General features: G+C 56.7%; 92 protein-coding genes and 5 tRNA genes (2 of these 97 cut by a window edge). 55 read left to right on the top strand and 42 right to left on the bottom strand.

Annotated elements, in window-relative coordinates; translation table 11 throughout:
• The 5 genes from ispG to der all read left to right on the top strand — a co-directional run.
• A protein-coding gene (gene ispG / locus FO268_RS11800; RefSeq protein ID WP_150993146.1) for a flavodoxin-dependent (E)-4-hydroxy-3-methylbut-2-enyl-diphosphate synthase crosses the window boundary here: on the top strand, positions 1 to 743 show its 3' portion. It extends 376 nt beyond the left edge of the window; 743 of the gene's 1,119 nt are visible here — the last part of the coding sequence; its start codon lies beyond the left edge, outside the window; the stop codon is at positions 741 to 743.
• Between the two features lie 40 nt (positions 744 to 783).
• A complete protein-coding gene (gene hisS / locus FO268_RS11795) occupies positions 784 to 2,064 on the top strand; it encodes a histidine--tRNA ligase (protein WP_150993144.1) in 1,281 nt (426 codons plus the stop codon).
• A 51-nt stretch (positions 2,065 to 2,115) separates the two neighbouring features.
• Positions 2,116 to 2,772: a YfgM family protein gene (locus FO268_RS11790; RefSeq protein WP_150993142.1), complete on the top strand. Its 657-nt coding sequence runs from the start codon at positions 2,116 to 2,118 to the stop codon at positions 2,770 to 2,772.
• Positions 2,773 to 2,780: 8 nt separating this feature from the next.
• On the top strand, positions 2,781 to 3,944 hold the full coding sequence (gene bamB / locus FO268_RS11785) for an outer membrane protein assembly factor BamB (RefSeq protein ID WP_404802922.1): 1,164 nt from the start codon (positions 2,781 to 2,783) through the stop codon (positions 3,942 to 3,944).
• 62 nt (positions 3,945 to 4,006) lie between these two features.
• Positions 4,007 to 5,431 carry a ribosome biogenesis GTPase Der gene (gene der / locus FO268_RS11780; protein WP_150993138.1) on the top strand — a complete coding sequence of 475 codons (1,425 nt, stop codon included), beginning with the start codon at positions 4,007 to 4,009 and terminating at the stop codon, positions 5,429 to 5,431.
• 23 nt (positions 5,432 to 5,454) lie between these two features.
• Here der and pta read toward each other — a convergent pair whose 3' ends face one another.
• Genes pta through FO268_RS11765 form a run of 3 tightly spaced genes read right to left on the bottom strand, consistent with a single transcriptional unit; the run spans position 5,455 to position 11,273 of the window.
• Complete coding sequence (gene pta / locus FO268_RS11775; RefSeq protein ID WP_150993136.1) at positions 5,455 to 7,608, bottom strand: phosphate acetyltransferase; 2,154 nt, start codon at positions 7,606 to 7,608, stop codon at positions 5,455 to 5,457.
• A 26-nt stretch (positions 7,609 to 7,634) separates the two neighbouring features.
• Complete coding sequence (locus FO268_RS11770) at positions 7,635 to 8,831, bottom strand: acetate/propionate family kinase (RefSeq protein WP_150993134.1); 1,197 nt, start codon at positions 8,829 to 8,831, stop codon at positions 7,635 to 7,637.
• 27 nt (positions 8,832 to 8,858) lie between these two features.
• Positions 8,859 to 11,273, bottom strand: a complete 2,415-nt coding sequence (locus FO268_RS11765; protein ID WP_150993132.1) for a bifunctional diguanylate cyclase/phosphodiesterase — start codon at positions 11,271 to 11,273, stop codon at positions 8,859 to 8,861.
• Between the two features lie 244 nt (positions 11,274 to 11,517).
• Here FO268_RS11765 and ccoM point away from each other — a divergent pair, with 244 nt between their 5' ends.
• Positions 11,518 to 11,679: a cytochrome c oxidase subunit CcoM gene (gene ccoM, locus FO268_RS23325; protein ID WP_404802917.1), complete on the top strand. Its 162-nt coding sequence runs from the start codon at positions 11,518 to 11,520 to the stop codon at positions 11,677 to 11,679.
• A gap of 17 nt (positions 11,680 to 11,696) precedes the next feature.
• Here ccoM and FO268_RS11760 read toward each other — a convergent pair.
• The 4 genes from FO268_RS11760 to FO268_RS11745 all read right to left on the bottom strand — a co-directional run bounded on the left by FO268_RS11760 (position 11,697) and on the right by FO268_RS11745 (position 13,780).
• A tRNA-Glu gene (locus FO268_RS11760) sits at positions 11,697 to 11,772 on the bottom strand.
• An 87-nt stretch (positions 11,773 to 11,859) separates the two neighbouring features.
• Complete coding sequence (locus tag FO268_RS11755; RefSeq protein WP_150993130.1) at positions 11,860 to 12,402, bottom strand: hypothetical protein; 543 nt, start codon at positions 12,400 to 12,402, stop codon at positions 11,860 to 11,862.
• Between the two features lie 21 nt (positions 12,403 to 12,423).
• Positions 12,424 to 13,332 (bottom strand): TIGR01777 family oxidoreductase, encoded by a 909-nt coding sequence (locus FO268_RS11750; RefSeq protein ID WP_150993128.1) that lies wholly within the window; start codon positions 13,330 to 13,332, stop codon positions 12,424 to 12,426.
• A 64-nt stretch (positions 13,333 to 13,396) separates the two neighbouring features.
• Positions 13,397 to 13,780, bottom strand: a complete 384-nt coding sequence (locus tag FO268_RS11745) for a sirohydrochlorin chelatase (RefSeq protein WP_150993126.1) — start codon at positions 13,778 to 13,780, stop codon at positions 13,397 to 13,399.
• A gap of 97 nt (positions 13,781 to 13,877) precedes the next feature.
• On the opposite strand from FO268_RS11745, the gene FO268_RS11740 reads away from it, so the two are divergent.
• The 3 genes from FO268_RS11740 to FO268_RS11730 all read left to right on the top strand — a co-directional run bounded on the left by FO268_RS11740 (position 13,878) and on the right by FO268_RS11730 (position 15,515).
• Positions 13,878 to 14,480, top strand: coding sequence for a DUF924 family protein (locus FO268_RS11740; RefSeq protein WP_150993124.1), 603 nt, complete (start codon positions 13,878 to 13,880; stop codon positions 14,478 to 14,480).
• Between the two features lie 155 nt (positions 14,481 to 14,635).
• Positions 14,636 to 15,373: a TetR/AcrR family transcriptional regulator gene (locus FO268_RS11735; RefSeq protein ID WP_225316634.1), complete on the top strand. Its 738-nt coding sequence runs from the start codon at positions 14,636 to 14,638 to the stop codon at positions 15,371 to 15,373.
• A 66-nt stretch (positions 15,374 to 15,439) separates the two neighbouring features.
• A tRNA-Gly gene (locus tag FO268_RS11730) sits at positions 15,440 to 15,515 on the top strand.
• 52 nt (positions 15,516 to 15,567) lie between these two features.
• On the opposite strand, the gene FO268_RS11725 is transcribed toward FO268_RS11730, so the two are convergent.
• Positions 15,568 to 17,565, bottom strand: coding sequence for a protein-L-isoaspartate(D-aspartate) O-methyltransferase (locus FO268_RS11725; protein WP_150993122.1), 1,998 nt, complete (start codon positions 17,563 to 17,565; stop codon positions 15,568 to 15,570).
• An 86-nt stretch (positions 17,566 to 17,651) separates the two neighbouring features.
• On the opposite strand from FO268_RS11725, the gene FO268_RS11720 reads away from it, so the two are divergent.
• The 3 genes from FO268_RS11720 to FO268_RS11710 are packed head-to-tail and all read left to right on the top strand — an operon-like array spanning position 17,652 to position 21,065.
• Positions 17,652 to 18,470: an MOSC domain-containing protein gene (locus tag FO268_RS11720; RefSeq protein ID WP_150993120.1), complete on the top strand. Its 819-nt coding sequence runs from the start codon at positions 17,652 to 17,654 to the stop codon at positions 18,468 to 18,470.
• Between the two features lies 1 nt (position 18,471).
• Positions 18,472 to 20,397, top strand: coding sequence for an ATP-binding cassette domain-containing protein (locus FO268_RS11715; protein WP_150993118.1), 1,926 nt, complete (start codon positions 18,472 to 18,474; stop codon positions 20,395 to 20,397).
• Positions 20,394 to 21,065 carry a DUF6901 family protein gene (locus FO268_RS11710; RefSeq protein WP_150993116.1) on the top strand — a complete coding sequence of 224 codons (672 nt, stop codon included), beginning with the start codon at positions 20,394 to 20,396 and terminating at the stop codon, positions 21,063 to 21,065. The genes FO268_RS11715 and FO268_RS11710 overlap by 4 nt, the downstream gene beginning before the upstream one ends.
• A gap of 27 nt (positions 21,066 to 21,092) precedes the next feature.
• Here FO268_RS11710 and FO268_RS11705 read toward each other — a convergent pair whose 3' ends face one another.
• Both FO268_RS11705 and FO268_RS11700 read right to left on the bottom strand, forming a co-directional pair.
• Positions 21,093 to 21,524, bottom strand: a complete 432-nt coding sequence (locus FO268_RS11705; RefSeq protein WP_150993114.1) for a universal stress protein — start codon at positions 21,522 to 21,524, stop codon at positions 21,093 to 21,095.
• A 97-nt stretch (positions 21,525 to 21,621) separates the two neighbouring features.
• Positions 21,622 to 22,443, bottom strand: coding sequence for a hypothetical protein (locus FO268_RS11700; protein ID WP_150993112.1), 822 nt, complete (start codon positions 22,441 to 22,443; stop codon positions 21,622 to 21,624).
• Positions 22,444 to 22,902: 459 nt separating this feature from the next.
• Between FO268_RS11700 and fadB the strand changes: the two genes are divergently transcribed.
• The 3 genes from fadB (at position 22,903) to topA (ending at position 29,144) form a co-directional block, all read left to right on the top strand.
• Entirely contained in the window at positions 22,903 to 25,050 is a 2,148-nt protein-coding gene (fadB, locus tag FO268_RS11695) for a fatty acid oxidation complex subunit alpha FadB (RefSeq protein ID WP_150993110.1), read from the top strand.
• Between the two features lie 33 nt (positions 25,051 to 25,083).
• Entirely contained in the window at positions 25,084 to 26,259 is a 1,176-nt protein-coding gene (gene fadA, locus FO268_RS11690) for an acetyl-CoA C-acyltransferase FadA (RefSeq protein ID WP_137434264.1), read from the top strand.
• A gap of 248 nt (positions 26,260 to 26,507) precedes the next feature.
• A complete protein-coding gene (gene topA, locus FO268_RS11685) occupies positions 26,508 to 29,144 on the top strand; it encodes a type I DNA topoisomerase (protein ID WP_150993108.1) in 2,637 nt (878 codons plus the stop codon).
• A 61-nt stretch (positions 29,145 to 29,205) separates the two neighbouring features.
• Here the strand turns inward: topA and FO268_RS11680 are convergent, their stop codons facing one another.
• Positions 29,206 to 30,081, bottom strand: coding sequence for an NAD(P)-dependent oxidoreductase (locus FO268_RS11680; protein WP_150993106.1), 876 nt, complete (start codon positions 30,079 to 30,081; stop codon positions 29,206 to 29,208).
• A 125-nt stretch (positions 30,082 to 30,206) separates the two neighbouring features.
• On the bottom strand, positions 30,207 to 31,481 hold the full coding sequence (gene gltA / locus FO268_RS11675) for a citrate synthase (protein ID WP_150993104.1): 1,275 nt from the start codon (positions 31,479 to 31,481) through the stop codon (positions 30,207 to 30,209).
• A gap of 456 nt (positions 31,482 to 31,937) precedes the next feature.
• Here gltA and sdhC point away from each other — a divergent pair, with 456 nt between their 5' ends.
• The 13 genes from sdhC (at position 31,938) to rluB (ending at position 47,257) form a co-directional block, all read left to right on the top strand.
• Entirely contained in the window at positions 31,938 to 32,312 is a 375-nt protein-coding gene (sdhC, locus tag FO268_RS11670) for a succinate dehydrogenase, cytochrome b556 subunit (RefSeq protein ID WP_036208076.1), read from the top strand.
• A complete protein-coding gene (sdhD, locus tag FO268_RS11665; protein ID WP_150993102.1) occupies positions 32,306 to 32,659 on the top strand; it encodes a succinate dehydrogenase, hydrophobic membrane anchor protein in 354 nt (117 codons plus the stop codon). Before sdhC ends, sdhD begins: the two co-directional genes overlap by 7 nt.
• A gap of 3 nt (positions 32,660 to 32,662) precedes the next feature.
• The gene (gene sdhA / locus FO268_RS11660) at positions 32,663 to 34,435 is read left to right on the top strand and encodes a succinate dehydrogenase flavoprotein subunit (RefSeq protein WP_150993100.1); all 1,773 of its coding nucleotides are present in this window, start codon (positions 32,663 to 32,665) and stop codon (positions 34,433 to 34,435) included.
• A 13-nt stretch (positions 34,436 to 34,448) separates the two neighbouring features.
• Entirely contained in the window at positions 34,449 to 35,153 is a 705-nt protein-coding gene (locus tag FO268_RS11655; RefSeq protein ID WP_150993098.1) for a succinate dehydrogenase iron-sulfur subunit, read from the top strand.
• A 309-nt stretch (positions 35,154 to 35,462) separates the two neighbouring features.
• Entirely contained in the window at positions 35,463 to 38,300 is a 2,838-nt protein-coding gene (locus FO268_RS11650; RefSeq protein ID WP_150993096.1) for a 2-oxoglutarate dehydrogenase E1 component, read from the top strand.
• 25 nt (positions 38,301 to 38,325) lie between these two features.
• Positions 38,326 to 39,576, top strand: coding sequence for a 2-oxoglutarate dehydrogenase complex dihydrolipoyllysine-residue succinyltransferase (gene odhB, locus FO268_RS11645; RefSeq protein WP_150993094.1), 1,251 nt, complete (start codon positions 38,326 to 38,328; stop codon positions 39,574 to 39,576).
• Positions 39,577 to 39,611: 35 nt separating this feature from the next.
• Complete coding sequence (gene lpdA, locus FO268_RS11640; protein WP_150993092.1) at positions 39,612 to 41,051, top strand: dihydrolipoyl dehydrogenase; 1,440 nt, start codon at positions 39,612 to 39,614, stop codon at positions 41,049 to 41,051.
• Between the two features lie 175 nt (positions 41,052 to 41,226).
• On the top strand, positions 41,227 to 42,393 hold the full coding sequence (gene sucC / locus FO268_RS11635) for an ADP-forming succinate--CoA ligase subunit beta (RefSeq protein WP_150993090.1): 1,167 nt from the start codon (positions 41,227 to 41,229) through the stop codon (positions 42,391 to 42,393).
• Entirely contained in the window at positions 42,393 to 43,265 is an 873-nt protein-coding gene (sucD, locus tag FO268_RS11630; RefSeq protein WP_150993088.1) for a succinate--CoA ligase subunit alpha, read from the top strand. The genes sucC and sucD overlap by 1 nt, the downstream gene beginning before the upstream one ends.
• Before the next feature lie 179 nt (positions 43,266 to 43,444).
• Positions 43,445 to 44,659 (top strand): tryptophan--tRNA ligase, encoded by a 1,215-nt coding sequence (locus tag FO268_RS11625; protein WP_191966949.1) that lies wholly within the window; start codon positions 43,445 to 43,447, stop codon positions 44,657 to 44,659.
• Positions 44,660 to 44,688: 29 nt separating this feature from the next.
• Entirely contained in the window at positions 44,689 to 45,534 is an 846-nt protein-coding gene (locus FO268_RS11620; protein ID WP_225316632.1) for a segregation and condensation protein A, read from the top strand.
• Positions 45,535 to 45,574: 40 nt separating this feature from the next.
• The gene (gene scpB, locus FO268_RS11615) at positions 45,575 to 46,237 is read left to right on the top strand and encodes an SMC-Scp complex subunit ScpB (RefSeq protein ID WP_150993086.1); all 663 of its coding nucleotides are present in this window, start codon (positions 45,575 to 45,577) and stop codon (positions 46,235 to 46,237) included.
• Between the two features lie 36 nt (positions 46,238 to 46,273).
• Positions 46,274 to 47,257, top strand: a complete 984-nt coding sequence (gene rluB, locus FO268_RS11610) for a 23S rRNA pseudouridine(2605) synthase RluB (protein ID WP_150993084.1) — start codon at positions 46,274 to 46,276, stop codon at positions 47,255 to 47,257.
• Here the strand turns inward: rluB and FO268_RS11605 are convergent, their stop codons facing one another.
• The gene (locus tag FO268_RS11605; RefSeq protein ID WP_150993082.1) at positions 47,258 to 48,187 is read right to left on the bottom strand and encodes a GGDEF domain-containing protein; all 930 of its coding nucleotides are present in this window, start codon (positions 48,185 to 48,187) and stop codon (positions 47,258 to 47,260) included.
• A gap of 274 nt (positions 48,188 to 48,461) precedes the next feature.
• Here FO268_RS11605 and FO268_RS11600 point away from each other — a divergent pair, with 274 nt between their 5' ends.
• The 5 genes from FO268_RS11600 to FO268_RS11580 all read left to right on the top strand — a co-directional run bounded on the left by FO268_RS11600 (position 48,462) and on the right by FO268_RS11580 (position 58,751).
• Entirely contained in the window at positions 48,462 to 49,145 is a 684-nt protein-coding gene (locus FO268_RS11600; protein WP_150993080.1) for a GntR family transcriptional regulator, read from the top strand.
• 1 nt (position 49,146) lies between these two features.
• Complete coding sequence (smc, locus tag FO268_RS11595) at positions 49,147 to 52,641, top strand: chromosome segregation protein SMC (protein WP_150993078.1); 3,495 nt, start codon at positions 49,147 to 49,149, stop codon at positions 52,639 to 52,641.
• A gap of 131 nt (positions 52,642 to 52,772) precedes the next feature.
• Positions 52,773 to 53,828: a cell division protein ZipA gene (zipA, locus tag FO268_RS11590; protein ID WP_150993076.1), complete on the top strand. Its 1,056-nt coding sequence runs from the start codon at positions 52,773 to 52,775 to the stop codon at positions 53,826 to 53,828.
• The gene (gene ligA, locus FO268_RS11585; RefSeq protein WP_150993074.1) at positions 53,825 to 55,858 is read left to right on the top strand and encodes an NAD-dependent DNA ligase LigA; all 2,034 of its coding nucleotides are present in this window, start codon (positions 53,825 to 53,827) and stop codon (positions 55,856 to 55,858) included. Before zipA ends, ligA begins: the two co-directional genes overlap by 4 nt.
• 145 nt (positions 55,859 to 56,003) lie before the next feature.
• A complete protein-coding gene (locus FO268_RS11580) occupies positions 56,004 to 58,751 on the top strand; it encodes a hypothetical protein (RefSeq protein WP_150993072.1) in 2,748 nt (915 codons plus the stop codon).
• A gap of 15 nt (positions 58,752 to 58,766) precedes the next feature.
• Here FO268_RS11580 and FO268_RS11575 read toward each other — a convergent pair whose 3' ends face one another.
• Genes FO268_RS11575 through FO268_RS11565 form a run of 3 tightly spaced genes read right to left on the bottom strand, consistent with a single transcriptional unit; the run spans position 58,767 to position 61,990 of the window.
• Positions 58,767 to 59,399, bottom strand: a complete 633-nt coding sequence (locus FO268_RS11575) for a CBS domain-containing protein (protein ID WP_150993070.1) — start codon at positions 59,397 to 59,399, stop codon at positions 58,767 to 58,769.
• Positions 59,400 to 59,459: 60 nt separating this feature from the next.
• Entirely contained in the window at positions 59,460 to 61,373 is a 1,914-nt protein-coding gene (mnmC, locus tag FO268_RS11570; protein ID WP_150993068.1) for a bifunctional tRNA (5-methylaminomethyl-2-thiouridine)(34)-methyltransferase MnmD/FAD-dependent 5-carboxymethylaminomethyl-2-thiouridine(34) oxidoreductase MnmC, read from the bottom strand.
• 29 nt (positions 61,374 to 61,402) lie between these two features.
• Positions 61,403 to 61,990, bottom strand: coding sequence for a peptidylprolyl isomerase (locus tag FO268_RS11565; protein ID WP_404802921.1), 588 nt, complete (start codon positions 61,988 to 61,990; stop codon positions 61,403 to 61,405).
• 248 nt (positions 61,991 to 62,238) lie between these two features.
• Here FO268_RS11565 and FO268_RS11560 point away from each other — a divergent pair, with 248 nt between their 5' ends.
• Positions 62,239 to 62,985, top strand: coding sequence for a pilus assembly protein PilB (locus FO268_RS11560; protein ID WP_150993065.1), 747 nt, complete (start codon positions 62,239 to 62,241; stop codon positions 62,983 to 62,985).
• Positions 62,986 to 63,013: 28 nt separating this feature from the next.
• On the opposite strand, the gene FO268_RS11555 is transcribed toward FO268_RS11560, so the two are convergent.
• The 3 genes from FO268_RS11555 to flgA all read right to left on the bottom strand — a co-directional run bounded on the left by FO268_RS11555 (position 63,014) and on the right by flgA (position 64,704).
• Entirely contained in the window at positions 63,014 to 63,484 is a 471-nt protein-coding gene (locus FO268_RS11555; protein ID WP_150993063.1) for a flagella synthesis protein FlgN, read from the bottom strand.
• 7 nt (positions 63,485 to 63,491) lie between these two features.
• A complete protein-coding gene (gene flgM, locus FO268_RS11550) occupies positions 63,492 to 63,818 on the bottom strand; it encodes a flagellar biosynthesis anti-sigma factor FlgM (protein WP_150993061.1) in 327 nt (108 codons plus the stop codon).
• Positions 63,819 to 63,999: 181 nt separating this feature from the next.
• Complete coding sequence (gene flgA / locus FO268_RS11545) at positions 64,000 to 64,704, bottom strand: flagellar basal body P-ring formation chaperone FlgA (RefSeq protein WP_150993059.1); 705 nt, start codon at positions 64,702 to 64,704, stop codon at positions 64,000 to 64,002.
• 217 nt (positions 64,705 to 64,921) lie between these two features.
• On the opposite strand from flgA, the gene FO268_RS11540 reads away from it, so the two are divergent.
• Genes FO268_RS11540 through FO268_RS11530 form a run of 3 tightly spaced genes read left to right on the top strand, consistent with a single transcriptional unit; the run spans position 64,922 to position 67,918 of the window.
• Positions 64,922 to 65,854, top strand: coding sequence for a chemotaxis protein CheV (locus FO268_RS11540; RefSeq protein ID WP_150993057.1), 933 nt, complete (start codon positions 64,922 to 64,924; stop codon positions 65,852 to 65,854).
• A 39-nt stretch (positions 65,855 to 65,893) separates the two neighbouring features.
• Entirely contained in the window at positions 65,894 to 66,721 is an 828-nt protein-coding gene (locus FO268_RS11535) for a CheR family methyltransferase (RefSeq protein WP_150993055.1), read from the top strand.
• Between the two features lie 9 nt (positions 66,722 to 66,730).
• The gene (locus tag FO268_RS11530) at positions 66,731 to 67,918 is read left to right on the top strand and encodes an MFS transporter (RefSeq protein ID WP_150993053.1); all 1,188 of its coding nucleotides are present in this window, start codon (positions 66,731 to 66,733) and stop codon (positions 67,916 to 67,918) included.
• A gap of 94 nt (positions 67,919 to 68,012) precedes the next feature.
• Here the strand turns inward: FO268_RS11530 and FO268_RS11525 are convergent, their stop codons facing one another.
• On the bottom strand, positions 68,013 to 69,422 hold the full coding sequence (locus tag FO268_RS11525) for a sodium-dependent transporter (protein ID WP_150993050.1): 1,410 nt from the start codon (positions 69,420 to 69,422) through the stop codon (positions 68,013 to 68,015).
• 64 nt (positions 69,423 to 69,486) lie between these two features.
• Positions 69,487 to 70,548 carry a Glu/Leu/Phe/Val family dehydrogenase gene (locus tag FO268_RS11520; RefSeq protein WP_150993048.1) on the bottom strand — a complete coding sequence of 354 codons (1,062 nt, stop codon included), beginning with the start codon at positions 70,546 to 70,548 and terminating at the stop codon, positions 69,487 to 69,489.
• Positions 70,549 to 71,066: 518 nt separating this feature from the next.
• On the opposite strand from FO268_RS11520, the gene FO268_RS11515 reads away from it, so the two are divergent.
• Positions 71,067 to 71,594 carry a lipocalin family protein gene (locus FO268_RS11515; RefSeq protein ID WP_150993046.1) on the top strand — a complete coding sequence of 176 codons (528 nt, stop codon included), beginning with the start codon at positions 71,067 to 71,069 and terminating at the stop codon, positions 71,592 to 71,594.
• A gap of 11 nt (positions 71,595 to 71,605) precedes the next feature.
• Here FO268_RS11515 and FO268_RS11510 read toward each other — a convergent pair whose 3' ends face one another.
• From FO268_RS11510 to FO268_RS11500, 3 genes are all read right to left on the bottom strand, one after another.
• The gene (locus FO268_RS11510) at positions 71,606 to 72,256 is read right to left on the bottom strand and encodes a cupin domain-containing protein (protein WP_150993044.1); all 651 of its coding nucleotides are present in this window, start codon (positions 72,254 to 72,256) and stop codon (positions 71,606 to 71,608) included.
• A 22-nt stretch (positions 72,257 to 72,278) separates the two neighbouring features.
• A complete protein-coding gene (locus tag FO268_RS11505; protein ID WP_150993042.1) occupies positions 72,279 to 72,809 on the bottom strand; it encodes an isochorismatase family protein in 531 nt (176 codons plus the stop codon).
• Positions 72,810 to 72,893: 84 nt separating this feature from the next.
• Positions 72,894 to 76,172, bottom strand: a complete 3,279-nt coding sequence (locus tag FO268_RS11500; protein ID WP_150993040.1) for a carboxyl transferase domain-containing protein — start codon at positions 76,170 to 76,172, stop codon at positions 72,894 to 72,896.
• 284 nt (positions 76,173 to 76,456) lie between these two features.
• On the opposite strand from FO268_RS11500, the gene FO268_RS11495 reads away from it, so the two are divergent.
• Positions 76,457 to 76,547 (top strand) — tRNA-Ser (locus tag FO268_RS11495).
• 119 nt (positions 76,548 to 76,666) lie between these two features.
• Here FO268_RS11495 and FO268_RS23275 read toward each other — a convergent pair.
• From FO268_RS23275 to FO268_RS11465, 6 genes are all read right to left on the bottom strand, one after another.
• Entirely contained in the window at positions 76,667 to 77,668 is a 1,002-nt protein-coding gene (locus tag FO268_RS23275; RefSeq protein WP_150993038.1) for a sensor domain-containing diguanylate cyclase, read from the bottom strand.
• A 143-nt stretch (positions 77,669 to 77,811) separates the two neighbouring features.
• The gene (locus FO268_RS11485; RefSeq protein WP_150993036.1) at positions 77,812 to 78,759 is read right to left on the bottom strand and encodes an AEC family transporter; all 948 of its coding nucleotides are present in this window, start codon (positions 78,757 to 78,759) and stop codon (positions 77,812 to 77,814) included.
• Positions 78,760 to 78,770: 11 nt separating this feature from the next.
• A complete protein-coding gene (locus FO268_RS11480) occupies positions 78,771 to 79,046 on the bottom strand; it encodes an acylphosphatase (protein ID WP_150993034.1) in 276 nt (91 codons plus the stop codon).
• 28 nt (positions 79,047 to 79,074) lie between these two features.
• On the bottom strand, positions 79,075 to 79,674 hold the full coding sequence (locus tag FO268_RS11475; protein WP_150993032.1) for a DUF938 domain-containing protein: 600 nt from the start codon (positions 79,672 to 79,674) through the stop codon (positions 79,075 to 79,077).
• Between the two features lie 3 nt (positions 79,675 to 79,677).
• Entirely contained in the window at positions 79,678 to 80,016 is a 339-nt protein-coding gene (locus FO268_RS11470) for a branched-chain amino acid transporter permease (protein WP_150993030.1), read from the bottom strand.
• Positions 80,009 to 80,713 (bottom strand): AzlC family ABC transporter permease, encoded by a 705-nt coding sequence (locus FO268_RS11465; RefSeq protein ID WP_150993028.1) that lies wholly within the window; start codon positions 80,711 to 80,713, stop codon positions 80,009 to 80,011. Before FO268_RS11465 ends, FO268_RS11470 begins: the two co-directional genes overlap by 8 nt.
• Before the next feature lie 118 nt (positions 80,714 to 80,831).
• Here FO268_RS11465 and FO268_RS11460 point away from each other — a divergent pair, with 118 nt between their 5' ends.
• The 4 genes from FO268_RS11460 to pgsA all read left to right on the top strand — a co-directional run bounded on the left by FO268_RS11460 (position 80,832) and on the right by pgsA (position 84,282).
• Entirely contained in the window at positions 80,832 to 81,083 is a 252-nt protein-coding gene (locus FO268_RS11460; protein ID WP_150993352.1) for a YheU family protein, read from the top strand.
• 107 nt (positions 81,084 to 81,190) lie between these two features.
• Positions 81,191 to 81,856, top strand: coding sequence for a UvrY/SirA/GacA family response regulator transcription factor (uvrY, locus tag FO268_RS11455; protein WP_150993026.1), 666 nt, complete (start codon positions 81,191 to 81,193; stop codon positions 81,854 to 81,856).
• Positions 81,840 to 83,717, top strand: coding sequence for an excinuclease ABC subunit UvrC (gene uvrC / locus FO268_RS11450; RefSeq protein ID WP_150993024.1), 1,878 nt, complete (start codon positions 81,840 to 81,842; stop codon positions 83,715 to 83,717). Before uvrY ends, uvrC begins: the two co-directional genes overlap by 17 nt.
• A gap of 7 nt (positions 83,718 to 83,724) precedes the next feature.
• Positions 83,725 to 84,282: a CDP-diacylglycerol--glycerol-3-phosphate 3-phosphatidyltransferase gene (pgsA, locus tag FO268_RS11445; RefSeq protein ID WP_150993350.1), complete on the top strand. Its 558-nt coding sequence runs from the start codon at positions 83,725 to 83,727 to the stop codon at positions 84,280 to 84,282.
• 6 nt (positions 84,283 to 84,288) lie between these two features.
• Here the strand turns inward: pgsA and FO268_RS11440 are convergent, their stop codons facing one another.
• From FO268_RS11440 to FO268_RS11425, 4 genes are read right to left on the bottom strand one after another with little or no spacing between them, the layout of a single operon-like run.
• Positions 84,289 to 84,891 (bottom strand): ABC-type transport auxiliary lipoprotein family protein, encoded by a 603-nt coding sequence (locus FO268_RS11440; RefSeq protein ID WP_150993022.1) that lies wholly within the window; start codon positions 84,889 to 84,891, stop codon positions 84,289 to 84,291.
• Positions 84,888 to 85,826 carry an MlaD family protein gene (locus FO268_RS11435; protein ID WP_150993020.1) on the bottom strand — a complete coding sequence of 313 codons (939 nt, stop codon included), beginning with the start codon at positions 85,824 to 85,826 and terminating at the stop codon, positions 84,888 to 84,890. The genes FO268_RS11440 and FO268_RS11435 overlap by 4 nt, the downstream gene beginning before the upstream one ends.
• Positions 85,827 to 85,844: 18 nt before the next feature.
• A complete protein-coding gene (locus FO268_RS11430; RefSeq protein WP_150993018.1) occupies positions 85,845 to 86,654 on the bottom strand; it encodes an ABC transporter ATP-binding protein in 810 nt (269 codons plus the stop codon).
• A gap of 6 nt (positions 86,655 to 86,660) precedes the next feature.
• Positions 86,661 to 87,785: an ABC transporter permease gene (locus FO268_RS11425; RefSeq protein ID WP_150993016.1), complete on the bottom strand. Its 1,125-nt coding sequence runs from the start codon at positions 87,783 to 87,785 to the stop codon at positions 86,661 to 86,663.
• 183 nt (positions 87,786 to 87,968) lie between these two features.
• Here FO268_RS11425 and FO268_RS11420 point away from each other — a divergent pair.
• Together FO268_RS11420 and FO268_RS11415 are read left to right on the top strand one after the other, a co-directional pair.
• A tRNA-Gly gene (locus FO268_RS11420) sits at positions 87,969 to 88,044 on the top strand.
• A gap of 66 nt (positions 88,045 to 88,110) precedes the next feature.
• Positions 88,111 to 88,184 (top strand) — tRNA-Cys (locus tag FO268_RS11415).
• 12 nt (positions 88,185 to 88,196) lie between these two features.
• Here the strand turns inward: FO268_RS11415 and FO268_RS11410 are convergent.
• Both FO268_RS11410 and FO268_RS11405 read right to left on the bottom strand, forming a co-directional pair.
• On the bottom strand, positions 88,197 to 89,420 hold the full coding sequence (locus tag FO268_RS11410) for a CaiB/BaiF CoA transferase family protein (protein ID WP_150993014.1): 1,224 nt from the start codon (positions 89,418 to 89,420) through the stop codon (positions 88,197 to 88,199).
• A gap of 55 nt (positions 89,421 to 89,475) precedes the next feature.
• The gene (locus tag FO268_RS11405; RefSeq protein ID WP_150993012.1) at positions 89,476 to 90,258 is read right to left on the bottom strand and encodes an SDR family NAD(P)-dependent oxidoreductase; all 783 of its coding nucleotides are present in this window, start codon (positions 90,256 to 90,258) and stop codon (positions 89,476 to 89,478) included.
• 235 nt (positions 90,259 to 90,493) lie between these two features.
• Between FO268_RS11405 and FO268_RS11400 the strand changes: the two genes are divergently transcribed.
• From FO268_RS11400 to FO268_RS11380, 5 genes are all read left to right on the top strand, one after another.
• A complete protein-coding gene (locus FO268_RS11400) occupies positions 90,494 to 92,209 on the top strand; it encodes an NADH-ubiquinone oxidoreductase-F iron-sulfur binding region domain-containing protein (protein ID WP_150993010.1) in 1,716 nt (571 codons plus the stop codon).
• 10 nt (positions 92,210 to 92,219) lie between these two features.
• Positions 92,220 to 95,099, top strand: a complete 2,880-nt coding sequence (gene fdhF, locus FO268_RS11395) for a formate dehydrogenase subunit alpha (protein WP_150993008.1) — start codon at positions 92,220 to 92,222, stop codon at positions 95,097 to 95,099.
• 621 nt (positions 95,100 to 95,720) lie between these two features.
• Positions 95,721 to 97,574 (top strand): hypothetical protein, encoded by a 1,854-nt coding sequence (locus tag FO268_RS11390; RefSeq protein ID WP_150993006.1) that lies wholly within the window; start codon positions 95,721 to 95,723, stop codon positions 97,572 to 97,574.
• A 19-nt stretch (positions 97,575 to 97,593) separates the two neighbouring features.
• Complete coding sequence (locus FO268_RS11385) at positions 97,594 to 98,889, top strand: hypothetical protein (RefSeq protein ID WP_150993004.1); 1,296 nt, start codon at positions 97,594 to 97,596, stop codon at positions 98,887 to 98,889.
• 12 nt (positions 98,890 to 98,901) lie between these two features.
• Complete coding sequence (locus FO268_RS11380) at positions 98,902 to 104,037, top strand: FtsK/SpoIIIE domain-containing protein (RefSeq protein WP_225316630.1); 5,136 nt, start codon at positions 98,902 to 98,904, stop codon at positions 104,035 to 104,037.
• A gap of 100 nt (positions 104,038 to 104,137) precedes the next feature.
• Here the strand turns inward: FO268_RS11380 and FO268_RS11375 are convergent, their stop codons facing one another.
• The gene (locus tag FO268_RS11375) at positions 104,138 to 105,724 is read right to left on the bottom strand and encodes a DNA cytosine methyltransferase (RefSeq protein ID WP_150993002.1); all 1,587 of its coding nucleotides are present in this window, start codon (positions 105,722 to 105,724) and stop codon (positions 104,138 to 104,140) included.
• A gap of 73 nt (positions 105,725 to 105,797) precedes the next feature.
• On the opposite strand from FO268_RS11375, the gene FO268_RS11370 reads away from it, so the two are divergent.
• Positions 105,798 to 106,289: a very short patch repair endonuclease gene (locus FO268_RS11370; protein ID WP_150993000.1), complete on the top strand. Its 492-nt coding sequence runs from the start codon at positions 105,798 to 105,800 to the stop codon at positions 106,287 to 106,289.
• Positions 106,290 to 106,311: 22 nt separating this feature from the next.
• Complete coding sequence (locus FO268_RS11365; RefSeq protein ID WP_150992998.1) at positions 106,312 to 107,994, top strand: class I SAM-dependent methyltransferase; 1,683 nt, start codon at positions 106,312 to 106,314, stop codon at positions 107,992 to 107,994.
• Between the two features lie 125 nt (positions 107,995 to 108,119).
• Here the strand turns inward: FO268_RS11365 and FO268_RS11360 are convergent, their stop codons facing one another.
• Complete coding sequence (locus FO268_RS11360; protein WP_150992996.1) at positions 108,120 to 109,166, bottom strand: Gfo/Idh/MocA family protein; 1,047 nt, start codon at positions 109,164 to 109,166, stop codon at positions 108,120 to 108,122.
• A gap of 44 nt (positions 109,167 to 109,210) precedes the next feature.
• Complete coding sequence (locus FO268_RS11355; protein ID WP_150992994.1) at positions 109,211 to 110,029, bottom strand: SDR family NAD(P)-dependent oxidoreductase; 819 nt, start codon at positions 110,027 to 110,029, stop codon at positions 109,211 to 109,213.
• Positions 110,030 to 110,404: 375 nt separating this feature from the next.
• On the opposite strand from FO268_RS11355, the gene FO268_RS11350 reads away from it, so the two are divergent.
• Genes FO268_RS11350 through FO268_RS11340 form a run of 3 tightly spaced genes read left to right on the top strand, consistent with a single transcriptional unit; the run spans position 110,405 to position 113,265 of the window.
• Positions 110,405 to 111,379, top strand: a complete 975-nt coding sequence (locus tag FO268_RS11350; protein ID WP_191966948.1) for a TRAP transporter substrate-binding protein — start codon at positions 110,405 to 110,407, stop codon at positions 111,377 to 111,379.
• Between the two features lie 37 nt (positions 111,380 to 111,416).
• Entirely contained in the window at positions 111,417 to 111,956 is a 540-nt protein-coding gene (locus tag FO268_RS11345) for a TRAP transporter small permease (RefSeq protein WP_150992990.1), read from the top strand.
• A 4-nt stretch (positions 111,957 to 111,960) separates the two neighbouring features.
• On the top strand, positions 111,961 to 113,265 hold the full coding sequence (locus tag FO268_RS11340) for a TRAP transporter large permease (protein ID WP_150992988.1): 1,305 nt from the start codon (positions 111,961 to 111,963) through the stop codon (positions 113,263 to 113,265).
• On the opposite strand, the gene FO268_RS11335 is transcribed toward FO268_RS11340, so the two are convergent.
• The 3 genes in view from FO268_RS11335 to FO268_RS11325 are tightly spaced (at most 5 nt apart) and all read right to left on the bottom strand, a layout consistent with a single transcriptional unit that may run on beyond the window.
• Entirely contained in the window at positions 113,238 to 114,299 is a 1,062-nt protein-coding gene (locus FO268_RS11335) for an acyl-CoA/acyl-ACP dehydrogenase (RefSeq protein WP_150992986.1), read from the bottom strand. The genes FO268_RS11340 and FO268_RS11335 overlap by 28 nt on opposite strands.
• A 5-nt stretch (positions 114,300 to 114,304) precedes the next feature.
• Entirely contained in the window at positions 114,305 to 114,895 is a 591-nt protein-coding gene (locus FO268_RS11330) for an SAM-dependent methyltransferase (RefSeq protein WP_150992984.1), read from the bottom strand.
• On the bottom strand, positions 114,892 to 115,343 hold the 3' portion of the coding sequence (locus tag FO268_RS11325; RefSeq protein ID WP_150992982.1) for a glycosyltransferase family 2 protein. 463 nt of this gene lie beyond the right edge of the window; 452 of the gene's 915 nt are visible here — the last part of the coding sequence; the start codon falls outside the window, past its right edge — the gene reads right to left on this strand; its stop codon occupies positions 114,892 to 114,894. The genes FO268_RS11330 and FO268_RS11325 overlap by 4 nt, the downstream gene beginning before the upstream one ends.

Genomic DNA, 115,343 nt, shown 5'->3' with positions numbered 1-115,343 from the left:
GTGACCGCAATATTCCGATCCGTATCGGGGTGAACGCCGGTTCACTGGAGAAGGCTCTGCAGCGCAAATATGGCGAACCGACACCGGAAGCCCTGGTGGAATCGGCGATGCGCCATATCGATATTCTGGACAAACACGATTTCCAGGATTTCAAGGTCAGCCTCAAGGCTTCGGAAGTGTTCATGACCGTGGCGGCGTACCGCCAGATCGCGGCGCAGATTGATCAGCCCCTGCACCTGGGCATCACTGAGGCCGGTGGCTTCCGCTCCGGCACGGTGAAATCGTCGATTGGTCTGGGCATGCTGTTGATGGACGGTATCGGCGACACCATCAGGGTCTCCCTGGCGGCGGATCCGGTGCAGGAAATCAAGGTTGGCTTCGATATTCTCAAGAGTCTTCGTCTGCGTAGTCGTGGTATCAACTTTGTTGCCTGCCCGAGCTGTTCGCGGCAGAACTTCGATGTTATCCAGACCATGAATGATCTCGAAGCGCGGCTTGAAGACGTCAACGAGTCACTGGACGTGGCCATTATCGGTTGCATCGTCAACGGTCCGGGTGAGGCTAAAGTGGCAGATCTTGGTCTTACCGGCGGTAGCCCCAAGAATCTGTTCTACATGTCGGGCAAGCCGAACCAGAAGCTGGATAATGCCAACCTGACCGACGATCTGGAGCGGCTGATCCGTGAGGAAGTAGCCCGTCGCAAGGAAAAGGAAGACGCGATCATTACCCGCTCGACTGATTGAGTGCAGATCGCCAAATCACTGAAACAGATAAGGTAGTAACTTGGCTAAGATCCAGGCAATTCGCGGGATGAACGATATCCTGCCAGAACAGACGCCGGTGTGGCAGTTTGTGGAAAACGCGGTGAGGCGGGTACTTTCGCAGTACGGTTACCAGGAAATCCGTATGCCCGTGGTGGAACAGACTGACCTGTTCAAGCGTTCCATCGGCGAAGTCACGGATATTGTCGAGAAGGAGATGTACACCTTCGAAGACCGCAATGGCGACAGCCTGACCCTGCGCCCGGAAGGCACTGCGGGTTGTGTTCGCGCTGCGGAAGAGCACGGCCTGCTTTTCAATCAGACCCGGCGGCTGTGGTATACCGGGCCGATGTTCAGGCACGAGCGCCCGCAGAAGGGACGATATCGCCAATTCCACCAGATAGGTGTGGAATGTTTTGGCATGACTGGCCCGGATATCGACGCAGAATTGTTGGTCTTGACTGCGCGCCTCTGGCGCGAACTCGGGTTGAGTGAGCACACCCGCCTGGAAATCAATTCCATTGGCACTTCTGCAGCCCGTCGTGAATACCGTGAAGCTCTGGTGGCCTACCTTTCGGGGTATCGGGATCAGCTGGATGAGGATAGCCTGCGCCGTCTGGAGTCCAATCCCCTGCGCATTCTGGACAGCAAACACCCGGGGACCCAGCAGCTTCTTGCGGATGCCCCCAAGCTGGATGAGTACCTGGACCAGGAATCCGTAGAGCACTTCCGGGAGCTTTGTAGCCTGCTGGATACTGCCGGTATCCGTTACACCGTTAACCCGCGTCTGGTACGCGGGCTGGATTATTATGGCAAAACGGTTTTCGAGTGGATTACCGACAGCCTTGGGGCACAGGGCACTGTGTGCGCCGGTGGCCGTTATGACGGACTGGTTGAGCAGCTGGGTGGCAAACCCACTTACGCCGTAGGGTTCGCCATGGGGCTTGAACGGCTGATCCTGCTGCTGGAAACGCTCAGCCTCGTGCCGGCCAGTGTCAACGGCAATGTGGATGTGTACGTGACGGCCATGGGCGACGCCACGGTAGCACCAGCGCTGTCCCTTGCAGAATCGCTGCGTTCGGCCTTGCCGGGAACGCGAGTAATGAGCCATTGTGGCGGCGGCAGCTTCAAGAGCCAGATGAAAAAGGCAGATCGCAGCGGCGCCCGCTATGCCGTTATCCTTGGAGAGAACGAGCTGGCCACAGGCACGGTAGGGCTAAAGCCTCTGCGTTCGGATGAGCCGCAGCAGGATGTTGGTCAGGCTGACCTTGCGGGCGTACTGGAAGAATTGCTGGGCCGCTGATGGCGGGCCGAAAGGCTACAGGCACAATAACCATTTATTACAGGAGTCATCATGGCTGAAATGCGCACTGAGGAAGAACAGGTCCAGGCAATAAAGGACTGGTGGAAGAATAATGGCACTTCGCTCCTGATCGGCATTGCTGTGGCACTGGCCATCGTTTTTGGCTGGCAGGCCTGGCAGAACCATCAGATGCAGCAGCGTACTGAAGCGGCCTCCCAGTTTGCTGACCTGATCAACGCCTACAGCGATGAGAGTGATGAAAACCGCGCCGAGACCGTGGCCTATGTGGCTGAGAGGCTGCGCGATGAATACACCGACAGTGCGTTCGCCATCTACGGTATGTTGATGCTGGCGCGGCAACAGATGATGGAGCAGAACGATGCGGAGGCTGCCATTGAGTCCCTCTCCTGGGCTCAGGAAAAGGCAGGTGACTCAGGCCCGCTGGCACTGGTAATCCGTAACCGGCTCGCCCGCGCCCATTTTGCGGCCGAACAGTATGACCAGGCCCTTTCCATCATTGAGAGCGTGGGCGAAGCCGGCAGCTTCAATGCCATTTTTACAGAGCTGAGAGGCGACATCCTGCTGGCACAGGGGGACCGTGATGGTGCCCGTGAAGCCTATCTGGCTGCCCGAGACCAGAACCAGCAGGGACGTAGCGGTATTCTGGAACTCAAGCTGTCGGATCTTGGCGTAGGGGAGGGAGCCTGATGCCCCTGATGTTCCCAGGGCAAAAGCGTTCCGTTCCACTGATTGGTCTGTTGGTGACGGCACTGCTGGCCGGTTGCAGCAGCACGGATACCTTTGAACAGCCCAAACCGCTGCCTGAGATCTCTGCCACTGTCGAACTCGAAAGCGTTTGGACCATGGGTGTAGGAGAGGGCCACGACGAAAACTTCCTTTATCTGGCACCTTTGAATGCCGGCGATACTCTCTACGCGGCGTCAGCCGAAGGGGAAATCTGGGCGGTTGACCCGGAGAACGGTGCCGTCGTCTGGTACCAGGATCTTGACGAGGATATCAATGCAGGAGTTGGCGGTGATCAGGGTAACCTCTATCTGGTTACCAGAGACGCCCAGCTGAAGGTACTTTCGCGGCAGGACGGCACCGAGCTTTGGGAGCAGTCTCTGCCAAACGAGGCGCTGGCTTCTCCCCAGTCGAACGGGCGTCTTGTCGTGGTTCAGACCATCGACGGGAAAGTACTTGCTTTCAATACCAACGGTGGCGACAAGGCCTGGCAATATGACAGCGATGTACCAGTACTGTCCATGCGGGCAGCGGCATCACCACTGGTGGGTGCAGACCTGGTTCTGGCGTCGCTGGCCAACGGCAAGCTGATGGCGATTTCGACCGAGTCCGGGCAACCGGTCTGGCAATACGAAGTGGGTCAGCCTCAGGGCCGGACAGAGCTGGAAAGGCTGGTCGATGTTGCTGGTGAGCCACTGATTCTGGAAAGCGCCGCCATGGTGGTTGGCTATCAGGGTAAACTGGCGCTGGTTGACCTGCAGAGCGGCCAGGAAATCTGGAGCCGGAAGGAATCGAGCCTGCAGTCTCCCATGATTGGCGATGGCAATATTTTTGTAGCCGGGGCTAATGGTGATATCACAGCCTACCGCGGCTCTGATCGCCGCGAATTGTGGGTGCAGGACAGATTGTCCTGGCGTCAGCCCACCCAGCCAATCGTGTTTGGCGATTATCTGCTGGTTGGCGACTACGAAGGTTATATCCACATGCTGTCACTGGAAGACGGTAGCCTTCAGGGGCAGCTTGAGTTTGACGATGAAGGATTGCGAGTGCCTTTTCAGCGCTTGCAAGACGGAAACCTTCTGGTTTACGGCAATAGCGGTAAAATGTCTGTTCTTAAAATCCGGGAGCGCGACTGAGCGCTCCTTTCCGGCCATATCGCTGTGAAGCGCTGGCCCTGTTTACTGTGTAGCGAAAGATTATGACCCCTGTAATTGCACTTGTCGGGCGTCCCAACGTAGGCAAGTCGACACTGTTTAACCAGATGACGCGATCCCGGGATGCGCTTGTAGCGGATTTTCCCGGCCTGACCCGTGACCGTAAATACGGCGAGGGCAATTACGAGGGGCAACGGTTTATTGTCATTGATACCGGAGGACTGACCGGCGGCGAGGAAGGTCTCGACGCGGAAATGGCCAGGCAGTCCATGCAGGCCGTTGAAGAGGCGGATATTGTGTTGTTCCTGGTGGATGGGAAGTCCGGCCTCAATGGTGGTGACGAGCTGATTGCTGACCACCTGCGAAAAACCGGCAAGAAGGCGCACCTCGTCGTCAACAAGACAGACGGCCAGGACCCTGACATTGCTGCCTCTGATTTCCACGGCCTTGGCTTCCAGTCGACCTTCCTCATAGCGGCCTCCCACAACCGGGGTATCCGTTCGATGCTTGAGGAGTTGCTGCCCTCGGAAGAGGAGCGGGAAGCCCAGGACAGGGCAGATAAGTACCCCGGGATCCGTATCGGGATTGTCGGTCGTCCGAATGTGGGCAAATCCACGCTGGTCAATCGTATGCTGGGTGAAGACCGCGTGGTGGTGTTCGATATGCCCGGCACCACCCGGGACAGTGTGTACATTCCCTATGAGCGGATGGACCACCAATACACGCTCATCGATACCGCCGGCGTGCGCCGTCGCAAGAACGTCAGTGAAACGGTGGAAAAGTTTTCCATCATCAAGACGCTGCAGGCAATCGACGATGCCCACGTGGTTATTCTGGTGATCGATGCCCGGGAAGGGCTGGTGGACCAGGACTTGCACCTGATCGGCTTTGTGCTGGATGCGGGCCGTTCGCTGGTCATTGCGGTCAATAAGTGGGATGGCATGGACCCGGAGGACAAGGCGAAGGTGAAGGAACAGGTTCAGCGTCGCCTGGACTTTCTCGATTACGCCGACAAGCATTATATTTCCGCACTTCACGGTTCTGGCGTGGGCGTGATGTACGACTCGGTACACGCCTGTTATGAATCCGCGATGGCCAAGTGGCCAACGAACCGCCTCACTGCAATTCTTCAGGATGCGACCGCACAGCATCAGCCGCCATTGGTGCAGGGACGCCGCATCAAGCTCCGTTATGCTCACCAGGGTGGCTCCAACCCTCCGGTTATCGTTGTGCACGGCAACCAGACAGATGCGTTACCGGGTGCCTACAAGCGCTATCTGGAGAACACCTTTCGCAAGGTGCTGAAGGTAGTTGGCTCACCCATTCGCTTTGAGTTCCGTTCCAGCGAGAACCCGTTTGCCAACAAGGTGAGTCGGCTGACGCCCCGCCAGAAGGTCAAGCAGGATAATGACATCAAGAAAGGGCGGCCGGTCAAGAAAAAAGCGAGAATGAAGAGCAAGAAACGCTGAACCTGCCAGGGCAGGGCTAACCGTCAGATCAGCCCTGCGTCCTCCACCTGCTTGGCCTGTACTGCGGTGAGGGCGATGGTAAAGACAATATCTTCCACCAGCGCTCCCCGCGAAAGGTCATTTACCGGTTTTCTCAGGCCCTGAAGCATCGGGCCGATACTCACCACGTTGGCACTACGCTGGACGGCCTTGTAGGTTGTATTACCAGTGTTCAGATCCGGAAAGATAAACACCGTGGCCTTGCCGGCAACCTTGCTGTTCGGCGCCTTGCTTTTGGCAACGCTCTCTATCGCGGCAGCGTCGTACTGCAGGGGGCCGTCAATCAGCAGGTCAGGGCGCCTCTCCCTGGCAATTCTGGTGGCTTCGCGCACCTTATCCACATCCTTGCCACTGCCGGACTCCCCGGTGCTGTAGCTGATCATTGCCACCACCGGCTCAATCCCGAAAGCTTCCGCTGACCCGGCACTCTGGATCGCTATATCCGCCAGTTCTTCGGCGTTCGGGTCCGGATTGATGGCACAGTCCCCATAAACCACAACCTGCTGTGGCAGCAGCATGAAGAAAACCGACGACACAACCTTGGCATGGTCGTGGGTCTTGATAAGCTGCATTGCCGGGCGCACGGTGTTGGCGGTGGTATGGACGGCACCGGAGACCAGACCATCCGCCTTGTCTTCGGCAACCATCATGGTGCCCAGAACCACATTGTCTTCCAGCATCGCCTCGGCCATGTCAGGAGCAAGCCCTTTGTGCTTTCGGAGCTTCACCATGGGCTCGATGTAGTCTTTGCGAACCTCGGCCGGATCGATGACTTCCATGTCTTCGGGCAGTTCAAGGCCCTGGGACTGGGCGACATTGGCGATATCGTTACGGTCCCCCAGCATGATGCAGTGGGCCAATCCTCGTTGGTGGCAGATAATCGCAGCCTGAACCGTGCGGGGTTCATTGCCCTCAGGCAACACGATGCGTTTGGCAGCAGCCCTGGCGCGCTCCGACAGCAGGTAACGGAAAGCCGGTGGTGATAGCCTGCTTTGACGGTCCACTTTCAGGTGCTCTCTGAGCCATTCGGCGTCGATGCGGGTGGCGACGGCCTCCATGGCCTTTTCGATCCGGTCCGGATCGTCCACGGGGATAGCTGGCGAAAGGTTGGCCAGCCGGTGAGCGGTTTCATAGGTGTTGGTTTCAGCCCGCATCACCGGAAGGCCGGTTTCCAGAGCACGGCGGCAAAGATCGACCACTCTGTCGTCGGGCATCAGCCCGCCGGTAAGCATCATGCCCGCCAGGGGGACGCCATTGAGGGCGGCAACCGCGGTGGTCACGATAATGTCTTCACGGTCTCCAGGGGTGACCATAAGTGTTCCGGGTTTGAGTGTGTCCACCATGTTGCGGATGGTACGCGCACTGACCGTTACCTTCTGGACCCGCCGTGTGTGCATTTCGCCTTCGTGGAGCACTTCCGAATTCATTTCACGGACAAGGTCTGATACCCGCGGCGCCAGAAGTTCCGGTTGCCAGGGGATGACAGCAAGCAGCCGGTAGCGGCCCTGGCTGAAAACCTTGCAGGCCTGGCCGTAGTCAACGGTTTCTTCTGTGGCCCGGGAATTAACCCGGGGTGTGAATTCGGACTTTTCCGGCTCACCCACTTTATTGAGAACCACCCCAATGACTTCCGGGTCGCCCGGGCTTGAGAACAGGCGGGCGTAGAAATCCAGCTCTTCGTCCAGGGTTTTCGGGTCGGTATTGCCGGGCGTGCTTACCAGAACAACTTCAGAACCCAGGTTACGGGCAACTTCCACGTTCAGTCTTGCGATATAGGCTTCGCTGCGATCCGGAACCAGGCCTTCGATGATGACCACATCAACGGTTTTGGCGACCTTCTGATATTCGCCAACAATGGTTTCGAGCAGTTGGTCGGCCTTGCCGGTGTTGAGAAGCTTCTGCGCCTCCTTGAGGCTCATGGGCTCGGGAGGCTCAAGGTGGCTGCGGGCGCGAACAAAGGCTACAGACGTATCTTCACCACGATTATGATGAGCTTCGCCCTCATGCACTGACTGACGAAACGGCTTGTAGAACCCCACGCTGACACCCACCCGTTCGAGGGCGCGGAGCAACCCCAGGCATACAGACGTCAGCCCGGAATTCATGGAAGTTGGGGCAATATAAAGGTTCTTTGCCATGACAGGCTCCCTGCGTTGATTCGTGATTAGCCGACCATTCCGGGCCGGACTGAAGCCAGGGCTTCGCGGGCAATCACCAGTTCTTCATTGGTGGGTATGACCATGACACGGAACCGGCTGTCGGCCCCCTCGATCTGGCCATCGCTGATGTTGCCGTGGTGGTTGTTCAGTTCGTTGTCGATTGTGAAGCCGAACAAGCCCAGGTGCCCCAGTGTTTTCTTTCGCACCAGGCTGCTGTTTTCGCCGATCCCACCCGTAAATACCAGTGCGTCCAGGTGATCCAGGGAGGCCATCATGGCGCCTATATAGCGGGCCAGGCGGAAGCAGAACACATCAATGGCCGTCTGTGAGGGCTCATGGCCATGGTCTGCCAGCTCGCATAGGGACCGCATGTCGTTGGTCTGGCCGGACAGCCCTAACAGGCCGCTATCGTTGTTCAGCAAACGGTGAACCTCCTGTGAGTCCACGCCCTTGTTGGCAAGGAAATCGAACAGGCCCGGGTCTACATCACCACTGCGGGTGCCCATCACAAGACCTTCCAGTGGAGTCAGCCCCATACTGGTATCAACGCTGTTACCGTCACGAATGGCCGTAATGCTGCATCCGTTGCCAAGGTGCGCCGAGATAATGGAGGTGGTGGCAGGCGTTTTACCCAGCCTCCGCGCGGCTTCACTGGCCATGAACTGATGACTGGTGCCATGGAAGCCGTAACGCCGGACTCCCCAGTCCCGGTATAAACGCAGGGGGAGGGCATAAAGAAACGCTCGCTGAGGCAGGGTCTGGTGGAAGGCGGTGTCGAATACCGCTACCTGGGGGATGTCAGGGAAGAGGGAAGTGGTCGCTTCAATTCCGGCCAGGTTAACGGGATTGTGAAGGGGCGCAAGACCCGCGCATTCCTTTATGGCATCCAGTACGTCGTCCTTGATCAGGGCGGCCTCACGAAAGGTTTCGCCGCCGTGGACAACACGGTGGCCGACGGCCGCAGGTGCGGCATCAAGCAGTCCGCTGTCCTGCAGGGTCTCTACCAGTGCTTTCAGCGCATCCCGATGGTTGGCCCCGGCGGCCAGTTCAATCCGTTCCTTGCGGCCTTTCACGGTGGCAAAGGCATCGTCTTTGCCGAGCCGTTCAGCCAGACCGCTGGCCAGTTTGTTCAGGTGTTCGTCAAACAGGGCAATCTTGAGTGATGAACTGCCACAATTGATGACAAGTATTGGTCCTTCCATTTCCAATCCGTTTTAATCGGTGGCTTCTCAGCGGACGCGGTGGTTGGTTCTGAGCCAATCCCGAAAGTCTCGCTCTGGTAAAGGGCGGCTGTAGAAATAACCCTGCGAGTAGTCGCAGCCTTCCTTCTGGAGGAAGTGGGTCTGGGCTTCTTCCTCGACGCCCTCGGCAATTACTCTCAGGCCAAGACTGTGGGCCATATTTATGATTGCTTTGACCAGGGCTGCATCGTCCTGCTCTTTCATGACATCCTGAATAAAAGACTTGTCGATTTTCAGGGTATCAAAGGGGTAGCTCTTCAGGTAGCTGAGTGCTGAGTAACCGGTGCCAAAGTCATCCACTGAGAGGCGAATGCCCGATTGGTCCAGTTGGCGCAGTATATCGGCCGTTTCGATGGTGTTGTCGAGTATCAGGCGTTCAGTGATTTCCAGTTCCAGCTGCTGGGGCTCCAGGCCGCTGGTCTCCAGAGCATTCATGACCGTGTAGATAAACCCGGGATCCCGGAACTGGCGAGGAGAGACATTCACCGATATGCCGATGCTGGTGCCGGTGGTCTCCTTCCAGCGCATGGCTGCAAGGCAGGCTTCGTGCAGAACCCATTCGCCGATTGGTGTAATCAGGCCGGTTTCTTCTGCCAGCGGGATAAAACGGTCGGGCATGACCATACCCAGGCCGGGACTGTTCCAGCGTAGAAGCGCCTCTGCAGAGCAAAGTTCGCCGGAATCGGTATGAACAATCGGCTGGTAGTACAGCTCGAATTCCTCCTGTTCCAGTGCCCGACGCATCAATGATTCCATCTGCAGTCGTTCGTGGGAGACTTCGGTCATCTCCGGGGCGAAGTGTGCGTAGGCGCTCTTGCCCTTGTGCTTGGCCTGGTACATGGCCGCATCGGCATGCTGCAGCAGGGTGCCGCTGTTGTCCGAATCATTGGGGAATATGGCGATGCCAATACTGGTGGTTACAAAGACTTCCTGACCGTTGAGCAGGTAGGGTGGGGCAAAAGTCTTGAGAATACGTTCCGCGACCTGAGAAGTGGCTTCAGGCCCGGTCAGGCCGGGCAGAATGACCAGGAACTCATCGCCGCCAAGCCGGGCAACGGTGCTGGTGCCGCGAAGACAGCTGGAAATTCGTCTTGCCGCTTCAATCAGCAGGTTGTCACCGGCGTCGTGTCCGAGGGTGTCGTTGATGTGTTTGAAGTTGTCCAGGTCAAGAAACATCACGCCGACCAGGGAGCTCTCACGCCGTGCCTGGGCCAATGCCAGTTTTAGCCGGTCGAGTGCCAGCATGCGGTTGGGAAGGCCGGTGAGGATGTCGTAGTTTGCCTGTCGCAGGAGCTGTTGTTCGTAGCGTTTGCGGATACTGATGTCCTCGCCGAGGATGAGGTAGCTGGTGGCCTCTCCTTTCGAATTCTTGATTGGGGTGACGATCAGTTGTTCCCAGAATCGTTCTCCGTTCCTGCGAACGCTGTTAATTTCGCCCTGCCAGACACCGACACGCTGGACCTGGAGCCGGATTGACTGCCACAACTGCCGGTTTTCGCGGTGGGCGTGAGCTTCCTCAGAAAGTACGCCAGGGTGTTTGCCAATGATTGTTTCCGCATCGTAACCGGTCAGCTGGGTAAACTTCTGGTTTGCAAACTCGATGCGCCACTGCCGATCACAGATAAGCACCGACGAGGGGCTCTGTTCTATCGCCTTGGAGAATTTACGGATTTCTTCCGCGTCCCGTTCCTGCCGTTCGAGATCGTCGTTCAGCCGTTCCCGCATCTGGTTGATGGCATCGGTAACCTGGGCCAGTTCGTCATTGCGATTCAGCGACGTATCCGGCCGGTCCAGCTGCAGGGGCCGGGCGAGATTGTTGAGGGAGAAGTTGCGGGCATAATTGGCCATGGTGCTGAGATGCCGGGCTACAAAATACTGGAAGATCCAGATGATCAGTATCGAGACAAAAAACGTTTTGAAAAACTGGGTCGTCAGGACCACCACAACCTTGCGCCGCATGTCCGAATAGACCCGTCTCAGATCGGCGGTAACGGTCAGCTGGCCGAGGGTGAACATGTCATCCCCCTGATGGCTCAGGTCGAAGGTGTGGGTGGTGGTTGTGGTGTCACGGGGGATGTCGCCCATGACCAGTTCTGAATCGGGCTCGATCTTGAGCCGGAGATGGACGATGTCCGGAAGGCTCAGTATGCCTTCAAGCTGGGTTTGAAGCAGTTTCTGATCGAGCGCCCAGAGGCTTCGGGCAAGGCTGGAGGTATAACCGGTTTCGATGACCTTCATGCGCCGGTCAATCTGGGAAAGATCCTTGCGATAGTCGGAATAAATCTGGGCCGCAGATGAAATCAGCGTGAACAGGGAGCTGAACAGCAGGATATACGCAAGCAGCCGGAAGGACAGCGGCGACCCGGTTCTAAATCGTTGCAGGCGAGTCAAAAGTTTTTGCATGTCCTATATACTTCGGCCGCCCTGGGGACGTTTGGTTGCAAATGGTCAGACTGTGTTCTCAGGACTATAGCAGCAGTTTCTCGGAAATGCCTCGCAAATACAGGAAAAACCGAAAGAAATGTGTCCCGGTTCAGGGTTTTAGCGGATGTGTCGCCGGTAGTGCCATTGACTCAGATCAATATGTGGCACGGGTGGCAGGGGTAATCTGGGCATAGTTAATCAGGTTTGTCAGGAGAATGTGACTATGTATACCGACGCAGTTGTAATCGCAGGCATCGTAACCGTTTTACTTATGGTGGGGTTCTTTGTCGGTGTGGGGATTTTCGTATTCAAGGATTCAAAGCATCAGCTTGGCGACCATGGAAGGCATTCTGAACCTTCAGCTCAGAACGGTCACAAGCACTAACGAAAAAGGTGAAAAGTTGGCGTCCCCTAGGGGGTTCGAACCCCTGTTGCCGCCGTGAAAGGGCGGAGTCCTAGGCCACTAGACGAAGGGGACGCATCGCTTCAAAACCTTGCCTCGTCGAGGTGGCGCGTATATTAAGTAAGGAGTTCCGGGCTGTCAAACGGTTTTTTGAAAAAACTGTCAGTGCCCGTTGAGGCAATATTTGAGTTCCGAACCCAGGTTGTCGAACACTGCAAGCTCGCCCTGGGATTCATAAAGCCGGAAAATTGCTGCGCCGGCTTGACGGTGTTGGGGCTGCAACTGACTCAGCACCTTGTCCTTCTGCGCGCCAACCAATGCTGCCAGCAATACTTCATACCGGACTTTGTTCTCGCCTGCGCAGAAGTGAAAGTGAGCCTCTCTCGAAAGCCGCTTCGGCAACCCATGCGACTTGAAAACCCGGGTGGCACAGCGGGCGTATTCAGAATTCACCGTGGAATAGGTTTCTGCGAGCCCGTCAGCCTCTACCATCCTGAGCAGAGCATCGATTCGCTGTTCTGCCTCCGCACTGAGCCCTGGCAGCGTGGTTTTCAGGACGTCGCCGGATAATCCACGGGCCGCTAGCTGCAGAACCGTTACATACTCGCCGGTTATCTGGCTGCAGGACTCATAACTCTGTTCTGCCCCTGGGGCGGGGGTCGCAAGGGTGAGGACAAACAGGCCGGAAAGACCGGCTGTCAACAAAGACAACCTCATTCGGCGACCTCAGTATCTTGTTGCATCGGCAAGGGCGGGGCCGAGATCGGGGAAGCGGAACTTGAATCCTCCGGCCTGGAGCCGAGCGGGTATCGCCATCTGCCCGGTCAGCAGCAGCCGGGACATTTCTCCCAGGGCGATTTTCAGCACCGGTGCCGGCACGGGGAAAATCGCCGGTCGGCCAAGAACGCCGGCAAGGCACTTGGTGAACTGCCGATTGGTTACCGGGTTGGGGCTAACCACATTGTAAGCGCCGCCGGCGGTATCCGTTTCCATCATCCAGAGCAGGGCTGCGACCACGTCCTCACGATGCACCCACGGCATATACTGCACACCGCTGCCAAGCCGACCTCCCAGTCCAAGCTTGAATGGCGGCAACATACGCTGCAGAAACCCTCCTCCCGGCCCGGCAACAACGCCGGTGCGCGAAAGGCATACTCTCACTCCGGCAGGTTCCAGTCGCAGGGCGGCCTGTTCCCAGTCGCTGCACAGCCGGTGGGTAAATTCATCGTGGGGCGGCGTGTCTTCGGTGACCTGATGGTTGCTGCCCTGATCACCGTAGAATCCCACGGCCGAACCCGATACCAGCACAGCCGGAAGCATTTTCCAGCTTCTTATAACCTCAACGAGCTGGTCAGTAAGGGCTATGCGGCTGTCCCTGAGGTCCTGCTTGCGCGCTTCCGACCATCGTTTATCAGCTATGCCTTCTCCGGCAAGGTTGATAACGGCCTCAAAACCTTCGTTTCCCCGCAGCTGGTCGAGGCTGGTAACGGCGTCCACCCGGCCACACACGGCCTGAACGTTGTGCGTCGACTGCCGGCTCAGAACGGTAAGAGTGTGCCCATCGGCAATCAGTTTCTGGCACAGGGACTGGCCAATGAATCCGGTGCCTCCGGTAATCAGAATCCGTTTTTCCATGATCATCCACTCCTTTCCTGAACTGCCGGTGCCTGTGTATGAGGGAGAGCTTCAGCATTGATTTTTATGCGGGCTGCTTCTGCCGTTCAAGCTCCTGGTTCACGACATCACGGATTGCGTTGCCCAACTGCGGGTTTTCCCCGATCGGTGGGGCCAGGGTAATGGTGACATTATGGGTGGCCTGGAGCTCTTCTATCATACCTGGTACGTCTTTTCTGAGGTGGCGGCCTGCGGCCAGGAACAGTGGAATTATGGTAAATGTATCGATACCGTCTTTCCTGCCTTCGGAAATAATGGTTTCCAGTGAGGGCTCCGCCAATTCCATGTAAGCAATGCGCGAGCCGGCTACGGATTCCAGCGTCGGCGTAGCGAGCTTTTCAAAGGTCTGGCACCAGCGTTGGTCGCTGCTTCCGTGCGCAAGTAGGATGATTCTGGGCTCAGTGTTCATGGGATCTCCTGATAGGACCAAAAGTCTGGTAATTATCGTAAATTGTAGCAGTGTCGGTACCCAAGCCGGCGTTTAACAATGAGACAGGGTAGATCATATGTTCGATTGGAAAGAGATTCTGGATTTCTGGTTTGGTGAACTGGATGAACAGGGACTGCCGGACAGTGAGCACCGCAACCGCTGGTTTCGCCCCTCTCGCGCATTTGATCAGGAGATACGCCGCCGTTTTATATCCATGGTGCTGTTTGCTTCTGAAGACGGGTTGCGCCACTGGAGAAGTGTGCCGGGGGGCGCGTTGGCCGAGATTATTCTGCTGGACCAGTTCACCCGGCAGATTCACCGGGGCGGGGCGCTGGCGTTCGACAACGACAAGCTGGCCATCAAACTGTGCAAGAGCGCCATGCGTAGCGGGCACGACATGGCATTGCCGGCTGTGCAGCGGGCTTTTCTCTATATGCCGCTCCAGCATTCGGAGAAAAAGGAAGACCAGGATCTCTCTGTGGACTGTTATGAGCAGTTGGCCTCAGGGACCGGGGGTATTGCCGGGGACTTTATGAAGAGTTTTCTGCAGTCGGCCCACGATCACCGGGAAATCGTCGACCGGTTTGGTCGATTCCCTCACCGGAATAAGGCACTGAACCGTAAGTCCACCCCTGAAGAAGAGCTCTATCTGGAGTCGGGAAAGCGTTTCGGCCAATAGCGGCGATTGAACCGGGGAAAACGGAAGTGCCAATTTCATCAATGTTTCGGGGCGCGGGATACGTCAGAATTTACAAAAACCAACAATAATCCCAGCCCTGGCAGTTTCGCCTGAAGTGCAGCGGTCACGGGCGGTCGAAACAAGGAATGCATGTCATGGAACAGGCGCAAATGTCTGAGGTTAGTGCCCGCAGGGAGCTGCCAGAGAACCGTTCGCTTCGTCAGTCCATCCGCTATAGCGGTCGCAAGGCCTCCCGAGCCAAGAGCGAAATGCGCCGCCTGGAAATTCTGGAGGCAACCTTACGGATTGCCGCCAGGGACGGCCTTCGTGGTATCAAGCACCGGGCAGTGGCGCGTGAAGCAGGCGTGCCTCTGGCAGCTACCACCTACTATTTCCGCGATATTCACGAACTGATCAGCGATTCATTCATGCTTTTCGCCGAGAAGGCGAGGGACAATCTGGACAGCTTCTACGACACCATTCACCTGGTGCTTGATACCATTCCTGCCCAAACCCTGCGTCGTGGTGGGTTCCAGCGTCGGGAGCTCGCCTCACGCCTCTCTGTTATCTCCACTGCCTACCTTTATGACCAGTTCACAAGGCGTCGGGAGCAGGTTCTGGCCGAACAGGTTTTCCTGCTGGAAGCCCTGAGGGACGAACGCCTTGCGGGGCTTGCGCGAAACTACAGGGAGGCATGGACGGCAGGCCTGAGGCAGATCCTTGAGCGGCTGGATTCGCCCGCACCGGCACGAGACGCCACGCTACTGGTGAATGTCACGCTGGGGATGGGCTACGACAGCCTGCTTAATGGCAAAGAAGTGGATTATTCTGTGCTTGCAGAAACGGTCGAGCAGGTTATTGGGCTGGTTCTGGCTTGCCCAACAGAAAACTGAGAAACCGGTCGACAAAAACAGTTGACGGGGGAGGATGAATCCGTAGAATACGCCTCCGTTGATCAAGCGGGAATAGCTCAGTTGGTAGAGCACAACCTTGCCAAGGTTGGGGTCGCGAGTTCGAATCTCGTTTCCCGCTCCAATTTACGGTCAGCCAGGATTTATCCCCTCTATATTTTCCCCTATACCGTTTTTCAGAGCCCGAATGGGAAGGTTTCAGGCATTCCTGGCGCCGCCTCCGACTCCAGAGCATCGACCGCTCGCGTCTCATCAATCCAGATATACTCGTCGAACTGTTGGGCCACCGAAGCGTTGAAATAGTGGCTTGCCATCTCTGTTTCCGGTCGATAGATCACACCGATGGCTCGTTCAAGTCTGGGCTGCTGCAATTTCGCTATCAACCCTTTGCTGGCATGGCGTAGTGGCAGGAAAAAGGCTTTCTGGCCGGTGTCATGACACAAACGTTCGATGCTGCCCGGCACGGACGGCACGACGTTCTTTATTTCCATTGGTGCGCCCCAGTCAGCTGCGGCTGCCACCGTGCCCTGATGGGTACCGAATCCTATCAGGTAGGCGCTGTCACCAAAGTGCCGGCGACACAAAGACCCTACGTTGATCTCGCCGCGGTTGCCCATTTCCGTGGCCTCCGCGTTCCCCAGGTGGGAATTGTGGGCCCAAACGACGGCCTTGCTGTCAGGGCCGTGGAAATCAAGCAGATTCTGAAGCGTATCGAACATGTGCTGATCGCGCAGATTCCATGATTTGACCGAGCCTTCATACATGGAGCGATAATAACGCTCTGCATCTTTCACTAGTCGGGCATTGGATATCGCGTCAAGGAATTTGCGACCGTCGTGAACCGAATACTCCAGTCGCTTCTGCATCAACGTATTCAGCATTGCGACGACATCCTGCTCACAATTTTCATGCTTCGTGGAAAGGGCAATTCTTCCATAGGTTATCGGGTCCCTTTCCCAGGGCGTCAGGCAGCCGTAGCGCCTGCGGGCGAGATCCGCCATTCCCTTGTCCACTTGTTCCAGGTATCCGATGATGGCATTGATAGAGGCGTGGAGGCTGTAGAGATCCAGGCCATAGAACCCCGCAACCTTATCTGCGCTTTTTGCCTGCCGATTGTGGCTGCGTAGCCATTGAACAAACTCCAGCACCTGGCGGTTCGCCCACATCCAGGTCGGAAAGCGTTTGAAAGTAGGTTCTTCTGTGGGCACAGTGCGGGTTTCACGAACAAAATGATCCACCTGCGCGGCATCAGGCCAATCCGCCTCTACGGCAACAAACTGGAATCCTTTCTTTTCGATCAGCTCCCGGGTAATACGTGCCCGCATTTCGTAGAATTCGGCAGATCCATGGGTGGCTTCGCCCAATAGCACCAACCTTGAACTGCCGATCCGTGCCATCAGGCCGCCGAGCTCAACGGTTTCGAGTGAAGGGATGCTAATCGCCTCTCTCCCGATCTGCTCGGAAAGCAGGTGAGGATCGCTGGCTTCCTCCCGGGTGGGCGCACTACCCGAATCTTCTGTATCTCGCCACCCCTGTTCACCGATCAGAGGGACAAACCTCACATCCCCGAGTTTTTCGGTCTCTGTTTCGTCTTCGCTGGTGCGGGTAATACGTAACAGTTGCTGGTAATGGAGACCGGGACCGGCAGGAATGACCAGTCGCCCACCTATGGCTAATTGTCTGACCAGCGCCTGTGGCACACTGGGAGCTCCAGCCGTAACGACAATGGCATCAAAAGGGGAGTGTTCCGGCCAGCCCAGGGTTCCATCACCACAGAGAACCGTAACGTTGTTATAGCCCTGTTTCGCCAGGCGCTCCTGTGCCAGATTCGCCAGCAACCGGTGCCGTTCCACCGTAAAAACCTTTTTCGCAATCCTGGAGAGCACAGCTGCCGCGTAGCCAGAGCCGGTCCCAATTTCCAGTACGGTATCATCGGGCTTGAGCTGCATGGCCTCTGTCATCAGGGCTACAATATAGGGCTGGGAAATGGTCTGTCCTTCTTCAATCTGTAGAGGCCGGTCATCGTATGCAAATCCAGCCTGGTCTTGCCCGACAAAGGCTTCTCTCGGAACTTCCTTCATGGCCTCCAGAACCCGTTGATCCATGATTCCCCTTCTTACCAGCGTGTGGAGGAATACCTGTTTGTCTTCGCGTAGATCGTTCTGTGTGCTCATGTCGCCTCCCTTGCAGCGTTAACGCACCGTTCTCGGGTATACTCCCGGATTACGTCACTGCATTTAATTACGTTATGGGAGCCCCCATGCAGGTGCATTCACTGTATATCTATCCGGTTAAATCCCTCGCAGGAATTCAGGTTTCTTCATTCTGTATAGATGATTTTGGTCCTGCCGGCGACAGGCGCTGGATGATTGTCGATGCCGACCGGCAATTCGTCACCCAGCGCAGTAATCCGGAGCTTGCAAGAATTGGTACCCACCTGATAGAGGGGCAGGTTGTTGTGGATATCCCGGGCGAGGGCGAGTTTTCGCTGGTCGCTGGTGAGAAGGAGTGCCGTGTCAGGGTATGGCAGGACTGGGCGAAAGCTGTTTATGGCACTAGCGACGCGTCCGAGGCATTGTCCCGGTATTGTGGCAAATCATTCCGGTTTGTTTTCATGCCCGACGAGACCTTTCGCCGCGTTGATGCCAGCCGGGTTACCGAGTATCGTCGTGTCAGTTTCGCTGACGGCTTTCCATTTCTGATTACCAATCTTGCCTCCCTGGAAGAGCTGAACTCTCGTCTGGAGACAGCGGTGGAGATGCGTCGTTTCCGGCCCAATATCGTGGTCGAGGGCGCCGTTCCCTGGGAAGAAGATGAATGGAAGGCGCTGACCATCAACACTATTGTGTTCAGCCTTGTAAAGCCCTGTTCGCGGTGTGTCGTGACCACCGTAGACCCTGACCGAGGCGTGAAAGCGCCGGATCTGCAGCCCCTGAGGGAGCTTGGAACCTACCGGCGCACCGCTGACGGTGTGATATTCGGAATGAATGCCATTCATGAGACGACGGGAGAGATCCGGATGGGAGATCCCGTGGCTTTTGCGGCTGATGCAACCACTGCAACTACGGAGAATCAATAACGTGCCATTGTTAACGCTGGATGCCATATCCCTTGCTTTTGGCATGCAGCCATTACTTGACCAGGCCTCGATGACCATGGAGCCGGGAGAACGCGTCTGTCTTCTGGGGCGTAACGGGGAAGGGAAGTCTACCTTGCTGAAAATCGTCACCGGTGAGGTTGTGCCGGATGGCGGCATTGTGAGGCTGGAAGACGGCGCAAAATTGTCGGTGCTGCCCCAGAACCTGCCGGTCAACGACACACGAACTGCCTATGAAGCCGTAGCTGGCGCCTTTCCCGAGACTGGTGATCTGCTTGCTGAATTTCACAAGTTGACCCAGTACGCCGGGGAAGCAGACCTGGACCGTATGATGAAGGTTCAGGAGCGCCTGGAAGCACTTGACGGCTGGCGGCTTGATCAGAAAGTGGGAGCGATTCTCGCCCAGTACGGCATTGATCCGGAGCAGACTCTGAATACGCTTTCAGGTGGCTGGCAGCGACGGGTTTTGCTGGCCCGTGCCCTGGTTACGGAGCCGGATGTTCTGCTTCTGGATGAACCAACCAACCACCTGGATGTGCCCGCTATTGCCTGGCTGGAAGAAGCGCTGGGCCAGTTCCGGGGTGCGATTCTGTTTGTCAGTCACGACCGGGCTTTTATTCGCAGGATGGCAACGCGAATCGTGGAACTGGACCGTGGCCATCTGGTGAGTTTTGCTGCTACCTACGATCGCTACCTGGATCTCAAGGAAAAGGCGCTGGAAGAGGAGGAGCGGCAGAATGCGCTGTTCGACAAGCGCCTGAAGCAGGAAGAGGCCTGGATCCGCCAGGGCATCAAGGCGCGGCGCACCCGCAATATGGGCCGGGTGAGGGCGCTCAAAGCCATGCGGGAAGAGCGACGGCAACGGCGCGAACGCGGCGGCACCGCAAGTTTCTCGGTGGAGGATGCGGCCCGTTCCGGCAAGTTGGTAGTGGAAGCCAGCGAAGCAGGATTTTCGTACCCGGACGGTACGCCGGTTATCCGGGATATGAACATGACGGTGCTGAGGGGCGACAAGATCGGCCTGGTTGGGGAAAACGGTACCGGGAAAACCACGCTGGTCCGTCTGCTCCTGGGAGATCTTAAACCCACTGAAGGCCGTATCCGGCTGGGTACCAATCTCCAGGTTGCCTATTTTGATCAGCTCCGCGGAGAACTGGACCTGGAACGTAATGCTCTGGATAACCTTTCCGAAGGGCGAGAGTTCATTGAGATTAACGGCCAGAGCAAGCATGTACTGGGTTATTTGCAAGAATTTCTGTTCAGCCCGGAACGCGCACGCTCGCCGGTGCGTGTATTCTCTGGTGGCGAACGGGCAAGGTTGTTGCTGGCCAAACTATTCAGCAAACCGGCCAATATACTGGTGCTGGATGAGCCAACCAACGATCTGGACGTGGAAACCCTGGAACTGCTTGAGTCCAGGCTGGTGGAGTTTGCCGGTACCGTGGTGGTGATCAGCCACGACCGGGAGTTTCTCGACAATGTGGCAACCGACACCGTATTTCTGGACGGCTCGGGTAAGGTAGCGGAGTATGTCGGCGGTTATTCCGACTGGCGAAGACAGGGCGGCCGGTTTCCTTCGGAGGGCGGTACCCGAAAGGCGTCCAAACCGCCGATGAACGACAGACCTGCTCCAGCTCAGGAGCCGGCTTCATCCGGCACCGGAGCACCAAAAGCAAAACCGGTCAAACTCAGCTACAAGCTCAAGCTCGAGCTGGAACAGTTGCCGGGTCAGATTGAGGCCCTCGAGCGGGAGCTTGAAGAACTGAGACAGCGGATTTCGGAGCCGGAATTCTACTCCGGTCCGGCGGATGAAGTATCCGCAACGCTTGCAGAGTTGGGCGACAGGGAAGCTCGCCTGGAAAAGGTTATTGAGCGGTGGATGGAGCTGGAGGAACAGGCGAATCAATGAACGTAACGTATCAATTCAGGTTTGAAGATTCCCGGTCGGTGGAATTCAAGGTAACAGATAAGCCGTCCGAGGCAGCAGGCAGCTTGCCTGCGTGGACAAAACTGGAACACTGCCAGTGTTCCAATTGCCCCCTGAAGGCGACGGAATCTCCGCAATGCCCGGCCGCTGTGGAGATACTGCCAGTGGTGAACGCCTTCCAGGCCGAAGACGCCTACCAGAGAGTGGATGTCATCGTTACTGACGACCGCAGAACCTATTCCAAGTCAACAACCCTGGAGGAGGCGTTGCGATCCCTCCTGGGGCTTAAAATGGCCACCAGCGGCTGCCCGGTATTATCCGAGCTGAAGTCCATGGCAGTGCACCATCTGCCGTTTGCCAGCAATGACGAGTTCATTATGAGAAGCGTTTCCCATTATCTGCTGCAGCAGTACCTGGCGAAACGAAATCATCAGGAGCCGGATTGGGATCTGAAAGGGTTGGTGGAAAGAAATCAACGACTGCAACTGGTCAATCAGGCGTTGTGGCAGCGCATCCATTCTGTCTGCAAGGGTGACAGCAACCTTAAGGCGTTGCTGAATTTCTTCTCGATGGCGTCCAGCGTGAGCTTTTCTCTGGAAAGCCAGCTCCGCAAGCTGGAAGCAAAAATGAGGGGGGATGGCGCTGTCTGATGCGCCATCCCGCTGTACCAGTCCGTTTTACTGAATCCTGACGGCCAGTACGTCGCAGACTGTTCCGTGCAATACGCCATTGGCTGTCGAGCCCAGCAGCAACTGAAAACCTTTGCGCCCGTGACTCCCGACGATAACAAGATCCGCGTTCTGTTTTTTTGACAGCCGGTGGATTTCGGACTCTGGACGGCCAACGGTCACGACCTGATTCTCTTTCGATACCCCGTATTGTTCGCCGTACTTCGTAAGTTGGTCCTTTGCTGCCTTGTCCAGTTGATCCTGAAGCTCGGTCAGATCCATGGGGATATCGCCACCGTAGGCATAGCCGACCGGTTCTACCACGTGCACCAGCATCAATTGGGCGCCATGGGCCTTGCTTACCTCCACGGCTTTGTTGAGAACCTGTGGGGCTTCTTCGGTAAGATCAATGGCCACCAGAATTTTTTGATAGATTGACATCGCATCGCTCCTTCGCGGATGAAGTCTTTATCCAGGCAATACTGTACCTGAAAAGTGTAAACCAATACTGACGGGTATCAAAAACAGTCGCTGCCCATCAGGCGGCATTTTCCCGCAGCAGGCCGATGGTTGTTTCCAGACTTCTGAGGATGCCTTTAGAATAACGGTCAATAACGAACGCAACGTTGTTGTCGTTATAGTTGATGTATGAATTGCGGATAAATTCCCATTTTGAGTTCAGTTCATTCAGGGTGGTTTTCAACTGGCCCTGCGAGTCACCTTCCGTGACCTGGGAGAGCAACGTGTCGAACTGACGTGCCTGTTCATCCAGAGGGATGTCGTTGGATGATCCCTGGAACGTCTGGGCCACAGAAGAGTGTGTACGCGCCGAATACTTCGCCATCATCTGGGCCATCGTAACCGCAGCAGAGCGAGCCGCTTCAATACGGCTGTTAATTTCAGTCTCGGAACTTTCCTGTGCCACGGTGTACATCTCGGAGGCTACCTGGCTCATCAGCAGTGCCTGGTTCGCCATGTCCGAGACCAGGCGCAGATCCGGGTAACCGGTGTTGCGTACATCGTTGATGTTGCTGCGCATCAGGTCCTTGAACTTGTCGAATTCCACGTTGAGGCTTTCCACCTGCTCCTCGGACAGTACTCCCGCGGTGCTTTCGGCCACGGAATTCATGGAGGCGTTGGCCTCGTTGATAGCAGCCACAATTTCATTCAGTGTTTCGGTATCGCCAGTGGCGCTGAAACGGTAATAGGCATCCAATGCCACGTAATTGCTTACGCGGAAGGCGTGTAGGTCAGAAAGAAAGCCATTTCCTTCCTCCTGGGCACGAGCAGTAAAGGAGGTGAGCAACAACAGGGCAAGCGCTGTCACAAGGGAGCGTGCCCGCAGGCTAGCGTCTTTCATCGGATGGGTCTCCGTAAGGCTGCTTTATTATTGTGGACTAAAGTCGTAATCCGAAGGTAAAGTAACTGAGCCGGCCAATCAAGCAGTTTTGCGGTGCTGGGCGGGGGCAAATGTAAACAAATTTAAAATTTACGTGATTAAGCTCCTGTTTCGTCTTCACACATCGTTCTAGCTGTTTGATATAAAACAATTCAATTCTCCTCCAGATGCCGTTCGGCTGTTCGTTCGGGGGTTGGCCGGGTTGATTCTTCCAGAAACAAATTGACAAACGAGCCGTTTTTTTTCATCGTGTCACCCCACGATTCAAACGACTGTATGAATTTTTGGATCGGTTGATCGGGGTAGTGACTGAAAGTAGTGACAGAAAATAGTGACCGAAATCTCGCTGCATCAGCGGCCGCCTGGCGAACGCTTATGCGGCAGTAATAGCAGTTCCAAACACAGACTGGAGATCAGTTGATGATTTACGAAGGTAAAGCCATCACGGTTAAAGAGATCGAAGGCGGGATCGCTCAGTTGAACTTTGACTTGCAGGGCGAGTCAGTGAACAAGTTCAACCGTCTGACGATTGAAGAGCTCCGCGCCGCGACTGACAAGCTGGAAGCGCAGAAAGGCCTTAAGGGCCTGGTGGTGACCAGCTCCAAGGACAGCTTTATTGTTGGCGCCGACATTACAGAGTTTACCGACCTGTTTGCTGGGTCGGAAGAAGACCTGGTTGCCAACAATCTCAAGGCCAACGAAGCATTCAGTGCCATTGAAGACCTGCCTTTCCCCACGGTTACCGCAATCAACGGTATGGCTCTGGGCGGCGGTTTCGAAATGTGTCTGGCTACCGATTACCGGGTCATGGACAAGAAGGCCAAAGTGGGTCTTCCGGAAGTGAAGCTTGGCATATTCCCGGGCTTCGGCGGTACTGTACGGCTTTCCCGTCTGGTGGGTGTTGATTACGCGGTTGAATGGATCTGCGGTGGCACCGAGAACCGGGCCGACAAAGCGCTGAAAATCGGCGCCGTGGATGCCGTGCTTGAAGGTGAAAAGCTGGTTGAAGCCGCTATCGGCATCATCAACCAGTGCAACGACGGCAAACTGGATTATCAGGCCCGTCGCGAAGAGAAGAAGGGCAAGATCAAACTGAACGCCATGGAAAGCATGATGGCGTTCGAGATCTCCAAGGCGTTTGTTGCCGGCCAGGCGGGCAAGAACTACCCGGCACCGGTCGAGGCCATCAAGGTGATGCAGAAGCACGCCGGCCTGACCCGTGACAAGGCAATCGAAGTTGAAGCCAAGGGCTTTGCCAAGATGGCCAAGACCAACGTCGCAGCCTGCCTCGTTGGCCTGTTCCTGAACGATCAGGAACTGAAGAAGAAGGCCAAGGCCTGGGAAAAAGAAGCCAACGATGTGAAGCTGGCCGCCGTACTGGGCGCCGGTATCATGGGTGGCGGTGTTGCATTCCAGTCGGCCCTGAAGGGTACGCCTATCCTGATGAAGGATATCAATCAGGACGGTATTGCACTGGGCCTGAAAGAAGCCAAGAAGCTTCTGACCAAGCGCATCGACAAGGGCAAGATGAAGCCCGACCAGATGGCCGATGTGCTGAACAATATTACCCCGACCCTGAACTATGGCGACTTCAAGAACGTCGACCTGGTTGTGGAAGCGGTTGTTGAAAACGCGAAGGTCAAGGACGCGGTATTGCGCGAAACCGAGGACTCGGTTCGTGAAGACGCCATCCTGACTTCCAACACCTCCACCATCTCCATCAATAAGCTGGCGGCTAATCTGAAGCGTCCGGAAAACTTCTGCGGCATGCACTTCTTCAACCCGGTGCACATGATGCCGCTGGTAGAAGTTATCCGTGGTGAGAAGACGTCCGACCGCGCTATCGCCACCACTGTTGCCTACGCCAAGGCCATGGGCAAGACCCCGATCGTGGTCAACGACTGCCCGGGCTTCCTGGTAAACCGTGTATTGTTCCCATACTTCGGCGGTTTCGTGAACCTGGTACGTGACGGCGCTGACTTCCAGCACGTTGACAAGGTTATGGAAAAGTTTGGCTGGCCGATGGGCCCGGCTTACCTGCTGGACGTTGTTGGCATGGACACCGGCAAGCACGCCGGCGAAGTGATGGCCGAGGGCTTCCCGGACCGGATGAAGCACGAAGGCACTACAGCCATTGACGTGATGTTCGATAACAACCGTTACGGACAAAAGAACGACAAGGGCTTTTACAAGTACGAACTGGACCGCAAGGGCAAGCAGAAGAAGGTTGTCGACGAAGAGACCTACAAGCTGCTTGAACCGGTTGTTCAGGGTAAGAACGACTTCAGCGACGAGGACATCATCGCCCGCATGATGCTGCCCCTGTGCCTGGAAACCGTTCGCTGCCTGGAAGACGGCATTGTTGAAGACCCGGCAGACGCCGATATGGGCCTGGTTTACGGTATTGGCTTCCCGCCGTTCCGTGGCGGTGCCCTGCGTTATATCGACGACATGGGTGTCGACAAGTTCGTCGAGCTGGCAGACAAGTTTGCAGATCTTGGTCCTTTGTACCACCCGACCGAGAAGCTGCGTGAAATGGCCAAGACTGGCGAAAAGTTCTTTGGCTAACCCTGAACGAGATTTCCGAACGGAGAAAGATCTATGAGCCTTAATCCGAGAGACGTTGTCGTCGTCGATTGCGTGCGGAGTCCAATGGGTCGTGCCAAGAATGGCTGCTTCCGCAATGTACGTGCGGAAAACCTGTCGGCTGCGCTGATTGAAGCACTGTTTGAGCGCAACCCGAAGCTCGACCCGAAAGAAGTTGAAGACGTGATCTGGGGCTGTGTAAACCAGACCAAGGAACAGGGCTTCAACGTGGCACGTCAGATTTCACTGCTGACGCGCATCCCGCACGAGTCTGCGGCGCAGACTGTCAACCGTCTGTGTGGTTCTGCCATGAGCGCAATCCACACCGCAGCCCAGGCCATCCAGACTGGCAATGGCGATGTGTTTGTGATTGGTGGTGTCGAGCACATGGGGCACGTGCCCATGACTGAAGGCTTCGACCACAACCCGGCTGCCTCCAAGTACTCCGCCAAGGCCTCCAACATGATGGGCCTGACTGCGGAAATGCTGGCGAAAATGCACGGTATTACCCGTGAGCAGCAGGACGAGTTTGGCGCGCGTTCACATCGCCTGGCCCAGGAAGCGACCGTCGAAGGCCGTTTCAAGAACGAAATCGTGCCTATCGAAGGTCACGACGAGAATGGCTTCAAGGTGCTGATCGAAGCGGACGAAACCATCCGTCCCGAAACCACGGTTGAGTCCCTGGGCCAGCTCAAGCCGGCCTTCGATCCGAAGAACGGTACCGTCACCGCAGGCACGTCTTCGCAGCTGACTGACGGTGCCGCTGCCATGGTACTGATGTCTGCCGAGCGCGCCGAAGCCCTGGGTCTGAAGCCGATGGCGAAGATCCGCAGCATGGCGGTTGCCGGCTGTGATCCCGCTATCATGGGCTACGGCCCGGTTCCGGCGACCAAGAAGGCCCTCAAGCGTGCAGGCCTGAAAGTCGAGGATATCGACTTCTGGGAACTGAACGAAGCGTTTGCAGGTCAGTCCCTTCCGGTGCTGAAAGACCTGAAACTGCTGGGTGTAATGGAAGAGAAAGTGAACCTGAACGGCGGCGCGATTGCCCTTGGTCATCCGCTGGGCTGCTCCGGTGCACGAATCTCCACAACCCTGCTGAACGTAATGCAGGCTAAAGGCGGCAAGCTTGGTGTTTCCACCATGTGTATCGGCCTTGGTCAGGGTATTGCGACAGTGTGGGAGCGGCTCTGATTCGGTAAGCCGAATTGGTAGCAAGCTCTCAGGAGGCCCGGCATATGCCGGGCTTTCCTGTCTTTGACCGTGCAAAAAAGCCGGCTATAAACAGAAGAATGGGTTGTCTTGCTTTTCTTGACCCTGTAAAACAATGCACCTATACCAATGTGGCGGCTATTGAGTGTTTTCTAGCCGACTGATTTTACAGCGAGTTTACGGTTTGCTGATTTTTTAACCGATTATCGCCAAGGACACAGATCTCCGATATGGGTAAAAGTCTCGTTATTGTCGAGTCGCCAGCGAAAGCGAAGACCATCAACAAATACCTGGGCTCTGACTTCATTGTGAAGTCGAGCGTCGGGCATATTCGTGACCTGCCAGTCAGTGGCAGCGGCTCAACGTCGGATCCGAAAGAGCGCGCCAGACAGGCCGCGCTGACCCGCAAGATGAGCCCGGACGAGAAGGCGGTTCACAAGAAGCGCAAGTCCAGGGAGCAGCTGGTTGCCCGCATGGGTGTCGATCCGGATCACGACTGGAGTGCCCGCTACGAGATTCTCCCGGGCAAGGAAAAGGTCGTCAGTGAGCTCAAGCGCCTGGCGAAATCCGCCGACCACATCTACCTCGCAACGGATCTGGACCGCGAAGGGGAGGCCATTGCCTGGCACCTTCAGCAAACCATCGGTGGCGAGCCGGAGAAGTACCGCCGGGTAGTCTTCAACGAGATTACCAAGCGCGCGATTCAGGAGGCCTTCAAGGATCCCGGTAACCTGGACACCGATCGCGTCAATGCCCAGCAGGCCCGTCGTTTCCTGGACCGGGTTGTGGGTTATATGGTGTCGCCGTTGCTATGGGCGAAGATTGCACGTGGCCTTTCAGCTGGCCGGGTACAGTCGGTGGCGGTCAGGCTGATCGTCGAGCGGGAGCGGGAAATCCGCAAGTTCGTTCCCGAAGAATTCTGGCAGTTGCACGCTGATCTGATGTCGAAGCAGGCCGAAAAGCCGGTACGCTTCGAAGTCACCCGCTATAACGACAAGGCCTATCGTCCGGTCAACGAGAAAGAGAGTGCCGAGCATGTTGAGCGCCTGAAGGCGGGCACGTTCAAGGTCGCCAAGCGGGAAGACAAGCCAACGAAATCGCGGCCATCTGCTCCGTTTATTACCTCGACCCTGCAACAGGCTGCCAGTAACCGGATGGGCTTCAGCGTCAAGAAGACCATGATGCTGGCCCAGCGTCTCTATGAGGCGGGTTTTATTACCTACATGCGTACTGACTCTACCAACCTGAGCCAGGACGCCGTGGCCAGTTGTCGTGAATTTGTCAAAAAGCAGTTCGGCGACAAGTTCCTGCCCGAGTCTCCCAGGGTTTACGGTAGCAAGGAGGGTGCTCAGGAGGCCCACGAGGCCATTCGCCCGACGGATGTGGGTCGCAGGCCGGCAGACATCAGCGGCCTGGAGAAGGACGCCGAGAAGCTTTATGACTTGATCTGGCGCCAGTTCATTGCCTGCCAGATGGCGGATGCCGAGTTCCTGAGCACGTCTATTCTGGTCGCTAACGGCGATTATGAGCTACGTATTCGTGGCCGCATAATCAAGTTCGAAGGGTTCCTCAAGGTAGCGCCGCAGTCCGCCAAGAAGGACGAAGACATTGCGCTGCCCGACATCCAGGTTGATGAAACACTGGACCTGAAGAAGCTTGATCCCAGCCAGCATTTCACCAAGCCGGCACCGCGTTACACGGAAGCCAGCCTGGTCAAGGAGTTGGAGAAGCAGGGCATTGGACGGCCCTCAACCTATGCCTCGATTATCTCGACGATCCAGGACCGCGGGTACGTACGCCTTCAGAACCGTCGGTTTTATGCGGAAAAAATGGGCGAGATCGTGACCGAGCGCTTGTCGGAGTCGTTCCCGAACCTGATGGATTTCGACTTCACCGCCAAAATGGAAGACGAGCTCGACGATATAGCGGGTGGTGAGGTTGACTGGAAAAAGGTGCTGAACGATTTCTACGCCCGGTTCCGTCAGCAGTTGGAAACCGCCGAGGGCGGCGAAGACGGCGGTATGCGGGCCAACACGCCGACAGAAACAGACATCCCATGCCCCACCTGCAGCCGCCCGATGCAGATTCGGGTAGCCAGTACCGGCGTGTTCCTGGGGTGTTCGGGTTATTCGCTGCCACCAAAGGAGCGCTGCAAGACCACTATCAACCTGGTGTCAGGGGACGAGGTGGTCAGTGCTGATGAAGATGTGGAAGGCGAGGGCGAAAGTCGCCTGCTGCGCAAGAAACGTCGCTGTCCAAAGTGTGGCACTGCCATGGACAGTTACCTTGTGGATGAGACCCGCAAACTGCATGTGTGCGGTAACAATCCCGATTGCTCCGGCTATGAAGTGGAGAAGGGCACCTTCCGCATCAAGGGTTACGAAGGGCCGACCCTGGAATGTGATAAGTGTGGCTCGGAAATGCAGCTCAAGACCGGTCGCTTCGGTAAGTACTTTGGCTGTACCAATACAGAATGCAAGAACACCCGTAAGCTGTTGAAGAGCGGCGAGCCGGCACCACCCAAGATGGACCCGGTTCCAATGCCGGAGCTGCAGTGTCAGAAGGTGGACGACACCTATGTGCTGCGTGACGGCGCCTCCGGCTTGTTCCTGGCGGCCAGCAAGTTCCCCAAGAACCGGGAAACGCGCCCGCCGCTGGTGATGGAGATCAAGCCTCATCGCAAGGAAATTGACCCCAAGTACGATTTCCTGATGGAAGCGCCGGAGCGCGATCCCGAGGGCAACCCAACGGTGATCCGTTACAGCCGCAAGACCAAGGAGCAGTACGTCATGTCGGAGAAAGAAGGCAAGGCAACGGGCTGGTCTGCGTGGTATGTGAACGGCAAATGGCAGCCAAAAGAAAAGTGATTCCGTCAAACAAAAGGCAGGATGGCGAGATGCCATCCTGCCTTTTGTTGTAAAACGAACCTCAGGATTTCTTGCGCAGTCGCTGAATCAGCGACGACGTATCCCAACGATGTCCTCCCATCTGCTGAACATCCCCGTAGAACTGGTCGACCAACGCTGCAACCGGAATCCGGGCGCCGTTCTTACGTGCTTCTTCAAGGCAGATCGCCAGGTCCTTGCGCATCCAGTTCACCGCAAAGCCATGCTCGAACTCCCCGTCTATCATGGTGCCGGAGCGATTCTCCATCTGCCATGACTGGGCCGCACCCTTTGAGATCACCTCCACCACCTTGCGTACGTCGAGGTCCGCCTCCTCGGCGAAATGGAGTGCCTCGGACAGGCCCTGGACCAGGCCCGCAATAGCAATCTGGTTTACCATTTTGGTTTTTTGGCCGCTTCCGACCGGCCCCATCAGATTGAGGGCCTTGGAGTAGTGTTCCATTAAAGGCTTCGCTTGCGAAAATGGATCCGTTTCGCCGCCACACATGATTGTCAGTTGCCCGTTTTCAGCACCTTGCTGACCGCCGGAGACCGGAGCGTCAATGAACTCAAGATTGCGCGCTCTGGCCAACTGAGCCAATTGCTCGGCAATCCCCGCCGACGCTGTTGTGTGATCCACCAGGACGGCACCGGGGAGGGCGTTGGCAATGATGCCATTGGGTCCTTCATAAACTTCAACAAGATCGTGGTCGGCACCCACGCAGGTAAATACGAAATCGGCTTCTGCCACGGTGCTGGCGATGGAGTCGCAGGCTTCTCCGGGATATTGACCGGCCCATTTCTGGGCTTTTTCGGGGCTACGGTTCCATACCCGTACCTCGACGCCTGCGTTTGCCAGGTGGCCGGCCATGGGGTAGCCCATAATGCCAAGGCCGATAAATGCTGCAGTTACGCTCATAAGATCTGTCTCCGGAACCTGATTATTGTTGGGAAGCAGTCACAATCATTACAGAATGAGCAGATACAGAAAAGGCCGCTGTGCAGCGGCCTTTGCTGATAGCAGGTCTGATAACCCGATTTTGCTTACTTTTTCGGGTATTTCCGGGCTTCTTCGCCTGTGTACAGCTGGCGCGGACGGCCAATGCGATAGTCGCCGCTGACCATTTCGTTCCAATGGGAGAACCAGCCTATGGTGCGGGAGAGGGCAAAAATCACTGTAAACATGGAAGTCGGGATGCCGATCGCTTTGAGAATCAGGCCGGAGTAGAAGTCCACGTTCGGATAGAGCTTGCGCTCGACGAAATATTCGTCTTCCAAAGCAATTTTTTCCAGTCGCTGGGCGATTCTCAGCAGTGGGTCGTTCTCCAGGCCCAGCTCGGTCAGCACTTCGTGAGCTGTCTCCGCCATGACTTTGGCGCGCGGATCGAAGTTCTTGTAAACCCGGTGGCCAAAGCCCATCAGGCGGAATGGGTCGTCTTTGTCCTTGGCCTTGGCAATGAACTTCTCGATGTTGGCTTCGTCTCCAATCTCCGCCAGCATGTCCAGAACCGCTTCGTTAGCGCCACCGTGAGCCGGGCCCCAGAGCGCAGCAATACCGGAGGCAATACACGCGTACGGGTTGGCTCCGGTGGAGCCGGCAAGACGTACGGTGGATGTAGAGGCATTTTGCTCGTGATCGGCGTGCAGGATGAAAATCTTGTCCATGGCTTTCGCCAGGATCGGGTTCGGCTTGTACTCCTCGCAGGGAACGCCAAACATCATCTGCAGGAAGTTTTCGGAGTAGGAAAGATCATTGCGGGGATACATGAACGGCTGGCCAATGCTGTACTTGTAACACCAGGCCGCGATCGTCGGCATTTTGGCAATCAGGCGATGCGCGGTAATTTCGCGCTGATGTTCGTCGGTAACGTCCATCTGGTCGTGATAGAACGCGGACAGCGCCCCGACCACGCCACACATGATGGCCATTGGATGCGCATCCCGGCGGAAGCCCTGGAAAAAGTTGCGCATCTGGTCATGCAGCATGGTGTGGCTTTTGATGGTTTCGTGGAACTTTCTGTTCTCTTCGGCGGTAGGTAGCTCGCCATTGAGCAGCAGGTAGCAGACTTCAAGGTAGTCTGAATTTTCTGCCAGTTCCTCAATCGGGTAGCCCCGGTGCAGGAGAACACCGTTGGCGCCATCAATATAAGTGATCTGTGATTCACAGGCCGCAGTGGACACAAATCCGGGGTCGTAAGTGAAGACGCCTTCCTGGACCAGGCTTCTCACGTCAATGACGTCAGGGCCGACGGTGCCTGAGTAAACCGGTAGCTCAATGGACTTGTCACCCACCGAAAGCGTGGCTTTCCTGTCGGTCATGGTGCTCTCCTATTTATCAGCATTTGGATGCGCTAGAAGGCGCGTATTATCGCAAAACTGGCGGCAAAATATAGGGCGTTGGCTTTTTTTGTCAATGGAGGAGGCAATAAAACCCATTATTTGACATTCGCTGTAAATCAGGGAAACCCGGAATACGGCCTTCAAAGCTGCCGAATTGAATTTGTCAATCATCTATATAGCGAGTGCCAGGCCCTGATTTAACGGGGTTTGGCAAGGTTGCGCGTTTGTAATTGATAGGGGTACTCCTTATAATCCGTATCCCGGAATCGGGGATACACCAGGCCGCAGCGTCGGATATCAAAAGAACGCTTGCCGGTTTTTCTCCCTCCTTAGCCAATCGTGTACCGGATTCGTTCAGCACGATGATCCTTACATACCAACCATCCGCACCCGGTTTGTCCGGTCCGCGGGTCCAAGAGAGAGTGTGAGAGCGCTGTGAATAGCAAACGACCAGTAAATCTCGATCTCGGCAAGTTCCATTTTCCGCTGCCAGCCATCACGTCCATACTGCATCGCGTCAGTGGCATCATCATTTTTGTGGGTGTCGCTTTCATGCTTTACGGACTTCAGCTTTCCCTTTCCGGGGAAGAAGGCTTCAGTCGTGTAAGTGGGTTGCTGGACAGCTTCCTGGCGAAGCTGATTACCTGGGGCATTCTGTCTGCCTTGTTGTACCACCTGGTTGCGGGTATCAAGCACCTGCTGATGGATATGGGCATCGGCGAAGAGCTGGAAAGTGGCCGGCTCGCGGCGAAAGCCACAGTCGTGATTTCCGTTATTCTCATCCTTCTTGCAGGAGTCTGGGTATGGTGAACAGCGTAAACAGTGTTACAAACCTCGGCCGCAGCGGCGTATTCGACTGGATGATCCAGCGCGTTACCGCCTACGTACTTGCTCTGTATACAATTTTCCTGTTCGGTTTCATGTTGACGAGTGACGTCAATTACGATTCCTGGTCCGCTCTTTTCGATCAGACCTGGTTCCGCATCTTTACCCTGCTGGCCCTCCTGTCAATCGGGGCGCATGCCTGGGTAGGGCTCTGGACAGTAACAACGGATTACATCAAGGCGACTCTGCCCCGGTTCCTGGTTCAGGCGCTGTGTGGTTTGACCATGTTCGTGTATGTAGTCTGGGGCATTCAGATTCTTTGGGGGCTTTAATTAATGGCTAATATCAAGACCATGTCTTACGACGCGATTGTTATCGGTGGTGGCGGTGCCGGTATGCGTGCCGCCCTTCAGCTGACCGAGTCCGGCGTCAATACTGCGTGTATCACCAAGGTGTTCCCGACACGTTCCCACACAGTGTCTGCCCAGGGCGGTATAACCTGCGCGATCGCCAGTGCGGATCCCAATGATGACTGGCGCTGGCATATGTATGACACCGTCAAGGGCTCTGACTATATTGCCGATCAGGACGCTGTTGAGTACATGTGTTCGGTAGGCCCCCAGGCTGTTTTTGAACTGGAGCACATGGGGCTGCCGTTTTCCCGCACTGAACAGGGCCGCATCTACCAGCGTCCGTTCGGCGGCCAGTCCAAAGGTCCGGATAATCCCACCCAGGCAGCTCGCACCTGTGCTGCAGCGGACCGCACCGGACACGCACTGCTGCACACCCTGTATCAGGCAAACCTGAAAGGCGGCACTACCTTCCTCAATGAGTGGTATGCGGTCGATCTGGTCAAGAACAGCAAAGACGAAGTGGTCGGTGTTGTGGCCATTGAAATCGAAACCGGCGAAGTGGCTTACATCAAGTCCAAAGCGACGGTGCTGGCTACCGGCGGTGCTGGTCGCATCTATGCCTCCACCACTAATGCCCTGATCAATACCGGTGACGGCATTGGTATGGCGTTGCGTGCGGGCTTCCCGATGCAGGACATGGAAATGTGGCAGTTCCACCCCACAGGTATTCACGGTGCCGGCACACTGGTAACCGAAGGTTGCCGGGGTGAGGGCGGTTACCTGATCAACTCCGAAGGCGAGCGTTTCATGGAGCGTTATGCGCCCAACGCGAAGGACCTGGCTGGCCGCGATGTTGTCGCAAGGTCAATGGTTATCGAGATCCTGGAAGGTCGCGGTTGCGGGCCGGAGAAAGACCACGTACTGCTGAAGCTGGATCATCTGGGTGAAGAGACGCTGAACCTGCGTCTGCCGGGTATCTGTGAGCTGTCCCGCACTTTTGCGCACGTCGATCCTGTGAAAGAGCCGGTACCGGTTGTTCCGACCTGTCACTATATGATGGGGGGTATTCCCACCAACGTTGGTGGCCAGGCTCTGACCCAGGACGAGAATGGTAACGACAAGCCGATCCCGGGTCTGTTCGCCTGTGGTGAGGCGGCCTGTGTGTCTGTACACGGCGCCAACCGTCTCGGTGGTAACTCGCTGCTTGACCTGGTTGTATTCGGTCGTGCGGCCGGCCTGCACATTGAAGAGCAGCTTCGTGGCGGCTTCGAGGTCGACGGCGCCAGCGAGCAGGACATCAAGAATGCCATGGCTCGCCTTGACCGCCTTAACAGTGCGTCCGAGGGTGAAAGCGTCGCGGAGGTTCGTAAGGACCTGCAAAGCTGCATGCAGCTTTATTTCGGTGTATTCCGTGACGGCAAGAGCATGGAAGAAGGGCTGAAGAAACTGGAAGCCATCGGTGAGCGTGTTCGTAACACCAAACTGGCTGATACCAGTAACGCATTCAACACTGCCCGTATAGAAGCACTTGAGCTCGATAATCTGTTCGAAGTGGCCCAGGCTACTGCGATTTCCGCGTTTGAGCGCAAGGAAAGCCGTGGCGCCCATGCCCGTAACGACTTTACCGAGCGAGACGATGAGAACTGGCTCAAGCACTCTATGTATTACCCGGTAGACAAGCGTGTCGGTAAGCGTGATGTGAACTTTGCGCCGAAGACAGTTGACAGGTTTGAGCCGAAGGTCCGGACTTACTGAGGGGGACGTCGAAATGTTAGTGAGCCTTTATCGTTATAACCCGGAAACCGACAACGCGCCTTATATGCAGGACGTGGAAGTTGAAGTTCCGGAAGGCAAGGATCTGATGGTCCTTGATGTGCTGAACCTCATTAAAGAGCGCGATCCTTCAATGGCCTACCGTCGTTCCTGCCGTGAGGGTGTTTGTGGCTCTGATGGCATGAACATGAATGGCAAGAACGGTCTTGCCTGCATCACCCCGATGTCGGAGGTTGTCAAGAACAACAAGCTGGTACTGCGTCCGTTGCCCGGTCTGCCGGTCATCCGCGATCTCGTGGTCGACATGAGCCTGTTCTACAAGCAGTACGAAAAGGTCATGCCTTACCTGGTCAACGACAACCCGGCGCCTGCCATTGAGCGTTACCAGTCTCCGGAAGACCGGGAGAAACTGGACGGCCTGTACGAGTGTATTCTTTGTGCCTGCTGTTCTACTTCCTGTCCCTCGTTCTGGTGGAACCCGGACAAGTTCATTGGTCCGGCAGGCCTGCTACAGGCCTATCGCTTCCTGGCGGATAGCCGCGATACGGCTCAGGCCGAGCGGCTTGCCAATCTTGATGACCCGTTCAGCGTTTTCCGCTGCCGTGGCATCATGAACTGCGTCAGTGTCTGCCCCAAGGGCCTGAACCCCACAAGGGCGATTGGCCACATCCGCAACCTTCTGCTTCAGCGGGCAACGTAAGCAGAATCTGACGCAGACGCTATACTGTGCTGACAAGCTCGGCACCCTGAAGGGCTCGCAACGAAGCGGGCCCTTCAACCAAAGGCTTATAGTCAAAAGTCTTATCAGGGTGCACACTACGCAGGCCGTGACGGGAACTTATAAAGTGCTCCCACGGCTTTGCTGAGTATAATAACCACCGGGGAACGGAAAACATCCTTGTTGGGTGTGGTGGCCACAGTCGATCCCGTAAAAACCCGTATTGACTCAGATATACCCCTGGCCGACCATAGCCAGCTCCCCGCACCAGCCCAAGGTGAGCTATTCAAAATGCACGAAAGCATAATGGAGCAGTTATGGCAGACTTCCCACCTCCAAGGGGGAAATCTTGCCTATGTTGAACAGCTTTTCGAAACCTACCTGACAGACCCCAATGCCGTTCCTGAGGAGTGGCGCAGTTACTTCGATAAACTTCCCAGTGTGGATGGCTACAAAGGCCGCGATATAGATCACTCATCTATACGCCAGCAGTTTGAGCACATTTCCCGTAATCAGCGTTTTCTTGCCGCCAACGGTGTGCCCGCCAGTGCAATCGCGGACGCGGACAAGAAGCAGATTCGTGTACTCCAGCTGATCAATGCCTTTCGTTTTCGTGGCCATCAGGAAGCGAAGCTTGACCCTCTCGGGGTCTGGAATCGTCCTCAGGTGGAAGATCTCGATCCTTCGTTCCATGAGCTTTCGGAATCCGATTACGACCTTGAGTTCCAGACCGGTTCTCTGAACTTCGGTTCCGAGACCATGAAGCTCAGAGATATTGTCAATGGCCTGCGCGAGACCTACTGCGAAAGCATTGGTGCCGAATACATGCATGTTGTTGATACCCGCATCAAGCGCTGGTTCCAGCAGCGCATGGAGCCGGTACGCTCGCGCCCCAATTACGAAGCCGCTACCCGTAAACATCTTCTGGAGCGGCTGACAGCTGCAGAGGGCCTTGAGAAATATCTGGGTTCCCGGTATCCCGGCGTGAAGCGTTTCGGCCTGGAGGGTGGCGAAAGCCTGATCCCGTGCCTGGACGAGCTTATCCAGAGGGCAGGCAGTTATGGCGCCAAGGAAATCGTTCTGGGTATGGCACATCGGGGCCGCCTGAACGTTCTGGTAAATACCCTTGGCAAAAACCCGAAAGAACTGTTTGACGAATTCGAGGGCAAGAAGCTTGCGGATTCCGGCTCGGGTGACGTCAAGTACCATCAGGGCTTCTCGTCGAACGTGATGACTGAGGGTGGTGAAATCCACCTGGCCCTGGCATTTAACCCCTCACACCTCGAGATTGTCTCGCCAGTGGTTGTGGGTTCTGTTCGTGCCCGCCAGACACGCCGCGAAGATCCTAATGGCACCCAGTGTGTACCCATTATCATGCACGGCGACGCCGCCTTTGCAGGGCAGGGCGTGGTCATGGAAACCTTCCAGATGTCCCAGACCCGGGGCTACGGTGTTGGCGGTACAATCCACATCGTAATCAACAACCAGGTCGGCTTTACCACCAGCAAACAGGAAGATGCCCGCTCCACGGAATACTGCACGGATGTAGCCAAGATGGTTCAGGCCCCGATCCTGCACGTGAACGCGGATGATCCCGAAGCCGTCATGTTTGTGACCCAGATGGCCATGGATTATCGCCACGAATTCAAGAACGACGTGGTCATTGACCTGGTCTGCTATCGCCGCCGTGGCCACAACGAGGCGGACGAACCGGCGGCTACCCAGCCGGTGATGTATGGCAAGATTCGCAAGCTGACGACAACCCGCAACCTGTACGCCGAGAAACTGGTGGCAGAAGGGATCATCACTGAGGAAGAGTCCAAGCAGATCGAGCTGGACTACCGTGACGAGCTGGATAAGGGCGACCACGTGGTCAAGGCCCTGGTCAAGGAGCCTAACAAGGAGCTCTATGTCGACTGGACCCCTTATCTGGGGCATGAATGGACAGCGAAGTGCAAGTCCAGTGTTGCTCTGAAGACGATCCAGAAACTTGGCAAGAAGCTGACCCAGGTACCTGAAGGCTTCAGCATTCAGCGCCAGGTATCCAAGATCATTACTGATCGCGAGAAGATGACAGCCGGGGCCTTGCCCATCAACTGGGGCTACGGCGAGATCATGGCCTATGCCACGCTTCTCAACGAAGGCCATCCGATCCGTATTACCGGCCAGGATGTCGGTCGCGGTACCTTCTCTCATCGCCATGCGGTGCTGCACAACCAGAAGGATGGCTCGACCCATATTGCACTTGAGCATCTGGCGGACGACCAGCCGGATTTCGAGATCTACGATTCGCTGTTGTCCGAGGAAGCGGTGATGGCGTTCGAGTACGGCTACTCCACCACCGCTCCGAGCGGCCTGGTGGTATGGGAAGCCCAGTTCGGCGACTTCGCCAACGGCGCCCAGGTGGTGATTGACCAGTTCCTGACCAGTGGCGAGCACAAGTGGGGACGCCTGTGCGGCCTGACCCTGCTGTTGCCCCATGGTTATGAGGGGCAGGGGCCCGAGCACAGTTCAGCCCGCCTCGAGCGCTTCCTGCAACTGTCTGCAGAACACAATATTCAGGTGTGCGTGCCGACAACCCCGTCGCAGGTTTTTCACATGCTGCGTCGTCAGGTCAAGCGCCCGCTGCGCAAGCCGCTGGTAGCAATCACACCGAAAAGCCTGTTGCGGCATAAAGAGGCGACTTCAGACCTTGAGGACCTGACCTCTGGCACTTTCAAGACAGTGCTGCCAGAGAAAGAGCCTTCCGATCCGAAGAAAGTCAATCGCCTGATCCTGTGCAGCGGCAAAGTCTATTTTGACCTGCTGGAGCGCAAGAAGGCGGACGAGAGGGATGATGTTGCCATCGTCCGTATCGAGCAGTTGTACCCGTTCCCGGGCGATGACCTGGACGAGCTTCTGGCCCTGTACCCCAAACTGAAGCATGTAGTCTGGTGTCAGGAAGAGCCTATGAACCAGGGAGCCTGGTACTGCAGTCAGCACCATATGCGCAATGCACTGCATCGCAAGAATCCGAAATTGTATCTTCAGTATGCCGGTCGTGACGCTTCTGCTGCTCCGGCCTGTGGCCATATGTCAGTCCACATCGAAGAGCAGAAAAAACTGGTTAACGACGCGTTTGAAATCTGACGAGCTACCGAACTAAGGACCCGAGATGTCAACTGAAATAAAAGCCCCCGTATTCCCAGAGTCGGTCGCAGAAGGCACAGTCGCGACCTGGCACAAGCAGCCCGGCGAGGCCTGTTCACGTGACGAGCTGATTGTCGATATCGAAACCGACAAGGTTGTGCTCGAAGTCGTGGCTCCGGCTGATGGTGTTATTGAGGAAATACTCAAGGGCGAAGGCGACACCGTCGAAAGCGGCGAAGTGGTCGGCAAGTTCAAGGAAGGCGCTGCTGGCGAGTCCAAGCCTGCCGCCAAAGATGAAGGCAAGAAAGAGGAAGGTAAAAAGGAAGCGGCGGCTGAAGAGTCCTCTGCAGCAACTTCCAGTTCCTCTGGTGAGGCCATTCTCAGTCCGGCCGCCCGCAAGCTTGCAGAAGAGAACAACATCAAGCCCGAGGCCGTTGAAGGCACCGGGAAAGATGGCCGAGTTACCAAGGAAGACGTTCAGAATCATATAGATGCCGGTAAGTCTTCAGGTTCTGCGTCAGCTCCGTCAGCCAAGCCTGCCGGGGACATGCCCCAGGTGGATGTTGGCTCCGGTGATCGCCCCGAAAAACGTGTGCCGATGACTCGTCTGCGTGCCAGCATTGCCAAGCGCCTGGTCAATGCCCAGCAGACAGCCGCCATGCTCACCACGTTCAACGAAGTGAACATGGGCCCGGTCATGGAGTTGCGCAAGCAGTACAAGGAAAGTTTCGAGAAGCGTCACGGCGTCAAACTGGGCTTCATGTCGTTCTTTACCAAGGCCGCTACTGAAGCGCTGAAGCGTTTCCCCGCTGTTAACGCGTCCATCGACGGTAACGACATGGTCTATCATGGTTACCAGGATATCGGTATTGCCGTCTCTAGTGACCGGGGCCTGGTTGTTCCTGTTGTGCGCGACACCGATGCCCTCGGTCTTGCCGATATCGAAAAGAAAATTGTCGAGTACGGAACCAAGGCGAAGGAAGGCAAGCTTGGCATTGAAGAAATGACCGGTGGCACCTTCACCATTACCAACGGTGGTATCTTCGGATCACTGATTTCCACGCCGATCCTCAATCCGCCACAAACCGCCATCCTGGGCATGCACAAGATACAGGAGCGCCCGATGGCGGTTAACGGCAAGGTGGAAATCCAGCCAATGATGTATCTGGCTCTTTCCTATGACCACCGAATGATTGATGGCAAGGAAGCGGTGCAGTTCCTGGTGGCCATCAAGGAAATGCTTGAGGACCCGGCGCGCATTCTGCTGGACGTCTGAGCCGACACTAACGAATTGGATAAACGGGATAAAACATGTCTGACAAGTACGACGTAATCGTCATTGGCGCCGGCCCTGGCGGCTATGTTGCCGCAATCAAGGCGGCGCAACTGGGCCTGAAAACCGCGTGCATCGAATCCTGGACCGACAAGGAAGGTAAACACCGGCTCGGCGGTACCTGCCTGAACGTGGGGTGTATTCCTTCTAAAGCGTTGCTGGAAATTTCCCATAAGTACGAGGAAGCACGCCACGGGTTTGCCGACCAGGGGATTGTCGCCAAAGACGTCAGTTTCGACCTTGCCAAAATGATGGAGCGCAAGGAAGGTATTGTTAACCAGCTCACCGGCGGTATCGGTGGGTTGTTCAAGTCCAATGGTGTGACCTCGATCCAGGGCCACGGCAAGCTGCTGGCCAACCGTAACGTCGAGGTGACAGACAAGGACGGCAAGACCAAAACCTATCAGGCGGATAACGTCATCATCGCCACGGGTTCCAAGCCGATCCAGATCCCACCCGCACCTTTCGACGGCGAGCACATTGTTGATTCCGAGGGCGCACTGGAATTCACCGAGGTTCCCAAGCGTCTCGGAGTTATCGGTGCCGGCGTCATCGGTCTGGAGCTGGGCAGTGTCTGGGCCCGCCTGGGTGCAGAGGTAACCGTTATTGAAGCTGTGGATACTTTCCTGCCGGTGGTTGATCAGCAGGTTGCCAAGGATGCGCTGAAACAATTCCAGAAGCAGGGCCTTAACATCGTGCTGGGCGCGCGTATGACCGGTGCAGAAGTCAAGCGTAAACTGGTTAACGTGACCTATGAGGATTCCAAGGGTAAGCAGGAAGCCAAGTTCGACAAGCTGATTGTCGCTGTTGGCCGTCGTCCGTATACCGACAACCTGTTGTCTGAAGATTCTGGTGTCCAGATGGATGAGCGCGGTTTCATTTTTGTCGATGACAACTGCAAGACCGAAGCTCCGGGCGTTTGGGCTGTTGGTGATGTGGTTCGTGGCCCGATGCTTGCGCATAAGGCGTCTGAAGAAGGCGTGATGGTTGCCGAGCGGATCGCTGGCCATAAGCCCCAGGTCAATTATGACTGTATTCCCAACGTGGTTTATACCTTCCCGGAAATTGCCTGGGTTGGTAAGTCAGAGGAGCAGCTCAAGTCCGAAGGCGAAGCCTACAAAGTGGGTACCTTCCCGTTCGCGGCCAACGGTCGTGCCATGGCGGCAAACTCTGCCACCGGTATGGTGAAAATCATTGCTGACGAGAAGACCGATCGCATTCTCGGGTTCCACGTGGTGGGACCGCAGGCTTCCGAAATCGTTGCCCAGGGCGTGATTGCAATGGAGTTCGGCTCCAGTGCAGAAGATCTGGCCCTGACCTGTTTCGCGCACCCGACTCTGTCTGAGTCTGTGCACGAGGCAGCATTGGCTGTAGACGGTGGTGCAATTCACATCGCCAACCGTCGCAAAAAGAAGTAACGCAGATCAGGAAACAGGGGCGCCAATGACGGCGCCCCGCTGCTATAAAAACGGCTGGTTTCCGGTTGCGTTTGTGGTGTGCTGAGGTGATCCCCGGCACACCGAACCGAATTCGCTCCGCGCGGGTTCAATTTCCGTATGTGGTTATCCTCCATCAGAAAGCGGGACATTAACTATGAATTTGCATGAATATCAGGGCAAGCAGCTGTTCGCTGAATATGGCCTGCCAGTATCCAAGGGCATTGCCTGCGATACCCCCAAAGACGCAGTGGCTGCTGCAGACGAAATCGGCGGCGACGCCTGGGTTGTAAAGGCTCAGGTACACGCCGGTGGCCGCGGCAAGGCCGGCGGTGTGAAGCTGGTCAAGAGCAAGGACGAGATCCGTGCCTTCGCCGAAAACTGGCTCGGCAAGAATCTGGTGACCTATCAGACCGACGAAAACGGCCAGCCGGTGAGCAAGATTCTTGTTGAGTCCCTTACCGATATCGACCAGGAGCTATACCTGGGCGCGGTTGTTGACCGTGGCACCCGTCGTATCGTGTTCATGGCCTCCACCGAGGGTGGTGTAGAGATCGAGAAGGTGGCTGAAGAGACCCCGGAAAAGATCCTCAAGGCCGAAGTTGATCCACTGGTCGGCGCACAGCCGTACCAGGGCCGCGAGCTGGCATTCAAGCTGGGTCTGGAAGGCAAGCAGATTGGTCAGTTCACCAAGATTTTCCTGGGCCTGGCAAAACTGTTCGAGGAGTGCGACCTGGCACTGGTTGAGATCAACCCGCTGGTAATCACCCCAGCCGGCGACCTGCATTGCCTGGACGCCAAGATTGGTGTTGACGGCAACGCGCTTTACCGCCAGAAGAAGATCCACGAAATGCACGACCCCTCCCAGGAAGATTCACGGGAAGCGGAAGCGGCCAAGTGGGAACTCAACTACGTAGCGCTGGATGGCAACATCGGCTGCATGGTTAACGGCGCTGGTCTGGCCATGGGTACCATGGACATCATCAAGCTGTCCGGCGGCCAGCCTGCCAACTTCCTGGACGTTGGCGGCGGGGCTACCAAAGAGCGTGTTTCCGAAGCGTTCAAGATCATCCTGTCTGACGACAACGTAAAAGCCGTACTGGTAAACATTTTCGGTGGCATTGTCCGCTGTGACATGATTGCCGAGGGCATCATCGGCGCCGTCAAAGATGTTGGCGTCAAGGTTCCTGTGGTGGTGCGTCTGGAAGGTAACAACGCCGAGAAGGGCACGAAAGTACTCGCTGACAGTGGCCTGAACATCATTGCTGCCACCAGTCTGTCCAATGCGGCAGAGCAAGTCGTTAAAGCCGCGGGGGGTAAATAATGAGCATCCTGATTAACAAAGACACCAAGGTTATCTGCCAGGGCTTTACCGGCGCACAGGGTACGTTCCACTCTGAGCAGGCTATTGAGTACGGCACCAAAATGGTTGGTGGCGTCAGCCCCGGCAAGGGCGGCACTGAGCATCTGGGTCTGCCGGTGTTCAACACCGTGCGTGAAGCGGTCGAGAAGACCGGTGCAGAAGCTACCGTTATCTATGTGCCGGCGCCGTTCTGTAAAGACGCCATCATTGAAGCGGCAGACGCTGGCATCCAGCTGATCGTGTGCATCACTGAAGGCATTCCGACCATCGACATGCTTTATGCGAAAGAGTACGTGGATCGCAAGGGCGTACGCATGATCGGGCCGAACTGTCCGGGTGTGATCACACCGGGCGAGAGCAAGATCGGTATCATGCCGGGCCACATCCACAAGCCGGGCAAGGTGGGCATCGTGTCCCGCTCAGGCACCCTGACGTACGAAGCGGTCAAGCAGACCACGGACTTCGGCTACGGCCAGTCTACTTGTGTCGGTATCGGTGGTGACCCCATTCCGGGCTCCAACTTCATCGACATCCTGCAACTGCTGCAGGACGATCCTCAAACCGAGGCCATCGTGATGATTGGTGAGATCGGCGGTACCGCCGAGGAAGAAGCGGCAGCGTTCATCAAGGACAATGTCACCAAGCCGGTGGTTTCTTACATCGCTGGTGTAACTGCGCCTCCGGGCAAGCGTATGGGTCACGCCGGTGCGATTATTTCCGGCGGCAAGGGTACGGCAGATGAGAAGTTTGCTGCCCTTAATGACGCCGGCGTTAAAACCGTGCGTAGCCTGGCCGAAATCGGCAAGGCGCTGAAGGAAGTTACTGGCTGGTAAACCTCCGCCGGTAAAACAAAGCCCCCGGGTCTGTCTTGCGGACTTCCGGGGGTTTTTTGTTTTCAGGCTTCAGTGAGAGGTTTTAAATGGTACCTTAACGCCGGCAGCACATAAGACTATAATGCCCGGTCAGCCTGCAATATGATGGCTGTTTCCTATAAACAGAAGGAGTTCATGCTTTGAGTTCTGTCGATTCCCAGCAACGGATTTTGTCCGGCATGCGTCCCACCGGCAAGTTGCACCTTGGCCATTATCACGGTGTTCTGAAGAACTGGGTAAAACTCCAGCATGAATTCGAGTGCTTTTTCTTCGTCGCGGACTGGCACGCGCTGACCACCAATTACGATGACCCCAGTGGTATTGAGGAAAGCGTTTGGGACATGGTGATTGACTGGCTGGCCTCGGGGGTCAACCCCGGGTCGTCCACGCTGTTTATCCAGTCCAAAGTGCCGGAGCATGCCGAACTGCACCTGCTGTTGTCGATGATCACCCCTCTGGGCTGGCTTGAACGCATCCCCACCTACAAGGACCAGCAGGAAAAGCTGCGTGAGAAGGACCTGGCTACCTACGGGTTCCTTGGGTACCCGTTGCTGCAAAGCGCTGACATCCTCATGTACCGTGCAGGGCGGGTGCCTGTAGGTGCGGACCAGGTATCCCACGTGGAGATCACGCGTGAAATTGCGCGTCGTTTTAACCATATCTATGGCCGTGAACCCGGATTCGAGGAGCAGGCCGAGGGTGCCATCGTCAAGATGGGCAAGAAGAACGCCAAGCTCTATCGCACCCTGAAGAAGCGCTACCAGGAAGAGGGTGACATGGAAGCGCTGGAGACGGCCAGGGCCTTGCTGAAGGAGCAGCAGAACATCTCCCTGGGGGACCGCGAGCGGCTTTATGGCTACATTGAAGGGGGCGGCAAGGTCATCCTGCCCGAGCCCCAGCCGCTGCTGACACCGGAATCGAAAATGCCCGGGCTGGACGGGCAGAAAATGTCCAAGTCCTACAATAACTATATTGGCCTGCGGGAAGACCCGGACAGCGTGGCCCAAAAGGTTCGTACCATGCAAACCGACCCGCAGCGCGTGCGTCGTACCGATCCGGGCGAACCGGAAAAGTGCCCCGTATGGGGGCTGCACAAGGTGTATTCCGATGCAGACACCCAGGAATGGGTGCAAGCCGGATGCCGCAGTGCGGGTATTGGCTGCCTGGAGTGCAAGAAACCCCTGATTGACTCGATTATCGAGGAACAGCGCCCGCTGCATGAGCGTGCCCGGGAGTACGAGAGCAATCCGGACCTGGTTCGCGCCATTATCGAGGAAGGCTGCGAGCATGCCCGGGACGCCGCGCGGGATACACTCGAGGAGGTCCGGGCGGCGATGGGGCTGAGCTACCGCTGAACACCGGTGATGACGCAGATGGAGACTCCATGACAGACGATACCGGAGGCAAGGCAGTGGCGGAAGAGACGGCAGACGTCTCTGTTCCGGCTGCTGAGCAGGCGCCGCTGGCACGGGTTTCCGGTAAACCGGTGGTCGACCTTCCCCGTGATCTCTATATACCGCCTGATGCCCTTGCGGTGTTTCTGGAAGCCTTTGAAGGCCCGCTGGATCTGTTGCTGTACCTTATCCGACGCCAGAACATGGACATTCTGGACATCGATGTCAGCGAAATTACCAAGCAGTACATGGATTACATCGGCGCCGTGGAAGCCATGCGGTTTGAACTGGCTGCGGAATACCTGGTCATGGCTGCGACACTGGCCGAGATCAAATCCCGGATGCTGCTCCCGCGCCAGGAAACGGAGGATGAGGAAGAGATTGATCCCCGGGCCGAGTTGATCCGCCGCTTGCAGCAGTACGAGCGCTTCAAGCAGGCAGCGGAGGACATTGATGAGTTGCCACGGCTGGAACGGGATAATTTTACGGGCTCAGCTGCATTGCCCAAGATGCCTTCCAGTCAGCCACATCCGGATGTGGACCTGCGAGAAATCCTTCTGGCGCTCCAGGGTGTGCTGAAACGGGCCGATCTGTTTACCAGTCACCATGTTGAAAAAGAGAGGCTCTCCACCCGCGAGCGCATGTCGGCCATACTTTCAGTGTTGCGGGACGACCAGTTCGTGACCTTTGAGAGTCTGTTTACGCCGGAAGAGGGGCGCCTGGGTGTGGTGGTCAGCTTCCTGGCAACGCTTGAGCTGGTCAAGGAGCAGCTGATAGAAGTGGTGCAGGCCGAGGTCCTCGGCCCGATTCATGTCAGGGCCAGAGCATCCCGCTGACAATCCGGCATCGCGCAACCCGATACCTGGTAGTGGAACCATGAACGAAGAAAACCTCAAAAAAATTCAGGCGATTACCGAGGCGGCTCTGCTTGCCGCAGGCAAGCCGTTGTCGGTGGATCAGTTGCGGGACCTGTTCGAGGAAGCCGAGCGCCCGGCCCGTCAGATCATGGAACATGTGCTGGTGTTGTTGGAGCAATCCTGCCAGGGCCGGGGATTTGAACTGAAAAAAGTGGCCAGTGGGTATCGGCTGCAGGTGCGGGAAGAGTATGCACCCTGGGTTGGGCGGTTGTTCGAGGAGAAGCCCCAGCGTTACTCCCGTGCATTGCTCGAAACCCTGGCGCTGGTGGCCTATCGCCAGCCTATTACCCGGGGCGAAATCGAGGATATCCGCGGTGTAACGGTCAGCAGCAACATCGTTCGCACATTGCTTGAGCGTGAATGGGTGCGCGTTGTAGGGCATCGGGATGTGCCTGGCCGGCCGGCCATGTATGCGACCACGAGGCAGTTCCTGGATTATTTCAACCTGGAGGGGCTGGACCAGTTGCCTCCGCTTTCCGACATCCGGGATCTGGAAGAAATCGGACGGGAAATCGAGAAAAACATGCAGGCGGAGATCGAATTTGAATCTCCGGCCAGAGATACTGGTGACGAGGAGGGGGAAATCTCCCCGGAGTCGTCGCCAGGGCAGACACTTCACTGATGCCTTCGGCATCAGCCACTTGTTAAGGACAGATTCATGGCGGCAGATCGCCCCCGTAAGCCGGATAACAGAAAGCCGGATAGCAGAAAGCCGGAAGAGAGCACCGTTTCCGGCCCGGAACGTATTCAGAAGTTGTTGGCGCGAGCTGGCGTTGGGTCACGTCGGGAGGTCGAGGGCTGGATAGAGGCCGGGCGCCTGGTTATCAATGGCAATCCAGTGGAACCGGGGCAGAAAGCCTCCGTCAGTGATCGCATTGAACTGGACGGCAAACGCCTTGATATTGCGGCCGGTGCGGAAGTGCTCCGGCGTGTACTGATATACAACAAGCCGGAAGGCGAGGTGACTACACGCCGCGACCCGGAAGGCCGCCCGACTGTTTTCGACAGCCTTCCCCGGCTCCGCGATCATCGCTGGATTGCCATTGGCCGGCTGGATATCAATACCACAGGCCTGGTGCTTTTCACCACTGACGGCGAACTCGCCAACCGGTTGATGCACCCGTCCCGGCAGATCGACCGTGAATACGCCGTCCGAGTCTTTGGGGAGGTGGATGAAGCCATGATCAAACGGCTGTCGGAAGGCGTGTTGCTGGACGATGGTATGGCGAAATTCTCCGACATCTCACAAGCCGGTGGCAAGGGGATCAATCAGTGGTTCCATGTCACACTGCTTGAAGGTCGTAACCGGGAGGTGCGGCGGCTGTGGGAATCCCAGGGGGTTCGTGTCAGCCGCCTCAAGCGGGTGCGTTACGGGCCGATTTTCCTGCCTAGCCGACTCACCGTCGGCAAGTGGGAAGAGCTGGATCAGAAAGCCGTAGATTCGCTCAGCAAATCCGTGGACCTGAAACCTGTGGAGATTCCGGCGAAAACGCCCTCCGAGCAGAAGGTTCATGATCGCCAGCGCCGGAAACAGCCGAGCTCAGCGCCCCGCAAATCCGGCAACCCCCGATGGCAGGTTGACGGCTCGGGCGCCGAGCAGAAGCCGCCACGCAAACCGGCGCGAAAGTCGCCGAAGCGATAATCAGTTTCCGATAGCGGCGAAAACCCTGGTGCAGTTACGCCCTTGGTCTTTCGCCCGGTACAGGGCCTCATCAGCGCGGGCCAGCCAGTGATCGGCGCTTTCATCAGGAAGGCGCTGGGCGACTCCGCAACTGGTGGTCACCGATACGTCGGTGTCTCCGCAGTTCACCGAAATTGTTCCAATATACTCACGAATCCGGTCTGCCACGGCCCGGGCATGGCTTTCATCCGTGTGGGGCAGGAGAATGGCAAACTCTTCGCCCCCGAAGCGGTAGACACTGTCTGAGTTCCGTACGGCCTTTTCCAGCTCCACGGCTGCAAGCTTCAGGATGTGATCCCCAACCACATGACCGTGTTGATCGTTAACCTCTTTGAAATGGTCCAGGTCGCACAGAATCAGTGAATAATCATCGCCATGGCGATCGCCAAGCGAGCACGCACGTGCCAGCGCTTCGTCCATTGCCCGCTTGTTGGGTACCCCGGTGAGGGAGTCTGTCAGCGCTGCCTGTTCGATGGCGATGAACTGGCAGGCATTCCGGATCGGGCAGATGGCCGCTGCCAGCATCAGCTCAATACCTTCCATTTCCTGCTCCGCGAACTTCTGGCGCCGGCTGAACGACAGGGTGCCGTAAAAACTGCCCTCCAGGTTCAGCCGATAATCACAACGGTGAGGCCCGCCCATGCCGGTTGCATACACAAATTCCCGTGCTGCTATCTGATGACGATAGTTCATGCAGTCAACAGCCACGACAGAACTGATTTCTTCCGCCAGGATGGCAAGCTGGATTTCCAGATTCAACGTTGTTGAAAGCCTGCGGGTCAGGCGGGTGAGAACGTCCGGGGATTCACTCCATTCCCGATGGGCCTGTTTGAGCGCTGCCAACTTCTGGGGTTGAGGTCCGGACTTGTTGATCGTTGGGATATGTTTCACTCTGCGCGGCCTGTTAAAGATGTTTTTTGCAACATTAAGCAAATTTGTGGCCATAATAGTAATAAGCATTAAATACAATGATCTACAAGTTACCTATCAAGTCGTTTATAGGTCGGGGAGCGATAAACCTGAACGGTGCGTCAATAAACCGGCAGTGACTTGCCGGTGCGACCGGATCGTTAAAATGTCGGACAAGGGCATTGGGCTTGCCTGCGCCTGTGGTAAACTTCTGCGCTTATTCTTTGCTGCCAGTAGTGAGTGAGCGACGAACTTTATGAGGTTTCAGGCCCCCGAAAGTCTTTCCGAGCAGATAGCCCAGCATATCGGGCAGCGCATTGTTACCGGTGATCTCAAGCCTGGCGAACGCATCCAGGAACTCAAGGTGGCCGGGGAGCTCAATGTCAGCCGTGGTTCCGTGCGGGAATCCCTGCTGATCCTCCAGCGTCGTCATCTGGTCGAGATCTTTCCGCGCCGGGGCGCCGTTGTCTCCCGACTGACACCGGAACTGGTGAACAGTCTCTATGATATCTATATCGATCTGTTATGCATGTTGGGCCGCAAGGTACTCGAGCGCTGGTCCGGTGAGCAGTTGTCCGGTGTCATGGGGCAGGTCCGTGAGCTGCAGGCGGTCATTGATGCACTCAACTCCTCGGGCGGCGACGCTGCTGAGCAGGTGATTGATGCGGGGTTCGGGGTGATGCGTTACGCGTACGGCCTGGTGGAAAACCCATTCCTGGAAGAGACGCTGGAAAACTTCCGGCCCGCCATCAGCCGCACCTATTTCGTCGCCCTGGAAAACTTCCGGGATGAACTGGAACAGACCGGGCGCTTTTTCCGTCAGCTTGCGGACGCTGCTGTCCGTGGGGACTCCCCCGGCCTCGAACAGGCCATCTGCGAGTTTGGTGAACATCAACGCCAACAGGTTTTGAGCATTCTCAGGGAAGAGGTGAGCGCCTGATATGCGCCTGAAATCCATCAAACTGTCCGGTTTCAAGTCTTTCGTCGATCCGACCACGGTGCCATTTCCGTCAAACATGACAGCAGTTGTGGGCCCCAACGGCTGTGGCAAATCCAACATTATTGATGCCGTGCGCTGGGTTATGGGGGAAAGCTCTGCCAAGTACCTCCGCGGCGAGTCAATGTCGGACGTTATTTTCAACGGCTCCAGTGCCCGCAAGCCTGTTGGCCAGGCGTCCATTGAACTGGTATTCGACAACAGCGATGGTTCGGCACCCGGCGAATTCGTTCGTTTCAACGAAATCTCCGTCCGCCGCCGTGTTTCCCGTGAGGGCCAGTCGGAATACTTCCTCAACGGTTCAAAGTGCCGGCGCCGCGACATCACGGATCTGTTTCTGGGTACCGGCCTGGGCCCTCGTAGTTACGCGATTATTGAGCAGGGCATGATTTCCAGGCTGATTGAAGCCAAGCCGGAAGAGCTGCGGGTGTACATCGAAGAGGCAGCCGGGATCTCCAAGTACAAGGAACGGCGCAAGGAAACTGAAAGTCGCATACGTCGCACCCAGGAGAACCTCGAGCGCCTGACGGACCTGCGGGAAGAACTGGGCCGTCAGTTGCAGCATCTTGAGCGACAGGCCCAGGCGGCGGAAAAGTACAAGGCTTACAAGCAGGAAGAACGGCAGAAAAAAGCCGAACTGACGGTACTGCGCTGGCAGACCCTGGACACGGACCTGCAAACCTGGCGCTCCCGTATCCGCGATACTGAACTGGAGCTGGAAAAGCAGCTGTCGGAGCGTGTCAGCCTGGAAACCTCACTGGAGTCCCTGCGGGGAAACCATCAGGAGCGGAACGAGCATTTCAACAGGGCACAGGCCCGCTATTATGAAGCTGGCGCCGATATAGCCCGCATCGAACAGAGCCTCGAACACCAGCGTGAACGCAGTCGTCAGACTGCCGCGGAGCTGGACCAGGCCATGGCGAACCAGCGCGAACTGGCCCGGGAGCTGGAGCAGGACCAGGTCAAGCTGTCCGGTATCCAGGAAGAGCTGGACATGTTGGAGCCGGAACAGGAAGCACTGGCGCTGAAATCCGAGGAATCCGGCGAAAAACTTCAGGGTGCGGAAGATGCCATGAGCGAGTGGCAGCACACCTGGGAGGACTTCAGCGCCCGTTCCGCGGATGCCCGCAGACAAGCGGAACTGGCCCAGTCCCGTATTCGTTCCCTTGAGAACGCCATTGAACAACTCCGTACCCGCCAGCAACGCCTCAAAGACGAGCAGGAACTGCTCGATGGCCAACTTGACCGCGCAGAACTGGACGACATGCTGGAGCAGCAGGAAACCCTGGAACTTCAGAGGGAAGACGCGTCAGAGCGAATCAACAGTGTCCAGGACGAACTTCAGGAAGCGCGCCACCAACAACGGGATGCCGAACAGGCGGCGACGGATGCCCGCCAGCAGGTTCAGAGCCTTAGAGCCTCACTTGAATCCCAGCAGGGACTGCTTGATGAACAGATGGGTGGCCAGGACGATACACTGCAGGCGTGGTTGAATGACCGCGGCCTGAGCAACAGCCCGCGCCTGGCAAAGCAGTTGCAGATTGAGGATGGCTGGGAATTTGCGGTAGAGCAGGTAATTGGCCGGTTCACCCAGGGCCTCAGTGTTCCGGGCCTGGGGTCGGTGCAGTCGGAGATGGCGGCCGCCCCACGCGGATTGGCACTGGTCAGCAGTGACCCTGGCGGAGCCGTTGATTCTGATGGACTGGCCGGGAAGGTAACGGGTGCCGGTGGTATGGCCTCCCTGCTTGCGCTGGTGGACACGGCAGAGTCCATGGAAGAAGCCCTGGGCCGTCAAGGTACGCTGGCGCAGGGTAAAAGCGTTATCACACGTGAGGGGGCCTGGCTTTCGGCTGACTGGATACTGATGCCGGATTCCGATGCTGCCCAGGTCGGCGTGATCGAGCGCCAGAAAAAGGTCACCAAACTGGCACAAGAACTGGAGCAGGCTGAAGCCTCCCTGGAAACCGCTACGGATACCCTGGATCGCCTGCTCGAACGATCCGAGCGAGCGGAAGCCGCCAGAGATGAAGCCCAGGCGCGGCTGGCGGATGCTGACCGGGAACTGGCAACACTGTCGTCGAAGATCAGCGGCCTGAAAGCGCGAGCGGAACAGATTGACGCCCGGTTGCAGCGCATCGGTGATGACCAGGCAGATGTTGCCATGAATCTCGAAGAGCAGCAGGAGCAGCTGCAGGAAACCCGGGAAGAGTGGCAGCAGGCCCTTGCCTCCACGGAAGACAGCGATGAAGAGAAGGAGCGGCTGCTCGAGCGTCGGGACCTGCTGCGTGAAAACCTGGACCGGCTGCGCCAGGAGGCCCGGCATGACCGTGACCACGCCCATCAGCTCCAGCTCCAGCTGCAGTCCCTGAACAGTCAGCGGGAGGGCCTTCGCCAGACCATCGACCGCATGCAACTGCAGAAAGAGCGAATTGACGAGCGCCTGGATATCCTTCGTGAAAGCCGCGAAAGCGCGGAGGAGCCCATCGAGGATCTGCAGATGCAGCTGGAAGGTTTGTTGGACCGCCGGCTTGCCGAGGAAGAAAAGCTGGGAGCGGCCCGGGACGCCCTGGAAGAAATCGATCAGGAAGTGCGCGAAAAAGAGCAGGGCCGCAGCCGTATAGAGCATACGATTCAGGACGTCAGGGCCAGCCTGGAAAAGCTGAAAATGGAATCCCAGGCCCTGGAAATTCGTGCCGGGAACCATCTTGAACAACTGGAGGAGCTGGATGTCCGTCTGCAGGAAGTCCTGTCGACACTGCCTGAGGATGCCAGCGAAAAGGTATGGGCGGAGGAACTCGAAAAACTTGGCTCGCGGATTCAGCGCCTGGGGGCCATTAACCTGGCCGCCATCGAGGAGTACCAGGTACAGAGTGAGCGCAAGACCTACCTGGATAGCCAGCATGAAGACCTGATGGAGGCTCTGGAGACCCTCGACACCGCAATCCGCAAGATTGACCGGGAAACACGCCAGCGCTTCAAGGAAACCTTTGATCAGGTGAATGGCGGCTTGCAGGCGCTGTTCCCGAAAGTATTCGGCGGCGGTAATGCTTACCTGGAGTTGACCGGTGAAGATCTTCTGGAAACGGGTGTGGCCATCATGGCCCGCCCACCGGGCAAGAAAAACAGTACCATTCACTTGTTGTCAGGCGGGGAAAAAGCACTGACCGCCATTGCGCTGGTGTTCTCGATTTTTCAGCTCAATCCGGCCCCTTTCTGTATGCTGGATGAGGTGGATGCGCCTCTGGACGATGCTAACGTGGGCCGATATGCCAACCTGGTGAAGGAAATGTCGAAACAGGTCCAGTTCATATACATTACCCATAACAAGATCGCCATGGAAATGGCCGACCAGTTGATGGGTGTTACCATGCATGAGCAGGGTTGTTCACGGCTGGTATCGGTTGACGTGGACGAAGCAACCGCGCTGGCGGAGGCCTGACATCGTCCCCGCCGCTCAATGTTCGTGCAAAGATGACAAAAATGCCATCTGGCCTGTGTTTACGTTGTATTCATTACAGGCTTTTCTTAGAGTAGCAACGATATCTGATCTGCAAACAGGACAGCACCATTATGTCTCTTAGGGAATGGTTAATTGCCATCGGTATCCTGGTTATTCTGGGTATTGTTATTGATGGTTTGCGGCGTATGAGGCGCGCCCGCAAGGAATCGATCGCGATTTCCTCTGGTATGGGGGCGGATGACCTTGACGATTCCCCGCTTGAAAAAGACTACAACCCCGAGCTTCCCAACGGAGGGGCCCGCACCATTTCCCGCGATACCCTGGAAGAACGCGGTTATGTGAAGCCCGAAAAAAGCCGTTTTGCAAAGCCGCCGCAGAAGCCTACCCGACCGGTTGTTACCAGCACCCGGGAAGAAATGCCGGATGACACAGCGCCGTACGAAGCACCGGAAGAATTTGCCGCCAGTGAAGACGACCACAGCGGGTTTCACTCCGATACTGGTTGGGGGGCAGTTGACGATGAATCAGAAATGCCTGCGCCCGATGACGAAATTGTGGGACAGGCCCGGGTCGTAGAAAGCCGGAAAGCCGAAGAGCCCCGGCCAGCAAGCAAAGACGCCCACGACGACTCCGTACCTCCCACGGTGACCACTGAGGTGGAGGAGGATACCGCTCGCCGGGAGCAGGCTGCTCGCGCTTCCGGACAACCACTGGCTGGTGCAAACCGCCCCGAAGCCCGTGAAGTGGTGGTTATCAATGTGTTGGCAAAGACAGATCAGAACTTTACCGGCCCTCGCCTGAAAGCGCTCTTTGAAGCCTGTGGCCTTGAACATGGCGACATGGACATCTATCACCGTCACGAACAGTCCGATACCACCAGTCCCGTCCAGTTCAGCGTTGCCAGTGCCGTGGAGCCGGGCACCTTCAAACCGGAAGATATGCCAGAGCTTTCCACGCCCGGCATCAGCTTTTTCATGAGCATGCCCGGGCCGACCAATTGCATGCAGGCTTTTGAGTTCATGCTGGAGACAGCGCAGTGTGTGGTGCGCAATCTGGGGGGCGAACTGAAAGATGAACGGCGCAGCGTGATGACACCCCAAACCATCGAACACTGCCGCCAGCGCATCCGTGAATTTGAACGTAAGCAACGATCCCCTCGAAAATGACCAAAGCCACCCCCGACGTGATCAGCCGGGCAGAAGAACTCCGGGACATCATCACTGAGCACAATTATCAGTATTACGTGCTGGATGATCCCCGGGTGCCAGATGCAGAATACGATCGCCTGTTCCGCGAACTCCAGGATCTGGAAGCCCAGCACCCCGATCTCGTGACTCCGGATTCCCCGACACGCCGGGTAGGGGCACAGGGGGAAACCACTTTTGAAGAAGTGGCACACCGGATTCCGATGCTGTCCCTGGATAATGCGTTCAGCGAAGAGGAACTGCAGGATTTCGACCGTCGGGTAAAAGACCGCCTGAAAACCGCCGAGGACGTCGAGTACGTCTGTGAGCCCAAGCTTGATGGGCTTGCAGTCAGTCTGCACTACGAGGACGGTATTCTTACCCGCGCCGCCACACGGGGCGATGGTTACACCGGTGAAGACATTACCGCAAATATCCGGACTATCCCTTCGGTGCCACTGAGGCTCCGGGGCGATTCGGTTCCTGAGCTTGTGGAGGTGCGGGGAGAGGTCTATATGCCCCTTGAGGGGTTTGAAACCCTCAATAAACGCCTGGCGGACCGGGGTGAAAAAACCTTTGTGAATCCTCGTAATGCCGCAGCAGGCAGCCTGCGTCAGAAGAAGCCCTCCGTTACTGCACGGCGCCCGCTTGAGATGTGTGCCTACAGTGTGGCGCTGGAGGATGAGAGCCGTCTGCCGGCAACACACTGGGAAGGGTTGCAACTGGTAAAAAGCTGGGGCTTCCGGATAAACCCGGAAATGCGCAAGGCCACGGGCGTGGAGGCCTGCCTGGAGGCCTATAACGATCTTATGGACAAGCGGGCAAGCCTCCCCTACGAGATTGACGGTATCGTCTTCAAGGTTAACAGCCTTGCGCTGCAAGAGAAGTTGGGTTTTGTGTCCCGGGCGCCGCGCTGGGCCATCGCCCAAAAGTTCCCCGCCCAGGAAGAACTCACTGTCATTGAGGATGTTGAGTTTCAGGTGGGGCGCACCGGTGCCATAACGCCGGTGGCCCGTCTCAAGCCGGTGTTTGTCGGCGGCGTCACGGTCAGTAACGCCACTCTCCACAATATGGATGAAATTCGTCGTCTGGATGCACGCATTGGCGATACCGTTTTCGTTCGCCGGGCCGGCGACGTCATTCCGCAGGTGGTCAAGGTGGTTACCGAGCGTCGGCCGAAAAACGCCCGGGTTGTTGAGCTGCCGGAAAACTGCCCGGTATGTCAGTCCGATATCGTACAAATTGAGGGCGAAGCCGTGGCCCGCTGTTCCGGCGGCCTGTTCTGCCCGGCCCAGCGCAAGGAGGCTATTCGCCATTACGCGTCCCGCAAGGCTCTGGATATTGAGGGCCTGGGTGACAAGTGGATCGACATTCTGGTGGACCGGGAACTGGTGAGCACCGTTGCTGACCTCTATCGCCTGAAGAAATCCGACCTGACCGGCCTTGACCGGATGGGGGAGAAATCGGCGGGCAACCTGATCAGTGCGATCGATCGATCCCGGCATCCGGTGTTGTGGAAGTTTGTTTATGCGCTCGGTATCCGGGAGGTCGGCGAAGCCACCGCCAAAGCGCTGGCCAGCCACTTTGGAACACTTGAGGCCATCAGTGAAGCTGATGAGGATGCCTTGCAGTCTGTTCCTGATGTGGGGCCGATCGTTGCCGGCCACATTCGCAGTTTCTTCGATCAACCCCACAATCAGGAAACCATCCAGGCGCTCAGAGACGCCGGCGTAGAGTGGCAGAGCGAGGAGATAACCGCTGCGGACAAGCCGCTGAAAGGGGAAACCTGGGTGCTTACAGGCAGCCTGTCCGGCATGACCCGTGATGAGGCAAAGGCCAGGCTGGAAGCCCTCGGTGCGAAAGTGGCCGGGAGTGTTTCAAAGAAAACAGCCTGCGTCGTCGCCGGTGAGGCGGCGGGCTCAAAACTCACCAAGGCTGAAAGTCTGGAGGTGCCAATCATGGATGAGCAGGCGTTTACCGACTTTCTTTCAAACCATGGCGTCCAGAGCTGAAACCGCGGCGCCCGCTATGATCACACCGTGATCCGAATCTGAGAACTCGCGCAGATCCCGCCTCCGGGAAATTGATTACCATGAGATTGTTCTGTAACGGTGTGTAAAGCACCCATAAAAACAATGCTCTGAAACGGACTTTTCCATGCGCGCCGATTCGTTACCCCGCTTTTCCCTCCGGGCTGTCTGCCTGGGCCTGCTGTCACTGTTTCTTGTTGCCATCGCCGGTTGTAAAACCGAACAGGATGCGGACGACCCGGTCATTCTTGGTGTACCGCCAGTAGACGCGTACCTGGGTGTGGAGTATGCCTACAATTTTGGCGCCTTCGACAGCGACGACATCCTCGACTATTCCCTGACCAATGCGCCCTCCTGGCTTGCCCTGGAAGATACCAGCAACAAGGCCCGGCAAGGGGTGATCATGCGGGGGGTGCCGGGGCTGACGGGTGGAAGTCGTGGCCGGGACGACCTTGGAACTACCGAGAATATCAATCTTGTTGCCAACGACGGCAGTGCCTCGGGGTCACAGTCGTTTGAATTAGAAGTTCAGGAAAATGTGCTCAGCCTGGCGATGGAAGATTTTACCGAAGGTGAGGCAACGGAAGTTCCCGAGGAAAGGGATAACCGCTGCGAAGCGCCGGAACTGGATGAGATCGGCCGCCATACCTATGAGGCGGATACCTACGGCGACGATGGCTCGGTAACCGGAACGGAAACGCGAACCAGGGATACCTATCCGGTACTGGTGCGTGTTCTGCTGGATCAACCCTCGGTTACTCGCGTGGCGGTGGCTTTCGAGCTGGATAGCAGCTTCAACCCCCAGCGTTGCGACGACGGCTTCGAGGCGCCTCACCAACGCTGCGAGAATGGGGCGGCGAATGATAACGAAGCCATTATCGGCAAGGATATTGTCGGCCTTGGTAGTGGAAGTGAAGCATCACTGCCTGTGCCTTCGTACCTTGAGTACCAGCCCGGGGAGGAAGGGTTTCTCTCCAGGGGCGTGATTACCCTCGAACCGGGCATCACCGAGTGCTACATACGGCTGGAAGTGATTGAAGACAGGGAAGCCGAGCCCCTTGAAACCCTCAACATCAGGCTGACTGAAGTGCGTTCCGGACTGGCCGGGCTGGGGAGTTCCAACTCCGGCGTCAGAGAGCTGCTACGCATCAAAGACAATGAGCCGTCTGTGCGTATTGAAACCGTGGCCCGTGGTACCCGCGATGCTATTAACGTCGGGACGATTCGTGAATATCGCGCGCTGCTCAGTGGCGAACGCGTTGGTACCTACAGTGTAAAACTGGGCGAGGACGATGACTCGGAAGCAGTGCAGGGGGAAGACTTCTTTGTTCAGGTTCGTAACACTGAGGGCGAGTGGGATGACGGAGACATTCTGAAGTTCAGAGAGGGCATCGAAGAAGTCGGCTTCCGTATCAGGGTCCCGGGCTCCTACACCAATGGCCAGCTCGAGAATGACCGATTCATACTGCTTGGCCTCAATGAGCGCTACCAGGCAGGGCGGGAAAACTTTGCGGCGGCTGCTGACGCAGACCCGTTGCGGGTCAATATCAATGAGCTCACCTCGCCGGTTGCTGTTGGTACGGAGAGTGGTTTTGTTCCCACCGACACGGCACTCGGACACAACGGTCGGCTTTTCGTGACCGGTTACCGTGCCGACGACAGTAACCGGCCCTGGATCCGGATCTACAGCCAGAAGGGTGATATGACGGAACAACAGCTGTCCCTTGCCTCGGTCTCGGTGGAAGCCCCGCCGGTGATTGGCTTCGCGGAACGCGAGGTGGAAGAAGGGGGCGAGGATGTCACTCGCTATGAGTTCGCGGTATCGTTCGGCAGTGACCAGACAGCTGAAGGTGATCCCGGCGGTAATGGTATCGATGTTCACACCCTCCTGTATTTCTTCGATACGGCACAGGATCCGGACAGTTATGTGCAGGTTTGGCAAACCGTTAACGGAACCGCTGGTGATGATGTTCCGCGCTGGACAGGGATCGACCCGGACAGCGGCTTTGTGGTCAATGCCGGCGAAACCAGCGGCCAGTGGCCTGGCGAGACCTCCGCGGGAGGGGTGGATAGCTTCCTTCAGCGTATTGATACGAAGAAGGATGGCGACTCATTGACGCCGGAACTGGCCTGGACCAGGCAGGTGGGCTCGTCTGGCCTTGAGTCCGTGGTTGGCGGTAGTGGGGAAACGAGTAGTCCGCTGCTGATAGGAAGCACAGCGGGACAAGTCAGGGGCGAACCGACTAATGGCGGCAAGGATGTTTTATTTTATATTGCCAGCAGCGCAGACAGCACTATCACGGTGAATCAGCGTGGCACTACAGGCAACGAAACACTTTCCGACGGAATCTACGGCACCAATAACGTGTGGCTGCTGGGCAACAGTGACGGTGACTACCGGGTGGACTCGGAAGATGGTGACCGTTCACTTGAACGCGACCAGCTTAACAGTCAGGCAGGATTTCTACTGTCCTACACGGTGGTCGGGGATGTTACCCGTGGCTTTACTTTCAACGATCTGGATGACGCTTCGAGGGAAACGCTAAACGCGGTAGTTACCTACGATGGCGACATTCTGGTCGGCGGAAGCACTAACGGCAACTTCTCTGCCAGTGAGGACAACAACCTGGGTCAGCCAATCCTTGCAAGGATCTCGCTCAATGAAGAAAGCAATGACAGCGATGAGAGCGACGATGAAACGGAGGCCAGCCGTGAGTGGCGAAAGCAGTTCTCCGTCGGGGCGGAAGACGCGGAAATAGTCCGTCTTGCAAACTACCGGAACGATGAAATTGTTGCGCTGGTCAAGGTCTCCGGTGCCACGTCAGACCGCTGGGAAGTACGACTGTATACCGGAGAGGGGCGCTCGCTGCACTGACACAGGGTTGCAGGGCTATACGCTGCCTTCATGGCTGCTGGCGCTGGCATAAAGCCGGAGGTAATCCGTGCTGGTTACTATCCCGCTGGGATGGCCATTTTCGTCGATAACCAGTGCGGCATTGAGCTGGTGGACCAGCATCAGCCTTGCCAACTGATGCGCATCGGTTTCCGGCGAGGCCGTCAAAAATGCCGGTAACTCGATATTCACAAAACCGGACTCCAGGGAGTTGGCGCCGGCCTGGTGCAACCAGGAAAGTAACCATCTCAGGTCCACAAGCCCCGCGACATTGTCCTCGGCGGTAATCACAATGTGGTGTATACCGTTCTCTTCCATGGTATCCAGCGCCTCGGCTACCGAGGCATTGGCTGGCAAGGCAAACAGCGCCGGCGTGCAAATCTGGGAAACCGGCAGATAGGCTCGCCGCTCCTTGGGTTCCCCGGCCGCAGTAGCCCCATATTCCTCAAGCGCCCGGTGACGACCGGACCTGGCGGCCAGTTGAAACTCGGCATCGGTGGTATCGCTGTGGCTGACGTCGATTTTATGGGGTTCTGTCAGTTCTGTGACGTCACCCACACGGCGGCCCCGAAACACCTCGGGAAGGCGTGTACCGACCGGGCGGCCGGGTTCACTGACATGAATGGACATAGTGGTTTGCTCCGGTAATAACAGGGCCTTGTCAGGTTATCGGCCGGATATTGGATTCCTTCAGGCGCCAATAGTTTCCGATTGCACTACTTCCGGCTGGTGGCAGCGCTGGGTTGCCACGCGTCTGGCAAGGGAGGCCGGCAGGCATCGTGGCTGGTTGGTGATGCGGTCGGCCAGGTACTCTGCCAGCAAGGGGGCATAGGTCAGCCCCTTGCTGCCCAACCCGGTAAACAGATCGATGCCCTCAAGAATGCGGCCTGCCTGATCCGTCAGAGGGCCAGCAACTGGCTGGTAATCATGGGTTGTACATCGAAACCCCACTTTGCCCTCAAGCAGGGCTGGGTCGATCTTCTCTACCGCACCTTTGAGCGCAGTGGGGACCATGGAGGTCAGCATTGAGAGGTTCTCACGGTGGCTTTCAGCAGAAAGCGCCGGTGAGTGATCGTGAAGATCGAAACTTGCGCCTGTCAGCGCGATTCCCTTGTGCGCCGGATTGATATAACCCGGCCCGCAAAGAACAACGGACGGGTTGTTAAGTGAGGATGCCGGTATATGGGAAACCTGGCCGCGAATGGTCCGGAAGCGGAATTTGTTGCGCAGCGGTATCAGGTTCGGGCTGAGGTGGCCGCCACAGATGACCACCCGGTCTGCAATCACATCCTGCTCGCCATTGCCGGCGATGTGCCACTTGCCATTACAGGGGGTCAGCCGGTGAACATCGAAGCCGAAGCAGCGATGTATCCGCGGGTGGTTCACCAGTGAGCGGCAAAGCAAGCCGGGCTCCAGCCAGCCACTGCGGGGGAACCAGAAGCCACCCCTTTGAAGCGGGATGCCGGCTAGCCGGGAGGCTTCTGTGGCGTCTACGGCGCGGAGAACGGACGGCGGATAATCATTACGGGCGGCGAACCGCGCCTGTCGATCCGCTTCCACATCACTATAGGCCAGTTGGATCAGGCCGGTTGGGTGCCAGTAGTCGCCGCCAGATTGAGCGTAATAGCGCTGACTGAAAAGCAGTGAGCTGAGACCAAGCTTCGCCTGGTCATTGAACTCCACGCCGAGTTTCACATACAGGGCGCCCTGATAGTTGCCGGATGCGGCAGTGCCAGCATCTGCCGCCTTGTCGATCAGCGTTACTTCCAACCCACGATCCGCCAAGTTGCGAGCTAACAGGCTGCCGGCAACGCCAGCGCCGATAATGGCAATGGAGCGGGACGCCGTGTTGTTGTCAGTTCCGTCCGCCTCCGGTGCCAGAGGAAGCTCTCCGCTCAGCATCTCGAGTTTATGACCGAACCCGGGGGTTTTACGCATGGCAAATCCGGTGTTCGCGAGCAATCTGCGGACTTCGCCAACAGCGGTAAAGGTGGCCATGGTAGTGCCAGGTCGGCTATGGTTTCTCAATGCCGTGATCGCGGCATCGCTCCACATGCCGGGGTTCTTGGCCGGGGCAAAGCCATCCAGGAACCAGGCATCCGCCTGGAAGTCCAGTTCGCGCCATGCATCCAGTACGTCTCCGAAATACAGCGTAAGCCGGACCCGTCCCCCGGCCAGAACCAGGCGATGCGCGCCATGAACGGGGGGCGGATAATGTTCAAGCAGCTGGGCTGAATACTCTTCGAGCTCCGGCCACGAGGACAGGGCCCGGGCAAGATCGGTGCGATCCAGTGGGTAACGCTCGGCGGACACAAAATGAAGGCATGCATTGGCACCAGGGTTGGACGCTTCCCAGGTTTGCCAGGCAGCGAGAAAATTCAGGCCGGTGCCAAACCCTGTTTCGGCAATGACGAACGCGCTGTCAGCCGGAGTCGCGGAAAACCTCTGGCCCAGCCGGTTGTGGCGAATGAAGACATGGCGGGCTTCCTCCAGCCCGTCATCGCGACTGAAATAGACATCGTCAAAACGAGTGGAGCAGGGGACACCGTCCCGCCACTCGATGGTAGCGGTTTCAATAGCTGGGGGGCTGGTCTCCGTTGTCACTGTCTTGGCACCGTCTGATTATTCGGCTGCTACTCTTTGGCGTTGTCGCCCTTTCTCTGGGATACACTTCGGATGACGATGGGCTCCTTCGGTACATCGGCCATGCCGCGAGACCGGCCGGTGGGCTTGCCCGCGATAGCGTCTACCACCCCCATGCCACCACTGACTTTGCCGAATACGGTATAGCCCGGCCCGCGAACACCAGCATCAAGAAAGCTGTTATCGGTCAGGTTGATGAAGAACTGGGAGGTAGCGGAATCGGGGGAACTGGTACGGGCCATGGCAATGGTGCCCCGCAGGTTTTTGGCCGTTGGTTTGGCCTCGTTGCGCACCGGATCGCGGGTCTCCTTGCGGCTGAGGTTTTCGTCAAAGCCGCCACCCTGGATCATGAAGCCCGGAATAACCCGGTGGAAGATCGTTCCCTCGTAGAATCCGTTCTCGACGTAGGTGAGGAAATTATCCACGGTTTGCGGCGCAATGTCCGGGCGCAATGTTATTTCAATCACGCCCTCACTGGTCTCAATAATCACCTGCGGTAATTCGTTCTGGCGCTCCTGGGCCGAGAGTGATGAGAAGATGCCCAACGACAGGGTTACACAGAGAAGGATCTGCATCACATAACGAAACGGTTTAACGGGATTTGGCATTCTATAATGGCTCTCGTTGTTAGCTCCGGAGTAGTTTGCTGCCATACTCTGATGACTGCTGCCTGAGGGCGGATATTAACAGATATCCGGGGTCAGGTCGGCCAGAATCCATAGGGAGTTTATGAGTATCAAGTAACCTTTTACCACGTCAGCGGCGCTGATGTGTCCAGGCCGGGCCGGGTAGTACGGCAGTCACAGTGAATACAGGGAGGCATACCGTGAAAATCCGTCAGGGTTTCGAAGAAAAATCCCGCCTTGGCCGGTTGCTGATCAACCGAGGCTACCTTTCCGAGCGTCAGCTGGAAGAAGGTCTGCGTCTGCAGCATGAAACCGGCCAGCGATTGGGTGAGGTGTTTGTCCAGTCAGGCTGGATTAGCGAGCGGGAGCTCCACCGTGTTCTGAAGCACCAGTCCCGATACCGCAACGCGGCTGCGCTGGTCACCATGGCCGTTCTGCCATTCCAGCCGCTGGTAAGCTTTGCCGCAGGTAATACTACAGGTGACTCCCGGGCATCTGCTGACGCCGGTCAGTTGTATGAGCAGTCCGGATTCGTGCCGATGACTGATGCAGCTCTGGCGGGTGTTTCGGGGCAGGGGGATCAGGCATTGCTGGACCGGGTTGCCAGCGTGTCAGCAATGGCCGGGGTGGGTAACAGTGAGGGCGGTGCCGGAGAGGTCGAGCCCGATGTGATTGAAGGGCTGAAACTGACGGCCAATATTTTTGTGCCGATACTGAATTTTCTGGATTCAGATCTGACCATCACCGGTGTGCACTATCGCGATAACGAACCGCGCTATAAGCTACTGGCGAACGGCGGCCTGCAGATGGCATTTCCAGAGCGGATAGAACAGATTCGCATGGACAATATCCGGGTCAGCGGCACGCAGGGGCCATCCATGGGTAACATTGCAATCGACAACATCCGTTTTCACCCCGATTCGCAGATGACGGTGTACACCCGCTGAGGCGGCGGGTGTACATCAGCGTTCAGAGTCAGGCGCTGGCAAGAATGGTGCTATGGGAAACCGCTTTCTGTTCTCCCTGTGCTCCGTAAAGCTTCTGATGCCCTGCAACACCACGGAAAATGTCCGTCAGGCGGGAAAGGCGTTTCTGGAGGTGGCTGATAACCCGGCCATTGGTGTGGTTCATTTCCTGGCAGCTTCGCAGGCGCCTGTCAGCGTCTTCCCAGAGTTTGAGCAGGTCCGGTAGCCCGGCGCTACGAATGAACCGCGAAGGTTCACCGCTTTCCGGGCGAAACCCCATGGCAACCAACAGGCGGATTTTCCGTTTCGCGCTTTCACGGATCTGTTCCAGCAATCGGTTCTTTTCACCGGTCAGTGATTCAAGCTGGCGGATGTCCGAGCCAGACAGGCAGGCTTTTTCCTGGTTGAGAACGCCCGCCAGTGTTTCCAGCTGACGGATATCCTCGGCAAGAAGTGTTTTCAGTTCATCAATTGCGGCCATGATTTACTCACCCGAAAATGCTTTCATCCATCTCAAGCATTTTCTGGGCCAGTTTCTCCGCATCAATCTTGTAAGAGCCATTTTCCAGCGCAGACCGGATCTGTTCGATGCGATCATCGTCCATTTCCGGGAAATTGCCGAGTTTCTGCTCAAGCTGCTTCAGGTCTTTTGCCTGGCTGCTAAGATTAACATTCTCTCCCCGGGCACTCTGCGCCTGAGTTTTCGCCTGCTCTCCTGCAGAAGGCTGCGGAGTCTGGGCACCGGAGGACTTGTCGGCCGTGGTTTTCTGGGTGTTGACCTGGCCTGGGCCTATTCCATTAAAGTCAACTGACATAACGTTACCTGCTTAGCTGATCGGCCGCATTGGGCGGCTCCACGAGTTTCATACCTGTCTATCGGCATGCCTTTACATTTCTTTAGCAAATTTTTACACGGTAGAGATTACAAGTCTGTCATCTGATTTGTCGGCGGCAAAAACCTGCCGGCCGTGGCCAGAAAATGCCGTGGCAACGGCACTACATGGGAATCTCCACGCGGCCCGGTGCTGTGACACGGGCGCGGACTGTGCGGGATGACGACAAATTCTCCACCAGAACCTGTTCGCCGATTGCGCCACTGGCCAGAGCTTTTCCACGGGAGTTTACCGAAAAGTTTCCGCTGCGTGCGCTGATAATAACATGATCTCCCCGTTCGATTGCCGCCGGGGCCAGCAGCAGATCCGGGGTGAATACGGTTCCGGTGTTGACTCCGCGCCGCATTTCCATCCCGACCAGTTGATCCTCGCTGGTGATGGCACCTCTCCTGATGGCGTTCACCACGACTGTGTCGGTGCGTAGCGCGCTCTGTGTCAGGCGTTCCCCCCTGCCGAGAGGGCGGGCCGCAACTATGGCATCACCGGTAATGCTAACTGAGACCGGCAGGAACATACGCCAGGGCCGCGAACCTTCGCAGGAAACCAGTAGTGAGGGCTGGGTGGTCTTCCAGGGGTCACCACTGAAAGACACCTCTATCGAGTTGTCGCAGGTGGCCAGGGACAGGCGGGCGTCGAGGCTGCCGCTGTCATATTCAACGTCAAAACCCTCACCTGCCTGTTCTTTGGCAAACGCACCGAGGAACCTCTCCGCAGCCATTGTTATCTGGTCCGCGGTCGTGTCAGCCCCCATGGCAGTGCCTGTCATGGTAGACATTAGCAGTGCGGTAACGAAAATGGTGATGCGCATACGCCGCAGTTTGTCCTATGCTGTGAATAGTCGGGCAAGGCCCCGTAATTCGGGAAATTCCTAATGATTTCCAGATCCGGCCGTTAAGCCCATTCAAAGAGTCAATAAACCGGCACATTTTCAGTGTCGGCTGGCGCCTGACAGTGTTAAAGCAATATGCGTGCCTTACAGTAAATGTGCGCGCCAGTGGCAGGTTGGTCCGAGCAGGAGAAGAAACATGGCAGGGGTGTTGGACAGCGTTAATCAGCGTACGCAGCTGGTGGGACAAAACCGCCTGGAGCTTCTGCTATTCCGGCTTCGTGGCCAGCAGATGTATGGCATCAATGTGTTCAAGGTCAAGGAAGTGCTTCAGTGCCCAAAGCTGTCTTCCCTGCCGAACAGCCGGCCCATGGTGTGTGGGGTAGCGCACATCCGGGGCGAGACGATTCCGATCATTGATCTTGCGATGTCGATACGGCTCCCGGCCATTCCCCGGGAAGAGTTGGCAAACTGCTTTGTGATTATTACCGAGTACAACCGCAAGACCCAGGGGTTCCTGGTTGGGGGTGTCGATCGCATCGTGAACATGAACTGGGAGGACATACTGCCGCCACCCAAAGGGGCCGGGAAGGACGGTTACCTTACGGCGGTAACCCGTATTGATGAGAGAATTGTCGAGATCATCGATGTGGAGAAAATTCTTTCCGAGGTTTCACCGCTGGAACAGGATGTGGGCGAGGAGATACGCACCAGGAGCGCAGAGCGGGCGCCGGGCCACCTGCCGGTACTGGTAGTCGATGATTCGTCCGTTGCCAGGCGCCAGATTGAACGCTGCCTAACGGCCATTGGCATGGAAGTGGTTACCAAAAATGATGGCAAGCAGGCGTACGACTACCTGAAGGAAATCACAGCGGACGGTTCCCGTGCGGTTGATCACCTGTCATTGATTATCTCCGATGTCGAAATGCCGGAAATGGATGGGTACACTCTGGTTACCAGATGCAAGAATGAGCCTGCGATCAGGGATGTCTATATCATGCTGCATACCTCTCTCAGTGGCGTATTCAACAAGGCTATGGTGCAGAAAGTAGGTGCGGACGATTTCATGGCCAAGTTCAGCCCGGATGAGTTGGCTGAAAGGGTCATGGAAATAATCGACCGAGAGCAGTGAAGTTGCTGTCGCTTCCGACTCACCCAATATTGAGATCCGATGAAAGCTGAAATAACGCCACAGGAATACGAGGCCTTCAAAACGTTCCTGCAGGATGCGTGTGGCATTTTGCTAGGGGAGAACAAGCAGTACCTGGTCAAAAGTCGCCTCCGCAGAATCATGGAAGAGAACAAGCTCCATACCCTGGGCGACCTTCTGGAGCGGGTGAAGCGTTCCGGTCGCAGCAGCCTGAAAGAGGTGGTTATTGATGCAATGACCACCAACGAAACCCTGTGGTTCCGTGACAACCACCCGTTTCGGATCCTCCAGGATAAACTGCTGCCTGAATTCGGTGACCGGACGGGCACCCAGTCCCTGCGTATCTGGTCTGCGGCCTGTTCCACCGGCCAGGAACCCTATTCTGTGGGCATGATCATTGAAGAATTCCGGCGACAGCGGCCGGGCAAGCTCCGGGACGTGAAGATCACAGCCACGGACATCTCCAAAAGTGTGCTGGAAGTGGCGCGCCGAGGCGAGTACGAGATGATTGCCATTGGCCGTGGCCTCTCGCCCGAGCGCCAGAAACAGTTTTTTACACCTGCAATGAACGGCAGCTGGCAGATCAGGCCGCAGATCAAGAGTATGGTCGAGTTCCGTGAACTGAATCTGCTTGAACGCTACATGCTGGGCAAGTTCGATATTGTGATGTGCCGGAATGTGCTGATCTACTTTTCGGCGGAGCTGAAAAAGGACATCCTCACCCGTATCCATGCCACCCTCAATCCTGGCGGCTACCTGATACTGGGAGCGTCGGAATCGCTGAACGGGTTGCCTCATCTATACGAAATGGTGCAGTGCCACCCGGGGATCATTTACAGGAAGAAATAGGTCCGTCCTATGCCCCTCAATGTATGGATACTGGTTGCCGCCCAGGCGCTTGCCATGTGCACAGCGCCTTTCATTGTTTTTATCGGAAGCATCCACGGCCGTTTACTGGCCCCGTCGCCCGAACTGGCCACTCTGCCTGTCGGGCTTGTGGTTGTGGGCACGGTGCTGGCGATCAAACCTGCTACCTGGCTTATGGAGCGCATCGGGCGCAAGCCTGTGATGTTGATGGGGACGCTGGCCGGAACCTTTGCCGGTAGCCTGGGGGCACTGGCCGCCTGGACGGCGAGTTTTCCATTGTTGTGCGCGGCCGCCATGGTTGGTGGAACAGGGCTGGCGGTGGTGCACCAGTATCGTTTTGCGGCTATGGAGTCGGTGTCTCCCGACATGGCCGGGACAGCGGCCGCCAGAGTGTTACTGGGGGGATTGGGGGCCGCATGGCTGGGGCCGGAAATTGCTTTGGCCGGCGGTGGTGCCCAGGCGCAATTTCCCTTCATGGGAGGATGGCTCGCCCTGGCTGCGGTGCAGTTGTTTGCCATGATGGTGCTGGTGGTCGGGTATCGCGCCAGTGGCGAACAGGTGCGAGAAGTTGCCGCGGGCGGCGGCCGCGCAATGGCCACCATCCTGAGGCAGCCGGTGATCTGGGCCGCAATCAGTGCTGCTGCCATCGGTTACGCGATCATGAGCTTTATCATGACCGCAACCCCTCTGAGCATGACGGAAGTGGCCGATCATCCTCTCGAAGACGCCAAATGGGTTATCCAGATGCATATCATGGCCATGTATCTGCCGTCGCTGGTCAGCGGCTGGCTGATCCGGGTGGTGGGCATTCCCCGAATGATGGGGCTGGGATTACTGGCGTATCTTGGATGTGTGTTGCTGGCCTTCAGCGGTATTACTTTCCATCATTACCTGTCTGCCCTGGTACTGCTGGGTATTGGCTGGAATTTCCTGTTTGTGGGGGGTACAACGTTGCTGCCGCAAGGGTATCGGGATGAAGAACGCTTCCGGGTTCAGGGGCTGAATGACTTGATAGTGTTCGGATCACAGGCAACGGCTGCAATGAGTGCCGGCGCAGTACTGGCGGCGTTTCAGTGGACCGGACTGTTGCTGATTGCGGTGCCGTTCCTCATCCTCCATGGTGTATTGATGGCGGTCTGGCTTATGGGCCGCCCGGCAGCGAAGGAACTGGTGGAGTAGCAGGAGAGAGTCGAAGGACAGCGAGGCAGGGCAGAGTGGAGGGCAGGATAGGCGGCCACCAGCGCCCAGACAGAGCGCCGGTGGCCGTTTGCACTTAAGCCAGGTTGTAGATGAACACGATAGCCACGGCGATCGGTGTGAAATACCGCAGCACGCGATACCAGGCAGTGAATACCGCCGGTGACATCGACAGTTCCTCTTCCAGGACCTTGCGGGACAGGAACCAGCCGACAAATACCGCTACCAGGAGTCCTCCAAGCGGAAGCAGAATGTTGGCGGTGAGGAAGTCCAGCAGATCAAAGATAGTTTTACCTTCGAACATCGCGAACATGCCCAGCGGCGCCACATCGGACCACAGGTTCAGCGACAGAATGGAAGCGATACCCAGCAACCAGCACGCGATGCCAGCACCCAGGGTACTGAGGGTGCGGTTCATGCCTTTCTGTTCTTCCAGCCATTCCACAAGGGGCTCCAGCAGCGAAATGCCGGACGTCCAGGCGGCAAAAATCAGCAATACAAAAAACAGTGTGCCAAACAGGCTACCCATGGGCATCTGACCAAACGCCAGCGGCAGGGTCTGGAAGATCAGCCCCGGGCCCGCTCCCGGTTCAAGGCCGTTTGCAAAGACAATCGGGAAAATGGCCAGCCCGGCGAGCAGTGCCACCAGGGTATCCATTACAGAGACGGCGACAGATGTTTTGGCGATGGAAATGTTCTTCGGCAGATACGAGCCGTAAGCCATCATGATGCCCATGCCCAGACTGAGCGTGAAGAACGCATGGCCGAGGGCCACCAGCACGCCTGAAGTAGTGAGCTTGGAGAAGTCCGGCTGGAACAGGAAACTCACCGCCTGCCCAAAATGCCCGGTCGTCATGGCATAACCCACAACGATAAGCAGAAGCACGAAAAGGGCGGGCATCAATATACTCACAGCGCGTTCAAGGCCGGAGCGAACACCACGGGCAACCACCACCATGACCAGTGCCATGAACAGGGTATGCCACATCAGCAACTTCCAGGGATCACCCAACAGCCCGGTGAAGATAGCACCAATGGACTCGGCACTCTGGCCCGCGAGTTGGCCGGTGGCCGCGGTGCCCACATAGGAAATGGCCCAGCCACCTATCACCGAATAAAACGACAGAATCAGAAAGCCGGCCAGCACACCGATCGCGGCGACCCAGCGCCAAGCCGGTTTCAGGCCCTCGTGACTGGTGATGGCCCGCATGCTGTTGATCGGGCTGTGGCCCCCACGCCGACCGATCAGAACCTCGGCCATCATGATCGGCACGCCGACCGCGGCGATGCACAGCAGGTAGACCAGGACAAAGGCGCCGCCCCCGTTTTCGCCGGTTATGTAGGGAAACTTCCAGATATTGCCAAGGCCAACCGCGGAGCCGGTCGCGGCGAGTATAAACGCGAGACGGGAGGACCATAGCCCACGTGCGGCCGCCGCATTGTCCATGACACCACCTGCGGCGGCGGATGAAGAAGCATTGCTCATTGTATTCTCCTGTTTACTGTTGTTGTTTTCGGGGAACTCAGCAATAGCAGCGAGACCGCTGCTATCAACGGGATATATGCCTGAATCTTTCCTCAGCTAGTTGGTCGGCGATCTGCCCGGTGGGCAGGCCATCGCGGTCCGACCGCTCAAAAATCTCCTGCAGGGTATGGGCGATGGTGTCTACGTGCTTGCGGACAGCGTCGGGGTCCGGGCCCGTGCGCTCGTAGTACACGTCAATGATGCCGCCGGCGTTGATCACGAAATCCGGTGCGTAGAGCACACCATGTTTCCACAGCACCTGGTCGTGAATCGGGTTGGCAAGCTGGTTATTCGCCGCACCGGCAACGATTGGGGCCTGGAGCATTGCAATGGTTTGATCGTTCAGCACCGCACCCATGGCACAGGGGGCTACCACATCCACCGGCAGATAGAGGATTTCATCAGCCGTGACCGGGGTCGCGCCAAGTTCTGCCACTGCCCGGTCCATCTGGTCCTGATGGATGTCATAGACCCACAGTTTTGCGCCGGCTTCGGTGAGATGTTGCGCCAACCGGTAACCAACGTTGCCAATGCCCTGGATAGCCACTTTCAGACCTTCGAGGTCGCTGCGGCCAAGTTTGTGCTTCACTGCAGCCTGAAGGCCCACAAATGTACCCCAGGCTGTAGCGGGTGACGGGTCGCCATTGCTTGGTTTGCCGTCGAACCCGGGCCGTTCCGCTATGCCGGCTACATTGGCCGTGTGGCGACCCATGACTCTCAGGTCAGCAACACTGGTACCCGAGTCTTCGGCAGCGATATAGAGCCCGCCCAGCTGCTCAAGGAAGCGACCCATGGATTCCAGCAAGGCTTCGGTTTTATGCGCACGAGGGTCGCCTATGATGACGGACTTCCCGCCTCCGAGATTCAGGTTGGCGAGAGCGGACTTGTAAGTCATGCCCCGCGACAGCCGGAGCACATCCCGAAGGGCTTCCTCGTCGCTGGCATAGGGAAACATTCGGCACCCGCCCAGGGCCGGGCCCCGGGATGTATTGTGGACGGCGATGATGGCGCGCAGCCCTGTTTCAGGGTCACAGCAGAAGGTCAGGTGTTCGTGGTTGTCGAACTCCGGGTGTGTAAATACAGTCATTGTTCTGGTTCCTTTTTACGCGTTGGACAGTGATCACCCTGGTTGGGCATGCGTACGCTGATTGCGGCGCAGCCGAACCTGTTATCGGTAACGGGGGATAGACCGAAAACTCGATCGAGGCGAGGGCGATATGACGGTGGAACGCGTAAGAAAGGGTATTGAGGGGAGTTGCAGAATACGGGCGCAAGGGCCCATCATCAGGGACTGATTTACCGGTGACATACTGAAATCCTCTTCCACCAGGCCGGATCACGGCTTTCGTGGTCGTTTTATTGTTGTGCCCCGGCGGGTTGGCCGGCTGGCATGATTTCATTGGCAGGGCCCTTTTGGGGCCCGACGGAAAAAGACTAGATAGCTTTTACATCATCGTCAATGGCAGGAAATCACTCATTTTTTTGGCGAACTTGAAAACTTTAGCGGTAACAGATAGATAGCTCTACTTTACGTAAACGTAAATTTTTACGTTAGCGGGAACCGGTGGCCAGGTTTGGCTTAAATCTTTTGCAGGAATTCATATCATGCCTATTGCAAAAAACTTGATCGTGTCTGTTTTCGTGCTGATAGCGGGGTGCACAGGACTCCCTGAGGGAATTGATCCGGTAAGCAATCTGGACGTTGATCGTTATAAGGGCACCTGGTATGAAATCGCCCGTCTGGACCATTCCTTTGAAGAAGGCTTGTCCAACGTCACCGCGGACTACTCGCTTCAGGATGATGGCAGTATCCGCGTGATCAACCGGGGCTATTCGGAGGAGAATGGCAAGTGGGAGGAGGCAGAAGGCCGTGCGGTGTTCGTAGACGATGAAGCCAACGGCCACCTGAAAGTGTCTTTCTTTGGCCCCTTCTATGCGTCGTACGTGGTGTTCAGGCTCGATGAAGACTACCGGTTTGCCTATATCACCGGATACGACCGGGACTACCTCTGGTTCCTGTCAAAAACACCCACTGTGGAGGAGGAAGCCCTGGCGGAGTTCAGAAAAGTGGCGACAGAGAAAGGCTTCGATCTGGAAGAACTTATCGTCGTCGACCAGAGCCGGAACCGGTAGACCGGTGAGGTTCAGACCGGGAGGTGGCCGGTTTTTACCCAGATGACCGTTTCCTCGTCTACAAAGGGGTGATGCTGACTCATATGGGGGCTTCGCAGCCAGGTGCCGGCCGGGTAGCGCCCGTTTTCGTCACAGAACTCGCCCGACAACACCAGTATTTCTTCGCCTCCGAAGTGTCGGTGGGGTTGGAACTTCTCCTTCGAAGGCCACTTAACCAGCGCCACATGCTCGTGTTCGAATTCATGCAGCGGCATGACCTCCAGGCCACCAATGCCCGGCAACCATTCCGCCGTGTTCGTGTTGATACGGACAGTAGCGGTATCGCGCTCATCGAACTGATGGAGTTTTACAAACAGGGTGCATCCCTCCTTGCTGAACGGTGCATGGCCAGTGCCGGGCGGGTTTCGCAGGTAGGTGCCTTTACCGTAATCACCGGTTTCATCAGAGAAAACGCCATCAAGAACCATAATCTCCTCACCCAGGGGGTGCTCGTGGCGTTTGAAACTGGCACCGGGCTCGTAGCGGACAATGCTGGTAGCGTGACCGCGTTCGGCTTCCTCCCGCGCGAGAGGCTTGCGGAGCACGCCGCCTGCCGGGCTGGGGCTCCACTCCTGGTCCGCGGTATGGATGACGACTTTCTGGCTGAAATCCATGTTGAGCATGAGAAACTCCGGTTATGTGCGGTTACTTGATCAGTTTCTGAACGTCCCGGAAACGTGGGTGCTCGCAGTGTTGCATCCACTCAAAGGCTACCATTTCAACCGTCACGATGGTGGCGCCGGCCTGTTGCAGGCGCTCGAGTGCGGCATCGCGGTCATTGTCATGGCGGGACCCGGTTGCGTTTTCAACAACCCAGACGCCGAAGCCGGCGGCGAGCAACGACAGGGCCGTCTGCAACATGCAGACATGAGTCTCGCAGCCACCAATAATCACCTGATTACGATCGTTGGGAATGGCATCCACCAGGCCGCCGCCACAGGCGTCAAAGTGAATCTTGGTTACGGTCCGGTCAGCTAGGCCGGCAATGTCGTCATCGTTATGTCCCAGTTTTTCCGGAATCTGTTCCGTGGCAATCACCGGCACATTGAGAAGCTTCGCGATCCGTGCCAGCCTGACGCTTTCAGCCAGTACCAGGTTGCCGTAATTGATTGCGGGCATCAGCTTCTTCTGCAAATCTACCAATACCAGTGTTGATTGGTCGGCGCTCATCAGCATAACAGTCTCCTTAAGGCGCCAGTGGGGTCAGGCGCCTGTGCCAAGTATTACACAAACCCGGAGCCGCATTCCGCTGCCGTATAGCTACCAGGTATCAACCATTGCCCGCTGGCCTCCGTTCAGGGAAGCTGGATCCACAGAGTTCAGACCCCGAATCAGCCAGTCACGGGTTTCCGTAGGGTCGATCACCGCATCGATCTCCAGAAAGCTTGCCATGCTGACGCCTTTGCCGCGCTCGTAAAGTTTTCCCACCAGTTTGTCGAACAGGGCCTTGCGCTCGTCCTGGTTTTCCTCGGCTGCCAGTTCCTTGGCGAACCCCAGGCGCACAGCCCCCTCCAGGCCCATAGCCCCGAACTCACTGCTGGGCCAGCCAATGGTGAACATCGGTGCGTGAAAGCTCCCTGCGGCCATAGCCTGTGCGCCCAGGCCATAGCCCTTGCGCAGCACTACCGTGAAGAAAGGCACGGTCATGCTAGCGGCGGTGACGAACAGTCGGGAGACATGACGAATGGTAGCCTGTTGCTCTGCCTCTGGCCCGACCATGAAGCCGGGGGTGTCGCATAGTGAGAGCAGAGGCAGGCCGTGGGCGTCGCACAATTGCATGAAACGGGCGGCCTTATCTGCAGCGGGGGCATCGATGGCTCCACCAAGATGCATGGGATTGTTGGCGATTAACCCGAAAGCCTTGCCCTGGATGCGAACCAGCGCAGTAATCATTCCAGGCGCGAAATGCTTGCGCAACTCGGTCACTGAATCCTGGTCGGCGAGTGTGTTTATGACCTTCCGGATATCGTAAACCCGTAGGCGATTTTCCGGTATCAGGTGGCGCAACTCCCGTTGGTCAGCGCTGTCACCGGCGGGCAGATCACCCTGAAAGAAGGCGAGGTACTGTTTTGCGAGGCTAGTGGCTTCAGCCTCGTCCCGGGCGACGATATCAATCACCCCATTGGGGCCCTGGACAGAGACCGGCCCGACTTCCTCAGGCGTGAACCGCCCAAGCCCGCCACCTTCAATCATTGCCGGGCCCGCCATGCCGATGGTGGCGTTTTCGGTGGCAATGATGACATCGCAACAGCCCAGCAGGGCGGCATTACCGGCAAAACACCGGCCGGATGCAATACCGATTAGCGGTACATTGCCACTGAGCCTGGCCATGCGCATGAAGGTTGTGCAATCCAGCCCGGCTACGCCAACCCAGTCCACGTCGCCGGGCCGGCCCCCGCCGCCTTCGGTGAAAAAGACCAATGGCAGCCGTTGTTTTTCAGCCAGCTCCAGCATGCGGTCGGTTTTTTTGTGGTTCATTACCCCCTGGGTGCCGGCAAACACCGTGTAGTCGTAGCTCATGGCAATGCATCGTGAGATTTCCGGGCCAAACTGCTCGCCGTTGACGGTGCCGATGCCCGCGACCAATCCATCTGCGGGGCTGAGGGCCTGCAATTCCTCAGGGCTTCGGCGGGTGCGTTGAGCGGCAAGTGCCAGGGCGCCGTACTCCATAAAACTCCCGGTATCGAGCAGGTCCGCCAGGTTTTCACGGGCGGTTCTCTGGCCGGTCTTGCGGCGTTTCGCGACCGCTTCAGGTCGTTGCACGTCGGTGATCTGCTGGTGAAGAGAGATTACCTGTTGTAGATCTGCACGAATGTGCTCGAGATCCATGGATTCTTCTGTAGGCACATCCGCCCCGGCGATCTCTTCAGGCTCCACAAACATCAGCGGATGGTCTTCGTAGACAGGATCTCCAGCGCTGATGGTCAATGCCACGACGCGCCCGCTTTGGCCGGCGCTGATCACGAACTCCATTTTCATGGCTTCCAGTACGGCTACCTGTTGTCCTTCAACAACCACCTGGCCGGGTTGCACGTCGATACTGACGATGATGCCCTGCGCCGGAGATCTGACCGGCTCTGCACCTTCTGGCCCGGTGGCGACAGTGGAATCGTTGGCCTCTATAGGAGGAGGCCCACTGAAGTAGCGACTCGGGTGGGGGTTTTGGTCGATTGGGGCGAGTTCCTGCCCATGAGTGTCGATAAACCGGGTAAAAACGGTGTTGTTCCGGACCTGGCTGTGCTGAAGCAGGTTCTGCAGGAACGGAATATTGGTAGGAACACCTTCCACCCGGAATTCACACAGCGCTCGGTAGGCGCGACGGAGCAGGGCGGGATAATCACCCTCGGAATGGACAACCAGTTTCGCCAGTAGGGAATCGTAGGCCGGGCTGGTGATATAGCCACTGTATCCGAATCCGTCCACCCGAATGCCCGGCCCGCTTGATGGCTCATAGGCGGTAATCTGCCCCCCTGCGGGCGTCGCGCTGCCATCCGCCGCCATGGTTTCCAGGTTGATCCGCAGCTGGATCGCCTGGCCCCGGGGCTCAGGAACGCTGGTAATTCCGGCGTCAGCGAGAGTCAGGCCAGCGCCAAGGCGGATCTGGAGCTGCACCAGATCCAGCCCGGTAATGGCTTCGGTAATCGTGTGTTCGACCTGTACACGAGGATTGGCTTCCAGAAATACATATTGGCCGGTTCGTATATCCACCAGGAACTCAATGGTGCACAGCCCACGGTATCCCACGGCGCGGCCGAGCATTTCCGCATCTGCCAACAGTTGTTCTCGCAGGCCTGCTGCAAGGCCAGGAGCCGGCGCTATTTCCATGACTTTCTGGTTGCGCCGTTGCAGGGTGCAGTCTCGCTCCCACAGGTGCGTGACTTCCGTGCCATCACCGATAATCTGAACTTCAATGTGTCGGGCCTCGGGTATCATCTGCTCGATGTACAGATCGCCGTTACCAAAGGCCGCGGACGCTTCTGACCGGCAGCGATGGAACGCAGGCTCCAGTTCCTCAAGTGAATGGACCGGCCTCATGCCCCGGCCACCGCCACCGGCGATCGCCTTGAGCATAACGGCGCCGCCCTCGCCAAGGGATTCCAGGAAGGACCTGGCTGAGTCCAGGCTGGTGGGTTCGTTGGTGCCATGAATCAATGGCACCCCGTGCTTCTTTGCCAGTTGTCGGGCGCTTGCCTTGTCGCCAAAAACATCAAGCACAGCCGGAGAAGGCCCGATAAAGAACACACCGGCCTTTTCGCACAGCCGTGCAAACTCCGCGCTCTCGCTGAGAAACCCATAACCGGGGTGGATGGCATCACAGTGATACTCTTTGGCTACGCTGAGCAACTGCTCCCCGTTCAGGTAGGCCGCTGGTCCGGCTTGGCCCAGGGCCACTGCAACGTCCGCTTTTCGTATGTGCAGCGACTGGGCGTCATCCGCTGCATACACCGCTACCGTCGGTATATCCAGTTCAGCAGCAGCTTGTGCAACACGGATGGCAATCTCACCACGATTGGCAATCAGCAGGCGTTGGAAGGGCATGGATCAGGGTATCCTCTGGAAATTATTGTTCGAAGCAACACCATAGACTAGACCGGTCGTGTCAGGGGTTGAAGTGATCTTTACTTATCGTTGAATATCAATCGTATTGATGGTTGAGCCTCATGCTGCACCTGTTCAATCGCCAGCCAACACCCGCATTGACCGTACGGCTGGCAAAACGATTTTAAAATTGGAGTTGCCAAACCGGCATAAAACCATTAGAGTTTGCGCCCTCAAATGAGCGACGACGTTGCTGATTTGGAACGATTTATTTAAAGAGTATTGGAGAGGTGGCCGAGTGGCTGAAGGCGCACGCCTGGAAAGTGTGTAAACGTTAATAGCGTTTCGAGGGTTCGAATCCCTCCCTCTCCGCCAATACCAAACCCCAGCAGAAATGCTGGGGTTTTTTATTGGCCGATTGGCAGGGTAAGAAGAACTCTCGCGGGTTCGACCGGAGGCCCGAATGATCCCTCCCTTCGATGGGCGATATCCCGCTATTCCCTGCGCCGGGCTCTCTTTACTGAATACATCACTTCATCCGCTCGAGCCAACAAGACATCAGGCAGTTTCATCTCGGGCTCTGACGTCACCACGCCGACGCTGGCCCCTTCGTAATCGATACTTGCGGTACCGAGGTGAAACGTGCCGCGGGTAAGGTCTTCAAGACGCTTGCGTATTGCTTTTCGGCTGCGATCGTAATCGCAGGAAACGGCGCTGCCGAAAACGACGAATTCGTCGCCGCCAATCCGCGCCACGAAATCGCCGTCGCGAAGGCCGCCTTTAAGTTTTCTTGCCATTTCGATGAGAAACCGATCTCCGGCATCATGGCCATGGTTGTCGTTAATCGATTTGAAACCATCCAGATCAATGAAAGCCAGATGGATCACGCTCCCTGCGCGGTTCGCATTAGCCAGTGAGCGCTTGAGTTCAGCTTCCATCGCCCGACGGTTGGAAATGCCGGTCAGTGGATCGGTCAGGGCGTACTCCCGGAGCGTAATATGCTCCCGCCTGAGTGTTGCAAGTAACTGATCCCTCTCCAGCTGGCGGGCAATCAACCTGCCAAACATGGTGAGCAGACGCCGGGCCTCGTCGGACACGGGCACCTTCTGTTTACTCGCGCCGCACAGAGTGCCGTAAAGTTCGTTGTCGCCTATACACACGGGTTCGCTGATGTAGGTGGTCAGCCCCAGGTGTTTGGCAGCCTCCGAATCACCCCACTGATTTCCGACATCATTGGTGAACATCCGCCCCTCGTCGATGGCCCGCTTGCATAGAGTATCGCCCCAGGGAACGGATAGCCCTTCAGGAATAGACAGGTCCTTGCTGTTGCGGGCAAACACAATTCTCTGGAGGCCGTTTGCACTATCAATATGCGTGAGATAGGTCGATTCCAGACCAGTCACGGCCTCCAGGAGTTCCAAGAGAGATCGGACCAATGACTCAAGATCCTCATCTTCGGAGACAGCAACTGCCAGTTTGTTCAAAACGTCATTCATTACGGCCACGCTATTATTTCTTTGAATATCAGAACTCTTGTTGGTGTCTAGACGGGCAAATTTAAAGAATCGTTCCGTGAGCGAGATTACGATCCGGAACTTGCTTCTTATGTTTGCGAACAGGCCCGTGAGCTTCGGTCTGCTTAGGCAAGCCCGGCAGTGCGGAGCACAAAGACCCCAAGAGTCACCGTCACGCTGGCCATCAGCGTGGTCAGTGCCACAATGTTGGCAGCGAGGCGATCATTGCCGCCCAGGGCTTTGACCATGACGAAACTGGCCGCAGCCGTCGGACTGGCAAAAAACAGGAACATCAGCCCGAGTTCCTGCCCCTCGAACCCCGCCAGCCATGCTGTCAGTGTGCACAGCACCGGTAACGTCACCATTTTCATGACACTGGCACTGATCGCCAGTTTACGGTCGTTGCGCATGGAGCTGAGTGAGAGTGTGCCGCCAATGCACATCAACGCCAGGGGAAGGGTGAGGGAGGCGAAGTAGTCCCCGCTGGTCATCATCCAGGTGGGTAAACTCAGGCCCGACCAGGCGAAAGGAACGGCAATCACCACTGCCAGTATCAGTGGGTTGCGGATGATGTCCCCCAGTATGCGCCCCCAACTGGCAGCTTGCCCTGGCTGGTAGGTGGTCAGTACAACCACCGAGAGAGCGTTGTAGGAAATAATCACTACACCTAGAAGGAGGCCGCCGGCAGACAGGCCGTAATCCCCATAGAGGCTGGCGGCCAGGGCCAGGCCGACGATGCCGCAGTTGCCCCGGAATGCGCCCTGAACGTAAACGCCTCTATCTGCCAACGGCACGGCCCGCAGGGACCAGAGCCAGCAAAAGAGGAAGCTTGCCACCGTGGCGATAACGAAAAACCCCAGCAGGGCAGGGTTGAGTGTTGTATCAAGGTCTGCCCTTACAATGCTGAGAAAGACCAGGGTAGGCAGGGTGGCGCGAAATACCAGCGCGGAAGCGGTATTGATGAACGTGGCGTCTATCCAGCCCAGGCGCCTGAGCCCCAGGCCGATAAACACCATGGCGAAGACAGGCAGGGTGATTTCAAGGGTGTGTAAAAACGTCTCGAGCAGCGCCATCGTGTAACGGGTTACCGCGCCTCGAAGTTGGTGAATTCACCAGTGGCCGGACTCTCTTCGGTATTGATCCGGTCCACCTCTGCAGCCGGTGGGCCATCGTTACACCATTGCCTGAAAGCGATCAGCGCGGCCTGAGGGCCCTCTGCTATAATCTCCACGCGTCCGTCCGGCAGGTTTTGTGCAAAACCCGTTACGCCAAGTTCAGTGGCTTTTTTGACCGCCGAGGCGCGATAGTAAACGCCCTGTACTTTGCCGCTTATAAGCATTGTTTGCCTCAGGTGGCTCATACTCGTCCTCCCCTCATCCGCTGTGGGTCTATCGTTTACGCCACACCAGCAACCGGTTGTTGGCGGGCATTTCGTAATCATTTTCCAGGCGGAAGCTCATTCGTTTTGCCAATTCTAGCAGTTCATCCATGTCGCGGATTCCCATGTGCGGCGCCTGGCTGCGAAGATGATTGTCAAACTGGAGATTGCTGGCACTGGTGTGCTTTCCACCGTAACTGAACGGGCCATAAAGACAAAAGGGCATGCCTGTGGTCATCCGCTTTGCAAGGCCGCTGAACATGGCCTCCACTTCCTCCCAGGCCATGATATGGGCGGTGTTCGCTGAGTAGGCGCCGTCAATGTTGGCTACTGGCCAGTTCTCTGAAGCAACGTCGAGTTCCACCGGCGGGAGTATGTTGGTAAGCGCGGCATCCGTGATCCAGCCAAGGCAGTGGCGGCTGGCGCCAGGCCGGTCGCTGGGCTGCCAGGCAAGATGGGGCAGGGCCGATGCAAAATGGACGGCGTGCTGGCCGGTACCGGTACCGATTTCCAATATAGTGCCAGGGTCGGTGAAGATTGTACTGATGCGCTCAAGAATGGGCTGCTTGTTGTTTTCGCAGGCCTGGGAAAAGGGTTTGTCGGAAACCATGGTTTACCCCTGTATCAGATTCAGTTGCAGTATAGCCATATAGGCTATCGTGCCAGAGGCAATGGACAGAAGCGCATTGCGCCGCCACAGATGGATTGCGATTACCAAAATAGCCGGAAGCAGCGCATCTGCTCCCGGAAGCGTGTTGTTCCAGGACGCGGAGCGTTGAAGGAACACAGTGGCCAGCAAGGCCATGACTGCGGCAGGGAGGTAACGCCCGAGATGCCGAACCAGCGGATGCTCTGTATGTTTGTGGAAAAACAGGAACGGAATGACCCGGGTTGCGAAAGTGGCCACCGTGGCCACCATGATAAAGGCTGCAAGATACCCGTTATCAGCCATGTCGGGCGCCCTCCGTCTCCGGGCTGTTGCGAAGCTTGCGGTATTGCACCAGCAACACCACGCTGACCACGATAATGGCGCCGATCAGTTGGTGCGCTGGCGGTAAAACAAGGATTGCAACGGCAGCGGCAGCAGCCCCGACAAAAACCGGAAATGCATCGCCGAGAGATTTGTACTGTTCGATTGTCAGTACGATGAACAGGGCCACCAGAGCGAATTCGATCCCGGTGCTGTTGAAGACCACATTGGCACCCAGAAGTGCGCCCAGGGCGCAGCCGGCTACCCAATAGCATTGGTTGAAGAGCGTGATGCGGAAATCCACCGCCTGCTCGTGAGCCCTGTCCGCCGAGCGGCCGCGGCTTGTGAGCAGCGAATAGGTTTCGTCGGTGAGGCCAAAAATCAGGTATGCCTTGCGCCAGCCAGCGCCCTGAAACTGTCCCAGCAGTGACAGCCCATAGAAGAGATGGCGGGCGTTCAGAACGAACATGGCAATGAATACTTCCAGCAGCCCAGCCTCGGCCGCAAGCAGGCTGACGGCAAGGATCTGGCCGGCACCCGCATAAATCAGGATGCCCATGGCAGGCGCGGCCCACCAGGGATAGTCCAGTTGCGTGGTGAACAGTACGCCAAAGGCCATGCCCAGGGGCAGGTAGCCGAACAGGATAGGCAGCGTTAAACGAAAGACGGACTGGTTCATGGTTGCCCCGGCTGTATGGAAGCAGGGCATGATAGAGAATCCCATGGATATTGAGAAGCCGGGCCTTCTACATCCCCTGCAAACCCATTACCATTGTGGCTTTGAAGCGGAGCGGACAATGACCGACGAAACAGGCCAGGAGCCCCAGCCGGATCCCCGGGAAGAGAAGTTCGTGGTCGACGCGGAGCTGCTTTCGGAAGATCAGCTCGACGGGCTTGTGGATGAGTACTGCACCCGTTATCACGGGCTCAATGACACCGAGAATCCCATGGCGGAGCGGGAACGCGTGAAATCTGCGGTCCGGCGGGGAGATCTGGTGGTCTGGTTTGATCCGGTTGAGAACGCTGCGAGCCTGGGTGTTCCACGATAAAAAAAAGCGTGTGACCAGGTGCCGGTATTGATGGATGCACCTACCGCCGGGGACCCTTAACCGGTACAATTCGTGAATTCCAATAGCAGCCGCGTGTGAGGTGAGTTTTGATCAGGGTATTGGTTGTAGACGACCATGAACTGGTCAGGTCCGGTATTACCCGGATGCTGGCGGACAGCCCCGATATTGACGTCATCGGCGAGGCCTCCTCCGGCGAGGAAGCCATTGATTTCGTGCGCAAAGACAGCCCGGACATCGTGCTGATGGATATCCGCATGCCGGGCATTGGCGGCCTGGAAGCCACGCGCCGTATCCTGCGTATTGATGATGCCGTTCGTGTGATTGTTGTAACCGCCTGTGCCGACGACCCTTACCCCACCCGGGTCATGCAGGCAGGGGCCTCGGCATACATCACCAAAGGGGCTGACATCAAAGAAATGGTGCGGGCCATCCGCATGGCGCATTCCGGGCAGCGTTACATCAGCCCTGAAATCGCCCAGAAAATGGCGCTGAAGCAGCTCGGAGGGGGTGACGCCCGGGACGAGGACGGCGAGTTAACGCTGTTTGACCGGCTGTCCGAGCGGGAAATGCAGATTGCGCTGATGGTGGTTGACTGCCAGAAAGTGCAGGACATTTCCGACAAACTTTGCCTCAGCCCCAAAACCGTAAACAGCTATCGCTATCGGATTTTCGAGAAGCTGGAAATTTCCAGTGACGTTGAGTTGGCGCTGATGGCGGTCAGGCTCGGGTTGCTCGATGCCGACAAGGTCTGACTCTCCAACAGATACTGCCGAGGCAGAGAATGGCAGGGAGTTCGACACCAATAGCTTCCTGAAACAACTGACCGAACGGCCTGGCGTCTATCGTATGTACGATGCCAGCGGCAACGTGTTGTATGTGGGCAAAGCCCGCAACCTCAAAAAACGTGTTACCAGCTACTTCCGCAAGTCCGGCCTGGCCCCGAAGACCGAGGCGCTGGTGTCCCGGATCAATTCTATCGAGGTCACCATTACCGGCAGCGAAACGGAAGCGCTGCTGCTCGAGCAGAACCTGATCAAGTCCCTGCGGCCGCCGTACAACATTCTGCTGCGGGACGATAAGTCCTATCCTTATATCTACCTCTCATCGCACGATGATTACCCATCACTGACGTTCCGTCGTGGGCGTACCAAAAAAGGGGGTGGCACCTGGTACGGGCCATTCCCAAGCTCTGGCGCAGTCAAGGAAAGTCTTAACATTCTACAGAAGATATTCCGCATAAGATCCTGTAGCGAAAGCTATTTCAGAAATCGTACCCGCCCCTGCCTGCAATACCAGATTAATCGGTGTACCGCTCCTTGCGTGGAGTACATTTCGCCGGAGGACTACCGGGAAGACGTACGCCATGCCACCATGTTCCTGGAAGGGAAGAACCCCGCTATCCTCCAGGATCTGATGGCGGCCATGGAAGCGGCTTCGAAAAACCTGGAATTCGAGAAGGCAGCCGTCTACCGGGACCAGGTCAATTACCTTCGCCACGTTCAGGAGCAGCAGAATGTGGACGGTGAGGGCGGCGACGCGGATGTGGTGGCCATCGCCCAGGACGCGGGTGTGGTGTGTGTTGTGGTGATTATTGTGCGCGGCGGACGCGTGCTGGGCACCAAGGATTATTTCCCGCGATACAGCATTGAGCAATCGGAAGGCGAACTGCTAAGCGCTTTTCTGGGACAGTATTACTTCGGTGGCAGCACACGCCGGGAAATTCCGCCGGATATCCTGGTTCCAGTGGACGTGGAAGGGCAGGAACTGTTGTCACAGGCCCTGACGGAATCTGCAGGCCGCGACACCCGGGTGCGCAAGAATGTTCGGGGGGAACGCAGGCGCTGGCTTGAACTGGCCATGACAAATGCCCGCCAGACGCTGCTCTCGCACCTGGCCAGCAAAGAGACTGTGTACCGCCGTCTGCTGGCCCTGCGGGACCTGCTTGAGCTTGCGGAAACACCGGCGCGGATGGAGTGCTTTGATATCAGCCACAGCCATGGTGAAAACACAGTCGCATCCTGCGTGGTTTTCGACGAGAATGGGCCGCTGAAAAGCGACTACCGCCTGTACAATATTGAAGGCGTGACCGCGGGCGATGACTATGGTGCCATGCGCCAGGTGCTGACCCGTCGATACAAGCGCATGGTGGCGGGTGAAGGTAAACGTCCCGATCTGGTGTTCATCGATGGTGGTAAGGGGCAGTTGAACATTGCCCGGGAAGTCTTTGATGAGCTTGGCGTTACCGATATTCCACTGATCGGTGTGGCAAAGGGTGTGACACGGCGAGCGGGCATGGAACAGTTGATCGATGCCATGACTGGAGACCTCTATCGGGTGCCGGCAGATTCTCCTGCACTGCACCTCATCCAGCATATCCGGGACGAGTCACATCGCTTTGCAATTACCGGGCATCGAGCGAGGCGTGACAAGAAACGCCGGCAGTCTACGCTTGAAGGCATCGAGGGAGTCGGCCCCAAGCGTCGTCGCGACCTGATCCGTTACTTTGGTGGTATTCAGGAGCTTCGCAAGGCCAGTGTTGACGAAATGTCCAAGGTTCAGGGAATCAGCAAGAACCTGGCCGAAACTATCTACGCAGTACTGCATGACGAATAGGGACAGCATGAATCTACCCAACATCCTCACTCTCTCCCGCATCCTGATGATTCCGGTTTTCGTGATCATCTATTATTTGCCGGCCGACTGGAGCTACTTTGTCAGCGCCGGTATTTTTGGCTTGGCCGCGGGTACTGACTGGCTCGACGGGTATCTGGCGAGAAAACTGGACCAGAGCACACCGTTCGGTGCGTTTCTTGACCCCGTCGCCGACAAGCTGATGGTGGCGGTGGCGTTAACGGTGTTAATTGAAGCCCATGCCAGTTTCATTCTCACCATCCCGGCTACCGTGATTATTGGCCGCGAGATCGTCATTTCTGCATTGCGTGAGTGGATGGCGGAAATTGGAAGCCGGGGAAGTGTGGCGGTATCCTACATCGGTAAAGTCAAAACCACGGCCCAGATGGTGGCCATTGTCATGCTGCTGGCATTTCCCTCAGGCGTATTCTGGAGCCAGGTGGGAACGGTATTGCTGTACGTCGCGGCCGTGCTTACGTTCTGGTCAATGATTCTCTATCTCAAGGCCGCCTGGCCAGACCTGTTTCCTGAGAAGAAAGCAGGTTGATAAGGCTCAGAGCTGCTCTACTGCCCAATCAATGACTTGCCTGGCCAGCTCATCGCTGGCTTCTCCAAACGCTTCTACCACGATATCGACCTCGTTTCCTGCGGCCGGATGACTGACCTCGAAGCGGTTGTTTGCGACCGTTTCGCGGGTGCGTTCATCAATGAGCTGCAGGTTCAGTTGCACGTGGATAACCGGGGTGCCATCCCGGTATTCGGCCTGGAAACGTGTCAGATCGCCAGTCAGTGTCAGGTGGCTTCGGGCGGGACTTGTGTCGCCCACTACCGTTGCTATCCGCCCGTCCCTGCGAAAGGATTCGAGCAAATAACCACCGAGCATCACCGGTGCCCGATTGCTCCAGCGGGCTCCCTGATAGGCGCGGATTTCATGGGCATCGGGTTTGACCAGAATGCGGTTGCTGTCAATTGGCGTCACCGCCAGAGGCGCGGATACACGCAATGCTGTATTGATGGTACCGGTGTTGTTCTCGGGCACGGTGGGCTCCGGTAGCTCAAAAACCTGGTGTGCCTCCTGCTCCGGAAACACGGTGCAGGAGGCCAGCAACAAGGTTGCAGCCGTCGTCAGCAGTAAACGCATGAATGAAACTGTCACGGATTAAACTCCCGGATTGGCTCGCGGCCCAGTAGCAGGCCGGCTGGGTCGTCCTCGAGGCGGTAGATCACACTGTTGAGGTTTCGCAGGGTGTTGCGCAGCTCTCTCATGGCGGGGGCCAGTTCGGCGGCCCCTTGCATGCCCTGGTCCAGGGCGCCTTCATTCCGGGACACAAGCTTCTCCAGACTGGCGGAAGAGGCCTCGAGAGAGTTCATGGCGCTTTGCGCGGTGGTGAACAGCTGTCGGCCTTCGTTGTCCAGCATGGAATTTGCGGTGGCCCCAAAGCGGCGGAAGGTTTCCAGTGTGGCTTCCGTCTGGCCGCTGAGCTGATCAAAACTGGTGACCAGCCTGCTAAGCTCGTCGCGTTGTGCCAGCAGGTTCGATGACAGGGTTTCGATATTATCGAGGCTGCGGGTGAGATTACGGGCGTTGTCGGGCGAGACCATCGCATTGGCATTGGTCAGTACCAGATCAAGCTTGGCGAAGAGCTCCTCGCTGGTCTGCATGAGGGTACTCAAGGCGGATGGTTCGGCGTGGATGGCGGGCGGAGATTGGCGGTCGCCCTCCAGTATCGCGCTATCCGGCGTGCCGCCCTTCAGTTCAATACTCATGCTGCCGGTGATGTTGGTCAGGGCGAGCCCGGCCCGGGTGTCTTCCTTGATAGGGACATCACTGTAGACCCGGATAAGCGCCCTCACATTGCGGGGGTCTTCCGGGTCCAGCCTGAGTTCGTAAACATCACCTACCTCTATTCCGCTGTATTTGACGGGGCTGCCTTCGGACAGGCCACTTACCCCGCGATCGAAGATGACTTTGTACCAGGAATACTCCCGGTCGGTACTGGCTTTGCCCAGCCACAGGGCGAAAAGAAGGGCGCTGGCCAGAAAAACCAGTGTGAACAGCCCGATCAGGACATGATGTGCTCTGGGTTCCATCTCAGCGATTCTCCTGATTCATCCAAATTCTCTGTCGACTGCAGGTCGCGATTTCTGGGCAGCCCGGCCCCTGGGCCCGTGAAAATAATCACGGATCCACGGGTCGTCAGTATCTTCAATCTCCTCCAGCGGACCTTCAACCAGAACGCGTTTGTCTGACAGCACCGCCACCCGGTCACAGGTACTGTATAGCGTATCCAGGTCATGAGTGACCAGAAACACGCTGAAACCCAGGGCATCCCTGAGGGTGACGATGAGGCGGTCGAAGGCGGCGGCACCGATGGGGTCAAGCCCTGCCGTAGGCTCATCAAGAAACAGGACTTCAGGATCCAGCGCTATCGCCCGAGCCAGCGAAGCGCGTTTTACCATACCGCCGGAGAGCTGTGCTGGCACCATGGTGCACGCCTTTGCTGGCAGGCCGACCAGTGCCAGCTTCACCCGGGCCAGGTGCTCGGCATCTTCCCTGGAGAGCCTGGCGTGCTCGATCAGCGGCAAGGCAACGTTTTCTTCCAGGGTGAGGGAGGTAAACAGAGCGCCACTCTGGAACAGCACGCCAAAACGCCGCTCCACCCGGGACCGTTGATCCGGCGAAAGTGCCTGTAATTCCTCACCGAATACCTCAATAACGCCTGAGTCTGGCTGGTGGAGCCCCACGATACTGCGTAACAGCACTGACTTGCCGGTTCCCGAGCCACCAACCACCCCAAGTATTTCCCGGCGGCTGAGGTCGAGACTCAGATTCTTATGGACCTCGTTTTTGCCAAACCGGTTGCAAAGGTCCCGGACCCTGATCACCACATCCTTTTGCGAGGTCTTATCACTCTCCATCAATACTCACCAACCCATCTCCATGAAGAAAATTGCCGCTATGGAGTCCAGCAGGATGACCATAAAAATCGACTGTACCACGGCAGAGGTGGTGTGCTCACCGACGGATTCCGCACTACCACTGGCCTTGAAACCTTCCAGGCAGCCAATGACGGCGATGACGAAGGCAAAAACCGGCGCCTTACCAAGGCCCACAAAAAAATGAATGGCTTTGACCTTGGTTTCCAGAATGTTGAGGATCTGAGGGACCGAAATGTCCAGTACCATCACGCAAACCAGAGAACCCCCAATGATGCCGCTGATCATGCCCACAAAGGTCAGTATCGGCAGGGAAATGACCATTGCCAGAACCCGGGGAATCACCAGAAGTTCGATCGGGCTGAGTCCGAAGGTGCGCAGCGCGTCTATCTCTTCGTTCGCTTTCATGGAACCGAGCTGCGCGGTAAAGGCACTGGCGGTTCGGCCCGCCAGGAGAATGGCCGCCAGTAACACGCCAAACTCCCGCAGGAAGGAGAACGCAACCAGGTTGACGGTATAAATGGTGGCGCCGAACTCATCAAGAACGGTGGCTCCCAGAAACGCAACCACCGCGCCCACCAGAAAAGTGAGCAGGGCCACGATGGGCAGCGCGTTGAGCCCGGTCTGATGGATATGGGCGACCAACGAAGTCATCCGCCAACGCCAGGGTGTGTGCAGAATGGCGACCAGTGTTGCAAGAATCTGCCCGGTAAACCCCATCAACAGCCGTTGCTGGTTCCAGTAATCCTCTACCTGCCGGCCCACCCGGCCAATGAAAGCGATAACGGCAGACCCCTGGTGGGGCATTTCCTCATCCGGCGAGGCCAGAGCCTCCCCAACCAGGCGTAAAAGGTCCCGCCGTTCAGGCGGAAGTTCTGAATTCACGCCGGTCAGCTCGACCAGCCTCTGGGCGCCAATAAGATCAGCCAGCAGTGCCGCTCCGGCGGTATCCAGGGCAGCAATTGAAGTCAGGTCGGGGGAGACATCCGCTGTCTTCCGTGAGGCGAGGGCGGAAGTTACCTCCTGCCTCAGCCTGGCATAGTTGGGCAGCGTCCAGTCACCGGTGATGACAATGCGGTCAGCCTGATAGTCTAGTTTGCCGGGTGAGGGCATCCGGGGTTCCTGTGCCTGTGTTCAGGAAATATTGTTATGTCTTCATGATACTAGCTGAAATTCTACCATCGGGCTGCCTCTTCCTTGTGTGAAAAATAATCAAGAACCTGAAGCAAAACAGAAAGTTGAAAAAAGAGGTTGACGCAAACGGCCGAATCCGTAGAATACGCCCTCGTTGACCAAGCGGGAATAGCTCAGTTGGTAGAGCACAACCTTGCCAAGGTTGGGGTCGCGAGTTCGAATCTCGTTTCCCGCTCCAATCAACACAGTCTCTCAATGCCCACCTGAGAGCATAAAAGTGTCGAATCCCCTTCGAACTTTTACCGGCGCGGTGGCAGAGTGGTTATGCAGCGGACTGCAACTCCGTGTACGCCGGTTCGATTCCGACCCGCGCCTCCATTTTTTACCTTCTCAGGAAACCACACCCCGTTCCCGCAGCGCCTTAATATCATCGGCTGACAAACCTACAATCTGCTGCAGAACCTGTTCCGAATGTTCTCCCAGAAGCGGCGGTGCCATCCGGTAACTGACAGGTGTAAGTTTAAGCTTGATCGGATTACCTACCGTCGGTACCTCACCCAGGTCCGGATGCTGTAAAGACTGTTTCATTCCCCGCGCAAGAACCTGAGGATCATCGAACACCTCATCCAGGGTGTTAACCGGACCACAGGGCACACCCGAGCGTTCCAGAACATCCACCCATTCCCGTGTTGAACGCATCACGGTCGCCTGCCGTAGTTTGGGAATCAGCTCCCTGCGATTTGCCACCCGGGCACGATTGCTGGCGAATCGCTCATCACTTGCCCATTCCGGGTGTCCAAGAGCGTCGCAGAGCCGAGCGAACTGCGCGTCGTTGCCGACCGTCAGGACCATATTACCGTCCGCAGTGGGGAAGTCCTGATAAGGGACGATGTTCGGGTGGGCATTCCCCATCCTGGCTGGTGCCTTGCCCGTTGTCAGGTAATTCATGGCCTGGTTGGCCAGGCAAGCTACCTGAACGTCTAGCAGCGCAGCTTCCACGTACTGGCCTTCGCCAGTCCGTTCGCGATGGTTGAGAGCGGCGAGCACACCGATGGTGGCGTAGAGTCCGGTCAGGATGTCAGTCAGGGCAACGCCCACCTTCATGGGGCCGGCACCCGGCTCACCGTCTGGCTGTCCGGTGATACTCATCAGGCCGCCCATGGACTGAATCAGGAAATCGTAGCCGGGACGGTTCGCGTAGGGGCCATCCTGGCCAAACCCGGTAATAGAACAGTAGATCAGTTCAGGGTTGATGAGTTTCAGGCTGTCATAATCCAGGGCATAACGTTTGAGCCCGCCCACCTTGAAGTTTTCCAATACCACATCCGATTCGGCCACCAGTTTGCGAATCAGCTCCTGCCCCTCGGGATGGGCAATATCGATCGCCAGGGACTGCTTGTTTCGGTTTGCGGTCAGGAAGTAGGCGGAGAGCTCAGCACTGCCATCGACGCTCTTCAGGTAGGGCGGGCCCCAGGATCGAGTGTCGTCACCGGTTAACGGGCGTTCAATCTTGATAACTTCAGCGCCCAGATCACCAAAGATCTGACCCGCCCAAGGGCCTGCCAAGACCCTGGATAGATCCAAAACACGAATATGAGCCAGGGGACCTGACATCTGATGCTCCTTTTAGACAGGCGAGGGCAGCGTACACGTAAGGTGAACAGGGCTGTTAACGGCGAACCGGCGCCATACCCAGGTGAGCGCCGCCGTCGATGAGGATGGTTTCCCCCGTAGTCAGGTCGCCGCCGATGATCAGGCCCAGGCAGATATCGGCCACGGTTTCCGGTGAGGCGGCATCATGCAGGGGCGAGGCACCCTTGGTCTTCTCCAGCAACGCGTCGTACTTGTCTTCGCCCAAGCCCTTTTTCAGCCACTCACCCTGAACAAAACCGGGACAGACGGCGTTGACCCGGACTTCCGGCCCCATGACCCGGGCCAGGGAACGGGTCATGGTAACCAGGGCGCCCTTTGAGGCGGCATAGGCAATGGAACTGCCGATACCAGCGAGGCCAGCAATGGACGCCATGTTGATGATGTGCCCGGAACCATTGGCTCGCAGGGCTTTCTCGGCGGCACGGGTCATCTGAAAGGGGCCCACGGTATTGACGGCGTACAGGTCGAGGAAGTCCTGCTTGTCGAGGCCGTCGAGGTTGGCCTGATCACAGAATTTCGTGGTACCGGCGTTGTTAACCATGATATCAACCCGGCCCAGCTGGTCCAGGGTGGCGTCCACCAGGGCGCGGCAGTCGGCGTCTTCCGCCACATCGGCGCGCATTACCAGGGTTTTTACACCGAGCTTCTCGCAGTCGGCGGCTACCGCCCGGGCGCCGTCCTCATTATTACTGTAGTTGATCACCACGTGGCAGCCGTGTTCGGCAAACAGGCGGGCGATGGCGGCGCCGATACCGGAGGAGGAACCGGTGACAATGGCGACGGAATCTTTGAGTTTCATGGCAAGTCCCTACTTGTGGTTGTTGGTTTGCTGAGGGGGCGCAGGTTTCGCCCATGAAGTCTGTGAACGTTATCTTCTCTTGAACCATGGGTTACATCAATCCAAAAACGACGTTCTCCGGTGCAAGCCCGACAGGCCGCTGGCGGCAATCCGTCCGTATATGCTTCAATGATTGCCAAGTAGTCAGGCCAGCCTGCCAGGCTGCCTTTGGGACTTTGAGGCCTGGACAAGAACAATGAGCACAGACGATAAGAAGGTCAAACGCCGGCGCTCTGCGCTTCGGGGTCGGCAACTCGAACCGGCTTTGCTGTCAGAGCTGCGGGAGCTGATCGGTGACGAACGTAGGGATTCGTCATTGCGCAGCCGGGATCGTCTGATTGAACACCTGCATGCAATGCAGGACACCTACGGTTACCTCTCCATGCCCCGGCTCCGGGCCCTGGCCTCGTTCATGAATCTGCCCATGGCGGCTATTTATGAAACGGCCACCTTCTACGCCCATTTCGATGTTATTCACGACGAACAAACGCCACCACCGGCAATAACCTTGCGTGTATGTGATTCGCTTTCGTGTCAACTGGCCGGAGCAGAGGCGCTGCATCAGGATTTGGCTGACGGGGCTAATCCCGCCCGGGTGAGGGTGCTGCGCGCGCCCTGCATGGGGCGCTGTGAAACAGCACCGGTAGTGGCCGTTGGACGTCATCATGTGTGCCATGCCAATGCGTTCAATGTGGGTGATGCCGTAGAACATGGGCAGGTTCAGCCAGAGGAAATCCGCTGGCCAGGCCTTGCGGCTTACCGCTCGACGGGCGGTTATGGGTTGCTGGCAGATTGCCGCCAAGGCCGGGTGAGCGCTGACTCGCTGGTGAAAGAACTTGAAGGCGCCGGCCTGCGCGGACTGGGCGGCGCGGGATTTCCGACCTTCCGCAAATGGCAGGCGGTGCGGGCCGAGCCCGGGCCACGTTATGCGGTGATCAACGCCGACGAAGGCGAGCCGGGCACCTTCAAAGATCGCCACTACCTGGAGCGAGAGCCCCATGGCTTCCTGGAAGGCGCGTTGGTTAGCGCCTGGGCAGTCGAGGCGCAGGCGCTCTACATTTATCTGCGAGACGAATATCCCGGCCTGCACAATGTTCTTAAAGAGGCCATTGCCGAGCTGGAAGAGGCCGAAATCGTCGAGCCGGGTTTTATCATCCTGCGCCGTGGCGCGGGCGCCTACATCTGCGGTGAGGAATCCGCCCTGATCGAGTCACTGGAGGGTAAACCCGGCAAGCCACGCCATCGCCCGCCTTTCGTTGCCCAAAAAGGACTGTTTAATCAGCCTACACTGGTTAATAACGTCGAAACGGTTTACTGGATCCCGCGCATCCACGCCCAGGGCGCCGAATGGTTCGCCAGCCAGGGGCGGCATGGCCGCAAGGGGCTTCGCAGTTTTTCGGTTTCGGGACGGGTGGCCCGGCCCGGCGTTCATGTTGCGCCTGCGGGGATCACTCTTAATGAGTTGATCGAGGAATACTGCGGCGGCATGGCCGAAGGGCACCGGCTGCTGGCCTATCTGCCAGGCGGTGCCTCCGGTGGCATATTGCCGGCCAGCAAGGCCGACATTCCCCTGGACTTCGACACCCTGCAGGAACACGGCTGTTTTATCGGTTCTGCCGCTGTGATCGTTCTGTCGGATCAGGACAACCTGGCGGATGCCGCATCCAACCTTCTGGGCTTCTTTGCCGATGAGTCCTGCGGGCAATGCACTCCCTGCCGCGTGGGCACCGAGAAAATGCTCACCTTGCTGGAACGCAACAGCTGGGATGAGGAAACGATGCAGCAACTGGCCAGCGTGATGGCAGATGCCTCCATCTGCGGCCTGGGCCAGGCGGCACCCAATCCCGTGCTGAGCCTGCTGCGGGATTTCCGCGGCGAACTCGCCAGCCACAACCTGATCGCCAAGGGGTAGGGAGGCAGCCATGAGCCATTCAAAAATAGCCATGAGCAACAGCAACACAAGCTTCACCCTGACACTGGACGACGTTGAAGTTCAGGCCCACCCCGGCGAAACCCTGTGGCAGGTGGCCAAGCGCGCCGGGGAGACCATCCCGCACCTCTGCTATAAAGACACGCCGGGTTACCGGGCGGATGGCAATTGCCGCGCCTGCATGGTGGAAGTGGAAGGTGAACGGGTGCTTGCTGCAAGCTGCATTCGCGAGGCTGCGCCCGGCATGGTTGTGCGCAGTGCCGGTTCCGGCCGTGCCCAGGCAGCCCGTAAAGCGGTGCTGGAACTGTTGCTGGCCGACCAGCCTGAGCGCGAAAACAACCCGGACCGGTCCAGCCATCTTTGGGATACGGCGGATCAGTTGGCCATCGATGCTAGTGCCGTGCGCCAGAGAATCCCGGCCCGATCGGATCGGGAAGGGCCAACCGTTCACCATGTGGAACCAAGATCCGATACGCTTCCCCATGCCCAGGGCCATGACGCCACCCATTCCGCAATGAACGTCAACCTGGACGCCTGCATCACCTGCGGCCTGTGCGAGCGCGCCTGTCGCGAGGTGCAGGGCAACGACGTGATCGGGCTGGCGCACCGTGGCGCGGCGTCCAAGGTGGTCTTCGACTTTGATGACCCCATGGGAGACAGTACCTGCGTTGCCTGCGGCGAATGCGTGCAGGCCTGTCCGACCGGGGCGCTGATGCCCGCCACCCTGATCGATGCCGAAGGCCGTGGAGACTCCGCCGCGGCCGATCGCACCGTGGATTCCGTCTGCCCCTATTGCGGAGTGGGCTGCCAGCTGACCTATCACGTGAAAGACGAGCCCTCCGAGGAGAACGGGCAGCAAGGGCGCATCCTCTTCGTGGAAGGCAGGAACGGGCCCTCCAACCAGGGCCGGCTCTGCGTGAAAGGCCGCTTCGGTTCTGATTATCCCTCGCACCCGGCACGGCTGACCCGGCCATTGATCCGCCGGGAGGGCGTGCCCAAGGGCCTGGAACCGGACTTTGATCCGGCCAACCCCCTGACTCATTTTCGCGAGGCAAGCTGGGAAGAGGCACTGGATCTGGCAGCCACGGGATTAACGGAGCTCAAGGGCCAGCACGGCCCCAGTGCACTGGCCGGCTTCGGCAGTGCCAAGTGCTCCAACGAAGAAGCCTGGCTGTTCCAGAAACTGGTGCGTACCGGTTTCGGCTCCAACCACGTTGACCACTGCACGCGGCTCTGCCACGCCAGTTCCGTGGCGGCACTGATGGAATGCCTGGGCTCGGGCGCAGTGACCGCCTCCTTCATGCAGGCGCTCCAGTCGGATGTGGTGATCCTCACCGGCTGCAACCCCGCCGTGAATCATCCGGTGGCCGCCACCTACTTCAAGCAGGCGGCCCGAAATGGCACCAAACTGATCATCATCGACCCCCGGGGCCAGGCGCTGGATTCTTATGCTTGGCGCAGCCTGCGTTTTTCGCCGGGGGGCGACGTGTCGCTCTTCAACGCCATGCTCAATGTGATCATCAGCGAAGGGCTCTACGATCAGGCCTACATTGATTCCCACACCGAAGGCTTCGAGGCGCTGGCAACAAGTGTCGCGGATATGACTCCTGAGGCCATGAGCCCCGCCTGCGGCGTTGAACCAGACACCATCCGCGAAGTGGCGCGGGCCTATGCCGGCGCCGAAAGAGCGATGATCTTCTGGGGCATGGGCATTTCCCAGCACGTACATGGAACCGACAATGCCCGCTGCCTGATCTCCATGGCCCTGACCTGCGGCCATACCGGCCGGCCCGGCACTGGCCTGCATCCCCTGCGTGGCCAGAACAACGTCCAGGGTGCCTCGGATGCCGGCCTGATTCCCATGGTATTGCCCGACTACCAGCCGGTAGGGGACGCCCAGCTGCGTGCCGCCTTCGAAGAACTCTGGGATACCAAACTGGACCCCGAGCCGGGGCTCACGGTTGTGGAGATTATGGACGCCATCACGGCCGGGACCATCAAGGGCATGTACATCCTCGGCGAAAACCCGGCGATGTCCGACCCAGACCTGACCCACGCCCGCGCTGCACTTGGCACCCTTGAGCACCTGGTGGTGCAGGACCTGTTCGTCACGGAGACCGCCCAGTTTGCTGATGTGATCCTGCCGGCCACTGCCTGGTCCGAGAAGTCAGGCACCGTCACCAACACCAACCGGCAGGTTCAAATGGGCCGCGCCGCGCTGGCGCCGCCGGGGCAGGCAAAGCCCGACTGGTGGATTATTCAGGAAATGGCCCGGCGTTTCGGGCTGGGGTGGGACTACGACGGCCCCGAGCAGGTATTCGCCGAAATGAAACAGGGTATGCACTCCCTCGACCATATCTCCTGGTCCCGCCTGGAACGGGAAGGTTCGGTAACCTATCCATGTCCTGCCGACGATGAGCCCGGGCAGGATGTTGTCTTCTCTGATGCCTTCCCTCGCGCCGGGGGCAGGGCCAAACTCTCGCCGACCCGGCCGCTGCCGCCAGACGAACCGGTGGATGAGGCCTATCCCATCGTATTAACCACCGGGCGACTGCTCGAGCACTGGCACACCGGCGCCATGACACGTCGCAGCCGGGTACTGGATGAGCGTGAGCCCGAAGCGGCGGTCTATCTGGCACCCGCAGAGCTGGCTCGCCTCGGCGTGCCATCCGGTGAGGCCATCCACGTGGCCACCCGGCGCGGCAGTATCACCCTGACGGCGCGTGTAGACCAGACTATGCCCGAGGGCATGGTGTTCATACCCTTTGCCTTTGCGGAGGCGGCTGCCAATCTGCTCACCAACCCGGCGCTGGATCCTTATGGGAAGATTCCGGAGTTCAAGTATGCTGCGTGTCGGTTGAGTCAGGTGTAGCCTTCGAAGCGAACCCTCCTGCTGTTTCTGTTCGACACAGCCAGTCGCTATCAGATAATGCTGTTTATCGGCCATCCGGGAAAGCCGGTTGATCTGGCGGTGGTGCCGAGGCATATTCTGGCGTTGAAGGAGCAGCCCTCTGCTAACCTAATGTAGAGAAATTCTTGATGTCGAATACGGCTGTTAGCTACCTCTTCATGTGCCGAAAAGTGTCTCGATTTCGGAAGACTTTCATTAAAACGCTGTCGGCTGGTTTGAATCCGGTTCACCCAAAACTGGCGCTGCCCCAACTCTCTAGCAAGACTCATTTCCAGTGAGATCTGGGACTCGATACACCCGGGAGAGGTAGTTGCAAATGCACCACAATAGCAGGCCATGGAGACAGAAGAGAGGCCCCAACGTTAGACCGAGTTAGATGTTCATATGAAAATGGCTAACAAAATGTGCATTTTCCAATCTCGGAAGCTGCGGTTGTTCGCCAAATTTGTCGAAGCCTCGTTGCAAAATAGTGTCCTGGGTGTTTACATAAGTTTTTGAAACGCTATTTCTTTGTACATACTCTTGCATCAGAAATGGTGCTTTTGAGCGCAGAGAATCCAGACGACATGTCGGAGCAGTAAATTGTCAGAGAACAAGAACCCTCATGTAGATCGAATGGCACGGTTTTTACCGTTTGATCCCTCACACGACCAGATCTATGAGGAATACCAGGTTGCCAGCGATTCTCTCAATCTCGACACGGTCGCTTTTAACTATGTTCTGGACGCTGCGAATTCAGGGGCACATGTCATTGTCCTGACTGGTGACGCGGGCCATGGGAAAACACATTTATGTCGTAGAGTTATAGAGAGCTTCCTCGGCTATGAGGAGGAAGGCGCTAGAAAACTGATCAATGAAGCTTGCGACGGCAATCAGGTCATTCGGGGCAAAGAAGGTGCGAAACCCGAGAGAGCGTTGCGCATCTTCAAAGACTTCTCCGAGTTTGCACCGGAGATCGCTGCAGGATTAGTCGAGGCTTCCAATAGTGACGATGCAGTTACCATAATCTGCGCGAATGAAGGACGACTTCGTGCCGTTTTGGCCTCAAGTAATGCCGGACCGTATTGTGCAGAGTTACTGAAAAGCTTCGTGTCTTGCTTTGATGATGGAAGAGCAAGCAGTGATGGTCGCATCCATATTGTAAACCTCAATCATCAGTCCATTGCTGCCGGTACGGACGGCGAGTCCTTAGGAGACCGTGCACTTCGTGACTGGACATCGGGTACCAGGTGGCGGAGCTGCAACGATTGCGACTCCCGAGCGGCATGTCCAATCAACCGAAACAGGGAAATGCTATCTGAACGCGTTGACCTCGAAGCGGCCGCAATTAGAAAGGCAAAGATGCGTCTCCTGTTCGCGACGCTTGAGCGGATAGGTTACGTCATAACCATCCGAGACATGCTGATGGCTTTCGCCTACCTACTAACAGGCGGCCTGAAGTGCGCGGATGTCCACAAAATGAGGCGTCGCCGAAAGAAGGGCTGGCAACAGGCTTACGCATTCTACAATCTCGCCTTTGAAACGCCGGATACATTGTCGAAAGAGCAACTGAAGCGCTTGCCTCTCATGCAGCAACTTCCGAAACTAGACCCGGGTCGGCGGGCGATTCGGGAGATCGACGAGTGCATTGTTAATCAACAAGAAATCTTCGGTTACGGCCAGCTGGATCTTCAGTTTCCCGCACCCTCGACGTCTGATGAAGACCTAATCGATGCTGCTGACGGAATTGACGAGATTATCGGAGACCCCCGCAACAAGCAGCAAAGAGCGGATGAAGCAGAGAACGTCATGCGGGTAGTGAGGGCGCTTAGGCGTCGGGCCTACGTAGACGGTATCGGTGGTCACATTCCCGATATGGTGCATCTTGGTTTCCCCTATGGTGCCGATTATCTTGGCATTATCGATGGCCATTTGGATGTTCCCAAACGCACTCTTCTGAAGAAGAGCGTAATTGCGGGTTTACACCATATTCAGGGGCTTCAGTTCTCAGAGCAAACGCCTACCCTCCATCTCGTTGATCCCGCTTTCGGACGTTCCATGTCGGGAACGGCAATACTCGCCGCTAGAGTCAGGCCGGCAAACGTAGACCTCCTGAGGCTTTCCGAGAAATGGGGGAAGAGTGATGAGTTTCCTTATCATGTAAAGCTGAGTGTCGACTGGATCGACCGTCATGTGGTCTTGCGGATTGTTGATCAACAACACAACCCTCATGATCTTCTCCTCGATTTGATGACTTTCGATTGCATATTAAGAGCCGCGGCGGGCCATGTACCGACGAAATTCTATGAGCATGACATCCGGCGCGTTGCAAGCTTTCTCGGTCGCATTGCGCAGTCAGCTCAAGCAAGCTCAGACCAGATTAATTTGATACGAGACGGTCGATCTCAGACCATCTCAATTGATGGCAGCACCATCCAGGTTGGTGCCGGTGCCTGAGCGGGAGATAGACTTCAATATGCAGAATGAAACGGTCGAGAAAGTCCCAAAAAAAGGCCCCGAGGTTTCTCGTGAACTGTTCGGCGGCGTTCTCGATTTCGATGCCGCTGGACACTACCCGGGTCTGGAATTGTTGAATTTTATCTACTGCGGTGAAGGAGAAGATCTTCTCCCTGTCGGAGATGTCGTGAAGATAAAGCGTCGATCCCACGATTTCGGCAGAAGACTCGTTTGGGATAGCAGTTTTAAGCAGGACTCGCGACGGCACGACGTGCTTCTAGACGATGTTGCTGCAGAAGAGACTTTGCGGGAACTTCTTCGGTGCCTGCAACTGGAAATCCCCAGTGGCACGAAGGAACCGAAATGGTCAAGGGCACACTTCTTCCCTTATACACCGTCGCTTATCCATTGGGACGCCCGGGAGCGATACGGAAGCATTAGGCTTGAGCGCCTCTATCTCCGCGGCGGAGGTGCTCTCGCTTTCAAGATTTTAAGGTCTGATCAAGATACACCGCGCCTTCAGCGTATTAGAGAAGGATTCAAGCAACTTTACTCGGCAACGCTTGAGAGTCCGCTTGAAATCCTCGCTGGGTTCATCAACCAGCAGAGCAAAAGAGACGAACACCTAGTCCCTGATGACATCGAAAAGACCACGCGTGCGAACATCGACGAATTTGAAGATATTTACCGCAACGGTATCCTGAATATTCTAGAACAGGAGGGCGCGACTTCTGTTGCCAAGATACGGGCGGTTATGGGCTGGACAGGGCTCTGGCTTGTCCTGATGCAGAACAGGCGCGCTAGACAAAACCTTTCCATAGAGGAAAGTCCCATCATCTGTGACTGCGGTGCCGGCAGTCCACAGCTGCGTCGCGTATCTCAGCGTTGCCTTCAGGATACTCTCGGCAACATTGTCAGCGCGGTCGTCAAAGCTGAGCCGAATGTTGCGAATGCTCAGCGCAACAAGATTCGAAGTTTTTTCTGGGCTACAGCTGCGGCGAACGGCTTCCTCAATGCATGGCGAGGGCGTAAGCATTTCACACTATCTGTCGATGCTTTGGAGATGATTGTATTGGCGACCATTCCGACGGGGTCAGAGATGCCGTACGAGCGGTTCGTGACAGACGTGCTATATGGCCGTCTCGGCATCGCGGTCGGCCGCGGTGCTGCGGAGGCATCGGGTCTTGTTAATTCAATCGACGCGAGTCTCTTTGAAGAGAATGAGGCGCAACTGGCGCTTCAGATGATCGCCGCCGGACTGGTTACCCAATACTCCGACGCCACGCGAATGGTTAGCCCAGTAGCGGCCTCCTAACCGGATCTTGAAATGAGTGAAATTGAAAAGATTATTGCCGGCACGGCCTTCGAGATTGTTGCTCGTAGCTTCTCCTCGAATGATGGTTCTGATCGCAACTCGTTCAGATTGAAGAACCTTATGAGAAGTGAGGCGTTGGAGTTCCTGCGTGTGTGGCAGCTTCGCAGCGCTGAGAGGGGCCTGGAGCGCGTCAGGCTTTTGGTCGCCAGCGACTCCCATGAGGAGTTTCCACAAGAGTTCAAGGCTGACCCTGAACACTCCATCACGTACTACCGTAACAACAATGAACACGGGCTCGTCTACATTGAGACAAAAGTGGAAAGCGATGAGCAGGGGCTCAAAAATCTCTTTACGCTGAGAGATGTGAACTTCCTGGACGGTACGTTCGATGAGGATGGGGAGTTCTTGGTCCCCGAGGAAATGGTCAGGCAGGCTCTCCGTTACGCTGGCTCTTCCAACCCTGAAGGCAATGAACTTCTCCGGAATCGACTTGTAGAGGTTCTTCGAGAACTCCGCATGGCGGGCATGACTCTCCCCGTGAGGAAGTTTGCGGGGTTTGTTCTCGCTGCAGCCGAGGAAGTGGTTTCAGGCCCTGGTATCTATTCACCTGAAGAGACGAACGCATTAGTCGGAAGATGCCTCGTGAATCTAGACATGTTCCCGGATGAACAATGGCGTCAGAGTACCGGTCGTGTGGCTCGCCGCCTTTCTCTGAACCTTTTAAGATCTGAATTGGCAGCCTCGCCCTCATTGGATCTTGACGCGGAAAAAACTGCGAAAGATTGCAGTCGAACTAAGTTTGTGGACGAAAGCGAAGAGCAATATGACTCCGCCACGCAAGCCTTCTGGCGTGAGGAATGCTCTGAGTACTGTCTCGGTCCATCCCGTAAAAAGAGGGAGCGGATTCCATACAGGATCTTCGAGCAAGTTTTCAACAAAGATGTTAAGGGTCTACCTCTCGGTCAAAGAGTGGCAGAGGAAATTGTCGATATTACGCCTGGGAGGAGGCTAGAGTTCAATGAGCTTGCTGTGGAGACCGGGTTGAATAACCGGTCAGCAGAAGACGCCCGGAAGTTCCTTGAAAGTGAGCCTGCCGATTCAAGTGCATTGCCATTGAAGGATGTTCTTTCGAAACAGACGCTACGCATGGTTGAAAAACTTGCTTCGCCGGCTGTAGAGCGAGTTCAGAACCCACTGGTCAAACTTTCGCAGGTGGTGACAGACTTTAGGGCGCGCAACGATTTCGAGGAAGGCGAGTTTAGGATTGAGCTGCGTGCGGGAGGCAGTACCTCTGATCAGCATGCGCCGACCCTTGGCCTGTTTGCATTTCTCTATGGGAGATCATTGGTTCAGATATGCAGTTCCTTGGCTGATGGGCTGGGTTCCGTCTTCTTGGATGTCGATGATCGCCTGACTAAACAGGTCCCGGTTCCTCCTCTCAAGGAGGAAATTGATCCCGAAGTCGAGGTTCCCGACACCAGTTCATTGGAAGAAGATGAGGGAATATCCTGGCTTCCCATTTCTCTCGAGTTCGTTCTGGTCGACGCGAGAGATGGAAAGGAGCTCGATAGCGAAGTGGCCATTGAGTGGCTACCTGAAGATCTTCCTTATCTTGCGCTATTCTGGATTTCTGTCTGTGGAGAAGACAGGGGTGATGTGACCGCTGAACTTCATGCTCCGTCAAACCGGACGGGAGAAGCGTGGGTTATGGAAGTGGCACATCGTCTGTTACCTTTTCAGAACGGAACGGCGCGACCGATCAGGACGGAAGTATTGAAGCATCCTGTAATCGACCGGCTGGTGGCGGTAAGTTCGAGGTTCAGAGCTGAGGCTGAAAAGGACGGTCTTTCGTCGGAACTAATGAATGACGTGTTTGACGAATGGTCTGCTATTCTTGCCGATGCCCGCAAATCATTTGTGCCAGAGGGTGATGCCCCAGACGGCATGATTGAGTTTCTAAACGCAGGCTGCGTTCAGGGCTTTGATGGCAACCGTGTGCTAATGCTCCAGTCCCACCCGCTCAAACTCAGGTGGATTGCAGCTTATCTTGCGAAGTCATCGCAGCTTGCGATTGACGCAATCGAAGGTTCTCTGAAGCTGAACCAACAGAATGAGAGTCTTTACCTGGACTGGATCCAAGGCCTTTCTCCGCACCAACAACCTTCGATACACACCGCCGAAAAAGGGGATCTACTTTTCGCCGCCGGAGAGCGAGGCTGGACCGAGAATTTTCATAGGGCCGCCTCATCCGGCGGTACTGCGTCTGGTGATAGAATACACGCAAGTCTTGTTGCTGAGATCGTCCGACAGATAACGGCATACCTCCATGCTCATCCCTACAAGGCTGACGGCCTCACAGTTCTCGTAGTCACAGGCGGCGCTAGTGCTCTCCCAGCGGACATAGTCCAAGGTGTACGGAAAGGTGAGTTCAAGCACCTCGCAATGACTATTGAACTCGTCGCCCCGAAGGACTGCTGGGACGACGCAGCACGCAAGTTCGAACTGGTGGACACTGACAACCGCCTGGCGGGTCAAGGAGCGCTTTTCCCGCCCGTTCAGCTGAATCTGCACGATCTTGAAAAGGTCAAGCAAGATGCTGATGCGGCGCTGGGATCATTGGTCTGCGATCTGGCAATTGTTCCTCAATTTCTGGACGACAACATTAGCACGGATGCCAAGACTGAGGACGAGACTGCGTCTCTTGGGAAGTTCGATCCTCTTCTTGACGATCCGACCTATATCGCCTCTGGGGCCGGCTCCTCTGCACTCTGGGTGTCGCTGAGACCGAAGATGCCCGACACTGCGCTTTCTGACTGGTCCACCCTTGCGGTTAGGCACGAACGGAGAAACCCTGTCGCTGCGGACCGCCCCGAGGCGACTGACTTCATAGATATTCGGATCAATTTCCATAATACGGCTCGTTTTTTCGGAGTGCTTCACAAACGCTCGCACTGGGTCATAACAGTTGAGCGACACATCACGAGAAAGCAGATCGAAAGCCTCGAAACGCGGCCAGAGGTCCTTTCCCTACGGGACGGCGTTGGCCCAGGTGGGTTGTTCACGCTTATCGTGTCTTCCAATGCCGGAAAGCAGTTCGTTATAGATCGGTTGACCAGGAAGCTGAAGCGAATTGCTACTTCAATTGGGCGAGAGGAAATGGCGGAAAAACAGGCGCAGCAGCTCGCCCAAAAAATTTACGATGAGGCCAGACAGATTTCCCCGAGACTGACCCTCGACGCGTTGGGTATATCCCGCGTCACCGAAGAAATTCTCGGGTTGAGCGTTGCGAGGCAGGTAGCCGACCACAATATGCCCACCTCAGTAGGTGATGATGGTTTGATCGCTTGGATATCGCTTGATGAACATCCGGAATGGTTTACTTCGGCAAATTCGATGCGTGCAGACATGATAAGACTGGCCGTAAGCCTCCGAGATGATGGTCTTTCTGTGGACCTTCTCGTCCTCGAAAGCAAGTTGAGACGTTCAGGCTATGATGCACACGGGGCGGAACAGGTACGTAAAACCCTGCAAATGTTCGATGCCGTATTCCCACAGGATGGCGAGCAGGATCCGATGGATGGAGAGCTATGGAGAGATACAATTCTCTCCGCAGTGGATACCGTTAGTGAAGATGCGGTCTTTATTCCACCAGAGGTAAGGTCAGATCAAACGCAGCAGCGATCGAGGGTGTCGGAGGAAATAAGAAGCCGCTTTCGCGAAGGCGACTTTGCATCAGTGAGAGTCGCTGGCCTCTATTCCATTTGTGAATACTCGCACCCCAGAGACGCGACCATAGAGGCGTACGATGCAGACCCCCGGGTGCAGATCATTCAGACTGGGGGAAGCGCCCTGCTTGATCGGCCTGCCGACCCTCACTTTTCGAAACTGGTGGGCCACCTGGGTAAGCCCCAACCGGCAAGTGAGGACGTAAAAATGCCACCGCCTCCCCCCGAGCAGGAGGAGGAAGGGAAGAATGCGGACGAAGTTTTGGCATCTCCCGGGTCCCGTTCCGAAGAGGATGCCCGCGAAGCCGGCGTTAGTGAGTGCGAACCTGTGCACGCGGAAGAAGAAATCAGTGTCAGTGGAAGTCGAGGTCATCTTGGCAAGTCGGAGCTTGATCGTCGGTATCAGATAATACTGGACACGTTCGGCCAGTATGGCATCAGTGTGGGTAAGACTGCGCCAGGTGTTGAACACGCCATAGAGGGCCCTGCATCGATTCTCTTCAGGGTTCGACCGGGCAAGGGTGTGCCACCAAGTAAACTGACTGCGCAGCATGATGCCTTGAAGCTTGCCTTGGAGTTGGATGCCTCTCAGGACATGCGGTTCGACATTGATAAGGGCTACGTGACTATTGATGTGCCCAAGACGGACGAGGACCGGTATTTTATCGTTGCCTCGGATCTCTGGTCCCGCTGGGGACGCCCGGCGTTCGGCCTGAAGGTACCGTTGGGAGAGGATCGCTTCGGGAACGTAGTTGAAGTAGATTTTACTTCCTCTAACTCACCGCATCTTCTAATCGGTGGCACTACTGGCAGTGGTAAGTCAGAGGCTCTCAACACAATTCTTTCCGGTATTACCGAGCACTATTCACCGGAGGAAGTGCGGTTGCAGCTAATCGACCCGAAGGGGACGGAACTTGAACACCTCTCGGAGTCTCAGCATCTCGATGGAGAGATTGGCTGGGACGAAGAGGATGCCATCGAAATTCTTGCTCGCGCCGTCGAGGAGATGCAGGCCCGTTATGCGATATTCAAGAATTGTAAGGTGAGGTCACTCGGGGATTACAATGCCCAAGTTTCTGAGGGCGAGCGCATAGCGAGGTGGGTAATTGTTCTCGATGAGTATGCTGACCTGACATCTGAGCCGGAAGCGAAAAAAACAATCGAAGGACACTTGAAGCGCCTTGCCCAAAAAGCCCGTGCCGCTGGAATTCATGTCATTATTGCCACTCAGAAGCCTGATGCTTCGGTTATAAGTACAAATTTAAGGTCCAACCTTCCGGCGCAGCTCGCCTTGCGGGTCAAAAGTGCGACCGAAAGCCGTGTCATCATGGATGACCCCGGCGCAGAATCTCTGACTGGAAAGGGCGACGCATTCTTTAAGGAAAGTGGTGTATTGACCCGGGTTCAGTGCGCAAAAATCTGACTTGATGGGATAGCGCACATGACAGAAGTTTCCTTAGTAAACCTGAGGTGGGAAGCTAGTCTCGCTTTGGAACTGCACCGGGTCGTGATAGACGATATCGTTATCCCTTGGAAGCTGAATTCAGGACGTAGAACACCACTTCTGCGATATACCTTGCTAGCAATGGAGGCACAGCATTACCAACCTGCACATACTGCTGGGTGCGGTTACCCTCAAAAAAGTAATTGTCAGGGAAAGTCTGAATCCTGGCTGCTTCGCGCACAGTTAAGCTTCTGCACTGCGATGGGTCGTAATGAATAAAATAATGTCCATCCTTCGATATGTGGCTGGTAACGGTACTGGCCACACGGTTCTCAGCTTGAACTTTGAATCTATCTACAAAATTGCCGCTTTTCCAGTTCTTGTGCGCCGGCGCGAGGGTTTCCGGGTAGTCCGCTGCGCGTGGTGACGCGCCGTTATTTACAGAGGCATGGCAACTTGCGAATAGGTATCTATGAAGGTCTTCCGCCATGTGGTTCCTTGCCTGGTGGTTTATAACGCCCGCCATTGCTTTATCTTTATACCAGTCTTTTAGCCAGACAGGCATTCGTGTCGCGCGGCTGCTCGGGAAAGGGACAAATCTTCCTCCTTGACCGGGATCTTCAGGTGGTGGCGTTAGCGCACGCCAAGCCCTTTCCTGGGCCTCCTTTGATTTATGTAGAGCACTATACACTTTAGAAAAACCGCCGGATAAATTATCTAGCCACGACTTGAAATCATTTGGCTTGCGCTTTGTTAAGCCGCTTCGAAGCTTCGGCAAATCTGCGAGAATTTCCCCCGGGGTGACGTGTCTGTCAGTCCTCCACCTCGCGAGTAATTCTCCCTCAATATTGCTTTTTCTCAAATCTTTGCGAACACCCATCAAAATTACACGGTGTCGAGCCTGAGGTATGCCGAAGTCTTCTGCGCGAATGACAAAATCACTGTTTCGGAAATGTCCCAATCCACCTAGGTCTTCCAGAGGACAGGCCAAGGGGAGTAGTTCATATTCAACCTGTTCTCTATTGCTGTTAAGCGCTCGAGTGGGGCAATGGAGGTCGCCCCGGATTTTCTCGAAGATTGACTCACCGTTTACCTTGGCCGTCAGGAGCCCTTTGACATTTTCCATGACGAAAATGTCTGGCTGCACCAAATCCAGAACCTTCAGGTATTCTTGATAGAGGAAATGGCGATCATCCTTTTCTGCGGTATAACCTTTGATTCCTTTGTTTCGAGCACGGCCGACAAGCGAGTAGGCTTGGCACGGCGGGCCTCCAATCACAAGTTTAGGCCCGTTGTGACCCTCGATGGCACGCTCAATTTCAGAAAATATCTCCTCGTGATCCTCGCTACCCAGAGCCTTTGGGCCGCCTAACGTCTCTTGTTTTGCCGCTGCCCACTTGTCCGGACATTTCCTGGAGAAAAATTCTTCAGCACTCACTTTTCCATTGGAGCTCAGATATTCGTAATAGGCATCTGGAACTTCTTGGCCGCGAAATTGACGGAAGAATGCCCTGAGCGTGAGCGTTTTGTGGGCACTTTCCTCTTTTTCTATGGAGGCGACTATTTTGAAAGGGAAGGCGCCGTTATCAGCTTGAAATGCAGAAAATCCCTCACCAAGACCACCAGGGCCAGCAAAAAGGTCGATTATTTTGATAGTGTCAGTCATTGATGCTTCGCCAAGATCATGTTGGCAGCTAGCATACCAGGTAACACTTATTTTTCCAGGCCTCAATTGCAGTATGACCGATACAGTCGATTCGAAAACTCGCTCAAGAATGATGTCTGGCATCAGGGGAAAGAACACGAAGCCAGAGATCGTTATCAGACAGAGACTGCACGCTCGAGGGTATCGATTCAGGCTACATCGTAAAGATCTACCCGGCTCGCCAGATATAGTTCTACCGAAACATCAAGCGGTGGTTTTGATCAACGGGTGTTTCTGGCATGGACATCAATGCCGATTGTTCAAATGGCCCAAGACAAGGCCTGAGTTCTGGAGGAACAAAATCGAGGGTAATATTCGCCGTGATCAGAAAAAATTGTTTGAACTGAAGAGGATGGGGTGGCGTGTATGCATGCTCTGGGAGTGTGCAATAAAAGGTGCAAATGAAGAGCACTTGAATGGAGTGATCGAAAGCATATCGAGATGGTTAACAAGCGAAGAACGCTCCCTTTTTATTCCTGATGGCACAACCCAAGAGATTGGTGATGAGCTAACAAATATATTATGAAACCCGGAGTGAAGGGCTGCAAATGACAATCGTCCCATACAACCGCAATGCTCAAACCTTCTTCGCTCAGTACCTATCCCTGAGCTTTGAGCAGGTCCACAGCCACTGGTTGACCCAGTTGGACCAAAAGACAGGCTTGGCTCTGGATGTCGGCGCAGGCAGCGGTCGCGATTCCAGTGCCCTTGCAGCGAGGGGCTGGGATGTTGTCGCGGTAGAGCCGGCAGTTGGCTTGCGAGAGTTGGGGCAGGGTGCTACTCGCAATCAGAGCATTCACTGGGTAGACGATCAATTACCGGATCTTGGTAAGATCCGGAAGCTGAGCTATCGCTTCGACCTTATTCTTGTTTCCGCTGTCTGGATGCATATCCCACCATCTGCTCGTGAACGCGCTTTTCGAATTCTGACTGAGCTTCTGGCGCCCGGTGGAATGCTGGTGATTACGCTTCGGCACGGGCCCGGTGATGGCGAACGACTCTTTTACGATGTCAGTAGGGAAGAGCTGGAGGGTTTTGCCAAACGCCGGGCACTGATCCCGCTTCCGTTGCCGGTTGGGCGCAAGAAGGATGAGCTCCAGAGGAATGAGGTTTCCTGGGAGACTCTGGCTTTTCGGTTGGCGGACGATGGCACAGGCGCATTGCCAACGGTTCGCCACATCATCGTTAATGACAATAAGTCCTCAACTTACAAGTTGGGTTTGCTGCGAACCCTCGTCCGGATTGCTGACGGCGCGCCCGGCCTGGCGCTTAAACGGACCGATGACTGGGTGGATATTCCGCTTGGTGCGGTCGGGCTGTTCTGGATTATGCTTTATCACCCTCTGGTTCTCCGGCATCAGCTGAGGCAAGCGCCAGGTAGCCGTGGCTATGGCTTTGCCACAGAGGATTTCTTCAAGCTGCAGAGTTTCACGCCTCTGGATTTCAGAGTGGGTATGTCGCTGTCGGCGGATGTTGCTCCGGTAGTCCTGCGCGCTGTCCGGGATGCTTGCTCGACCATCCTCAAGAATCCCGCACATTTCACGACCTGGCCTGGCAGTAACCGTCCAATCTTCGAGGGCGGTTCGGCCAGGATGACCATCAAGAAGGCACCCGTTCGTTTGGACAAAGCAACGCTTTCCAGGTTCGGTACCTTTCGCGTTCCTTCATTTCTCTGGGATGCGTTTAGTCGCTATGCGTGCTGGATTGAGCCCGCGATTGTAAATGAATGGATTGATTTGATGAGTAGCTGGGACCTGCGTTATCGCATGGATGATTATCATCGTGGTTTGCAATGGGTTGAGGGTCGGCGCGATACGTCAGCTGTCCGTCAAATGATTAACCAGCAGCTTGAGACTGGTCGGGTCGAGTGCGTATGGACAGCCCAAAAGCTTAAAGCGAAGCGGTTTGACGTCGACCACTGTTTTCCATGGTCACGATGGAACAACAACGATCTCTGGAATCTGATGCCAGCGACCCATACGGCGAATGCTGCGAAGTCCGAAAAGCTGCCCGGGGACTTGCTGCTCAAAGAGGCGCACCCTCGAGTAGTGAACTGGTGGGAGCAGGCCATCACTGGTACGTCTCGCGAAGAGCAGTTCTTCTCAGAGGCTGAGGCCTCGCTACCATTGCTGGGGCAGGAACGAACCTTGGAGGGCGTTTTTGAGGGGATGCTTCAGCAGCGATTGAGACTGAAAACCAATCTTCAGCTGGCAGAATGGTTGGGCCTGTAAATCAGAGGAGTGGTAAAGGGCTTTCAGGTAAAGATGAAAGCAAACCTTATGCTTGAACAGCAGGAATTTGCCAGGCCCAACGGGTGAAAAAGGCCCGCCGCCAGCACGGCGGGGCTTGAGAACTTTTACAATGAGACAACGGCGCCGCCGGACTCCGCCGACTCGAACAGCGCCGACATCACCCGATGACAGGCCAGGCTGCGCTTGGGCCATTGAGCGTCTAACTCGCCAGTCAGAATGATGTTGGAGAACTTCTCGACCAGCTTCACAACGTGGTCACAGGGCTCTACCTGTTGCTCTGTATCTTTGCCATCGGCATCCCCCAGTATGTAGCGCGAGCTGCCAGTGTAGCGTTCACCGTACGCAGCGAAATTCCCGCTTCTACCCTGGCCACCAACCAGGTCATCGATTCGTATAAGGCCTGCGTCGCCAACCGTTTCCAACTGGGAGCGATGCGCGAGTTCGCAGCCTGCATCGAAGGTTGCCATTCGGCCGTCAGAGAACCAGAGGGTGCCACCGCAGGCGACGATGGTGTCGATGGAGTTTTTGGAGACGAACGTCATCTGGACGCGTTCAGGCAGTTCGTAATTGAAGCTCCACAGTGTGGCGCTGATCGGGTACCAGCCTTGGTCACCAAAGCAGCCCATGGGTTCGCGAGACTTGTCAGTTCGGCCATTGCCGCCTTCGTACCATTCCCTGGAAGGGGCTTTGAAGGTGAAGGCACTCGTCACCCGCCGTACTGCGCCAATGTCGCCGTTGGCAATGCGCTTCTCAATGTCGTGCGTGCGGGTGCTGTGCAGCCACATGGTTCCGTCCATGAATTGGACGCCGTTTTCTCTGCAGACGTCGATGGCTTCTTCAATGCCGTCGGCAAGCGGTTTCTCGGCGTAAACGTGCTTCCCGGCGCGGGCGGCCTTCTTGATCCATTCGTTGCGAAGGGCAGTGGGGACCGGGATGTAAACGGCGTCGATACTCTCATCGGCCAGAAGCTCATCGTAGGAGCCGAACGCCTGCGGTACATTGGGCTCGTTTGCCCAGGCCTGTGCCCGGTCCAGGGAACGGCTTGCGATGGCGACGACATCTGCATTCTCTGCATCATGCATTCCCGCCACGACCTTGGTGGCAATTTCGGCGGTACCGATGATTCCCCAGCGGACTTTGCGATTTTCCATGTTGGGTCTCCTTGAACAGGATTGGCTTTGAGAATGTGATAACACTAGCTGAAGAGGATGCGCTGGATCGAGCGGGGAATAAACCGGGTGACAAATTCGGCAGCATAGGTCTGTGGTGTAACCAGGTATCTTGGCTTGGGTCTTGCCGCTTCTGCAGCCCGGTATATCTTTTCGGCAACGTCCGATGCACTGGCTGTAAAGGGCTTTATTCTGGCGCCTGGCGCGAGTGCTGCTTCCATGGCTTGGTACTTTTCCCGGTGCACGGCGCTCGCTCGCCCAAGTACGGGCTGCAAAGCGGCCAGGGCATGTTCTCTGAACCGGGTCACCACGGGTCCTGGAAGCACCAGCGAGACACTTTCCAGGCTTTTGCTGCCCTGTTCATCAAACCAAAAGCTTTCATGGGCCGTGTTCATCGCAGATTTGGCGGCACAGTATGCGCCTTTCATTTTCTGCGGAGCGATGGAGAGAACGGAGCTTACGGCGATAACCCGCAAGGGTGTGCCGTGTTGCTCGCAGAGCCTCAGGCAGACGGCGGCCAGCTTGATGGGGCCGAATACGTGGGTGCTGAACTGCTTTTGCCACATGGATTCGGACAGGTCGCGAAGCGCGCCGAATTGCCCGTAACCGGAGTTGTTGACCAGAATAACTCGCGCGGCTGCTGCAATTTCCGTGTCCAACGTGTCGGCAAGGCCTTCGATCTGCTCAAAGGATTCAAGGTCCAGCGCCAGTTCCAGAGCAGCGGACTCAACGCCAGTCGGCTCTCGGGACAGGGCGATCACCCTGTAGCCTTTCCGGGCAAAGAGCGCGCAGGCTTCAAAGCCAATGCCGGCGCTGGCGCCGGTTACCAGGGCTAGTTTTGTCATAGCATCATCACCTGGTCACCGAGGGAGTCCCATTCCAACGGCTTGCCCTGACTGTTGAACGTAACCAGGGTAGAGTTGCCGTGCCTGGTAATGTGTGTGTCTTTCATTGGTTTACCTTCAATCGCTTTGCATAGACTCAGGGTATCATTCTGAATGGTGGCCAGCCGATTAACTATTAAGCTTTCCTGAAGAAACTTCCGGAGCCGGTCGCTGCTTCTTGAGCTCCGCTGGTCTATATTTCCTTAAAGAACTCGTTCGGGAGTATGAGCAAGGGTAGGGCCCGAATGGAACACCTGCTATTCTTCAAGAGACCTACAACAACAACCATGAATGAGTGACCCGGATCCGTTTGTTCCGGTGGCACAAGGAGGAAACATGAAGATAAACACGAAGTACCTGGCTGCTCTCTTGCTTTCTGCGGTGATCGGAAACGCCCAGGCCGAGACGAATTGGGATATGCCAACGCCTTACGGTGATTCCAACTTCCACACCGTCAACATTCGCGAGTTTGCTGAAGACGTAAAAGAAGCCACCGATGGTGAGCTCAACATTACGGTTCACAGCAACGGCTCCCTGATCAAACATCCTGAAATAAAGAACTCTGTTCGCCGTGGCCTTGTACCCATCGGCGAGTTGATCATGTCGCGGCTGGCCAATGAGGATCCTCTGTTCGAAGCGGATTCGGTTCCCTATCTGGCGAGTAATTACGATGAAGCCTGGGAGCTTTGGCAGGCATCCCGGGATATGCTGGCAGAGCGTCTTGAGCGCCAGCGTCTGAAAATCCTGTTCGCAGTGCCCTGGCCGCCGCAGGGTATTTATACGGAGTTCCCGGTGGAAACCGGTGACGAACTCCAGGGGGTAAAGATGCGCGCCTATAACAAGTCCAGCGAACGCCTGGCGGAACTGTTCGATGCCGTACCGACGCAGGTCGAGGTGCCGGATATTCCGGTTGCGTTCAGTACCGGCCGGGTCGACGCCATGATTACGTCCCCGTCTACCGGCGCCAATACCAGGGCCTGGGATTACCTTAGCCACTTCAACCACGCTCAACTGTGGTTGCCGAAGAATATGGTTGTCGTGAATGCCAAGACTTTTGATGCGCTTCCTGAGTCTACGCGCAAAGCGATTGAATCGGCCGCTGCTGATGCGGAGAAGCGGGGTTGGGAGGCCAGCAAGGCTGAAACTGACGCCAAGATCAAAATTATGGAAGAGAACGGCATTGTTGTGTCCGAGCCCAGCGACGCACTGGTAGAGCGCCTCAAAGAGGTCGGAGAGACGATGGAAAAGGAGTGGCTGGAACGTGCCGGCGAAGATGGCAAGGCTCTTCTGGAAGCTTATAGCGAGCGCTAGTCCCTGAATAATCAGAAAGCAAACCCGGAGCATATTCATGCGCAGGTTTCTGGACTCTCTGTATCGCTTCGGCGGGTACATCTCGGCGCTGCAACTGGCGGCTATCATGATCATGGTAGTGCTGCAGGTGTCCGGACGAATTCTCGACAATGGTCTGAAGGCCCTGGGTATGAATTCCCTGGGCCTGCAGATCCCGGGTTTGGCCGAACTCGCGGGTTTTCTGTTGCTTGGGGCCACGTTCACCGGGCTGGCCTACACCCTGATGGTGGGCGGGCATATCCGGGTTGACCTTCTGCACAGAGCACTTCCGGCGAGTATGCAGAAGGCCCTGGACCTTCTGGTGACGCTCATCGCTTTGGCGATCACTGCATACGCCACCTGGTACAGTGTGCTGTTGGCCTATGACAGCTATGACTTTGGTGATCTCTCCATTGGCATGGTTCCGGTTCCCCTCTGGTTTCCGCAGGCAGTTATGGTACTCGGACTCATATGGCTGCTGGTCGCGCTGCTTGATGTGTTGATCGGGCTGATAACCGGACGTATTACCCATATCCAAGAAGAAGCCCCTCTGGAGTAATGCCATGGATATGATCTGGATGAGCCTGGCGCTCCTGGTGGGACTCCTGATTCTGCTCGGAGCAGGGCTTTGGGTTGCTTTTGCGCTGACAGCAACCGGTCTGGTGGCACTGCATTTTCTGAGCAATATTCCGATAGGCGATAGCCTTGCGAACTCTTTCTACGGTGCCAGCGCCTCCTGGGAACTGGCGGCGCTTCCCATGTTTATCTGGATGGGCGAGGTGCTTTTTCGGTCCCGGCTCTCTGAAGAAATGTTCAACGGTATTGCCCCCTGGGTAGGCCGTATCCCGGGCCGCCTGCTTCATACCAATATCATTGGCTGTGGTATCTTCGCTGCGATTTCCGGTTCTTCAGCGGCGACCGCGGCAACCATCGGGAAGATGTCAGTACCGGAACTCACCCAGCGCGGTTACGATCGCAAACAGATCCTCGGTACCCTTGCCGGATCAGCGACCCTTGGTCTCCTGATTCCTCCTTCGATAATTCTGATCGTTTACGGCGTTGCCACCGAGCAGTCCATTGCCAGGTTATTCGTAGCGGGCATTCTGCCGGGTTTACTACTGATGGTGATGTTCGCTGGTTACGTGGGCATCTGGGCCAAGATGAATCCCGCTGGCGTGCCAGTTGATGAAGAAGAATCTTTACCGTTGGCAGAGAAGTTTAGCCGCAGCAAGCCACTGATACCCGTGGTGTTGCTGATTGTAGGTATCATCGGTTCTATCTATGGCGGTCTGGCATCACCAACCGAATCGGCTGCGGTCGGTGTTGCCCTGGCGCACCTGCTGTCCTGGCGTGGCGGTTCCCTGAGCCGGGCCAAGTGTGTGGAAGCCCTGATGGGCACGGTGAAAACCTCCACCATGATCGCTTTCATTCTCGTGGGCGCCCACTTTCTGACTGTCGCCATGGGTTTTACCGGCATTCCCCGGAACCTCGCAACCTGGATCAATACCCTGGCATTGTCGCCTTACATGCTGCTTCTGGCACTGACGGTATTTTTCATTCTCCTGGGCTGCTTTCTTGATGGTATTTCTGTTGTGGTGCTGACGACCTCGGTGATATTGCCGATGGTGCAGGCTGCCGGAATCGATCTGATGTGGTTTGGGATCTACCTGGTAATCGTGGTGGAAATGAGCCAGATAACGCCCCCGGTGGGGTTCAACCTGTTTGTGATCCAGGGGCTTACGGGAGACAACATTGTCCGGATTGCGCTGGCCGCGTTGCCTTATTTCCTGTTACTGCTGGCAGGGGTGTTTTTGATCACTATTTTCCCGGAAATTGTCACCTATTTGCCTGGTAAAATGGGGAATTGAGAGCTCGAGCAGAATTGCGGATGTTTCTCTAGATAACCCCCCACTTCCTCCAGATCGCGCTCGGCATGACATTGACGGATATACAGCGTGAGTTCGGCGATGCGGCGGGCATTGGCCTCTTCAAACGCGAAAGGGCGCGGGCCGAGTGTGCGGCCGAAACGATCCAGGGTCTCCGTGCAGGCACGTTCAATATGGTGGCGGACCAGCAGCGCCGAGGGAAACAGGGTTCCTGACGTGTTATTCGGATCGGCATCAATCTGGTCCGCCCCCCATCGAAGCATCGCGTTCATACTGCAGACCGAAGAAACCATAGCGCCGAGGTGTGCCCGGGCATGGCCGTCTTTCAGCTTTCGCTGACGTACGGCGTCCACCAGCCCCATGGCGCCACCTGCCCAGCACGCTGCGGGCGCGAGCGCCCCGAGGCAAAAACCGGGGCGATGGAAATACCATTGGGGGCCGCCCACATGGTTTTCCTCGGTCACCGGGAAGTCCTCGAACCTGACGGTCCAGGTATGGGTTTCCGCAAACGCGGCTGATCGCCATTCGCCGGCCTCGAACCTCAGGCGCTCCCGCGAACCGGCCCCTCGCATATCCACATCTAGCAGTTGTTCGGCCGGGTACACGTAGATTAACGCCCGGTCGACAATATCGGAGCCGCTGCAAAAGGGTTTGGCGCCCGTCAGGCGGGCGCTTCCGTGTTCGCCTTCTGCGCCCCCCGTCATGTCGGTTGTGTCTGCTGGCCCGCCGGAGGCCCAGATGCCGTAAAGCTTGCCGCTTTCTGCCGGGCATCCTGCTTCACGCAGTATCTGCGTCGCATCCAGGTGGCCTTCGATGAGGCGGGCCAGCCCAAGGTCACGGTGCGCTACGCCGGTCAGAAAGCGCAGCCGGCTGAGGCTTTGGCCTTCGCCCATGGGTGGCACGTTAGCCTCGATGTACGGCAGGAGGGCACTGGCGGCGCCCCGGTAATCGGTCGCCGTAGGGTTTTCCGGTAGGGCAGACAGGCATTGCGCGAACGCTTGGTTGTCCATGCTCATTATTCTCACTTGCTCCAGCGTTGCAGGGTGTATCCATCGTTAACGGTTTTCGGGCCCTCAGGGGCCCCGAGAACACGGCCCAGAATGTTATGAACCTTCGAACCATGGAGCTGGTGGTCGTCAGAATGCCCTAGCCAGTGGCAGGCGACCAGGCGCCCGCCTGGTTCCAGTATGGACCAGAGTTGGATAATCAGGGATTCCAGAGCTTCGGGCGTGAAATAATAGCCAATTTCAGAGAAGACAATCAGGTCGAGAGGGCCGGCTGGTATGTCTTCTGGCAGCGCGCCCTTGTGGATATCGACGTGGCGGTAGTCCTGGCATCGGTGCCTTGCCGTTTCCACGGCCGAGGCGGAGAAATCGATAGCCTCCAGAGAGTGACAAAGCGGTGCCAGCATGGCGGTAAGCTCACCAATGGCGCACCCGGGCTCAAAAGCGGAACGATATTCCCTGTCGGCGAGGCTATGACAGATAGCCGCGTAACGTTCCCGTTCGTAGGTGGAGTGGCGGAAGTTCCAGGGATCTTCCGAACTCTGATAGAGACGTTCAAAAAACGCCGGCGAGGTGTCGGGGTGGTGCTGACGTTCATCGGAGCTCATGCAAAAGCCACCTCCGGAGGTTGGCGGCAGGCCTGTATCTCATCGTGTGTGGGCCGGCGAAGTATCTGGATATCGGTTGCTGTCGGGGCCCATTTAATCAGGCCATGGGCGACGAAATACTCCAGCCAGTACTCCATGCACCAGCTCCCCCATTTACGATAAAAGCGAAGGGCATTGCCGAGAATGTCATCGAATTTGTCCAGCGGTGGCGTGTGAACGGTATGGTGCTGATGAAGGGCGAGGGCATTTCCGCACCACCCCAGACGGATGCCTGCGGCTGCAAGCTGTTCGGCGAAATCGGTTTCTTCGCCGCCATAGCCAAGGTAGCTCTCATCCATGCCGCCGGCGGTCTGGTATTGCCGGCGAGTCAGTGCAAAGGACAATCCCCACAGGGCACGCGGCTCGGGCTCATCAATCCAGCCTTCTCCCGGCACATTCGGGCGCGCGG

It is taken from the genome of Marinobacter denitrificans (assembly GCF_008795955.1).
GTDB classification, from domain to species: Bacteria; Pseudomonadota; Gammaproteobacteria; order Pseudomonadales; family Oleiphilaceae; genus Marinobacter; species Marinobacter denitrificans.
The sequence above is the reverse complement of the archived record's forward strand: the minus strand, read 5'-3'. Positions and strand labels throughout refer to the sequence as shown.

Bases quoted from the DNA above. Each gene is read 5' to 3' on its own strand.
- scpB (WP_150993086.1), top strand. From the start codon at position 45,575: ATGAACGAAGAAAACCTCAAAAAAATTCAGGCGATTACCGAGGCGGCT.
- FO268_RS11505 (WP_150993042.1), bottom strand. From the start codon at position 72,809: ATGCTGATGAGCGCCGACCAATCAACACTGGTATTGGTAGATTTGCAG.
- FO268_RS11430 (WP_150993018.1), bottom strand. From the start codon at position 86,654: ATGGAGAGTGATAAGACCTCGCAAAAGGATGTGGTGATCAGGGTCCGG.
- FO268_RS11530 (WP_150993053.1), top strand. From the start codon at position 66,731: ATGCCCCTCAATGTATGGATACTGGTTGCCGCCCAGGCGCTTGCCATG.
- zipA (WP_150993076.1), top strand. From the start codon at position 52,773: ATGTCTCTTAGGGAATGGTTAATTGCCATCGGTATCCTGGTTATTCTG.
- FO268_RS11475 (WP_150993032.1), bottom strand. From the start codon at position 79,674: ATGGTTTCCGACAAACCCTTTTCCCAGGCCTGCGAAAACAACAAGCAG.
- FO268_RS11515 (WP_150993046.1), top strand. From the start codon at position 71,067: ATGCCTATTGCAAAAAACTTGATCGTGTCTGTTTTCGTGCTGATAGCG.
- FO268_RS11575 (WP_150993070.1), bottom strand. From the start codon at position 59,399: ATGTCCATTCATGTCAGTGAACCCGGCCGCCCGGTCGGTACACGCCTT.
- FO268_RS11770 (WP_150993134.1), bottom strand. From the start codon at position 8,831: ATGGAAGGACCAATACTTGTCATCAATTGTGGCAGTTCATCACTCAAG.
- odhB (WP_150993094.1), top strand. From the start codon at position 38,326: ATGTCAACTGAAATAAAAGCCCCCGTATTCCCAGAGTCGGTCGCAGAA.
- FO268_RS11620 (WP_225316632.1), top strand. From the start codon at position 44,689: ATGACAGACGATACCGGAGGCAAGGCAGTGGCGGAAGAGACGGCAGAC.
- FO268_RS11410 (WP_150993014.1), bottom strand. From the start codon at position 89,420: ATGTCAGGTCCCCTGGCTCATATTCGTGTTTTGGATCTATCCAGGGTC.
- FO268_RS11350 (WP_191966948.1), top strand. From the start codon at position 110,405: ATGAAGATAAACACGAAGTACCTGGCTGCTCTCTTGCTTTCTGCGGTG.
- uvrC (WP_150993024.1), top strand. From the start codon at position 81,840: ATGCCGACAAGGTCTGACTCTCCAACAGATACTGCCGAGGCAGAGAAT.
- flgM (WP_150993061.1), bottom strand. From the start codon at position 63,818: ATGTCAGTTGACTTTAATGGAATAGGCCCAGGCCAGGTCAACACCCAG.
- FO268_RS11520 (WP_150993048.1), bottom strand. From the start codon at position 70,548: ATGACTGTATTTACACACCCGGAGTTCGACAACCACGAACACCTGACC.
- FO268_RS11480 (WP_150993034.1), bottom strand. From the start codon at position 79,046: ATGAGCCACCTGAGGCAAACAATGCTTATAAGCGGCAAAGTACAGGGC.
- FO268_RS11700 (WP_150993112.1), bottom strand. From the start codon at position 22,443: ATGAAAGACGCTAGCCTGCGGGCACGCTCCCTTGTGACAGCGCTTGCC.
- FO268_RS11340 (WP_150992988.1), top strand. From the start codon at position 111,961: ATGGATATGATCTGGATGAGCCTGGCGCTCCTGGTGGGACTCCTGATT.
- FO268_RS11435 (WP_150993020.1), bottom strand. From the start codon at position 85,826: ATGGAACCCAGAGCACATCATGTCCTGATCGGGCTGTTCACACTGGTT.
- FO268_RS11380 (WP_225316630.1), top strand. From the start codon at position 98,902: ATGAGTGAAATTGAAAAGATTATTGCCGGCACGGCCTTCGAGATTGTT.
- lpdA (WP_150993092.1), top strand. From the start codon at position 39,612: ATGTCTGACAAGTACGACGTAATCGTCATTGGCGCCGGCCCTGGCGGC.
- FO268_RS11540 (WP_150993057.1), top strand. From the start codon at position 64,922: ATGGCAGGGGTGTTGGACAGCGTTAATCAGCGTACGCAGCTGGTGGGA.
- FO268_RS11465 (WP_150993028.1), bottom strand. From the start codon at position 80,713: ATGAACCAGTCCGTCTTTCGTTTAACGCTGCCTATCCTGTTCGGCTAC.
- FO268_RS11485 (WP_150993036.1), bottom strand. From the start codon at position 78,759: ATGGCGCTGCTCGAGACGTTTTTACACACCCTTGAAATCACCCTGCCT.
- FO268_RS11650 (WP_150993096.1), top strand. From the start codon at position 35,463: ATGCACGAAAGCATAATGGAGCAGTTATGGCAGACTTCCCACCTCCAA.
- sdhD (WP_150993102.1), top strand. From the start codon at position 32,306: ATGGTGAACAGCGTAAACAGTGTTACAAACCTCGGCCGCAGCGGCGTA.
- FO268_RS11405 (WP_150993012.1), bottom strand. From the start codon at position 90,258: ATGAAACTCAAAGATTCCGTCGCCATTGTCACCGGTTCCTCCTCCGGT.
- topA (WP_150993108.1), top strand. From the start codon at position 26,508: ATGGGTAAAAGTCTCGTTATTGTCGAGTCGCCAGCGAAAGCGAAGACC.
- FO268_RS11500 (WP_150993040.1), bottom strand. From the start codon at position 76,172: ATGCCCTTCCAACGCCTGCTGATTGCCAATCGTGGTGAGATTGCCATC.
- FO268_RS11735 (WP_225316634.1), top strand. From the start codon at position 14,636: ATGGAACAGGCGCAAATGTCTGAGGTTAGTGCCCGCAGGGAGCTGCCA.
- FO268_RS11385 (WP_150993004.1), top strand. From the start codon at position 97,594: ATGCAGAATGAAACGGTCGAGAAAGTCCCAAAAAAAGGCCCCGAGGTT.
- FO268_RS11360 (WP_150992996.1), bottom strand. From the start codon at position 109,166: ATGGAAAATCGCAAAGTCCGCTGGGGAATCATCGGTACCGCCGAAATT.
- FO268_RS11600 (WP_150993080.1), top strand. From the start codon at position 48,462: ATGAGGTTTCAGGCCCCCGAAAGTCTTTCCGAGCAGATAGCCCAGCAT.
- pgsA (WP_150993350.1), top strand. From the start codon at position 83,725: ATGAATCTACCCAACATCCTCACTCTCTCCCGCATCCTGATGATTCCG.
- smc (WP_150993078.1), top strand. From the start codon at position 49,147: ATGCGCCTGAAATCCATCAAACTGTCCGGTTTCAAGTCTTTCGTCGAT.
- FO268_RS11745 (WP_150993126.1), bottom strand. From the start codon at position 13,780: ATGAACACTGAGCCCAGAATCATCCTACTTGCGCACGGAAGCAGCGAC.
- FO268_RS11330 (WP_150992984.1), bottom strand. From the start codon at position 114,895: ATGAGCTCCGATGAACGTCAGCACCACCCCGACACCTCGCCGGCGTTT.
- FO268_RS11525 (WP_150993050.1), bottom strand. From the start codon at position 69,422: ATGAGCAATGCTTCTTCATCCGCCGCCGCAGGTGGTGTCATGGACAAT.
- FO268_RS11460 (WP_150993352.1), top strand. From the start codon at position 80,832: ATGACCGACGAAACAGGCCAGGAGCCCCAGCCGGATCCCCGGGAAGAG.
- FO268_RS11710 (WP_150993116.1), top strand. From the start codon at position 20,394: ATGAACGTAACGTATCAATTCAGGTTTGAAGATTCCCGGTCGGTGGAA.
- ligA (WP_150993074.1), top strand. From the start codon at position 53,825: ATGACCAAAGCCACCCCCGACGTGATCAGCCGGGCAGAAGAACTCCGG.
- FO268_RS11750 (WP_150993128.1), bottom strand. From the start codon at position 13,332: ATGGAAAAACGGATTCTGATTACCGGAGGCACCGGATTCATTGGCCAG.
- FO268_RS11510 (WP_150993044.1), bottom strand. From the start codon at position 72,256: ATGCTCAACATGGATTTCAGCCAGAAAGTCGTCATCCATACCGCGGAC.
- pta (WP_150993136.1), bottom strand. From the start codon at position 7,608: ATGGCAAAGAACCTTTATATTGCCCCAACTTCCATGAATTCCGGGCTG.
- FO268_RS23275 (WP_150993038.1), bottom strand. From the start codon at position 77,668: ATGAATGACGTTTTGAACAAACTGGCAGTTGCTGTCTCCGAAGATGAG.
- FO268_RS11345 (WP_150992990.1), top strand. From the start codon at position 111,417: ATGCGCAGGTTTCTGGACTCTCTGTATCGCTTCGGCGGGTACATCTCG.
- FO268_RS11335 (WP_150992986.1), bottom strand. From the start codon at position 114,299: ATGAGCATGGACAACCAAGCGTTCGCGCAATGCCTGTCTGCCCTACCG.
- bamB (WP_404802922.1), top strand. From the start codon at position 2,781: ATGTTCCCAGGGCAAAAGCGTTCCGTTCCACTGATTGGTCTGTTGGTG.
- fdhF (WP_150993008.1), top strand. From the start codon at position 92,220: ATGAGCCATTCAAAAATAGCCATGAGCAACAGCAACACAAGCTTCACC.
- sucC (WP_150993090.1), top strand. From the start codon at position 41,227: ATGAATTTGCATGAATATCAGGGCAAGCAGCTGTTCGCTGAATATGGC.
- FO268_RS11370 (WP_150993000.1), top strand. From the start codon at position 105,798: ATGACCGATACAGTCGATTCGAAAACTCGCTCAAGAATGATGTCTGGC.
- FO268_RS11725 (WP_150993122.1), bottom strand. From the start codon at position 17,565: ATGAGCACACAGAACGATCTACGCGAAGACAAACAGGTATTCCTCCAC.
- FO268_RS11580 (WP_150993072.1), top strand. From the start codon at position 56,004: ATGCGCGCCGATTCGTTACCCCGCTTTTCCCTCCGGGCTGTCTGCCTG.
- sucD (WP_150993088.1), top strand. From the start codon at position 42,393: ATGAGCATCCTGATTAACAAAGACACCAAGGTTATCTGCCAGGGCTTT.
- ccoM (WP_404802917.1), top strand. From the start codon at position 11,518: ATGTATACCGACGCAGTTGTAATCGCAGGCATCGTAACCGTTTTACTT.
- rluB (WP_150993084.1), top strand. From the start codon at position 46,274: ATGGCGGCAGATCGCCCCCGTAAGCCGGATAACAGAAAGCCGGATAGC.
- flgA (WP_150993059.1), bottom strand. From the start codon at position 64,704: ATGCGCATCACCATTTTCGTTACCGCACTGCTAATGTCTACCATGACA.
- FO268_RS11355 (WP_150992994.1), bottom strand. From the start codon at position 110,029: ATGACAAAACTAGCCCTGGTAACCGGCGCCAGCGCCGGCATTGGCTTT.
- FO268_RS11705 (WP_150993114.1), bottom strand. From the start codon at position 21,524: ATGTCAATCTATCAAAAAATTCTGGTGGCCATTGATCTTACCGAAGAA.
- fadB (WP_150993110.1), top strand. From the start codon at position 22,903: ATGATTTACGAAGGTAAAGCCATCACGGTTAAAGAGATCGAAGGCGGG.
- sdhA (WP_150993100.1), top strand. From the start codon at position 32,663: ATGGCTAATATCAAGACCATGTCTTACGACGCGATTGTTATCGGTGGT.
- FO268_RS11535 (WP_150993055.1), top strand. From the start codon at position 65,894: ATGAAAGCTGAAATAACGCCACAGGAATACGAGGCCTTCAAAACGTTC.
- FO268_RS11680 (WP_150993106.1), bottom strand. From the start codon at position 30,081: ATGAGCGTAACTGCAGCATTTATCGGCCTTGGCATTATGGGCTACCCC.
- FO268_RS11425 (WP_150993016.1), bottom strand. From the start codon at position 87,785: ATGCCCTCACCCGGCAAACTAGACTATCAGGCTGACCGCATTGTCATC.
- gltA (WP_150993104.1), bottom strand. From the start codon at position 31,481: ATGACCGACAGGAAAGCCACGCTTTCGGTGGGTGACAAGTCCATTGAG.
- FO268_RS11400 (WP_150993010.1), top strand. From the start codon at position 90,494: ATGAGCACAGACGATAAGAAGGTCAAACGCCGGCGCTCTGCGCTTCGG.
- FO268_RS11365 (WP_150992998.1), top strand. From the start codon at position 106,312: ATGACAATCGTCCCATACAACCGCAATGCTCAAACCTTCTTCGCTCAG.
- FO268_RS11555 (WP_150993063.1), bottom strand. From the start codon at position 63,484: ATGGCCGCAATTGATGAACTGAAAACACTTCTTGCCGAGGATATCCGT.
- FO268_RS11655 (WP_150993098.1), top strand. From the start codon at position 34,449: ATGTTAGTGAGCCTTTATCGTTATAACCCGGAAACCGACAACGCGCCT.
- FO268_RS11470 (WP_150993030.1), bottom strand. From the start codon at position 80,016: ATGGCTGATAACGGGTATCTTGCAGCCTTTATCATGGTGGCCACGGTG.
- fadA (WP_137434264.1), top strand. From the start codon at position 25,084: ATGAGCCTTAATCCGAGAGACGTTGTCGTCGTCGATTGCGTGCGGAGT.
- FO268_RS11720 (WP_150993120.1), top strand. From the start codon at position 17,652: ATGCAGGTGCATTCACTGTATATCTATCCGGTTAAATCCCTCGCAGGA.
- FO268_RS11375 (WP_150993002.1), bottom strand. From the start codon at position 105,724: ATGACTGACACTATCAAAATAATCGACCTTTTTGCTGGCCCTGGTGGT.
- FO268_RS11740 (WP_150993124.1), top strand. From the start codon at position 13,878: ATGTTCGATTGGAAAGAGATTCTGGATTTCTGGTTTGGTGAACTGGAT.
- FO268_RS11765 (WP_150993132.1), bottom strand. From the start codon at position 11,273: ATGCAAAAACTTTTGACTCGCCTGCAACGATTTAGAACCGGGTCGCCG.
- FO268_RS11790 (WP_150993142.1), top strand. From the start codon at position 2,116: ATGGCTGAAATGCGCACTGAGGAAGAACAGGTCCAGGCAATAAAGGAC.
- der (WP_150993138.1), top strand. From the start codon at position 4,007: ATGACCCCTGTAATTGCACTTGTCGGGCGTCCCAACGTAGGCAAGTCG.